A 115,343-nucleotide genomic window follows, 5' to 3' on the forward strand; every position below is an offset into this window, starting at 1 on the left:
AATTTGGGCAGATGGGTTAGCTGTTGCTTGTAATTGCTGGATAATGCTTTCAATTTGTCCGCCGAGTTTTTGCCGCTCCGTTACTCTGGCGCTTCTGGAATCCTCTAACTCTTGCAATCTTGTCTGGAGTTGGGGATACTGCTGCTGGGCTGATAGGAGTTGTTGATACCGCAAATGCCAAGATTGAGCTTGGCGGACAGCTATACGCAGATTGTTGTGCTGCTCGGAACTGTAGCCAATTTCAGTAATATGACGCTCAAGAGCCGCGATTTGTTTAGCACATTCAGAATCAGTCTGATCTTGCTGGATTCTGACTTGTAATTGAGCAATTTGGGATTGTAATTCTGGTTTTCGGGCTAATAGTTGCGCTTGTCGTTTAGTAGCATCTTTAATCTGCCCTTGTTTAATTTCTGCCCATCGCCACCGCTCAACTTCGCTCCGGGCGAGGGCGTGGTCTTGTTCATTATAATTAGCTTGTTGCAGATATTGGTCTAGCTGCCGGAGTTCGGCTTGTTTATCAGGAGCGTAATCACCAGCTTGGAGCGATTGCTCTAAATGTTGTTTTTCAGCAGCAATTTGTTGTAACTGTTGTTGCACATCAGTTGTAGCTTCTAACTGGGCTGCCAACTGTCCCCGTTGTTCACGTAAACCGTCGTAGCCCGCCAATTGTTGAGAAATTTCGCGATATTCCTGCCTAAGTACCTGGATTTCTCTGTCTGACACAGCCATTTGTTCTCGGACTACCCAAAACTGCCCTTGGGTATCCTCTAACTCAGCCTGGGTTTTTTCCACCACTCGGCTCCAGTGATGTTCGTCTAAAGGACGTTCGCATAATGGACAAAGAGCTTCAGGATTTTGGAGCATTTGCAATTTTTGCTCTAATTCTCCCAGTAGCTTTTCATAGTCACGTTGATGAGCTTGCAGACGTTCGATAAAGTGCCGCCTTTCATGCCCTTTTTCCTGCACTCGTTGCAGATAAACCCGCTTTTTCTCCAGTTCCTCAATCTGAATTGCCACATCCATCACCGCTTGTTGCAGTTGCGGTTGGCGGCGGTGCTGGCGTTGCAATTGGTTTTCAGTACTTTGGAGTTGTTCGAGTCGCGCTACTAAACCAGCATGAGTGCGATCGAGTTGGCTTTGTAAAGTTGCTCGTTGTTGCAACAACGGAGTCACTTGCATTTGTAGTTGATTTAAACGAGCAACATGGTGACGGGCTGCGGCTAATTGTGCCAAAGCAGCTTCTACTTCACCCGCTTTAGTTAGAGTTTGTTGGATATCTCGCTCTTGTTGCTGCAAAGCTTCTAACTGCGCTTGGGCTTGTTGCAGTTGCCGTTCGATTTCGTGAATTTGTTTGGTAAGCTGTTGTTGCTTTTGTTGGCGACTCTGCCCAGCGCGGGTGTATTCTTCAAATTTGGCAGCAAAGGCTTCTTCTTGAGATTGGAGACTTTGATATTGGGCATACCCAGCTTTAATTTCAGTTTCTTGGTGTAATATTTTTTCTAAATCTGATAGCTGAGAGCCAATAGCTGATTGTTCTTGTTGGAGGCGATCGCAATCTTGGGTAAGATTTTGGTATTGCTGCTTCACAAAGCTGAGTTGTTGTTCCCAATTTTGGCGCTGGTGCTGGACAACTTGCAAACTTTGTAATTGAATATTATCAAAGGCTTGTACCTGTTGCAGTTGATTGAGTTCGGCTTCTAACTCGACTCTTTGCGTTTGGGTTGTCTCGCGTTGTTGCAGCTGAATTTTAATCGACTCTAAAGAACGCTCTAACTCTACTGCCCTGGCTTTGAACTGACGAGAAGATTCCTTTGCCCGTTCTTCCAAATCATCATACTGATTGAGTTTCAACAACTCCGCTAAAATTTCTTTGCGTTCCGTCGGGCGTTTGAGCATGAATTCATCTGCACGACCTTGACGTAAGTAGGCAGAATTAATAAATGTATCGTAATCGAGCTTGATATGTTCTAAAATCAAATCTTGGGTTGCTCTTACCCCTTTACAAGTGAGTGAGCGAAACCCAGATGGGATTTCTATTTGAAATTCAAGAACGCTAGTACCTCCCCGAATTCGGGTACGAATCACCCGATATTTTTGCTGGTTACTTTGGAAAGTAAAATCAACCCGAACTTCTTTCGCACCAGAATAGATAACATCATCTTCAGCAGTAGCACGGCTTTCACCCCAAATTGCCCAAGTGATTGCTTCCAAAAGTGAAGATTTACCCGCACCATTGGAACCCGAAATACAAGCCGTATGCAAACCACGAAAATCTAAAGTTGCATCACGGTAACTAAGAAAGTTTTTGAGGATAAGTTGTACTGGGATCATTCACGCTATAGCGCCACATCTACTTTTAATAATTAACAGTACAGATGCACTGTTTGTTAGTTTAGCTATCTAGATATCAGGTTTCTAGTATTGAAGACATCAATTTTACAAAATTTAACAATATAATAAGCAAATTTTTCTTGTTGCATGAAAAAGTTTTGCTGTCTTTGGAGAAAAATGAAACTTTCTATGGAGGCATCTGGTTATTTCTTTGTGTTGTTTGAGAGAAAAACATGCTTATTTGATTTGTGAGAATTGAAAGTTACAGATCCCTGACTTTTCAAAGAAGTCGAGAATTTTGTCTCTTAGGAATTATTTAGGATTGCTAGAGTCGCCAAGAGAGAATTTGCCATTAGCTAATTGCGATCGCCATCGCTTGACCTAGACCGAGGTATCAACAATCCAATAGATGTACCGACAGCAAATTTTGTTAAATCTAGAAATGGAGGGCGACTCTTCTCGTCTATAACTGCAAGAGTGAGAGAACCAATCACCATAATCAGCGTTACAACAGCCAGCACTTCATCTCTTGATAGAAATTTGTTAGATAACATTGACCGACTCCTGAATTAGTTGATTCAATAAATTACATTTACTGTCTCAACTATGACTGGGAGATTTCGCTCAAACTTAAGCTGACATACCCTAACATTGCCTTACAGGTGGATTGTCTAAATAGCGATTGTTATGTCAGCCGTGAAGTGCGACAGCAAATAGAAGATACTTTGCTATTACCGATCGCAGAGATTAAACAGCTTCAGCAGTACTCTTAAATACCTATGTAACAGATAGCTTATCTTTTAGTCTCACAGGGAAATCATTCGTTAAGAAAACGAAAATATTTCCTCGTTCAAAAAATTGCCTTTGACAAAGAGTTTTAACCTTAACCCAAGCGTATAGATTTATGGAAGAGTGAATTACACCACTTCCCACATCACGAATGAGGTTCTCCAAGCAAGACAATTGAGCACTTCAATTCTCGAAGTAACTGCGTTGTCACTTCGCTGACGGCTAATCCACCGGCTGTGCGATAACGAACGGAACGTAACACCGCTAAATCAAATGCCTGAGCCTCCCGAATAATGGTTCTAGCAATATCATCACCCCTAATTGTTTGGATATTCGTATTCACCTGTAATTGGCCTTTAGAAGTAATATCAGACAATTGAGATACAAAGTTTTCTACCCGAGTCGGTGGTGTTTTGCGATCGGATACGTGTAACAGAACTACTTCTGCCTGATTAACATCAGCCAAAATTTGGGCAAATCTCAAAGCACCGATAGTTTGGCGCGTTAAGTCTCCAACTGGTACAAGAATTCTTTGAATTGTCTTAGGACTACTTAAAAGGCGTGTTACTGCTACTGGACAGTGAGAAGACCAGAAAACGCTATCAATTACACTACCAAATAAGCGGGCACGCAAACCTGTTGTCTGCGACCAACCCATCACTACTAAACTAGCATTTTGTTCTCGACTTGTGCGGCTAATCCCCAAAGCTGCATCATCATCAATCCGAATTGCTGGTGATACTTCCACCTCAAATTCTTGACTGATTTCTTTAGCTAAATTCAATCTTTCCCGGCTTTGGTCGAGTGCAGTTACTAATTGCGGATCATCCATCTGGATATGTGCTCTAGTAATAGCTAATGGCACAATTCTTCCAGATTCATGACTAGCCAACAGTGCTGCCATTTCTATTAAATAGCGCTGGGTTTGAGGGTTGTATATTGGCACTACTACAGTAAATGGATATTGATTTTTCTCTACTAGCTGATCTTCATTACCTTGCCACCAAGTTGTCAGACTATCAGTTTCAAAATCTGTCTGAGAAAGCTGTAGTGAAGGAGCAAATCGTGCTGTTATTATGGGGCCCAGAATTGCAGTTACCAGCATGAGGACAATCACACTGTTTAAGACAGCTTCACTGATTAAGCGCTCACCAGCAGGATTTACCGTTTGATAAGCAACCAAGGTTGCTGCTAGTGTGGCTGCTACCTGTGGTAGTGACAATGACCACATCGTTAGCAATTCCGCCGTGTTGTAGCGATACAATAATTTGGCTAAGAATGCTGCTATAAATTTGCTGCCAATCAAAGCTACTACAATTACCAGAGTCAGCCAAATTGAACTGAGGGTTTTGATAAATGCAGGAATATTAATCAATAATCCCATGTCCACAAAGAAACAAGGGATAAATAAAACACTACCAATAAACTCGATTTTTTCTCTGACTGGGCTACGTCCTAGAACATCGTTGACAGCTAAACCTGCTAAAAAAGCACCAACAATTTTTTCAACTCCAATTACCTGTGCTCCCACAGATGCCAAAAATAATGCTAATAATATAAACAAAAACTGGTTACTTTGTTCATCCCCAGAGCGGCGAAAAAACTCTTTTCCTGCCCAGTCAAAGCCAAACAGGACAACAGCAGTGTAAATTGCTAATCCACCCAATAAAATCGCTAAACTCATGGCGGAGAATTCTCCTCCATGAATTCCAACACAAATCGCTAATACTAGCAAAGCACCTGTGTCAGTAAAAATTGTGGCACCAATCGTGACGGTTACAGCTTCATTCGTTACCACTCCCAGACGACTCACAATTGGATATGCCAAGAGGGTATGAGAGGCCAGTAAAGAACCAATGAGGACGGAGGCATTCCAATCAAAATTGAATAATCGTCCTGTAGCAATGCCAGCAATCATTGGAACTAAAAATGTTAAAATGCCAAACCCAATTGAGCGATTTCTAGTTTTACGAAACTGCTCTAAGTCAATTTCTAAACCCGCTACAAACATCAAATAAAGTTTGCCGATCTCTGAGAGCAGATTGATAGTTTCAGACTCAGGGTTTAACAATTTTAGTCCATTTTGCCCTAGTAATATACCTGCCACCAACAACCCAACTAATCCAGGTAGCCTTAGTCGCTCAAATATAGGAGGTACAGTAAAGATTACTGTTAGGAGAATTGTAAATGCAACGATCGGACTGTCTGTTAGGGAGTTCAGTGCCATGTTTAATAATTAAACCTAAATAGGAAATTTACAATCAATTAACATTAACATAAGAAATTTTACTTAAAATTTCTGCTGGCTTCAGCCTTATTAGTTACAAACAATTAAATCTTTAACAGCATAAATGTTGCGATTGCAATCATGATTCTACCTTAAGAAGGGGTTTTCTACATCTACAGGGTGAAATAATAATATAATTTATACTAACGAAAATAGTCGATATTTAAATAGTAGTAAATACTCTCAAAAATTCATAAAACGACAATAATTTATTAAATATAGCGGTTCTAGTTTGAATAATTAGGGGCGCACATCTATGCGCCCCTACTTCTCTGCACGATATCTAGAAAAATCTGGAAGACCGCTCTTATAGGTTCCTATCAATGATAATTTTAAGCATTGGGAACCCCTAAAAATCAAAGTTTATGAACGCAGCCGACGATAAAACAATTGTTCGTGAGTATTTCAATTCCACAGGGTTTGACCGTTGGAAACGAATCTACGGTGATGGCGAAGTCAACAAAGTCCAACTAGACATCCGCAATGGACACCAGCAAACAGTGGATACAGTTCTCGGCTGGCTAAAGGCTGATAACAATTTACCAGAGCTATCTATCTGCGATGCTGGGTGTGGTGTCGGTAGTCTTAGTATCCCCCTAGCGGTAGATGGTGCCAAAGTCTATGCCACCGATATTTCTGAAAAAATGGTGGAAGAAGGCAAGGATAGAGCCAAGCAAACTTTGGGAAATGCTGAAAATCCCACTTTTGCCGTGCAGGATTTGGAATCGTTGAGTGGTAGTTACCATACCGTTATTTGCTTAGATGTTCTCATCCACTACCCCCAAGAAAAAGCGGATGAGATGATTTCTCATCTCTGTTCTTTGGCACAGTCGCGGATAATTCTCAGTTTTGCGCCGAAAACCTGCGCCCTGAGTATACTCAAGAAAATTGGCAGTTTCTTTCCCGGGCCAAGTAAAGCGACTCGTGCATATTTGCATCGTGAGGCTGATGTGGTGAGAATTTTAGAAAGTAATGGCTTTTCATTACAACGAAAAGCGATGACGAAGACTCGTTTCTATTTTTCCCGCCTACTTGAAGCTACACGTAAGTAAAGTTAAAATCGCAGCAAGATGAATACTATGCCTTTGCTGCGATTTGAAAATCTCAAGCTTAACACTGGTAAGTATTCTAGTTGGCGCTAAGTTCTACTTTTAATCTTGGCGTAGGCGTAGCCCGTCAGAGACATCGCTTTGATTTGGAGCATGAATAATTATCATAGCGATGATATAGCCTTACCTAAGTAATAATTGCAATACTATACGTAAACTTTAACTTACTACGATCGCTTTTCTCTGTGACAGTTGAAGGTGCGGAATGTGGAATAAATACTGGGAGAACCATGAGCGATGCTATCGAAGCAGCGCTTACAAACCTATCGTCAGGAGTAGATTGATATACTAGAACCTTTGCGAAAGTCAGGTTAAAATCGCTAGCAAAGTTCAAATCTGAAGTGGAACTATGAAAACTGCTGAAAAATTGGCTGCCGGTTGGCTACTGACACTTGGATTCATGTTTGTAACTCTATCAGCAACAGCGGCATTTGAAAAATTTGCTACACGTAAAGCCATCATAATACCCACAGATGAGTATGAGTTTAACGCACCAAATGCTACTTATGAAGATGATAATGCTGCTGTTGGTGGTTTAATTTTTGGTGTTCCTACCTTAACACTGGGTACATGGTTAGCATTGGGATTATACCGTCAAAGCCGACAGGAGAAAAAGGCGCTTAATCAACAAGTTAGCGATCGCCTGCAATCGATTTTTTATGAGATGCTACAAGAAAATCATGGGCGCGTCACTGTTTTAGGCTTTGCAATGCAGTCACAACTACCCGCAGCTAACGCCAGACAATATTTAGATGAAAAAGCTAAAGAATTCAATGCAAACTTTAAGGTGAACGAAGAGGGCGCTGTATCATATCATTTTGATGTCTAATTGATATCTAATGGCCCGTTAAATTCCACACCAACTTACGGCTAGGTCTAATGACGCAGATTTTTTTGAGCGTAGCTGCCATTTTAGGCGGTTTGTCAGTTGCTGCTGGTGCTTTTGCTTCCCATGCCTTGCGGGAAAAAATTAGTGAGCGATCGCTAGAAATTTTTGAAACTGGCGCTCGTTACCAAATGTATCATGCTCTGGCACTTTTTCTAGTAGCAATACTAATTAGTCGCACCGAATTTCCTCAACCCACTCTCGTAGCCAGCGGATGGCTGTTTATCATTGGCATTGCTATTTTCTCAGGTAGCTTGTACGCCCTTAGCTTAACTGGTATTAAATCCTTAGGAGCGATTACACCGCTAGGCGGTGCAGCCTTTCTTGCTGGTTGGGGTACTTTAGCTTTTGCTGCTTGGAATTTGAAGTTGTAAAAAAGTTAGAAATTAAAAGTTAAGGGAATACCAAAAAATCAATTATCCGATATTTGTAGGGTGCATTAATGAAGTGTAACGTGCCATCTATTAGTTCACCTGTGTTACCTCCTTCTATCTAACGCCCCCTACAAATTGGATAGTTTTTTAATTGGAAGTCTTGTAAGCAACAAGAATATTTTCAAACAGGATTTACAAATAAAGTTTAAATATTTGTTATCAGATAATTGACAAACATAACGGTAAAATAGAAGTAATATCATAATTTTAACAAGGGACAGAGTTTGTCATCTGATTACTAATAAAAACACAACTAAACTAGTGCCACTACTCTATAAATGATGTATAATAAAAAATTCAAACTATCAGATTTTTGTTTTAATAAAAACTAGCGCGGAAATTTAATAACTCATAATTCATAACTCTTATACCATTTCTGTTTAAATCTGCGCCTATAGGACTGATGCAAAACTACAGACTGTAGCGGCAATTCATGTGGACGCATACTCCTAGGTCGAAGATACAAATACGCTGGTAAGGGCATGGCAATGCCATTTCCCTACGAGAAATCTATATGTATCAGGATTTTTGTGAATTGGTATAAGCGTCCCGCAGGGAATGTAGAGAAGCGGTTTACCGTAGGGTATTACCGCTACGTGAATAAAGCGCAGCCTCACATAGAATTGGTATTAGCTCTCAGGCGTACCAGCAAATTATGCAAAGCCGCATTCGCTGAAGGTACTTCAGGTAATAGGCTAGATTTGTATGCTTCCTGCAACTGATTACGCAGACGTTCATATTCTATTTGATGAAAATCTATATTAACATTTGACAAAACAGACCTTTCTTCCCCTGCTAGCTTTTGGGCAATTAAATCAGGAATATATGGTAAATTGAAAACCTCATTTAGCTTAATTAGATTAGCTTCAACTCTACCTGTTTGCATCAAATAAATTCCAGTCAACAAAACTCGATAAACATAAAGTAATGGCTTTAATCTATGGGTGTGTTCTTTTTCAAAAAGTTTCCATTGTGTTGCTGCAAAACCAATATAATGGTAATAATGGTGACGGGTAATGCAATCTTTGGCAATATATTTTAATTCCTCATGTTCTGGTGAAGTTGTTATTATTAAAGGTGAATATAGTTGTTCTAACACATAACCATTCTTTTTAAGTAGCATTAAAAAGAATTTTTTGACATCATGAGTTACTAAATCAATTTCTAAAGATTCGCGAACTTCGGAAACTTCAATAGTTTCATTCCCAGTCTCTAACCCCACTACTTCTTGAACTAGTAAAATATGCACCCCACGCAAGTCATAATCAGAATCAGGTGACGGAAAACCATATAAGTGGGAACCACTAATAATGGTGAATAAAAGCGGGTAAGGCTGTTGCCCAATAATTGTGTTAATAGAAGGTGGAATATTCATCATGTGCCGTTTACTTGCTTACCTAGGTTCGCCTGTTTCTTTAGAATATCTTTTGTATAAACCAGAACACTCGCTGATAGTCCAGAGTTATCAACCACGCGAAATGACTTCTGGGGTAGTAAATGCAGATGGCTTTGGTGTGGGTTGGTATCATAGCCAAAAAGATATCGAACCATTTATCTATAAAAATATCCTACCTATTTGGAATGACATAAACCTACCCAGTCTCAGCCGTTATGTTGAATCAAAGTGTGTACTTGCTTATGTCCGCAGTGCTACATCTGAACAAGCCGTAGATTTTGCTAATTGTCAGCCCTTTAACCATCAACAACAGCTATTTATTCATAATGGACGAATCGAAAATTTCCGCAAAACATTACACAGAAAAATCCGCAGCACTTTAACTCCAGATTTTTATGAAAAAATTAATGGCAGTACTGACTCCGAACACATTTTTGCATTGTTACTTTCACAAAGTAAAATTAATAAACATCGACCCCTAGAGTATGCTTTACGTACTACATTATTAACACTATTAGAGATGGCAAAGCGCTATCAAGTAGAAGCCTCAATCAATGTAATCTTTAGTGACGGACATCGGCTGATAGCTTCTCGCTTTGCTACCACTTCCCCGGCTCCATCTCTTTATTGGATTCGAGATGATCCGACTTTTTCAAAATCTGTAATTATTGCGTCAGAACCTCTATTCATAGGTAATTGGAATGCTTTTCCCGAAAATAGCATCATTACTGTGGAAGCAGACTGTGAGATCCAAATTGAGCAAATTTAGTGTGAAAAAGTCTATTTTTCAAACCTTCCATGAATGTTGCCTGAAAACTTTTGCACTATTTTAAGATATGAATGAAACCACATTCTGTAGTCAGCCTCATCCTGAGAGCCGCTTTGGGTCATATATATTGCCATTTGAATGGGAAAATACCTAAAAATAGCTTTAAAGCTTGAGCAATATTGCTCAGGCATGATTTTATTAGCTATGGCTATATGTTTCACTAATTAGGGTAAAGGTTTGCCATTAAAGGTAACCTATTACGCCAAGCATACGGAGGTTTAATGTCAATATCTAAAGCTGTCAACAGGAACGTTACTTCTCAAAACAGCGTTGAAAAACGCTTGCAGATACAGCATCTGATAGGAGCAACTCAAATAGTTGCATCTAGTATTGGAAGTGATGTAGTGAAGGGATTGACTCAAACATCTAAATCTCTACCCCCCTGTTACTTTTATGATGACCGTGGTTCTGAGCTATTTGAGCAAATCTGTGATTTACCAGAATATTATCTCACACGCACAGAAACAACGATTTTACAGCAGTTTGCTGGCGAAATTGCCAATATAACTGGCGTTTGTGAATTAGTAGAACTTGGCAGTGGCAGTTCTACTAAAACCCGCATTTTACTAGATGCCTACCAGCAGCTAGGCTATCCCCTGCATTACTTACCAATTGATGTGTGTGCAGGTATATTGGAAAGTAGCGCCAAGCAATTATTAAGAGATTATCCCTTACTGCAAGTTTATGCTTTAGCGGGAACCTATGAATTAGCCCTTGCAAAACTCCTACCGACGCAATTACCCAGCCGGATGATTGGTTTCATTGGTAGCAGTTTAGGTAATCTTACACCTCGTGAGTGCGATGTGTTCTTCTCTCAAATTACAGAAGCCCTACAAGTAGGTGAGTATTTCTTGTTGGGGATAGATTTACGAAAGCCGAAACAGATTTTGGAACCAGCTTATAACGACAGCCAGGGAGTGACGGCAGCATTTAATCTCAATATGCTGGAGCATTTAAATCAACAGTTTGATGGCAATTTCGACACCATGCAGTTTGAACACTGGGCGTTTTACAATGAAAGTGAGCATCAAATAGAAATGCATTTACGCAGCAAGCGATCGCAAATTGTAGAATTACGCGCTCTTAATCTCAAGGTTAATTTTGCACTAGGTGAGACTATCCTCACCGAAATTTCCCGCAAATTTGACCTCGATACTATCAAGCAGCAACTCACTGCACAGGGTTTATTACCTCTTCAAGTATGGACAGATCCAAATCAATGGTTTGGTTTATTGCTCTGTCAAATGCAAGCATCAAGCAAATCAGAGTATGCCTCATATATATAGGGGTTCTCAGTTGAGTCCAATATAGACTTAACAAAAACAGTCCACACCAGTGAGAGAGATTCTAATTGTTCTCTCTCACTGGTGTAGTATTTTCACTATATAGTGCTGTATATTATGTTTTAAGACACATCTCTATCAGCCCAAATGAGTAAACTAAATATTTAGCCCCTGATTATTGCTGCATCGAAGGTGTGGGAAAAATTCTACTGGATATAGGAACCCGTGGCTTCGGCTTAGTTGCAGTTATATTGGCATTAGTACCAGAAGAGTTATTGGCTGCCTCTGAGAGAATAGGTGGTTTACTATTAGTAGAATTGGCAAAATCACTCAATTGGATAGCCGAAGGTGAATTTGAAGATATGGAAGTAATATTCTCAGTATTTTGGCTGTTGGATTTTACCGGAGTTTCAGCTTGAGATGGAGTAATAATGAAAGCCGAACTTGTTCCTAATACCAGTATTAGCAGATTAGAAATATATTGTTGCATGGGGATTTTTCAAATCGGTTAATAAATTTTTAAAGCTTCAAGAAGTTGTATTTGTTCTCAGTTCAAAATAAAATCGTGATTTTCCAAGATAAATCACTCCACTCACAAATAAAACCTGATTACAGCGATTTTCAGATGAATAGACTGGTAGGTACCACATGCTTCAGACTTGAATGCCGCTGAGTACATCGATTCATTGACAAAAATCTAACCCCTTCAGTTACCTTTCCTGCAAGGTATAGGGAAACTAAACTCTGGTCTCCTTTTAAGAGTAAGAGAGCGGTTATTCTAGAATTACGGAATCTATCTTATAAAGAGTCTGCAATATAGATACACCTGGAATAATTGACGTTTATTTATCAACTAAGCCAGCACAACTATTAATAATTTAGTTGAATTTATATTCTTATTAAAAGAGGAATTTTACTGAAGTTTTTGACAAACATAATTTTCAGTCAATCAGGTATTAAGCCGCATATTTAATGAGCTACAACCAATAGTATATAAACTTTTAATAAAAGATGACTTTTATGAAGTGGATTTCATGAAAAATATATGTATGCGTTTAGGGACAGATAGTAATCTGCCTATGTTATGGAAATACTGATACAATTTTTTGTTTAAAGCAGTCCTAAATTATTGATGAAATTCTCTATTCGATAATCTTTACAATTTACATAAGATTGCTAGATGAGTTTATCCATAGACATCGTAAAGCAGCATCCCGTTTCTATCATACGAGCCAGCTAACAATTAAAGTAAATTTTTTATCTATGTCGATATTGTAAGGTTTACTATCCTATCTGAAACTTTCAGAGCAACTGTTCATTTTTACAAGTTAAACTAGACTTCTCTAATTAGTGATGGCAAACCCGCACTCCTATTTTTCTGGAAATATATGAAATTTAGAACCTTCAAATATCCCTTCACACTCATGCTAGTCAGCTTTAGTTTTTTGCAGACAGCTGATGCTCAAACTCCTGTAGCTAAAATCTCCAAGCTATCTCAGGAAGCTTCTGTGCTTCGGAAACAGGGCCCAAGCGGGTTACAAATATTTCTTAAATCCTATGCCGATACGTTAAATATCAATTCTTCAGATGCAGTTCTACCTTCCCCTACACTCCGGCTAGCTTTAGACGAACTCTGCCAACAACGGGACTGTTACGCCTCTCGTCTGTACTGGTACACTGATATAGAACAAGCCAAAGCTGCTGCCAGAACTAGTGGTAAACCTATTTTATCTCTGCGGTTGCTGGGCAGGCTGGATCAAGATTTGAGTTGTGCTAATAGTAGGTTTTTCAGGGTAGCGCTGTATCCGAATAGTGAAATTTCTAAACTGCTTCAAGACCGCTTCATTTTGCACTGGCAATCAGTGCGTCCTGTACCCAAAGTAACTATTGATTTTGGCGACGGACGCAAGTTGGAGCGGACGATTACAGGCAATAGTATTCACTATGTATTGGATGGGTCGGGTCGTCCAATCGATGCAATTCCAGGGCTGTATAGTCCCAAAGCATTTTTGCGTCAGTTACAGCAGGCTGAAGTAGCAGTAAAAAATTACAGTAAACTTAAACAAAGCGATCGCGAGTCTTTTTTAAGAAAATACCACAGCGATCGCATGAACTCCATCCAAGCCCAATGGGTTGCAGATTTATCCCGCCTGGGTATCCAGTCTCCCCCTAAGTTGCTGCAATCTCCAAGTAATCCCAGTCAGCCACCTACAGCAGAAATAGCAAGTTCTCTAGCAGTTTCTAAGATGGTAGTTGAAAGGCCAATGCTGAATGCTCTCCAGTCTGATGCTGAACAAAATCAGAACGCTTTAGTTAAAATAACCGATCAAGAAGTCTGGAACAAAATCGCTCAACTCTATGCTGCCGATGCCAAGCTAGATCAGAATAGCATTTCTCTAATCAGAGCTAAAAAGTCTCAGCCTGCTAACACTCAAGAAAATAATTTGCCGATAATAGTGAAAAAATTTGAAGCCACAATGGCTTTAGATACTGTCAGAAATGAATATATGTTGCACAGCCAAATTCATCAATGGTTCACGCAGGGTAAGCAAACAAGCAGTGTGGAAGCGCTCAATGAACAAGTATACGCCCAACTATTTTTAACTCCTAGTTCTGACCCTTGGTTGGGGCTTTTTCCCAGCGACAGTTACAGCGCTATTGATCATGATGGCATCCGTTAATTACTTGAAAAGCGCTGTAAACTGAAGTAAGTAAAAAGGAGTGACGAGATGAGATTTTATAATATTTACACCTCACCTATCACTCCTTATAACTTGCGCGTTGATAAGCTGTTACGCATTTTTAAATTACAACAGCTTACTGCTTGATTTATCCTCTAACTAAAGAGACGGATAATTGTTAAGTTCTTATGTGATCTTCTATACAAATGGTTTTAAATTATTAATATCCATTAGTCTTACTCTTGCTTATACCAGATAGTTCCTTAATGGATTTGTAAAGCTTGAAAAGCTCAGATTCCCGACTTATTGAAAAAATCGGGAATCTTTTTGTTAAAAATAAGGTATTCATAATCACAAATAAACTTAACTTAGCTTATATATCTTAGGTAGTAGTGCCTTAATGCTTGTGATGGACGTTGGGTAAAAGATTATCAGTTATTCTGAGTAATGATGGAAACAATTATTATTAGCACTAAATCATTCATTGGGAGAATGACAAAGTGGGTTTAACATGAATGGGAACTTAAAGTTTAGATCCAGGGTTTTCTGACCGTACTGTTTTATCTAATTTCTCTACTAGTCATAATTGTGACTGGCATATAACTTTAGTCAGAAAGTGGCACAATCTGAAATCAGCTAATTTTGCATTCCTATTTAGCTGAGTTTAACAAGTCTTCCTACTATAGGTAGAAGTAATACTTAGGAAAATGCCGTAACCTTTTTGTAAAAAACCATCTAAGTGCAAAAGTTGTCAATGGACAGTCTCAAAATTACCCAGATTCTATCTGCTTTGAGCATCTAGGTTAAATGCAATAAGTGTCATTTTCAAAACTAGACCACGTGTAGCCCTATAGGACATAAATTATCGAAAACCTAGAATAAATCTACTCTTATAGATTTTGATTTTATTGAATAATAATTGCAGTTTATAACTAATTAAATTGATAAGTCAGCAATACAAGCAATGCTGCGATTTTTCCAAGAATTTACCTAGTGGATTTTTTGCTTAGACTCTGCAATTAAGTAGCGGGAATTTAAGGTGAACATAGAACAATTTATCCAACGCTCAGAAATATTGCACAATCGTTTAGCAGATTTATACCAAACTGCTAGTGTATTACCTTGGATTTCACCGGATCTGCTGCCGCAAGCTTTTAAGGAACTCTATAACACTTCAAAGGTAGTGCAGCTAGCAGCAGAGGAACTCTATCAGCAAAATGAGGAACTAATACAAACACGGAATTACTTAGAAACAGAACGCCAACACTATCAAGAATTATTTGAGTTTGCGCCTGATGCCTATTTAGTGACTAATACAGAAGGAATCATCGAAGAAGCTAACCATACCGCAGCTAAATTGCTCAATGTTTCAAAGCAATTTTTGGTGGGTAAACCGATGATTAACTTCGTCTCCTTAGAAGAACGTCAGCACCTTCGCAACGAACTTATCCAACTATCGCAATCAGACATAGTTAGAGAGCTATTGATCCGCTTGCAACAACGTCATGGTGAATTATTTGATGCAGCTTTGACAGTGGCAGTTGCCCGTAATCCGCAGGGTAAGGCAACGTCTCTACGCTGGGTGTTACGTAATATTACAGAACGGAGGCGAGCAGAATCAACGCTAGTCAAAAATGATAGCGACCTCTTCTATGATCGTCCCGTGCATAAATATTCTAAAGGAGAAACTATTCCCCTTAATCCATTAGTAATTTTGTATGTTTGCCAAGGTTTAGTCAAACTTAGTACCTACTGTGAAACAGGTGAAGAAGTGTTAATAGGATTGGCAACAGTTGGAATGGTTTTTGGCTCTAGTTTAACATCTTTAAACATTTACCAAGCAACAGCCCTTTCTGATGTTGAACTGGTGTCAATTTATGCAGCAGAGATAACAGCTTCCCCCAACTTGAGCCATATCCTTTTACCAAAAATTAATCAGCGTTTACGGCAAACAGAATCTTTTTTAGTAATATGTGGAAGACGACGAGTACAAGAGCGCTTGCACCATTTATTACAACTTTTGAAACAGGAAGTTGGTGAAACTGTGCCGGGGGGGACTCGCTTAAGTGTTCGCTTTACTCACGAGGATATTGCTAGCGCCTGCTGCACTACCAGGGTAACAATTACACGATTGATCGGCAAATTACAAGAAGAAGGGATAATCAGTTTTGACTTAAAAAAACACATGATATTGAGAGATTTTGATTAATTACTTATGGAATAACTATAAGGAAATGTAACATCATTGTTATCCTGCAAAAAAGCTACGCGCTCGCAGCATTCAAAAATGTACTCAAAATAATGTATATCTAATTTGACGTGTATTGCTAAAATCGCGATCGCAGCATGTCAAAGTAGCTATGCACACACTTGGTAACACAACTCCATCATCGGGCTACATCTTAGCACTGGACTTAGGTACGACAGGCAACCGCGCCTTTGTGTTTAACGCAGACGGCAAGATTGTTGGACAGGCATATAAAGAACTAACTCAGTATTATCCTCAGCCCGGATGGTTAGAACATGACCCTCAACAAATCTGGCAGGATACGTGTTGGGTAATGCAAACCGCAATCGAAAATGCCCAGATTGCTGCATCAGCGATCGCAGCACTGGGACTGACTGTGCAGCGCGAAACCTGTTTGATTTGGGACAAAACTACTGGTAAACCACTCCATAGAGCGATTGTCTGGCAAGATCGCCGCACTGCTTCCCTTTGCCACCAATTACAAGAGCAAGGTTATGCTCATGAAATTTACGATCGCACCGGATTAATCATCGATGCCTACTTTTCTGCTACTAAGTTCAGGTGGCTATTAGACAAGTTTACAGATGTTGACCTAAACAATGTCTTAGCAGGCACTATTGATAGCTGGGTGTTGTGGAACCTCACAGGCGGGAAAGTCCATGCTACTGACCACAGCAACGCCAGCCGTACAATGTTGATGAATCTCAAAACCTGTCAGTGGGATGAGAATTTACTAGAACTATTTCAGATTCCGGCGCATATTTTGCCCCAGATTCAGCCTAGTTTAGGACTATTTGGAGTTACTGATGTTACTTTGTTGGGCGCTGAAATTCCCATCACTGCCATCTTGGGAGATCAGCAAGCTGCTCTATTTGGTCATGGCTGCGATCGCCCCGGTTTGATGAAATGTACTTACGGCACTGGTAGCTTTTTGGTTGCTCACACAGGCGATCAAATTGTGCGCTCACACCATCAACTTATTTCTACAGTGGCATGGACACAAGCAAATCCAAGAGGGGCTTTAAATGTCGGCTATGCCCTAGAAGGTAGTATGTTTACTAGTGGAGCTTGTATTCAATGGTTGCGCGATCGCCTCAAGCTGATTAAAACTGCTGCTGAAACTGAAACTATGGCAAATCAGGTAAAAGATAATGGCGGAGTATATTTTGTACCTGCATTTAGTGGACTGGGCGCACCCTACTGGGATATGAGTGCTAGGGGAGCCTTTTTCGGCATTACGGCCAGTGTACAACCAGAGCATCTAGTACGCGCCGTGTTGGAAGCGATCGCTTACCAAGTTCTGGAGGTGGTGCAAGCAATTAATGCATCTAGCAGTACTCCAGTTGGGCGATTAACCGTGGATGGTGGAGCTTGCGAGAATAATTTTCTGATGCAGTTCCAAGCTGATGTATTAGGTATTGCAGTTGAACGAAACGTAATGCGCGATACGACCGTTCAGGGTGCAGGATTTGCAGCAGGTTTAGCTGTAGGATTTTGGGAGAGCTATGAAGCACTGGTGCAGCAACGGCAGATTGAGCGTGTGTTTGAGCCAAGGAGCGATAATTCATTGTCCAACTTTGCTACTTGGCAAAAAGCAGTGAAACGCACTCTCGCTTGGGTGGAGTAGATGCTTACTGCTCAGGTCAGACTTTAACTGAATGGTTACTATAATTTTGTTCCAGATAACGTGGATCGCGTACTCCTACGTGCAAAACCAGCGCTGTAACTAATCCACCGATAGCTGCCACCAAGAAGGCAGTTCTATAGTCAATATTGTCAACTATCCATCCACCTAATAGGGGAGCAAGAAGCGTGGCAGGGGCAACAAGGGTATTGCCAAGACCAATATAGGCTGGTCGTTCGCGCTGGTTACCAAACTCTAAGGTCATTACCGCAGCAATATTTTGCAGAGCGATCATACCTATCCCTGCTCCTATAAACACCAAGTAAAAACAGTTTACATTTGTTGCTAGCCCAGCTAAAACCGAACTAAACGCACAAACAACAGAACCAGTCTCCAAGACCAACTTGTGACCCCAGCGATCGCCTACCCAGCCCAAAACCAATCCAGCAATAGTTTGCGTTACCATCAGCACACCAGTAATTATCCCAATAGATGCTTCTCCCATCCAATGTTGATGTACGGCATAGAGTGTATAGAAGGGAAGTGGCATTAGTGCTAATTGTGAAAGCATACGTGTGATCACAAAGCAACGGAAATTCTTATCGTACCGGAGAATCACACTAAGACTGTCCCAAAATTCACGTCTAGTTTCAAAGGTAAATAATGGATTACTTACTGGCTCCCGCGTCCTAGACATAAAAAACCAAGATAGAGCCATCGCAACGCTAGCACACAAAAAACAGAGAGCAAAGTTAAATGGCTGGGCAATTTCCTTGAGCAGTAAACCAGCTATCAGAGCACCAAAAATACTCATTAGATTAGCAGCCGCCGCCAAGGCACCATAAAAAATGCCAAGCCTTCCAGAAGGAATAATTTTAGCAACCATGCTTTGCCAAGCAGTAGCACTAAATCCGCTGCCTAGTCCCTGCCAAATGAGTATGGCAAATGTCAGATGTAAGATAGTTTGGCTATTGAGTTGTAGCTGTAATAAAGCGACCAGTGCTAATCCAAAAAAAGGAAGTTTTTGGTGAATTGTCAACCACATTACAGTTGGTTTGTAATACTGTAGCCGAGCTATTTTATCAGCCGTCAATAGCTGAGGTAGTTGCCAACCTAAACGCGGAATAGCTGGGATCAGACCGATGAGTAATGCAGAATTGGTAAAACCGCTAACAAATAGAGGAATAATCGTGATATAGGAAGCAAAACCAGTTGCCAAACCAAAAAATGCACTTTCGGCAACATTGACAGTCAAGTTATGACGAAGGTCTTTTTGAATTTCAGAATTAAGCATTTTTATAGATATCGCAAGTGTAGATAATTACTTTTTTGCAGATCAAAATTCGGCTTTGTTCAAGCCGCATTCAGATAATTAAAAATTTGAAAAATAACGCTATGAGTAATCAATCCCTCAGTCTGACGAGCGAGAAATATCTCTGCTATTTATTGCCCTTATTAGTCAGGTTCTGCTGGAATCATGCTCCCCTAAAGTCGTAATAAACCTTGATTGAGCGATAGCTGGGCACAGTAATAGAAAATAGCGCTTATTACCACCCAGACCCTCAGATTTGCAGAGTTTTCAACTTTTAGCTTTAGCTCTAAGTTGAGTGTTACGTTGCTAGAGATAACATCTCTCCAGTTATTACTCAAACAAGGTATATAGTTGCTAGAAACGAATGGACTTCTTCAGTAGCAAGGAGTTTATACAATTATTGTTCGCCTTTGCCCAGCTAGCATCTGACAAATCATTACTAACCTTAGTGTTGTTTATAAAATTAAACTCCTTGCGCTAAGTTGCTAAGTTAAGTAAGGAGGAGACACAGTTGCCAACATTGATGGCAGCAGCTCTATTTTTTGACTCACTGATGATTTATTCCTCTATCTATTGGGGAAATTTGGGCAGCATTTTAAACAGGTTTATGTTCTTTTTTTAGGCACTTACTTAAGTGGTAAGTAGCGAACAAAACCTGAGCTTCATAAATTGTTCCCAGATGGCGCACTTAAATTATCATTGGAGAATATTTTTGTAAAAAATCCCAAATTATGCATCTGCAATCTTTTTGGCAATTTATGCTCTAGCAACTTAAAACAAATACTGTAAACCGCGATTGTACTGATAGCTTGGGAGAGTAAGGGACTTCCAAATAAAAAAATATACCATCGCTATAGAGGCAGGGGGCAGGGAGCAGGGGGAGGGATAGTCGTAGTGAAGTCCAGAAATTGGATAATTTAATTTCTGGAAGTCCCTAAAGTATTGCTAGAGCAATCGCCTGTATTGTCCGGGCGTATTTAGCAGTAGGGAGAGGACAAAGTAGAATTTGAAAACAGATCATCAAAGTGTCGAATGGCACGCTTGTTAAGCTGAAAGCCTTGAATAATAACGGCTTTTGGGAAATCATCTGCTTGTCAAGATTGAGAATACGCCAAGTAGGTTTGATGTTGAAGCGGCACTCATGCAGGCGATCGCAAAAGGTTGAAAGCGATAAAATACTGGTGTAAAACCCAGGTATGGAAAGAAAGCGTGACTCATTACTGCCAAGTCTGCGGAGTTTTTCAGTAGGTAATTATCTAATTAGGACTTACACACAAGAGATCCCCCAACCCCCTTAAAAGGCACAACTATTGCGTGGTAAGTTTGATTTGGGGTCTAAATTCCCATCTTAAACTTTGATAACTGATAGCTGTTTTAAAATACTACTGACATCTTAAGGATGCTGAACGCATGATTACTAAACCGAAGATTTTCATTGATGGCGAATCAGGAACCACAGGCTTACAAATCTACTCACGTCTCAATCAACGGGATGATATCGAGTTAGTTAGCATTGAGGCCTCTAAACGCAAGGATGCAAGTGAGCGAGCTAAATTAATCAATGCCGTCGATGTTGTTATTCTCTGCCTACCGGATGATGCAGCCCGCGAAGCTGTTAGCTTGGTAAGTAGTACTACGGTTAAGATCCTTGATGCTAGTAGTGCCCATCGCACGGCTAAGAACTGGGTATATGGTTTTCCTGAACTAAATCCAGGACAGCGAGAGAAAATCGCCAGCGCCCAGTTTGTCAGCAATCCAGGATGTTATCCCACAGGATTTTTAGCCTGTATTCGTCCGTTGATTGCCAAGGGACTTTTAAAGAGTAATTTTCCTATCACTGTTAACGCAGTGTCAGGCTACTCTGGTGGCGGAAAAAATCTCATTAAACAATACCATACCTTCCACGAACAGGAAGTTGGAGCAGAGTCACTTTATCCCTATGGCATCTATGGTTTGCAGTTTGGACATAAGCATGTCAAGGAAATGCATTATTACTCAGAGTTAGCATCGCCGCCGCTATTCGTACCAGCGGTAGGGGATTTTGAGCAAGGGATGCTAGTTCAGGTGCCTTTGCCGTTAGGAACTTTGGATAATCCACCATCAGGTGAGGTTATTCATCAAACAATTGCTAACTACTACCAAGGTGAAAAATTTGTGCAGGTAGCTCCATACCAAGATTCTACTCTGCTACGAGACGGAATATTTTTGGATGCGATTGCAGTGAACGGCACTAATATTGTTCAGGTTTTTGTATTCGCAAATGACACTACCAAAGAAGCGTTGCTAGTTGCTCGTCTTGATAACTTGGGCAAAGGCGCATCGGGAGCCGCAATCCAAAACTTAAACATCATGCTGGGCTTTCCAGAAGAGTTGGGATTGTTATGAAAGGCTCAGATTCCCGACTTGTTAAAAAAGTCGGGAATATTGGTTAATAACTTCTGATTTTTGGACTTTCAGCAACTTTTGTTGATTTTTATTTCAGTTTCTCCAACAATTGAATTACATCATGCTCAAAGCCTCTATTTCGCTCTTGAACTGATTCAATTAAAGGTTTATCAAAAAGATTAATCACATACTTGCCTAGTTGAATTCCTAAAGGTTTTAAATGTCCACCCTCTAAAGTTTGTAGAAATTCTTGGGGTGGTTTTTTTAGAATATTAGTGAACCATTCACAGGTTAATTTAGCAATATTATCTGACTTAAAACAAACTAAACCCATGATATTAAAGAGCTTACTATCCTTGATTAAGTTATGGGTTTCTTCAACGGTTGGTTTCACACCCCAACCAAGATTATCGATGATATCCGCTAAAAATTGAGGACGAATTGCGCTCCCTGTGTCAGCAATAGCAGGTGCTAATAGGATAGAAACCTGCCCCTTAATGAAGACACTGTTAATTTTTATTTCCTGACCTACGTAAGTGTAAATTAGTTTCCGAACTTCTACAATTTTTTGTTTAAGCTCATCATACAGAATGTTAATATCTGCAATGACACTTTTTATCTGTGACTCATCCGAAGTATGAGATAGCAGGTTGCGAATAAACTTTTCTCTATCTTGAGGCTCTGGAGGTAAAGCAGTAAATCCTTCTAACAGGGAGATATATTTACAGCCAAGGCTATGTCCAATCCAAGAAAAGTTTTTATCATCTAGATAGGCTTCATAAGCATATCCCTCAACACTTGCCATCCTCACAAGCTCTGGTAGAATTTCATACTGCTCTCTCATGAGAAAACCAGCTTCTACATAATGGTTAAAACTAAAATTAAATGGCAGAAGAATAATTGTATATCCCTGCTCAAATAGGCATTGAAGCAGATAGCGATAAAAAAGCATGGGGCCAAATGTACCAAAGAAAGCCCCTGCAATAAATTGAATTACTCCTTTAGGCTGTGGATGCAGAGCAACCCAACTGTGAGAAACAGGTTTAAATCTCAGCTTGATATTTGTATTTACCATGACTTAGCAATGAGTGTATCTCATTTTGGTAGGTGTATACTTTACCTCCAAATTGAAGCTGCTGCTTTTCGGATTCTTTAAAAGGTTTTTTTGCATAACTGAGATGCTTGCCTTCGTAACATACTAAACGCAGTTGGCTCTCAAAGCATTTATGAAAGGGTGTGGGAGTAGGAAATAATGTAGTTCAATAGTGAAATTGAATTGGCGTAAAACTTCTAATGGAGTCTTTTAGACTTTGGCAATTTCTTTAGCCAGAGTAATATTTAAGACAACTAAAAAATATATTAAATTGAATCAGGTTCGTGGTTAGTATATTTATACACTTACAAATATGAAAATTTTTTACTTCCCAGAAGCCAAATAAAATGTAGCGGTCAACATCAGTAAGCTTCTTGTTGAGAGCATATTAAAAGCTCTAAGTTTCCTCTAAAGTCTGATTCGTGAAAGCTAGATACAAAGCGCCTTTAGGTGATTTCAATCACAGTTTTTTTGTTCATACTCTTGACATGGTTGATGATGACAGGTTATAAACCTTGAAGAAAAATAAATCAGTCTGCCTAATCCACTATAATTCCCTGAAAATTTTTGTGAGTAAGGGTAAACCGGAGCGGAGGAACCAAGTTTGGGGCGTATTTTGAAGAAAGTTAGCAGTTAATGAATTCATAACTCATAACTCATAACTTTCTTAAGAAGGACATCTCTCAGTCCTAGCCCGTCAGCTAACTTCGTCGGCATTGAGAAGAGACTGAACGAGCAGCATTCTTAACAAGTAATGCCATGTTCTCGTCAGTGTCCTTTGGCTGGTAACTTTGCGGTTTGTTGTGCCTGCCCTCGACGTTGAAAGAGAGGATAATATTATCTTGATTTCTGGCGTTTGAGGCAGGATTATTTGCCTTGAGGTGAAAATCAGCTATGTTCCAGAATAAGAAACATCGCATTGCCCTAATTTCTGTTGATGGTGACCCGGCGGTTGAAATTGGTCAAGAAGAGGCTGGAGGTCAAAATGTCTATGTGCGTCAAGTAGGTTATGCCTTAGCAAAGCTTGGTTGGCAAGTGGATATGTTCACTCGTCGTAGTAGTCCTGAACAAGCTGCCTACGTTCAACATAGCCCAAACTGTCGTACTATTCGGTTAAAAGCGGGCCCAGCTAAGTTTATTGGGCGAGATAACTTGTTCGACCATTTACCTGAATTCATCGAAGAATTCCAGCGATTCCAGTTGCGCCAAGGATTTCATTACTCCTTAATTCATACCAACTACTGGTTATCATCGTGGGTCGGCATGGAATTGAAAAAGCAGCAACCGCTGATTCAGGTACATACTTACCACTCTTTAGGAGCGGTTAAATACAGAAGTATTGGTGATGTTCCCGTAATTGCTACCCAGCGATTAGCTGTAGAAAAAGCCTGCTTGGAAACTGTAGACTGTGTGGTTGCAACTAGTCCGCAAGAGCAAAAACATATGCGGGTACTCGTTTCCAGTAAAGGAAACATTGAAATGATTCCCTGTGGCACCGATACTGATAAATTTGGAGAAATTCAGCGGTCTGAGGCGCGGGAAAAGTTGGGAATTGCACCAGATGCCAAAATGGTTCTCTACGTTGGTCGCTTTGACCGCCGCAAAGGTATTGAAACCTTGGTACGAGCTATTGCCAAATCTAGTTTAAGAGGTGAAGCTAATCTCCAGCTAGTGATTGGAGGTGGTAGCCGTCCAGGTCAGAGTGATGGAATAGAACGCGATCGCATTGCTAGCATTGTTACTGAACTCGGATTAGAAAATTGTACAACCTTTGCTGGTCGCTTAGATGAAACTGTCCTCCCCTTCTACTACGCCGCCGCTGATGTCTGCGTAGTGCCTAGTCACTATGAACCTTTTGGTTTAGTTGCCATTGAGGCAATGGCTAGTAAGACTCCTGTCGTAGCTAGTAATGTTGGTGGGCTACAGTTTACTGTTGTACCAGAAGTCACAGGGTTACTTGCGCCCCCCAAAGATGAAGTAGCTTTTGCTGCTGCCATAGACCGCATTCTCATCAACCCAGCTTGGCGAGACCAGTTAGGTGAAGCGGCTCGACAACGGACAGAAATTGCCTTTAGTTGGTATAGTGTAGGATTCCGACTGACTCAACTTTACACTCGTCTGCTGGCTCCAACTGCACCTAATACCCGAACCCGGATTGCAGCTTAATTTTTCCAGCTTTGAGCGCGGAACTAATATCATCAGAGTGATTTTGCCGTGCCCAAACAGTCAAACACAAACTACTCAACCTAGTTAATTAGGGAGTCAGAATTATGCTGAATATCGGAGATTATGCCTTCCATCAAAGAACAGGCCAGGTTGGTCAAGTTTGTGGTTATGGACATCAGGTAATGGATGGAGTTTATATAACCACCCTCAAAGTCAGAGTGAGTAAGCATGAAGGAACTCGTCATCAAAGCAGATTTGTCGAGGATGCTTACTCCACTTGGGTACTCACAAACGCAGGATAAACTAATAGATTTGTTTTTCTGCGTTTATATAGAAAAACAAATCTAATAGTCCACCACACCAACTTTTATGAGTGAATAAGTTCGTAGTCAAGACTTTAGTCCTTGATTTGAGCGCTAAAGCGCTGACTACAAACCAAGCATAAAGTACTAGTTGATTGGCTGCGATTTTAGCAGCATTTTAAAGATAGCGGGGAAAGTTCACTGAACTTTCCCCGCTTCAATTTGGCTAAAGAGTTTTTTTGAAACATCAAATTTATCAGTAAATCAAGACCAGTTAGCCATTGCAGGCAGCGATTTGTGTGTAATAAAGCTTGTACAATTGTCAAGGCGGTTTTTACTGCCAGAATAATTCTCAGGTGTAAAGTTTATCGACAGCAAAATTTTTCTACTTTGTGTTTTTCCATCCTTCACTTGTGGCTAAAATACCCCAAGTTAGGCGCTCATATCTTGCAATAGATAACTTTTACCCTTATGACTGGAGAGCAAAATCTTGGGAATAGAACTACGCAGTTTCGTATTTCTCGACAGCCTGCAACCTCAACATGCAGCATATATGGGAACAGTAGCCCAAGGCTTCTTACCATTACCAGGGGATACATCACTGTGGATTGAAATCTCTCCTGGTATCGAAATTAATAAAATTACGGATGTAGCCCTGAAAGCTGCCTCTGTTCGTCCGGGAGTACAGGTAGTTGAACGACTGTACGGACTATTGGAAGTTCATTCTAGCTCCCAAGGTGAAACGCGAGCTGCTGGGCAAGCAATTTTGGCTGCATTGGGAGTCCGAAAAGACGAATGTCTCAAACCGCGTGTTGTTTCTAGCCAAATTATCCGCAATATCGATGCTTACCAAACACAACTTATTAATCGCACGCGACGGGGACAGCTATTACTAGCAGGACAAACACTGTATGTATTAGAAGTCGAGCCTGCTGCTTACGCCGCACTAGCTGCGAATGAAGCTGAGAAAGCGGCATCGATTAACATCCTTGAGGTTCAAGCTGTAGGTAGTTTTGGACGGCTTTACTTAGGTGGACATGAAAGAGATATTCTAGCAGGTGCGGCGGGAGCATTAACGGCGATTGAAAGTGTAGCTGGTCGGACAAATCCTTTGGGTATGCGTCAGGAGTAAAGGAGAGAAAATGGCAAATCGAGAGCATCTAGCTTTACTGAAAGCAGGTGCAGTTACATGGATTGAGTGGAGAAAGAAAAATCCCCAGATTGAACCAGACCTCAGCGCTGCAAACCTCCAAGGAGATAACCTCAGAGGCGCAAACCTCCAGGGGGTAAACTTGAACAAGGTGGATTTGGGTAATGCTTTACTCGTGCGAGCAAACCTTAGTGGTGCTGACCTCAGTAGTGCCAACCTCTACAAAGCCTTCCTCGTTGAAGCTAACTTGAGTGATGCTAACTTCAGTGTTGCTAACTTGAGTGGTGCTATACTTACGCAGGCAGATTTGAGTCATGCCAATTTGATTGGAGCCGACTTGAGTGAGGCGAATCTTAGAGGCGCTGCGATCGCTCATGCTAATCTAATTGGGACTGACTTAAGAGGCGCTAACTTGAGAGATGCCGATTTAGGTGCAGCGAAGCTAATACGGACTAATCTATCTTTTGCCAACCTCATTGAAGCTAACTTGATTGCGGCTGACCTCAGCGAGGCGAGTTTGTACGAGGCGGAAGTTTTGGGGGCTTATCTTTACAAAACTGACTTATACAAAGCTAATCTAAACAAGGCTCACCTAAGTGGTGCTTACATGTTGCAGGCTAACCTAAATGAAGCTGATTTGAGTCAAGCTGACTTGAGTTGGACTAACCTTAGAGGCGCAAATTTGGCAGGGGCGAATCTCAGAGGAGCTAACCTTAGAGGAGCCGACCTTAGGGGAGCTAACCTCAGCGGCGTAAATCTTCAGGAGGCAATTATGCCTGACGCTTCAAGGCACAATTAATTAACAAGAAAAAGTAATTGACGTTTACATTCATTTTATAAGCTTAAACTAGTTTGCAATGCAAAATCACCCAGCACCTCTGAGTTAATTAGGTTAATTAAGCTTGAATGAATTGGAATGTTCCCTATATTTTGGCAATTACCATTGTGAAAAAGGATGTTTTACTAAATTGCTGTTGAAATATCTGAAGTCATCTGAAACTTCTTGTCCAATCCAACTTGGTAGTTCAATTTCTTGATTTTCATCACTGAGTTCAACTTCTGCTAATATTAATCCTTTATTAACACCATCAAACTCATCTATTTCCCAAAGCAAGCCACCCGACTCTATTTTATATCTGATTTTTTCTATAAAGGGACGTTCACATAATGTTTCAAGTATTTCTTGAGCATCTTTAACAGGAATAGGATACTCAAACTCTAATCTCGAATATTTGATATTAGGGCCTTTAATAGTCAAATAACTTTTTTCTCCTACTATACGTATACGTACAGTAGCTTTGTCTTGTGTGGCAATGTATCCTTGACGATATACACTACCTTCAGCTAATTCTCTCCAACTATCTCCTCTCACTAAATATTTGCGCTCTATTTCTTTCGCCATTTTACTTACCCTGATTGTGTGATTTTGTAGATCAAAAAGCTAAGTCATTTTCAAAAACTAACTCCATGCGATCGCTCCAAAGTCAAGTTACGCTATCCTCTTAAAGGAGTTTTAGCTTAAAATAACATGCATAAGCATTGCTGTACCCCTACAACGTGGTCTATTTACCTGAAAATAGCTGTAAGTTCTTCTTTCGCTAAAGCTAATGCTTGATGAGCATTTTTAAACTTTGTTTCATCTGTAAATTTATGACCAAAGCACTTTAAATAAGCTTCCAGATACCGAATACGTAAGCGTGGATCAGCCGGACTCTGAAGAAAAGGGAGGTCAGCTTCAACCATAAACCGGATAGCCAACAAGGGGATAGGGCTACGAAGTGGCCGAAAGTTTGGGTTGTGTAGACCACGGCTTTCATTACGTTTATGAAATTCTCCGATCATCAGTCCTGACTCAACAAACAAAGGTTTAAGTTTTTGTTGGACACTATCTACTAGTTTAGGAGCATCTTCTATATGGATGTCAGGAAAGATCAGTAAAAAAGCTCTATTGATTGCTAATTCTTGTTCTTTAACTTCCATCTTAAGAAAGATATCTCGGTAGCGTCCAACAACCTCTTCTAATTGTTCTGGATACAAATCTTTTGTGTGAATAACTGCCAGACGAATACTATTTGACTTGAGGGAGTAAGGTACAAAAGGGCAAACTGCGCCGGGTCTTCCTAAATTAGGATGAGGTCTTCCTAAAAAATTTTTCACCCACTCCATAATTTCAATCAAGTAAGGAAGGTCTTCGTTTTGCTGGAGTTGTTCTATTTCAAGAGTTGTATAAAGTTCCATGAGCTTGGGTGAAATGGAGTAATTGTTTAATCTGAATGCAAAATTACTTTTACAAAATTATGTTTCTGAAACTGATTATTGTCTAAAGTGAATCTAGGTGAATAAAATGAGTGTTGATTTTTTCTATTCTGGGTGAATTTGTAGCTTCTAGTAAATAAAAATATTTTAATATTTTGTGAATTTAAATAAATTAACGCCAATAAATACACAAGCATATTTTCGCACCAAGTCGATTTTATTCATTTATTTTTGGCATTTTAGCTAGAATACATATGTATTATTCAGCAGATGCTCCTACTTTTTCACACTCTCAAGCTTCTATTATTTTTAATAAACATATTATAAAGTTTATGTATAAATATTTATTTTTATTGTAAAAATTTAGTAGAGATTTAATAGCAACTATACACTTAATATCAAGTTAGTCTAGTTAAATCTAACAAGCTAATTATCTATTAATCGTAGGGGAGGCGGGATAAGCGGCGACTTCTGCCATTTTCCGTACCCCTACGCGACCGTGTACACACAAGCTCTAAAAACAGTTTGATAAAGCTTTCCTCGTTAACAGGCTCCCACCGGGGAATGCATTCACTAGGCTCCGCCTCCAGCCAAACATGCATTGAAGCAAAGCCTCTAATAGCCATTCCTATGCGAAGCATGGGAACGAGGGAAGAATGGGAAGTCGAGCTTTTTTCGATTTGCGTGTACGCTATGCATACCCTTAGGCAAGCTACTCACAAAATTGGATATTTGTTGAATTGGAAGTCCGTTATTTCTCAACAAATTCTTTCACCACTGCCATAGCATCAGGGGGAATCTGCGTAATTAGGCGAAATGGAAATGCCGCAGTTGAAGCAAACTTGGCATAATCTGATGTCAGAAAGATAGCGTAGTTTTTAGCTTCTGGAGTCATCTGTGCAGCAAAGGCCAAGGCTATAGCTTTAACGTACTTACGAACCTCAGCCGCTTCTTCACCCACAACTTCACCGCCACTAATTGGTGTATTCGGTTGTCCTACCTGATCCAAAGTGGTACTGGGGTCTTTTACACTTAGATGAGTACCCCCAACTATACCAACTAGCCATTTTGGGGATGGGATTTTGTCAAATCCCACAATTTGTTCAGTTAAAGCTGGGGTAGTTTTATCTGCGGAACCAGCTAAAACTAGGGTAGGAACTTGTACCTTAGTTAACCCAGTTTCGCCAAAAATCAGAGAAGTTGTAGGATTGAGAGCGATCGCCTGTTTGATTCTAGTATCCCGCAGTTGATAGCTATTTTCAGGTAGCTCTTGAGCGATACACTGCATACCTTCTGCCAGACTTAAGACAACCAAGTTTTTTTTGCAGCGTTGTTTGAGTCGTTCCAGTTGTAACTCTGCTCCAGCAAGTGTTAAAGCTGTACCACCACCAAAAGAATAGCCAACAACCATCGCGTTTGTGGTTGCAAGTTTCCCAGCAAGGGGATTATTAGTTGTTTGGTTCAGTTTTTCTAATTCATCAAGAACAAAACTAATATCTTGAGGGCGATTTAAAAACTCCTGAGGCTTCACAACTCTGGTTTTACCTTGTAATGCTAAGTTAGTATTCGCCTCATTACTACCGGGATGTTCTAAAGCTGCTACTACATAACCGTGGGATGCTAAATGTTCTGCCAGGTAACGCAAGTCCGTGCGGACTGACCCGAAGCCGTGAGAAAAGACAATGACGGGTTTATTGGCAGTTGCAGTAGTTGACCAGTAAATATCAACTGGAATTTTACGACCGCGCTTTTGGTCATTCAGGCTTAAGTTAAGTGTTTTTACTTGAGTGCTTCCTGGTTGACTGGGATCAAAAGGGAAAGCAATCTGCGGTGTTTTGGAGTCCAGTTGGGAAGTGATGTCTGACGACAAGCCGTTACGCGTCAACGCCAGCATAAATTGCTGGGTACGCCAAAAAGCTGTATTCAAACTCCCTGCAACTATAAAAGCCTGTGGCAAATCAATTTCTAGGCGTTTACTGGGATAAGCGGCGATAAAGCTCAGTATAGAAAGACCTTCTGGTGCCGTAGAGCCTAATACCAATCCTCCTCTGAGTGCTTGTACCCCAGCATTGTCCTTTCGAGCTAAGGCTGTAGCGAGGTCATTAAGAATACTTGTACCAATCTGAGTATTAACTAACCTATTAATAGTGACAACATTCATCGGTATATTCACACCCAGCGCTCCCAAGAGGAAGCGGCGTTGTTGTTCAGATAATCCTTTAGCGTAAGGCTGCAAACTCGCAGGCAATTCCCCAGTTTTTGCAGCCTTTCGCAACTCAGCAAGCGAGATGGTTTCTGTAAATAAACCCAAACGCACAACAACTGTGTCAGCCGCAATGGCCGAAGTATTTACCCCGAACTGTGTAAGTGCAATTGCACCAAAGAAACTCGCAACTGCCTTAAGACTTCGCCAACTTCTTCCCATAAACATTTATACAAAGTGTTACTTACGGGAATATAACGAATATTTATGTATTTGACTACCCCATTAATTACCTAGAAATATAAGCAGATTTTTTCTTGAACTTAATGGCGATCGCCCTGATCTCCTCAAAGCATCTGCTGATCCGAACAAAGTTCATCCAAAACATAACAAAAACAACAAATTGTAGAATTAATCACAACTAAAAATTTGAGCATAAATCAGTGTTAACAGCGACAAAAGTCCGATTGTTTCTCAGCTATTTTTAATACTGTAACGGAGCTACTAGAACAGGGTAAGCGATGCCTGCGGCGGTAAACTACGCATCTAGAGTCTGAACTTTTTGTGGGCTGATGTCTTGATTGCTATTTTTTTGACAGGAAAGTTTAACCTACCGTTTAATGTTTTGTCTTTGCCATTTAGAACGTGTTGCAGAAGTGTTGCAGGTGGATAGTTTTACTGCTGTAGCTGCATTATCATTACTCATCAAATTCTAACAGCCGCATCAACAATTTTTCTTGGCTTTATGCATCGCAGACTCCGCTATATTTTAATTTTGCTGCTCTCCCTGAGTATTATTCCACTGTGGTGGCCTGTGAATGATTCTGATTGCAATTTCGAGGATTTTTTAGCATCAAAAACTACAAAATTTCAAGTACATGCTACTAAGGTTATTGTTCAGCCGTGGCGTGGTCGTCACCATGTATATGGAATCTTTATGATTCCTGATGAATACAAACAAGCTCCATTTTTTGTGTTAACAGTCCAAGGTGCTGGCAGTTACTGTTCAAAACAATTTGGTCATAAAAAAAATTTTAATGGTGTCTTTGCTAAACCAGGAACTTATCTAGTAAGGAAGTTTATTAGAACTCGAACGGCTCTGCGGCTGATTCTCCAAGGTTTGTACTTTCAGATCAATGATAAAAAGAATTGGACATTAACTTTCCCTGAACTAAAACCTAGTCAACATAATTCATAATTCAGCTTGGTGGTTGAGTTTCCAAAACCTCATTTTTCTCTAACAAGGCAGTAGTAGCATTGATTACAATTTGTGCTGCTCCTGTGAAAAACGATCGCTCGATAGTTGCAGGAACATCGGTAAGTTTATGATAGTGCGGACTCCGCAAATTTGCGGTATCTGTGACCAGCACAGCACCCACACCCTGATACCAAAATGGTGCATGGTCGCTGCGTAGAGTGTCTGGTGTCAGTAAACCTTTAAAAGGAATTGGTAGTGTTAGGACTGGTGGCAGATTTGATTCCTGTTTATTCAGGGCGGTTGAGGGGAGCATCTGTGAGTTTTGAAAGGCACTCAGTAATGGCAAATGTTCTGTATCACCGACTACTGCCAAAAAGTCGCCTTTGTCGCTGGGCGGCGTAACAGGCAATCCGGCAGGGTATTTCTGGCAGCCAGATGTGTAACATGCATAACCCACCATATCCATAATGATCGCTCCACCCAAGTTTTGCAAGCGTGCTGTCTTGCTCACGAAAGCCTGACTACCCAAAAGTCCTGCTTCCTCTTGGTCAAAAAAAGCTAGCTGTAACGTCCGTGGTGTGGAACGCGAACCAAGCAACCGGGCTACTTCCAGCACTACAGCTATACCACTAGCGTTATCATCAGCACCAGGGGATAAGGCAACAGTGTCGTAATGTGCTCCTACGAGAATTGCTCCAGATGCTTTGTTAGTTCCTGGGCGTTCGGCAAAAATATTCACACCGTCGGAGAACTTTTCTAATTTGGGCTTCCAGCCTAATTTTTTCAGTTCGGTTGTGATATAAGTGCGAGTAAGCGATCGCTCTGTTGTTGTGTAGCGCTGAAAATTCAACTTTTGGATATGAGTTAACAGCTTGTCAGCAGACACTTGCGGCGCACTGTCAACTTCCTTTGACTCTGGCTGTGGTTGGGGTGTTTCCACTGGAATGCTCTCAACAATTTCTGGTGAGGGACGTTTTTCAAAAAACGTGCTACCCCTACTACCCACCACTGCAACTGCCATCAGCACCAACAGCATCAGCCAAATCCATTTTTTCATGTGATTATATCCTTGGCTTCCAGACTTAGGGTAGCGCGAATTCCTAGGCAGAATGAACTAGACTTCTTGCAAAAATGTGAATAGGCGAAAAGGGAACCACAAATGAACATCGGTGTTCATCTGTGGTTGAATCTCCAAAACATAGACTTTTGCAAAAGGTCTAACACCACACTTGTTAACAAATGTGCTATCGAAACCTGCTCCTACTTAGTAGAGGATTTTATAAATTTCGTAGCGTTTTTAAAGCCTAGTGAGTAGCACGGAAAAGGCTTATACTTCATTATGAATTTGCAAAATCCTGTACTTAGCCAATTCCTGATCGGGCAGCTTGGGCTGAACTTCCGGCAGATGCTGGTCAATTGGACACAAAGTAGAAGAATTATTCATTACTAATCGAATGCCATAAGGTGTGACTTGCACGGCGACGATTCCATCAAACTTTGTGAGCATGGCTACTAAAAGGACAGTTAGAAAACCTAAACAGGCATAGGTAAAGTTTCGGTTGATTAATGGATTCACTTTCCCCTCCAGGTGAGTAATTTGGTTATCAGCAATAGAAAAAAGTGCATGAAGTTGACGCTTGGGAACATTGCGTCTTAATGTAAAAACGTAAAATATGCCTTGAAAAGGCTTGATTTTTCGATATCTTCGCTGACGAAGAGGCAGCAAATTATCAAACCTATACAGGAAGACGATTTTACATATTTATAAGCACAATGCCACTAAGTTAAGACACTGAGAAGTATTTATCCCCTGACAAAAGTCCCTATTAAGTGAGGCTTTTTAATACAATAACAAACTTTACACTTATGTCAAGCAATTAAAAGCCTCATTTTGAAGAAAAGAATTAACATTATCCACATAAGTCTCCAAAAATGCTGTGGTATCGTGATACTAGAACAAGTGAGGCTTTTTACAGGTTTGTAGATGACTCAGATTTATCGTGATACTCTTAAAGACTTAGTTGGCGAAGAAGGCGTGTCTGATAACGAACTAGAAGTTCTGGATTTAGCCTTAAACGGCAAGTCGCCAGCAGAAATCAAGACAATCTTAGGACGGCAGTCTGAAAATGCGGTGCAGAAAACACTGTCACGAATCTATACCAAGTTCCGAATCACTGGTGCAGGGCCTGGAAAACTATCTAAATTGCAGAAGATCCTTTCTGACCGCCTTCAAGCCAAGCAAGGTAGACGCAAAGTTCTCATTGCTTGGGCTGGTACCAATAGTAAATACCAAGCTGAAAAAATTAGAGATGTCATTTTTAAGCATCCACAGATTGAAGCCTTCATCTTAGATATTGATGGGAGTTCAAGATCCGCTTGGCTTCAAGAAACTGAACAGATTCTTTCAACAGTGGACTTTGGTATCCTCTGCTTGCCTAAGGAATGCCTTGAAAAAGCATGGGTTAATTTTTTGGTCGGTCTATTCTCTGGAAGACTCCATAATTTCAGACTCTTACGCTTCAGTAAAAAAGTTAATTTTGAAATTCCAATTCACTTTCCCTCAATTGATGGGATAGAGAAGAATAATTTGGCATATTTGCTTCATGAAATAACTGGTGGTGACATAGAAGAAGCAAAGGATTGGATTAACTATAAACTCTCTACTTCTAACTGGTTAAATGAATTACTTGAAGAAGACCAGAATTGTCTATCTCCAGGTGAAGTTTCAAAAACAAGAATTATTATAAATACTGTAGAACCAATTCTGAAGGGTAATAATTATCTACAGACTAACAAAATATTCCAACAGCTTGTCATTAATGATATTGCTGATATCGATGAGCGGATTGAAGATTTGAATTCTAATGGCTCAGTTTACTCGATGCCGTTAGAGTTATATCCACGCCGTCTTACTGCCTTACAGCAGAAACTCAAAGTTCGCGTCAAAGCAATAGCGATCGTTGATGGGGTGGAATCTTTTTGGGCAAGTGACAAAGGAGATGAAGTTGCAAAAACTGCACATCCAGAAAGTGAGAGACTGTTTGTTTTTTCAAGTGAACAAGAATTTGAAAGAAGCTTAAGTTTTCTATTACGACATGCTTCATATTACAAAGTTTTTGTGACCACAAAAGATATTTATATTCCCTATGCAGAAGAATTCTCTTTGAGAGATGTTTCAACTAGATATAATATTGAATCTTTTAATTCAAAATTATCAACTTTACCAACCAAAGAATATGCAATTATTGAAACTGGTGATGGAAAAAATCAGTTAATTGCATGGTACGAGAATGATAATCTTAGGCAAGACCGGAGTATAAGGTTAGCTAATTTCTCTCCTAAAGTAGGTGAGATTGATCAGTACAAAGAAGTCCTCTCAAATTTCCTGGCACGAGCCATTAGGAATGAAGGTGTCTTTCAAGTAACAGTAGAAAATACAATTACAAAAGTAAATTCTGATAAAGTCCTGGATAAAATAGTATTTCAAAAGCTTGATCTAATCAGAGAGAATTTATTCAGAAAATCGCCATACGAATTTCTCAAGTTCCCTAAGGAGCTACTGAAGGATTTACAAAAAGTTAGAAATAAATTAAATCGTTTTAAAGATAAGAATGAGGTCATTCAGGAAGCTCTTAAAGTTGTATGTGATAGACTTAATTCTCAAACAGCTTCTATTTTTCTATTCTCAAAAGATGGACACCTACATCGTCAAAAAATAGTAGGTATCGATGCCAATGGTAAGGAAATAGATGATAAATGGTTTGGAGGCGAAAACTATCTACCTGGTGAAAGTTTCACTGGTCAAGCTGCTCTCCCTCATGAAGATGGATTTGGTCAGCCTCAGTCAGCCAATAATTTGAGAGAAATACCTTTAGATCCCAGAAGTCAAGAAAAATATTCAAAGAAACTCGGAGGAATTTATTCTGCTATTGCTGTTCCTCTAGATGGTCAACATAAAACTTATGGAGTACTCGAAGTAATTAATAAAATTGATCCAATCAAAAGAAAACCTATTCCCAATTATGGTTTCTCTCAAGAAGAGATTCATTGGTTATATACAATAGGCTCATCGGTTGCATCTGCAATCTCAAATTTACGCAAAAAACGTCAGGTAAAACTACTTGCGGATTTGTCAGATGCTTTAGTTGGTTATCGTAGTAATCTTTCTGATATGCAAGACGCATACAAAACTGTTGTTAACCGTTTAGTTTCAGATGACACAGCCTTTGAAGTATGCATACTACGAGTAAAAAATGATAATCATTTGCTTGAAGTTGTAGATAAAGCAGGGGTTGAGAGAGTTAAATGGGATAAAAGATTAGATGATCCTAGAGGTTATGAAGATGGATTTGTAGGAAATATTATTAGGGAAAAACGTGCTATCTCACTTACCGGAATAGATAATCAGAACATAGAAAAATTCAAAAACCAAGATTGGATAGCGCTTAACCAATTTAAATCTTTTGGGTGTTTTCCACTCATTTACAAAGAAGAAGTTGTAGGAGCGCTCTCTTTATATACTGGGTATGAATATGATTTTCATCCTGGCTGCAAAGAATTCTTGGAGAGAGTTGCATCCTTAACTGCTGCTTTTATAGGAAGAGTCAAAGAGTCAGAAGTAGTAAATAGTGTGGTTCGCGATCTTGACAATTGCCCCGATTCCTCTGATTTATTGCAGCTTAAGGAAGATGAACTGCGTGAGCAACTTGATGTTTTTCAAAAACAGCGAGATACTATTCGGGAAACACTTGACGCAACTTTTGGAAATCGACATCAATCCAATCATCCAGAGTCTTCTACCGAAGCTTCTATAGAGATAGTCACAAAGTATTTCTCCTAATGTATTTCTTAAGTACATTAGCTTGAGTAATTTCCAAAAAGGTTGGATTTTATTCTCAGTTAGATAGCCATATTTTCAATAGGTGATTGAGCCTCTTAATTTTCAGCACCTCACAAAATGGCACTGCTACCGTCATAATCAAGTTTGACGCTTTGTCTTTTGACAGCGATCGCAACTTCACTTACAGTGCCGCACTAGAGGAATGCTGAGTACTGGGTACTGAGCAAAGAAGAAGAGAAAACAATTTCTTCTTAATTCTTCAAAATCTTTATTCTGACACTCAGGATTCATGACTCAGAACTCAGGACTTTTTTTATGGTAGATTTACTGCTGATCGCAATCCTGGGGTTCCTGGGGAGTTTTGGACATTGCTTTGGGATGTGTGGTCCTCTAACAGTGGCGTTTTCCCTATCTCATCAGCCGAAAATTCCACAAACAGTCTCCTTGGGACGGACATCAACCCTAGAAAAGTCCGACACTTGGCAACAGCAATTAAAGTTTCATATCTTGCTAAACCTGGGGCGGATGTTGAGCTATGCTTTAGTCGGTGCTGGCATTGGGGCACTGGGTTCGGTATTGCTACAAGGTGGACAGCTAGCGGGTGTTGGCAGTGGTTTTCGCCGCTGGATGGCAATTCTGACTGGTGTAATGCTGATTTGGTTTGGCTTAGGACAAGTAAAACCCGATTTGTTGCCGCGCATTCCCGTGTTACACCCTTTATTACAAGGTAGTTTACACGATCGCCTCAGCGCAGGAATGATCAAGCTTTCCTTCAAAACCAAATGGTGGACACCATTGCTTTTGGGGATGACTTGGGGTTTAATGCCCTGTGGTTTCCTGTATGCAGCCCAAATTAAAGCCGCTGAAACTGGCAATTTATGGATGGGTGGGGCAACTATGCTGGCTTTTGGGCTGGGAACTCTGCCCACGATGCTAGGTGTAGGCGTTTCCACCTCATTGGTAAGTAAAGACAGGCGCAGTCAATTGTTTCGATTAGGCGGTTGGGTGACACTCACCATTGGCGCTATCACCTTATTGCGGACTGGCGACACAATGGTAGATTACACCGGACACGCCGCGTTAATCTGCTTAATTTTGGCGCTAATTGCGCGTCCTATTAGTGGCTTGTGGGCTTCACCACTGCGTTACCGCCGGGGCTTGGGAGTGGGATCTTTTGTGCTTTCTGTGGTTCACACCGTCCACATGATAGAACACTCATTGCAATGGAATTTTGCCGCCTTTTCTTTCCTGCCGCCAGAATTTCAGTGGGGTATGGCTGCGGGTGCTGTAGCATTGATCTTAATGTCCCCCGCCGCTTTAACGAGTTGGGAATCTTTGCAGAAATCTTTGGGCAAGCGTTGGCGACAGATTCATCTATTGGGTGTACCAGCCTTGCTCTTGAGCGCCATTCATGCCGTGTTGATTGGTTCCCATTACCTGGGTTCCTTGCAATCAACTTGGGGAAATAAATTAGCGGCAGTACTGATGGGAATTATTACCCTCGGTGTATTGCTAGTGCGATCGCGCTTTTTTTGGTCAAAGTTAGCCGTAGAAAAGTTTTATGTCCCCCCAACAAAATCGCGGTAAATCATCCTTATTTTCTGGCTTCATCCCAACGAGTCAAAAACAGAGGCTTTACCCGCTCAAAGGCATTTCCTGGCATCAAGGAACAATAAAGTATTTATTATTCCTGAGTTGCTTAGTTATACCAATAACTAATCTTTCCTCTGCATCTGCTCATAAGGTGGAGATAGCCGGAGATGTCGGCGGCACCCTCCACATTGAACCAAATGATAATCCCCGGGCTGGAGAACCAAGCCAAGCTTGGTTTGCACTTACCCGCAGAGGTGGAAGGGTGATTCCCCTGTCACAGTGTAATTGTCGGTTGGCTGTTTATGCCCAACCCTATGCAGCCGGAGAGCCACCACTGTTAGAACCACAGTTAGAACCTGTGGCAGCTGAACGTTATCAAGGCATTCCAGGTGCGGAAGTTGTCTTTCCCAAGCCAGGTATTTATCAGTTGCAACTAAATGGTAAACCACTCTCTGGGGCAAGATTCAAACCGTTTGAGTTCAAATTTGAAGTTACTGTGGCAGGTGGGTCTACACAGAATACACGAAACCTGCGAGATGTTAATGGCGATTTAGTAGAGGGTGAATCTCAGCAATTACCAATTTGGGCGATCGCACTTCCAATTCTCGGATTTATCGGCATTTTAGTTGTCGTCCTGCGAAGCATGAGAGGGAGTGGGGAGTAGTTAGGAGTTAGGAGTGAGGAGTTGAGAGTTATGAATTCAAGACTTAACAATTTTGGATTTTGGATTGAAGGAAAAATCTAAAATTTACGAGTCGTGATGCTTGACATACTCCCCCGTTTATAAAACGGGGGAGTATGTCAATTGTGTCGCTTTTGATGCCACTGCCACGCATGAGTGACAATATCTTTGATGGATGGATACTGAGGTTGCCAACTTAAAATTGTTCTGGCTTTCTCACTGGTGCCAATGAGAATTGGGGGATCGCCAGGACGGCGATCGCGTTCTTCTACTGCTATAGAATGTCCTGTCACCTGTTCGGCAGCTGCAATTACTTCTCTGACAGAGAAACCGCTGCCATTACCTAAATTAAAAACTTCGCTATCGCCACCTTTTAATAAATATTCCAATCCCAAAATATGGGCATCTGCTAAGTCGTTAACATGAATATAATCACGAATACAAGTACCATCGGGCGTGGGGTAATCGGTGCCGAAAATTGAGATAGATTCTCGTTTACCTAAAGCTGTCATCAGCACCAAGGGAATCAAATGGGTTTCTGGATTGTGATCCTCGCCGAGTAAGCCACTGGGATTAGCGCCAGCAGCATTAAAATAGCGGAAACGCACTGATTTAAAACCGTAAGCAACATCAAAATCAGAGAGAATCCGCTCTACCATCAGCTTCGTAGCGCCGTATGGATTAATCGGATTTTGGGGATGAGTTTCTGGAATAGGTACAAATTCCGGTACCCCGTAGGTGGCACAGGTAGAAGAAAAGACAAATTTATTCACAGATGCTGTCAGCATCGCTTCTAACAGGGTTAAAGTACCAACAACGTTATTGCGGTAGTATTTAGCCGGATCAGTCACCGATTCTCCTACGTAGGCATAGGCAGAAAAGTGCATTACAGCCGCAATATCGCGGGTTTGAAATAGATGATCGAGCAAGGCGCGATCGCCTGTATCCCCTACTATCAGTTCTACCTGTAAAACCTTTTCTACCAAGTCACGATGCCCATAGACCAGATTATCAAGTATCACAACGTTATAACCCGCTTGCTTCAAAGCAAGCACCGTATGGGAACCAATATATCCAGCTCCCCCAGTTACCAAAATGCTAGGCTTTCCAGGCGACATAGTTTTTCCTTTTGAGTGGATTACTCAATTAATTTAGTTTACCGGTGCCACATTACTCTTCTGGAAAATTATAAATAATAGACGCAGTGTCAAAAAATTGCACTAAAATCACTACGACGGTAGTCATTAGGTGTGAGGTTTGAAGTATTTTAAGTCAAACAGTGCGATTACAATTTGACAATAAAATAAATCCATTTCCCGAAACCTCTAGGTTGACCCTTACGGGTAACGCTTCTAGCGTTGCGATCGCTAAGAAGTCGCCAGTTGTTTTATCCAGGGAAATCATACACAGCAGTTCCTCTTGGGGAGCCACTGCGTTCGTTACCGGGGTTCCCTCGGTTGTACTCCTAGGTCAAAGCAAGCTAGGCGCAGCGTCTCCAAAAGGAGAAGCATGTGGCGTGGAAACCCTTATAAAGGTGGACTGTCTTATCACCACACTGGCTCACCGCACCAGAAAATTTGAGAGCTAATCTATGTTTCTATTGTTAAGCCGAGTACTGCTGTGGCTGCTGATTGGTACTATCGTATATTCTCTGTTCCAGCGATTTTATCCCTCTGGAACTTTTGTAGGGCGATTAATCTTAGTGGTTATCTTAGTAATCGTAGCCCTATCATTTCTGAACCCCAATGAACCTGCTGTGGCGTCGTTGTGGAGGATGTTATCTTTTCCACTCAAGCCCCTAGGAGCCTCTGTTTTACTGATGATTCTTGCAGCTCAGAAAATCAAAGGAGGTGGGATAGAGAAACCAGGAGGATACTTGGTAGGTTGGGCACTGACGATTTTACTGTTGGCAAGTACACCAGCAGTCGCCTATTTCCTTTATCGGGCACCTCTAGCAATGACAGGTGAAACTTATGTAGCAAGGGCTACATCCACATCTGGGACACTGGTGGCATTAGGGCAACCAACTACCACAGCGAATATCTCAGATGTGACTGGGGATAGTATTCTTTCTTATAATTTGAGAGTGCCTCCCTACCTATTACAAGGAAATCCTCAAGATATTCGCACACGCGGTTTACGACTTGAAGACTTTGTACCGAATTCGGAAACATTGCAATTGACAACAAGAACTTGGGAAAGTTATCTCGTTGAAATTTACAGGTTCTTGCGTGTTCAGCGGTAATAAAGTTAAAAAAGAAAAACTTGTCTGGTTAACTGAGATGGTAACTGGATTTGCGCCGTGTTGTACTAGTACTCTGGCAAGGCAACTTTACTGGGTTCGTAGTAAGTGCTTGAGCGCTCAAGCCAAGGACTAAGAACTTATTCACCCATTAAAGTTGGGGTGGTGGGCTACTAGTAACGAACGGCAATAACTATCCCGTTGGACTAGCAGTTAATCTAAGATGATAAAGTTGCAAAATTGCTTTAATGGCAAAATCTCGACGAATCGCTAAACTCAGTGCTTACCTACGACCCCATTGGCGAGAGGCCTCCTTAGGGATTCTCGCTTTATTGTCTGTCAATGCACTGGGCGTTTATATTCCTTGGTTGATTCGTGCTGGTGTTGATAAACTTTCGACAACCTTTAGTTGGAACCAAATACTACATTACGTAGTAATAATTGTCTTGCTCAGTTCGGCGATGTGGCTAATGCGGATGGCATCCCGTATTTGGCTATTTGGGGTGGGGCGACAGGTAGAATTTGACCTGAAACAACGGATTTTTGAACACTTACTCAAGCTGGAGCCGGCTTATTTTGCCAGTAATACTGCTGGTGATTTGATTAATCGGGCTACCAGTGATGTGGACAATATCAAGCGTTTATTGGGTTTTGCGGTCTTGAGTTTGGCAAATACGGTGTTTGCCTACGCCCTGACACTGCCAGTAATGCTGGCGATTAGTGTGGATCTCACACTAGCTTCCCTGGCAGTGTACCCTTTTATGCTCTTGTTAGTGAGTCTGTTTAGCGATCGCTTACGCAAACAACAAGCAGCAGTTCAAGAGCAACTCTCTGACATCAGCGAACTCATCCAGGAGGATATCAGTGGCATTGCCTTGATTAAAATCTATGCCCAAGAAGCAAACGAGCGTCGAGCTTTTGCCAAGAAAAATCAGCAGCTATTGACTGCTAACCTGGAACTGGCAAAAATCCGAAATACCCTGTTTCCGCTAATTGGTGGGCTAGCTAATGTCAGTTCACTGGTGATCATCTGGCTAGGCGCGGCGCGGATGTCTTCTGGAACCCTTCAAGTTGGCGACTTTTTAGCACTGTTAATTTATGTAGAGCGTCTAGTTTTTCCCACAGCTCTTTTAGGATTCACAATTACTGCCTACCAACGGGGTGAAGTTAGTATCGATAGGCTTGAATCTATTCTCTCTGTCACACCGAAAATTCAAGACGCAGCCGATGCCATACATTTACCAATGGCTGAACTTAAAGGGGAAGTGACAGCTAAAAATCTCACCTATACTTACCCTGGTGCCACTACTCCCGCTCTAGAAAATGTTAACTTTACCATTGCTCCTGGAGAAACCGTGGCCATTGTTGGAGCAATTGGTTCGGGGAAATCTACTTTGGCGAATGCTTTGCCGCGCTTGTTAGATATTGAGTCAGAACAATTGTTTTTAGATGGGCTAGATATTACTAAAATCGCTTTGGCAGATTTACGAGGTGCGATCGCCTACGTTCCTCAAGATAGCTTTCTATTTAGTACTACAATCAAAAATAATATCCGCTATGGCGATCCAGTTAGCGAACAAGAGCAGATAGAATCTGTCGCTAAACTTGCCCAAATTGAATCAGAAATTAACAATTTTCCCCAGCAATACGACACTCTTGTTGGTGAACGCGGGATTACTCTTTCTGGCGGTCAACGACAACGTACTGCCTTGGCTAGGGCTATGCTGGTCAATGCTCCAGTATTAATTTTGGATGATGCCCTCTCTAGTGTGGATAATCAAACAGCCACGCAAATCCTCAAAAATCTCTCTGGTGGTACAGAGCGCAAAACAGTAATTTTTATTACCCATCAATTATCGGCGGCAGCTGCTGCTGACCGGATTTTTGTGATGGAAAAAGGAAGAATTGTTCAGACAGGCAATCACTTACAACTGGTGCAACAAGAGGGTTTATACAGAACTTTGTGGAGCCAGCATCAGGTTGAAGAATTGCTGCATTAGGTTTTGACCTATATAGCAATACAGTTCAGTTAAGCATTTCTTTCTTCTCTTTGCGTCCTTTGCGTCCTTGGCGGTTCGTTAAAAAAATTGACTTTGACAAAGAGTTTTAGCCTTAACTGAACCGTATTGCGCTATAAGCATATTTCATTGTATGAAGGGGCGCACAACTAGCTATGCGCCCCTTCTCTTTAGGAATTACAGTATGCCCGTTCTGCTAATGTGGCATCTAATACAAATGGATTGTCATTACCTTGAAATTTAGCGATCGCATGACTGCGTTCTATTTCAGTAATATCTGGGGGGTCTTGCTGATTCCATTTACACAAAATCTGGCGCTGATTCTGAAAGTAATTTCGGTCTACTCTCTCAGCCTGATTCCGATAGATAGTGTAAAAGTAGAACATTGCCCTGGCTATATCCCCTTTTACTTTTTCTCTCGGCTCAAATTTAGCAGATGCTGATTCGCTAAACTCGTCAATTGCACTAGTAGGAATTGTCGATTGAACAGTATCATTTCGATACCATTTGTTAGTAACTGTGTCGGCTATATCGTCAAAGGGTTTATTGCCTCGCTCACTATTAATATTTTCCCGTGCAGGAAATAGATGGTGAAGATCGCTTCGGGAATTACCCTTGTCAGCACCTTTACTCTGTGGCCAAACATGTTCGGTATTCAGCCCTAATTTGTCAGCTTCTTGACTAGGATCGCCACTGCCAGTTAAACGAATCGGGTAACTAGCATAGATGTCTGTCACAATGCCTGCTCGGTTATCAATAATGGCAAACATTTGGTCTCTTGCCCGATCATAATTCAAGACTTTGTTAGGCGTATACTCCTTAGCTAGTTCATCAACTAAAGCAAATTTGGATAATTCAGGCAATATAATTGCCGAATCACTTACGGGAGTGGGTTGGCTAACGGGAGGGATGGTGTCAGAGGTGGACTGGTTAGCAGGTAATGTAAACGCTGCAATCACAGGATCATGATCGCTGACAGGTCTACTAAAGCCAACGTTGACATGCACAATGTCAATTTCCGGTTGAGCAACACGAGAAAGATTTTCACTGACCAATAAATGGTCAATAAGTTGAGGATTCCCACGGAATTTGTAAGTGAACTGATCGCTAAGAGGTAAACGAACCGTCAGATTTTCAAGAATGTTACTCTTCAAGGTCTTCAAAGGTAAAGAATCTGGTAAATCGTTTAAGTCACCCAGTACAATTACTTTGGCTTGCGGGTCAACTTCTAGTAGTTGCGCTACGAATTCATTAACGATTTGGGCTTGCTTGATTCGTTGAGCATCGCTGGGAGAACCTCCAAGCTTAGAAACAAAGTGGTTTGCAATAATAAACAGTTTTTGATCGTTAAATATAAATTCTGCTGCAAGTGGTTTACGACTTTGATCGAAAGCATTATTTGTGGGGTCAATGCGACCCGGGTTGAGCGAAAGGTCAAGACCATTTGAACCTTGAGTAATAGCCACAGCATCTAATGAACCACCTCTTCTGGGCAGTTTTGCTAGAGTTATCCGGCTGGGCCGAAATAAGAAACCGACACGGATATTGCCTCCAGGTTCTCCACCATCTTGATCGTCGCTGGGCGCAATATCAACAAAGTCGTATGCTGGACTACCAATATTTTCGAGCGCCGCAATCAGTTTTTGGTAAGTCTGATTTGCATTTACAACGTCATCATTGATTGGCCCGTTGTTATCCTGAACTTCAATTAAACTGATGACATCTGGTGCGTTCAAATTATTGAGAATAATTTTGGCAATATTCTCAAAACGTCGATCCTTAGGATCTAAATTCTCTACATTAAAAGTTGCAACAGTCAATACATCCTGTGAATTTTTTAGAGATGTTGTTTCACGTTCTGTAACTGAAGGTAAAGGAGTTGGTAATTGGGCTATAGGGCTAGCTTGCAGTGGACTAATCGATGCTAAGAAGACGAGAGCAATACTAAGTAGTAGCAATTTAAGAAATTTCATACTCTCTACCAATGAAGGTATTTTCTAGATTAGTCTTCTTTTTAATAGAGTTCAGTTAAGACAAGCTTTAGCTTAGGTAAAGCTTTTGCTTTATTTAACGTATACAAATTTATAAAAATCAGAACTATTTTCTGAAAAAGTCTGTCCAACAATAAGTTATGGTGCAAAAGTTTCAGGGATGATGATAAACACAAATATAGTATATGTATGTTTATTTCTCTTTTTGATGATTGTTTTGTTTCGGCTCATAGAAAAGCCGGTTGAGGCAAATTCTTTTCAAGTAACTCAACAGCAGGCAATCAGAGTTTTATTTATTGGCAACAGCTATATCTATGTCAATGATCTTCCTTGGTTGACACAACAGTTGGCTGAGTCGGCAAAAGAAACTAGAACGCTCGAAACTGAAATGGTTGTGGTTGGTGGAGCTACCCTCAAAAGCCACTGGAGAAGTGGTAAAGCACTCAGGCTATTAAAAACGAAACGATGGGATTACGTAGTACTCCAAGAGCAAAGTACTTTACCCATTACCAATCCCAAGGAAATGTACAAGTACGCCAGTCTGTTTGATGCCGAAATTAAGCGAGTGAATTCCCAAACAGTATTCTATTTGACTTGGGCAAAGCAAAATCAACCAGAAACGCAACAGATATTGACCGATTCATACATGACAATTGCTAAAGAACTAAAAGCCAAAGTTGCACCTGTTGGAATAGCTTGGCAAAAAGTTCAGGAAGCGAATCCGAAATTGAACCTTTATAGTTCGGATCAAAGCCACCCTAGTCCTATTGGTTCTTACGTAGCAGCCTCTGTATTTTATACAATTTTTTACGAAGGAAGCCCGGTAGGGTTGAGTCGTCGTATATACAGTAGCCAATTTAGTACGCCACAAGAGGGCAACAGACTTGAATTGGAAAGTTTAAGTGAAACAGATGCCCAAATAATTCAAAATTTGGTTGAGTACATTGTCAGAAATTAGTCATCTAAATTTAGGTCTTCCAGATACAACTTTCTTCGCTCAGGAAATTACTTTCTAAGAGTTAATGGCGAAGCCAAAAGGATGTAGGATACCTCTCAGCTTGTCCATCTTACCAATTGTTGCTCCAAAACTTGTACAAAACCGATCGCAATTTGAATTAAGGGCCAGCCTACTAAACAAATAAATGTTGCTCGTCGAGTAGTAATATCTAACCCTTGGCGTACTGCGACAATTACCGCCAATAAACTCCACAACGCCAATATAAGCTCAATTGGTCGTCCTAGTAAGGGAATGAGAGTTAAAAAATTCAGTATTTGCGGTGCATAAGCAAAGCCTATCGGAATAAGTAAGTCACCGTAAGTAGGATCGATGGGTTTGAGCCATTGCCCAATCTTAAAAATTGTGAATGTCCAAAAATAGTATCCTGCAACAATAGCGATCGCATCAATCAAAAGACCCGTCAAAAGTACAAAAACCGTAGCTCGATTTATTAATAAAATTATGCCACTACCTATGGCATGAGAAATAGCAGCCAGAATGACAATACTTAGAGCTAATCTCTGGTTTCGCTGTGTATTGCGAGCATTTTCATAGAAGTCGCCATTCAAAGCTAGAGCATACCGAAGTGTATGACACAAACCTTGCCTTGATTTTTTATTATTACTACTCATTTTTTCTAACTAATGAGGGTTGACAAATTACAAAAAACATAATTTGATAAATTTTATAAAATAAGCAATTAAAAATCAAAACTTAAAGTTTAACTATATAAAACAATAATCTCAAATGCGTAGAATTGGCGGACAAATACTGCTATGGTTGCAAAGTGGAACATTAAGACTGTTGGTATTAGCAGGGATAATACTTCTTGCCTGGGGAACTTTTGCCCCTGTGGGAACATTGGTATGGTGGTTGAGTCAAAGTTCTGAAAGCTTGGGGATTAAAAAAGATCCAACGAAAAAGTTACCCAGAGATAACCGTTCGCTGGAAGTTGAGAAATCGAAAAATATTGATTGCTATATAGTTTTTTTACCAGGAGTAGGAGATTTTTCCGCCAACCAATTAACTCCAGGTGAAGAAATTTTTTTAAATAAATTAGAGCAAATTCATCGTAATTGTGTAACAGTGCGGGATGTTTTTCCTTACTCCGCTGCTAACGAAAGTTTAGGAGGGCAACGGTTATTAGCACCTCTGTGGAGTGCAGCTGAAAAAGCAGATGGTTTGTTCTCTAATACAGATGTTTTAATTAAAATCCGTAATCTCTGGCGGTTTGCTATTTCTGCCGATGACCGTTATGGACAGATTTATAACTTGGGAATTGCGAATGCGATCATTGATCGCATGAATGCCGTATACCCTTTATCCAAACGTCCTAAACAAGGGCTGAAAGTGATTTTAGTTGGAACCAGTGGCGGAGTGCAAGTCGCTCTTGGTGCGGTTTCTGATCTCGAACAGTGGCTAAATGCTCAATTAATTGTTGTTTCAATAGGTGGTGATTTTGATGGCGAAACAGGCTTTGATAAAGTTGACCATGTGTACCAACTTGTAGGTAGTCGAGACTGGATTGAAGATATTAGCCAGATTGTATTTGCTTCACGCTGGCCAATTACAGTAGGTTCACCTTTCAATCAAGCTCGTCTTCAAGGTCGTTATACAGTTATGAAAACAGGCCCTCATGCTCATAGTGGATCTCAAGGTTATTTTGGTACAACAACAATCGGGCAAAGCCAAACAACTTATGTAGAATTAACACTCGAAAAAGTCAATAAACTGCCAATTTGGTCTAATCGAAATCAACGGCAATAGTCTTGACGGTACAATAGCGATCGCCACAAACGGCCAAACTGCATAAAACTCACCAAATATCAATCTTTAACCACGTTAGTTTTTTGGGATAGATGGGTAGTATAAATTACCGAAAAAACTAATTTGGCAGATAGTAATGTTCAAAACTCAATTATCACAATCCCAGGCTTGGGGAGAACTTCCGACCTTAAATTTAATGCATCGCCATATTGGAGCGATCGCAGTTCTAATTTTAATTAGCTTACTGAGTTCATTGAGTGGAACACCAGATCGTCATACCATCTCTAACTGCTGGGAAGGTTTACTCTGGGGACTGGCAGATCCAGTAATTGGCTTGGATTGTTTAATTGGGATTATTGCTATTGGTTTACTCTCATCTGTGTTTGTTCGTGGCGCTGCGATCGCTGGATCTTTTGTCTTAGCAGCAATCTTGGGGATTGTAATTCATTTATTGCAGCTAAATTTACCAGGCACAGAAATAGCCATCGCAATTTCTACCATCGTTTTTGGTACTATGCTGATGATGCCAAATCAACCAAACTTTATAGTACTTGCTCTAGTGGGTGTCAGTGCTGGTTTATTTCAGGGTTACGCTGATGCTGAATCTATTATTGGGGCAGGAATGATGCCACTAATTGCCTATATACTAGGCATAACTTTAACTCTGTTTGCGGTTGTCATGAGTGCTAGAGAGATTGGTGGTGCAATTGGTATGGGAGAAATAAACCGAATTTTACCCTCTAAAATTAGTATTGCTGGCTTCGCTTTCTGTGCGATCGGCATCGTGTTTTTGAGAAATTCGATCATTTAAATCATATATTTCAATATTGCCATTCAGTGGAATACATTCATTTGTGGGGGCGTACACTTAACTGTACGCCCCCACTACGTCTTCAGACTGAAAGTTGCAACCAACTCAACGTTCTAGTGAATAAGCTGATGCACCTCTGCGCTAATCTAGAGGCTATATCTAAACAAAAGGTTATGACACCTGAAGAAATTGCAGCTACTCTAACAGAATTGTTTGGCACATCGGCTGTTGGTGCAATCGCTCCTGGATCGTGGCAAGTAGACACCTCTACTTTTCGGCTATTGGTGCTGCTTTCCGAAGATAAGACTTGGCTGCGAGTTTTACTACCTATTGTGCCCGTAGAAGAAGGGCAAGCATTTTTAGAACAGTTCCTAGAAGCTAACTTTGATGACACTCAGGAAGTACGTTACGCTTTGTATGAAGGGGTAATTTGGGGAGTTTTTCAACACAACAGTGACACTTTAGTGGGTGCGGATTTGTCCAATGCAATTAACCGACTTGTATCTCTCTATGATGCTAGATTAAATAATGTTTTTAATCGACTAATTGAAAGTCGCATTCGGCAAATTATTCAGGCAGCAAAACAGCAAGGGCAATCTCTGCAAGCTACTATGCAAAGCTTAGAACGCTTTTACGCAGAAGGATTAATGGGTGAAATAAATCAAACTACAGAGGCGCGAGAAGAAGTTTTAGCTGCTTGGCGACATCAGTTAGAACGTTTATGGAATGAGGGTTGATTACATACAATTTTAATCGGGATTTATATCCGCGCCAGATTGACATAATTAAAGTAGTTTACAAATATATCTATATAATCATGGATATCATTGAAATCCTCAAAGAAGACTATCAAAGATTCCCAGTAAATCAAACTTACAGTATTTACGCCCCAGACGTTTATTTTCAAGACCCGCTGAATAAATTTCGTGGCGTTAAACGTTACAAAGAAATGATTAATTTTATCCAAACTTGGTTTTTAGATCCCAAGATGGACTTACATAATATTCAACGTTTAGGAGACACAATAAAAACTGAGTGGACACTCAGTTGGAATACTCCTCTCCCCTGGAAGCCACGAATTTCTATTCCTGGTTGGAGTGAATTAGGTATTAACTCTGATGGTTTGATTGTCTCCCATGTCGATTATTGGAATTGTTCACGCTTAGATGTGGTGAAGCAACATCTATTTGCTGCAAAAATGTAAACAATTAAAGCTTGCTCTAATTCTCTGCTTACAGCCTTCTTCATCTATTTGAACCACAATTTTTTGTAGGGGCACGGCAGTGCCGTGCCCCTACGGGTGTACTGAAAGTGTACCTCGCACATGGACTGCTAAGGACAAGCCCGGAAGCGGATCATCTTTGGCTTTGCGCTACGCATCTACGCACTTCCATCAGAAGCCATTATGATGAATATCGCAATATTCATCACCAACATCACGACATTCATCACCAACATCACGACATTCATCACCAACATCGCGACATTCATCACCAACATCACGACATTCATCACCAACATCACGACATTCATCACCAACATCGCGACATTCATCACCAACATCACGACATTCATCACCAACATCACGACATTCATCACCAACATCACGACATTCATCACTAACGTTAAAGCAATCGTCCAAAAAACCAGGTGCAATATCTGAATTAAGAGAAATTACCCAGATTTTTGTATTAGTTTTTTAAGAAATAAAATTATTCACGAATTTTACTGAACCAGAAAACAGCTTTACTAAGTCAAACTAGCTCTATAACCCTGGCTAACAAATATATCTATGTCACGTCCAAAACGTACATCCCGTGTTATGGAAAAAGCGGAATTGAGATCCGCTGGACTGAAAGCGATTGATTTAAATATGGATTTTGGTGATAATTGCAATTTACAAAACCTGACTAAATCAATTGAAGACTTACGCACTATGCTAGATGCTTATAACATTGCTTTAGCTATGATTGACTCTTCCAAGACCAAAATTGATGAAATGGAAAAAACCTTGAACAATCTTACAGATAAGATGGTGATGGGCGTTGCTTTTAAGTATGGCAAAAACAGCAGCGAATATGAGATGGCAGGTGGTATTCGTGATAGCGAACGTATCCGCAAAAGCAGATTAAGCCGCCTAAAAGCTAGTGTCGGAGAAGTAACAGTTGAAAATTCTAAAACTGTCTAGAACAGCACGGAAAGAGGCAGAAAGTAGAGGCTAAGAAAGCTTTTAGCACAGGATATGGAGAATGAGCAAACGCTACTTGTTCATTAAAACCATTTATTGTTGACTACTGCAATCGCAATTTATTCTATGTACAAATATTCTTTTATAAGGAATATTTATGTACAGCTAATATCATGCAATTTAATGCATATCATACTATGTATTTTGTAGTATAGTCTCATTTTTCGTGGTGTTGAGAATGCTACAAGATGAGAATTTAAACAATTTTGCTTGTCTAAATTCTCATGAGAGTTTATAGTAATACGGTGTTTTTCCCTTACAATTTCTCGGCAGTTTTATACCATGAATTCTTCTCACAAATGGCAGAAATATTTGTCAGCTTTCTCTTTATCTGTAGTATTAGTAGCTGATTTAGCAATCACACAAAAAGCTCCTCCAGCTTTTGCCCAAACTGTAAATTCATCTATTGGTAATGCTGTAACATTCAGTTGCAATGATAGTGAAGCAACAATCAAAGCTAAAAATGGGGCCAAAGTAAGTAGTGGAACTACAAGCATTTACATTGGTTATCAGCAAGTCTCATCTAATAACAAAAACCCTGTGACAATCCGTTTCAATAACGGTATCAAATCTTGGTGTCGTAGTGATTACGAAACAACAAATGACGATGGTACAGGTTATGGATTGTATTGGAATGGGGGCGATGTTTTATATGGCGTTTACTCATCCACTGGTAGTCAGATTGGTAATGATTTCCGCCGCTTTGCAACTGGGCGTTGGTTGTCTAGCTATGGTAGCGGAGGCGGGCCAAGAGTTGCGGTTATAGCCCGGATTAATCCAGCTAATGGACAGGTTAACTATGCCACATTTTTAACTGCTAAAAAGGCGGATAATGGACAAACTAACTCTTTAGTTGTCAACAAGTTATCATGGAATGGCACAAATTTAATTGTGCAGGCAAAGTCATGGTGGACTCCCCGTCGCGCTAATACAAATTCCATGAGTTGCTCTGGTTCATCACCTTATCAATACACAGCAGTATTCACTAGCGATTTAACAAAGGTGAACTCGGCTTCAGCCCTTACCTGTAGTTAAAAGGTAAGTATTCAGCTATCAAACCGCAACGCGAGAGTCCATTAGTCATTAGTCTTTGAGATACTACACCCACCCTTCTTTACGAGAGGCTGCGCTAACGGTAAGCTCAGAGGATGTTTGAAAAGTCCTCTTATCGGTATCAAATAGTTTTAGATCCCCCTAAATCCCCCTTTTTAAGGGGGACTTTGATTCTGGTTCCCCCCTTTTTAAGGGAGGTTAGGGGGGATCTAAAAGTGCTTAAAGTCACAGCGAAACACTTTTCAAACAACCTCTCAGGACATCGCAAAGAACGCGGTCTGAATTAGTCCATAGTCATTAGTTTTTTGACCCACTTTCTTTTGCTAATGACTAATGACTAATGGCTAATGACTAATAACTAATTTTTCCCATGCGGACGATGAATAATTGTCTCCAAAACCCGCCGCTTGGCTTTTGGATCAATCCCTACCAAGCGGATATACTCACCGCTATATTCTGCCAAAGTTGCTTCCAAGTTTGATATTGCATCAGACTCTGCATCAATATGGCTATGAACACAACTTTGCCAAGAACCTGTGCGGAAACGGCGCTCATCTACGTGTTCAATGCTAATTTTGTAACCTTGAGATAATAATTGCCGAATCTGTTCTTGTGTCTCTAGGGTCAAATGTGGACTTGATACTTCCTGTTTCTGGAATCCATTAGTTTTTACTTCTTGAGTTGCGCCATTGCTTGACGGCTGATTAATTGGGGTTACAGCAGCAGGTTGTGCAGATTGAGAATTTCTACCTCGATTGAGTCGGTTGTAATCGTCAACCAAATGGGAATTTTCGACTCGTTTTTGTTCACCAACGAGGAAGTTACCAGACTCGATTAAGTGAGACAGTCTGAAATCTGGCTTTTTAAATTCTGGTGGCCCTTTAACGCTATTAACGATATTCAAGGATACTTGCTCGAAACCTACTTGATGGATGTAGTTACGGATTTGTTCGTCATAAATGCGCGATCGCAAAGCGCTAAAAAAGTCAATTGACTGGTTGACAAATTTATCAACTAGCTGTTCAACTTCCTTTTGTGACAGTCCATCAGGTTCAAAAATCCCTTTGACAATTCCCACTTTGTCGTCTCGATTTGGTTCCCAGTAGAATTTCTCCATCCGTCCATCCCGAATTAACGGTGCATAGAGAGTGGAAAAATCATTACCTGTAACAATAATTGGCACACGATGTAAAGGAGTGGAATCATAGCTTCCAGGCAACTGTACATCTGTGGGATTATCAGCAATATTCATCAGTGTGGCATTCACCAACTGTGTATTTACAGTATATTGAGTGCCTTCATCAAAGCGTCCAGCCCCTGCATCTAAATCATTAATCATCAGTACACACATTTTGCCGCGTACTTTGATCAGTTCTGCTGTTTCCCGATAGCGCAGCCGAATCAACCGCGCTGGATCTCCTGCATCTGGACTTTCTAATTCGCCGCCAGATATGTGAGTCACTTCGATACCCATTTTCTCGAAGACCAATTGACATTGAAATGTTTTGCCTTCTCCTTTGCGTCCGTGAATACCCAAAATCACGGGAACTCGCACGCCAGGAAGCTTTAGAAAGTTTTTAGTGATGTGGACAGCCAGTTTGTCCAGAAAGCGGGGAGCGATGTAGTAACCCATAAAATTATTTTGCCTAGCACTGCTTAAAGTAATGTTAAGTTTTTTTGGTGATGACTGTTTATTTATCTTTTGGTAGAAAAGCAACACTACCTACCATAAACGTCTTATTGGATATAGATCAAAAATTTTATCAGCACTCAGTATAGGTATATTTTCTGCGAGTGCTTGTGCAATTAAAATTCGGTCAAATGGATCGCGATGATGTAAAGGTAGTGTGGCAACAACACTAATATGATTTATGGTGATTGGCAGTAGTTCAATACCATTCCTAATTATTTGCTGTTCAATAAACTCGTCAAAAGCCAAATCAAAGTTAAGTTTACCAATGCTGTGCTTGATTGCCATTTCCCAAACACTAGCAATACTCAGTAGATTTTCATTATTTTCAATTTGCGATCGCATACTAACGCTGATTCTTGGATCACCCATCACAAACCAAATAAAAATATGAGTGTCCAGTAGCTGCCTCATTCCATATATTCCTTAAAATCTTCTAATGGTTCATCAAAGTCATCAGATATTGTCACAAGTCCCTTGGCGCTACCATACTTAGGATGGTGTTTAAGTGGCGGCACAGGAGTTAACTTCACCAAAGGTTGATTATCTTTGATAATAATAATTTCCTCACCACTGAGTGCTGCTTCAATCAAGTCGGGTAAATTTTTAGATGCTTCAGCTAGAGTAATTTGCTGCATAGTTACCACCTTTGGATATAAAAATCAGGTGCTACCACTATCCTAACTTTGAATACTCGATTAAGTCAGAGGAAACCAATTTAACCAAGCGTCCCAATTTTCCACGATTTGGGCAAATTCTGCATAACCGCCTGCTCCTGGATGAACACCATCATTAGCTCTTGCTTGATTAATCCAGATGTTTGATTTTTCTAATATCGGAAAAACGTCTAAATAAGGTACATTTAATTCTTTACAAATTGAAGCATATTGTTTAGATAAATTAGTAATTCTCTGCTTTCTTCCTGGATCTTCTCGTTCTGCATATGGTGGTAGTCCAATCATCAAAATAGGATACATCGATTTGGCTTTAATTAAAATTTCACGGGCATTTCTGATAGAATCTACCAAATCTACGCGAGTTTTACCATTTTCTACTGTTGTGTCATTCAATCCAAAAGAAAACACAACTCTGCCATCATATTCTTTGGGCAAACGAAGCGATACTTCTTGTAACCAACGCTTTGCTATATCAGTACTCGTATCACGCCTAATCCCTAAATTATAGTAAGTAATGTCATAACCTTTTTTATTAGCATTAGCACATACTCTCCCTGTCCAACCAAGACATTCTGAGTCGCCAGTGCCGTTAACGAAGGAGTCACCAACAAAACAAATTCGTACTTCTTGTAGCATTATTACTCTCTTAAAAAACGTAGAGGCACATAGAGAATAACTCCACGCCCCTCTGTGTTTCAAAAAAAATCTAATAAATAGGAGAGGCAGATAATTCTACCTCTCCTATAGGGATAAACTAACTATTTAAAGCTTGCTAGCTTTAGTATCTGTTGGGTTTGTGAACCAAAAAGCTGAGAACTTGGCACTGCTTGATATTGTCAAAACCTACAACACGAATATAGCTACTGTTAAATTGAGAACGGCATCCTTGAACTTCGCTCAATACTTCTTGAGTAGATTTAGCGCCGAACAAAGGCAGCTTCCACATTGTCCAATATAATTCTGTTGGCTCAGAAGTTTCGTTGAACTCGATCGCTGGAATGTAACCTTGGTTCAAAATGTATTGGATCTGCTTGGCAATTTGAGCGTCAGACAGAGGTGGCAGATAAGAAAGGGTTTCGTAACGACGCTCTTTTGGTAAAGTTTGCATAGCTTTTGATAATGGGTTGCGATTTTGACTACTAGGTTGACCGAACTAATTAGATAAGTTATCCAAATTCGGATCTGAAGTTGCTTGCTGTTCTGGTTGCAGACTGGGGTTAGATGTGTCTATTCGTGTGATGCGTTCTAGATGCTGGCGACGCTGTTCCATATTGGCTTGCTGAATGCCAGTGCGAACCATTTCCGGTAAAAATTCTGTAATTTCTTCCGCAATGTGTTCCCTAACAGTCATGATTCGCAAAGCCAAATCTGGTTTTTCTTGCAACAGTTGCTCAATGTATGACTCACCATTTTGAATTTTGCCAGACGAAAAGTTATGCAGCCAAAGTTCTAATGGAGGATTCGTTTCGCCTAGCTGCGCCAATACTGTCCTTAGAGCCTGATAAGTCAGATAGCTTTGGAGAGTTTTGGCTGTGTCCTTCGCAATTTGCTTAAGATTCATGCTTGACCCCAGCCCTGAAGAGTTATGAGTTATGAGTTATGAGTTATGAATTAATGCAAATCCTAACTCTTGTACAGACGCGATTCATCGCGTCTCTACTTCTAACTCTTAACTCTTAACTGTTAACTCAGATCAGACGGTATCCATTGCTTCAAACTCGAACTTGATTTCTTTCCACAGTTCGCAAGCAACAGCTAGTTCAGGAGACCACTTGGCAGCTTCGCGGATGATATCGTTACCTTCACGAGCCAAGTTGCGGCCTTCGTTACGAGCTTGAACAACGGCTTCCAAGGCAACGCGGTTAGCGGTTGCACCAGGAGCGTTACCCCAAGGGTGACCCAGAGTACCACCACCGAATTGTAGTACGGAGTCATCACCAAAGATTTCTACCAGCGCGGGCATGTGCCATACGTGGATACCACCAGAAGCAACTGCCATTACACCAGGTAGAGAAGCCCAGTCTTGGGTAAAGTAAATACCACGAGACTTGTCTTGCTCAATGTAGTTTTCACGCAATAGGTCAACGAAGCCCATTGTGATGCCGCGCTCACCTTCTAACTTACCAACTACGGTACCAGTGTGGATGTGGTCACCACCGGATAAACGTAGGGCTTTAGCCAATACACGGAAGTGGATACCGTGGTTCTTTTGACGGTCAATTACAGCGTGCATAGCACGGTGAATGTGCAGCAAGATACCGTTATCACGGCACCAACGAGCCAATGTGGTGTTGGCGGTGAAACCTGCGGTTAGGTAGTCATGCATGATGATGGGCATTTTGAGTTCTTTAGCGTACTCAGCCCGTTGCAGCATTTGTTCGCAAGTAGGAGCGGTGACGTTTAGGTAGTGACCTTTAATTTCACCGGTTTCTGCTTGAGCTTTGTTGATAGCTTCAGCTACGAACAAGAAGCGATCGCGCCATCTTTGGAATGGTGCGGAGTTGATGTTTTCATCGTCTTTGGTGAAGTCCAAACCACCGCGTAAGCACTCGTATACAGCGCGTCCGTAGTTCTTAGCGGAAAGACCCAATTTGGGCTTAATGGTACAACCCAGCAAAGGACGACCGTATTTGTTTAACTTATCGCGCTCAACTTGGATACCGTGAGGAGGTCCTTGGAAGGTCTTAATGTAAGCTACAGGAAAGCGAATGTCTTCTAGACGCAGTGCCCGCAGAGCTTTGAAACCAAATACGTTACCTACAATTGAGGTCAATACGTTGGTTACAGAACCTTCTTCAAACAAGTCCAAAGGATAGGCAACGTAGCAAATGTACTGGTTGTCTTCACCGGGAACTGGTTCGATGTCATAGCAACGACCTTTGTAGCGATCAAGGTCGGTGAGCAAGTCTGTCCACACAGTTGTCCAAGTACCTGTGGAAGACTCAGCCGCTACAGCCGCACCTGCTTCTTCGGGAGGAACACCAGGCTGGGGTGTCATGCGGAACGCAGCTAGAAGATCGGTATCTTTTGGTGTGTAATCGGGTGTGTAATAAGTTAGTCTGTAATCTTTAACCCCGGCTTGATACCCAGACTTGCTCTGAGTCTTCGTTTGAGCGTAAGACATATTTTATCCTTCCCTGAAATCACTCTTGTTAATTATCAAATCACGTTTTGTGCAACTTCCCCTCACCCGATTTTTCTCCCCTTCATCGGGGAGGAGATCAGGAAAAATTTTTGTTAGGGGTTGTTTTTGGCAAAGGGTAGCAGTTCTTTTGCGGCGGACACTTTGGTAGCGGTGGTAGCCCTCCTCACCAGTGTTATCCCCTTCTAGGGGTACACGACCTAGCGCTTCTACTGTTTCCTCTTCCTACGAATCAAAATTCTTTTTTACCTCTTCTTCGCACCCAACTAAACTTCTCAATTTCACCAATAACTTCCGCTTTTTGCGGTTAGCATTTAGATAATTCCCCTACAAATCGGGGTATTCAGGGGATTGGGCTGGATGGCACACATTCCCGCCTCTACACTCCCTATATCTTCTCCGTTGTTGGAAAAGATACCAGAAAAGAATTTACTTGACAGAGATTTAGCAGAGTCGTGAGCGTAAAGATAAAAAATTGCACACCACGTAATTTGTAACTTATTCCACAATATATCAATAATTCGATAAGTTATTCTTTGAAAGTTTTTAACTTATATATTTAATTTTGTTATTACACAAAGATTTAAACATTTTGTTACAAAAGCTTTACAAGGTGTCATCAATAACTGTAAAGAAGCTTTTGGGGAGTGGGGGAAGCAGGGGAAGCAGGGGAAGAATTTCCAACTCTTGACTAATGACCAATGACTAATTTGAGAAAAATTCCAGATGACGTTTAAAAAAACCCAGCTAGGGGAACACTGAAATTAACCCAAAGCCAGTTTAGGTAACGGCTATAGGTAGTGTCTCCAAAGGAAATTTCACCGTGGTATTGTTTTGCAAGCGTACTAGTTTATTGATTACTTCCATCTTGCTGGGGTTGATAGCTTTGCCAAATATGGGATGGGCGCAAAAAACCCCTGACATTAATTCATCTGATCTAACCCCCGCTTACCCACCTTCTGCACCGCCACCGCGAGTAGAACCTTTACCCAATGAGCGGGGAGTGCAAGAAAATTCGCCAGAAACTGATTATCGGGTTGGTAACTTACTGGGAGATGTTACAGGCAATCTTTGGGTAGGTTCTTGGCGGGGATTATCGCGGATTGATCCTAAAACCGGCAAGATTATTTCCCGTGTTAGTTTACCGAATGTTGCCATTGGTGCTTTAGCTCAAGACAAAGTAGGACGTTTGTGGGTAGGAAGTTATGAAGGACTGTTCCGAGTAGACCCCCGCACTAGTGAAATCACCGCGCAGAATTTATTTTTGCCTTCTAAACGAGTGTTGTCACTGTTACTTGACAAACGGGGGTATTTGTGGACTGGAACCGATAGCGGTTTAGCCCTAATTAGTCCCGACGAAGGATTGATTATGACAACATTAAAAAATCTGCCTGGTGTCAGCGCCAACACCCTGACTTTAGATGCTGAAGGTCAACTGTGGGTTGGCACCCTTGATGGATTGGTGCGGGTAAATACTGCTAGTGCTGCGATTATGAAGCAAATAACCAATTTACCAGGGACGACTGTCCAAGCTTTAGCTATTAGTCCAGAAGGATTAATTTGGGCCGGAATGCCAAATAATTTGCTAGTTATTAACCCAAAAACTGGTGCAGTGTTGCGCTCTGTGACTCGTTTGCGTGGGCGTGATGTGACAGCGGTACGTTTTGCCAAAGATGGTAGTGTCTGGGTCGGGACTAACAATGGTTTGTTACGATTAAATCCAAATACAGGAGCTGTGTTAGATGCAGAAGTTGCTGGACTTCCTTCTAGTCGGGTTCTTGCCCTTGCACCTGACATTGGCAATAAATTATGGATTGGCACTAGTCAAGGTCTAGCTTGGTTAATGCCCAAAACGGACAGTGCAAAACCCCATATTGCTTTCAGTCGCGCTGTTAAATGATTAGTTAAGAGTTATGAGTTAGGAGTTAAAAATTTTTTAAATTCAAAACTCTTCACTCCTAACTTTTAACTTCTAACTCAGCACGGGCTAAAGGCCCCGCTACCGCTAACACTACTCAGCACTCAAAAAATGGCAATCACTACCCAGCAATTACTTCAATGGAAACAACAGGGACGTTCAATTGTGGCGTTGACCGCCTGGGATTATGCGATCGCTCAACTCCTCGATGCAGCTGGTGTAGACTTAATCCTCGTGGGTGACTCTATGGCAGTGGTTCTAGGGTATGAAACAACACTGCCAATAACTTTGGATGAGATAATATATCATGCCAAAGCTGTGCGCCGTGGGGTTAAACGTGCATTATTAGTTGTAGATTTACCATTTTTGACGTATCAAGAAAGTCTCCAGCAAGCAATGCATTCAGCTGGGCGAATACTGAAGGAAACGGGCGCTCAAGCGGTAAAATTGGAAGGTGGCTATCCAGCGATCGCAGAAACTATTGCTCGTTTGGTACAAGCTGGAATTCCGGTAATGGGTCATGTAGGTTTGACACCGCAATCAGTACATCAACTCGGTTTGCGACAACAAGGGAAAACCCAAGAAGCGAGTGAGAGGATTTTACAAGAAGCGATCGCTCTGGAACAAGCAGGTGTATTTTCTCTAGTTTTAGAGCATATACCCGCAGATTTAGCAATGCAGATTACACAAAAATTGAGTATTCCGACAATTGGTATCGGTGCAGGAACTCACTGCGATGGACAGGTTTTAGTTACCTCAGATGTAATCGGACTTGCCGAGAAGCATCCACCATTCGCCAAGGTTTACACAAACTTGCGGGAGACGATTACCAAAGCTGTGCAAGATTATGCGCTGGATGTGAGAGAAAGGAAGTTTCCATAATAGTAGAATCTGAGTTGAGTCAAAATTTCTATGACTACTAAACGCCATACTTGGAGGTGCAGCAATGGTACAACAAGTGACACCAGGAACCACCACCGAAGTCATCTACCCGGAAAGCGACGGACAGCCAATGGCGGATAATACAGAACAATTTGCATGGATTGTTAAAATTAAAGAAAATTTAGAAATCCTATTTGCATCGACAACTGATGTATTTATCGCCGGAGATTTGTTTTGGTATCCAGTGAAAGGAAATCCGAATATTAAACAAGCGCCGGATACAATGGTAGTCTTTGGCAGACCAAAAGGAAAACGGGGTTCCTATTTACAATGGGAAGAAGATAATATCTTCCCACAGGTAGTATTTGAAATTCTATCGCCAGGTAACACCCTCAAAGAAATGACCAAAAAATTGCAGTTTTACCAGCGTTACGGCGTGGAAGAATATTATATTTATGATCCGGCTAAGAACGATTTAAATGGCTTGCTCCGTTCTGGTGATAGTTTTGAAGTCATCGAAGAGATGAATGGCTGGGTAAGTCCGCGTTTGGGTATCTGTTTTACACTGACACCGGATACCCTGGAAATTGTTTCTCCCACTGGACAAAAGTTTTTGTCACCCGTAGAAATTGACCAGTTACGGGAACAGGAACGCCAAGCAAAGGAAGCGGCTTTAGAAGAATTAGAAAAAGAGCGCGATCGCTATCAAGAATTGTTAGCGAAACTTAGAGAAAAAGGAATTAATACAGATAATTTGTAATTGCGGCTAGACTTAATTCCTAAAAATTCAAAATCTTATCTGTTTTAACTGATGACTCAATACAATTTAGTAGTTATTTAAATCTTATGCTCTAGGCGCAGATAAAAAATTGAGTTTTTGTATTTGTGCACAAAAGTTTCAAGTCCAACTCAGTAATACTTTACTTGTTGATGCGTCCTAGCGCTGATGCTGATGGATACTTATGATATAGGAACTAAAAAATTAACTATGGAACAACAACCGATACAAGTAATTGGAGGTGGACTAGCTGGAACTGAAGCAGCGTGGCAAATAGCCCAAGCTGGAGTGCCGGTAATTCTGCATGAAATGCGTCCAAAACGCTTCAGCCCTGCTCATCATACAGAACATTTGGCAGAATTAGTATGTAGTAATTCCTTTGGGGCAATGGCAAGCGATCGCGCGGCTGGATTATTGCACGAAGAATTACGTCAACTGGGTTCTATCGTCATCTCGAAAGCTGATGAACACGCCGTTCCTGCGGGTGGGGCGCTAGCGGTAGATAGGGGGCAATTTGGCCAAGATTTGACTCAAACCTTAGCACATCATCCTTTAGTTGAATTCCGCCGGGGTGAAGTGTCTGCGATTCCCGAAGGAATTGTGGTTTTGGCAACTGGGCCTTTAACGAGTCCCGACTTAGCCGAAGATTTGCGCCGCTTTACTGGGATGGAATACCTCAGCTTTTTCGATGCGGCTAGTCCGATTATTGTGGGAGAATCGATTAACCGTGATATTGCCTTTATGGCATCACGTTATGACAAAGGTGAAGCCGCTTATCTCAACTGTCCAATGAATAAAGAGCAGTATTTGCGGTTTCGAGAAGAACTTTGTAAAGCTGAACAAACAGAACTCAAAGATTTTGAACGGGAAACGGCGAAATTTTTTGAAGCTTGCTTACCCATTGAAGAACTAGCACACCGAGGGGAAGATACCATGCGCTACGGCCCCCTAAAGCCAGTGGGATTGTCAGATACTCGCACAGGGGAACGTCCTTATGCTGTGGTGCAGTTGCGACAAGAAGACAAAGCCGGTCAACTGTGGAATATGGTAGGATTCCAAACTAACCTGCGCTGGGGTGAGCAAAAGCGAATATTTCAGTTAATTCCCAGTTTGGAAAAGGCGGAGTTTGTGCGGTTAGGAGTGATGCACCGCAATACTTTTATTAATGCTCCTCAGTTAATGCATCCTACTTTGCAATTTAAAGAGCGTCCGACATTGTTAGCTGCTGGACAGTTAATTGGTACTGAAGGCTATACCGCAGCGGCTGCGGGTGGCTGCTTGGCGGGAATTAATGCAGCGCGACTAGCTTTGGGTAAAGAAGCTTTGGTTTTACCAGCCACAACAATGATGGGTGCATTATTTGAATTTATTAGTTCCGCTTCGCCGAAGCATTTCCAACCAATGCCGCCCAACTTTGGGATTTTTCCCGAATTGGGTGCAAAAATCAAAAGTAAACAAGAGCGTTATGGACGTTACCGCGATCGCTCTTTAACCGATCTAGCAAGCTGGAAAGCTAATAATTAATGGGCATTGGGAATTGGCAAAGAATTTAACTTTTAATCTTTTGCCCCTATTCTCCCCCACTCCCTATTTAATAAAACTTCAAATAGGTTTATTATCCTTTAAATTCTTTTGCAAAAATTTAGGTAAGGTATATGGCTGATATTGTTGATATTGCTGTTACATCTGAGTCCTTCAAAACACTGGTAGCGGCTGTACAAGCTGCTGGTTTAGTAGAAACATTAAAAAGTCCTGGCCCGTTCACTGTCTTTGCACCAAATGACGATGCTTTTGCCAAGTTACCAGCGGGAACTATCCAGACTCTGTTACAGAATATTCCCCAGCTAACGCGAATTTTAAAATATCATGTCGTCCCAGGAAAGCTGCTACAGGCTGATTTGGCAGAACTCGGCACGGTTAATTCTGTGGAAGGTTCACCTATTAAAATTCATTCTTTAGATGGTTTTGAAGTTAAAAATGCCACAGTTTTAGCAGCAGATATCGAAGCTGATAATGGCGTGGTACACGTTATCGATACCGTGATTTTACCGGGTTAATTCAGCTAGGGTGGGTGTTTTCCACCCTACTTATCCAAAATCTTTATAATTAACTAACTATTGAGTAGTATCAAAACGCAACTTAATATTTTAATTTATGTTATGTTTGCAATGTGATTACTCACTCACCTGTTAATGTAAATTTAGTTATTTTAAAATAAATTAAGTTCTTAAAAAGCTAACATCTATCCCAACAAAATGAATGCTCGATTTTAACACCTTAGTAGAGTTCTCTCGTGGTAACTGCATAAGTATTTGTGCGTTTCTCGTACCAGCGAATTTGCTTGTCACAATTTTAACAATGGGTCTGGTAGCCTTGCGTCGGCCATCACATCAAGTGTGGCAATCTGCTGGAATTGCCAGCTTTTTCGCTTCTGTAATGATCCTGCATGTATATACTTGGTTCATGATTGGCGTGGTGATGGCTCCCACTTACATCTTGCTGTGGCTAGCAATTACGTGTTTGGTGACTAATTTGGGAGCAATTCTTTTTCAGAGACGTTACAGTAACAACGCTAGTATTTCCAGCAACGTCTGAAATATATACTTACTCTCCACGACATTAGGACGTTAAAAAAGACTTTGCGCTTTTCTGCCTATCGGGCGTCTATAGGTGATCTTTTCAGAACATCATCATTTGATGCCTCTCCATTCATGCTCAAGGATGGCATATAGCTGTCAAGAGTCTCGCCATTCTCCCCTAATCCAATGGTGTTGTCGCAAATACCCTTCCTGCTGCATTCCGATTTTTTGCAAAACTCGTTCTGAAGCAATGTTTTCTGGGTGACAAGTTGCAAAGAGGCGGATTCATTTGGGAAATTCTGCGCGTAACTGATTGACTACCCGATCTAGTCCCACAGAATGGGCGGCTTTGAATAATAAACGATCGCCTGCTTGCACAAATGTCTTCAACCTAGCCACTAACTCGGCATGAGTTGCAAAACACTCCGATGGCACACCCTCGGCACTAAGAGCGATCGCTTCGGCATCTTGTCCATCTACCAAAACCAACAAGCCGTCTAAATTCAACTTTTTCACTGTTTCTCCCACTCGCTGGTGCAATTGCTGCGATCGCTCTCCCAATTCTTTCATTGCACCCAATACTGCAATCTTCCGCTTTCCGGGTGTGTCTGCCAATAATTGCAACGCGGCGATCATAGCTTCTGGTGCAGCATTATAAGTTTCATCTAAAATTACCACATCGTTGGCTAAGGTAAATCGCTGCGATCGTCCTGTGGGCATATCCACCATCACACCTGCTTTGAGGCTTGCCCAATCAATTCCCAACACCTTTGCTACCGCTAAAGCCGCCAAGAAATTAGTCGCATTGTGACGGCCAGGCAACGGCAGAGGCAGTTGGATTCCTGCAACTTCCACAGTCTCGTTATCAATTAATTGCCCTTGGATATCTCCACCAGAAAAGCCGTAAGTTAAAACTTCTCCCTGCCAAACTTTTGCCGCTGTGGCTATTAATAGAGGATTATCGTGGTTGAGAATTGCCACACTATCAGCAGCCATTTCAGCTAACAATTCACATTTTGCCTGAGCGATCGCTTCTTCAGAACCCAGTAACTCAATATGTGCCGTCCCCACATTGGTAATCACTCCAATTGTTGGACGCGCTATTTGCGTCAGTTCGGCAATTTGTCCCCTACCCCGCATCGCCATTTCAATCACGGCGTAGTCATCTTCTGCGCCAAGTTCTAGGAGAGTTTTTGGGACACCGATTTCGTTGTTGTAATTTCCATAAGTTTTGTGAACTCGTCCCTTTGTTGCCAAAACTGCCGCAATTAATTCTTTGGTTGTAGTTTTACCCACGGAACCTGTTACACCAATTACAGGAATGTTAAAGCGATCGCGCCACCATCTACCAATTTTCTGATATGCCTGGAGGGTGTCTTTTACCTGCAATACCGGAAAACCGGGATTTTCGTATTCAAAATCTACAATGGCAGCTAAAGCACCCTTTGCGATCGCAGTTGCCACAAATTCATGTCCATCAAACTTCTCACCTCGCAAAGCTAAAAATACTTCACCCGGTTTTAGGGAACGGCTATCTGTTTGGATACCGCTACTGACTTGTATTAAAGCAGTTTCAGATAAGTTTATCGGACTGGCCAAAAGAACTTCAACCAGTTGGGTTAGGGTGGCAGAACAACGCATAAGTTATTTTCAATTTAAAGTTCAAAATTATAAAATCGAATTATGACACAAGACTGCATTGAACAACAAGATTTGCGACTTCTTGAAAAAGGCACGAATCTAAGCCTAGTCACAATAACACCAAAAATAGTGCCAAAGAAGTTTAACTCCTTTGGCACGCTTTGTTTATAAGCTATTTATATAGTTTAATTAAGCATATATTTTATCGCCCTATCCCCGGTTTTTAATTAAGATTACTTGCACAATTTGTATTGCTATCTCACTAGAAACACCTAAAGCTTGATATAAATCATTTAAGAAGTTTTTTTCTTCTTCAGCTACGATACCTTCAGCTAAGACTAAATCAGTCGCTACTGCAAAGGCCGCTTCTCGCAAGTCTTGAGATAAAGAATCTTTGGCTGCATTAAATAAACTATTAAAACCATCTCCTTGGAGAAGACCTAAAATTTTCTCAAACAGCCTGTTCATCATCTCATGGGGATAACTTTTAAAAAGTTTCATCCGAGACAGCACAGAAGTGATAGAATTTGCTTGCTCAACAGAAAGGTAACCGTCTGACGCTGTTGCCATCAAAATAATGACAGCGAAAGCTTCCGCTGGATTGAGTGCTGTTTGGGTTTGGCTTTCTGTGCCCAACACAGCGTCGAATAGACCCATTGTAGTAACTCCTTGCTTAGGGTCTCAATAGCGCTACAGTTAGCTGTATGTTTGATGGATTTCCAGCTAAAGCTGCAACGCTGTGAGACTTTCATGCTTTAGTGTTCCCAAGATTTATTCACGGCGAACACTTGCACCCAATGGTTTTTGGCAAGAACTACACTGCCATTTATAAACTTAGCGTTCTCCTGCCTTTTCTATTGTTTCAATTACCGCCAAACCTATGCCAGAAGCTGCTATTAACAGTACTCCTGACAACAAATAGGCATTGGTCAGCATCCGTAAAGCTTCATCGAAAAAAATGTAGGTGGTCATTGCTTCACCTTTTGAAATTTGTGCTGCTAGTACTTTTTATTTCTCCACACACCGATAGGTGAATTTCGTTGAGAAACTGCTAGCAATTGCATCTTAACAAAACTTTAGCTCTTTCAGAACACTATTCAAACTTTTTATTTCTGAAGATTTGATGAATTTTAGAAAGCCTTTGTAAAAGAAATTACTTAGGTTGAGTTGAGAGCACAAGTTGTGTCACCCTAAATTTACGTAAAAATAGTTGTTAAATTAGTCAACTAACTCACAAAGAATCATGACATTAAATATGCATAAATTGCCTATTTTTACAGATTATGTTGTGAAATCCAAAGGAAATATACAATAAAATTCCCGGTTTCTGAGAGAAATCGGGAATCTGAGCTACAAATCAAATAGGATTACTTTGATCTCAGTGCATATACGAAAGTTAGCCAATTATTAATTCCGAGATTTTACCTAAAAAAAAAGAAAGTACCTAAATTGACATCCTCTCACCGCTACACCCGCAAGGGTTAGCGAAAGATTCCAACATAATCTTTGATTATGGCGAGAGCCTTGTCATTGAGTTAGGTAAACACTGTTCAATTGTCGCTACGACTGATTGAGAAAGAGAATCAAAGTCGTAACCACCTTCTAAGCCAAACAGAATTTTACGAGTTATCCCTAGACAATAATCAGTAAATAAAGCGTAGTCTTCTGGCTGCAAATTGATACTTGCCAAAGGATCTGCGGCATTGCCATCATAACCAGCACTCACAATCAGCAAATCCGCTTGAAAGTTGGCTAAAAACGGTACTACCTGTTTTTCAAATAGTGGCTGATATATTGCAATATCACTACCAGGGGGTACAGGTAAATTTAAGACATTATTATGAAAACCGCGTTCTGCCGATCTTCCAGTACCGGGATAGCAGGGATACTGATGTAGAGAACAGTAGGCGATGCGTGCTTCAGTTTCGACGATCGCCTGAGTACCATTACCGTGATGTACATCCCAATCGAGGATGGCAACGCGGTTAATTCCGGGTTGTTCGAGAGCAAATAATGCTGCGATCGCAGCATTAGAAAATAGGCAAAAGCCCATCCCAGCATCACTTTCTGCATGGTGTCCTGGGGGACGCGCTAGTACAAAAGCTGGATTAGCCGAATTTAACACAGCCTCAACTCCATCCAACCATGCACTGACTGCCAACAATGCCACATCATAACTACGCGGGGAAACTGGCGTATCTCCATCCAAAGGGCCGCCGCCACTAGAAGCGATTTGCCAAAGTTTTTTGATGTAGGCTGGGCTATGTGCTCTAACCAACATAGACATCAGCGATGGCTGTTCTGATGTTGGTGTGGGCGATCGCCAGGCAATTTTATCTGCGAATGTAGCTGCTTTTAGGGCAGTAGCGATCGCTATCAAACGTTCTGGTCTTTCGGGATGGTATTTTCCAGTCTTGTGATCTAAAAATTCGTCGGAATAGATGACTGGCAGCATAGGACGAAAAAGGGTGGCAGCAAGACGATGAATGCTATTGTATCGTTACTAGTACAAACAGTTCCTACTAGAGCATTGGTCGTTTACTTTCGAGGATTTCTGTTGCTTTCTGGGCAGAAAGCGGGCGATAGAATAGAAAGCCCTGTACATCCTCACAGTTAATAGATTTTAAAAACTCCAACTCCTCTTCCTTTTCTACCCCTTCGGCTGTCAACTTCAATCCCAAACTCTGTCCCAAAGTAACTATGGCCCTAATAATATGAGCTACTTTGACATCCAGGGTCAAATCTTGAATGAAAGATTTATCTATTTTTAGATTGTGGAGTGGCAAAAGCTGTAGGCGCGAGAGCGAGGAATGACCCGTACCAAAGTCATCAATGGAGATGTGAACACCCATCTGCTGGAGATTTTGTAACACGCTTCTGGTAAAGTACAAATCCTCAATCGCTGTGGTTTCGGTAATTTCTAATTCTAAAAAGCGCGGCTCTAGCCCCGTTTGTTCTAAAACTGTAGCTACAATCTCCACCAATTTAGGTTGGCGGAACTGTTTAAGAGAAAGATTAACAGCGATCGTCATGGGTGGCAATCCGGCATCTTGCCATGCTTTATTTTGGCTACAAGCCGTCCGCAGCGCCCATTCGCCGATGGGGATAATTAATCCACTTTCTTCGGCAAGGGGAATAAAAACACTGGGTGCGACCAATCCCATTTCTGGGTGCTGCCAACGCAACAAAGCCTCCATACCAGTAATTTCTCCTGTAGCAATGTTCACACGAGGCTGATAGTACACCTTAAATTCTTTGCGTTCTTGGGCATAGCGCAAGCTCTTTTCTAAAGTCAGGAGTTCAGGATTTTTGGCGCTCAGGGAAACACTGTAGAATTGGTAGTTATTCCGTCCTTTGTCCTTGGCGTAGTATAAAGCGGCATCTGCGTGCTGGATTAGCGTTTCGACATCAGGACTGTTGTTATCAAACAACGCAATACCAAGGCTAGCAGTCACATAAAGTTCATGCCCTTGGAGATGGAAAGCATCCTCTAAGGCTTGTAAGATTCTATCCGCCACCAGGGTTACCTCTTCAATATCATTCACTCGCGGGAGTAAGATAGTGAACTCATCACCTCCCCAACGGGCTACAGTATCTCCGCCTCTGAGTGAGTCTTTTAATCTTTGAGCAACGCTTTTTAACAATTGGTCTCCCAAGGTGTGCCCCAGAGTGTCATTAATGACTTTGAAGCGATCCAGATCGACGAAGATCACAGCTAAACTTTCACCATTCCGAGTAGCGTTGGGTAGAGTTTTACTGAGCAGTTCATTAAATAGTAAGCGATTGGGCAACCCTGTCAGCACGTCATGAAGAGCTTGGTAGCGAATCTTTTCTTCTACTTGCTGACGCTGCCGCGCACCAATGATACTGGCCGCCATCGTCAAAAGGGTAGATTCTTCGTGCTTTGACCAATGACGCTCAAAGGTGCAGTCTGCCAAGCCAAGGTAACCCCAGCACTCTTTCTCCAACCGGAGAGGTACCAGAAGAAGGGATTGAATGCCATCTCGAATCAAAAATTCTTGTTCAGCTATAGGAAATGTTTGGGTGATTCCGCTAATCGACTGGCCGCTAGAAAGAACAGTGTACCAACGAGCTAATCCAGAAGCTTGATAAGGCTGATTCTGCCAATGCTGGTGCGTAGGTTCAATAAAGGAGTGCGTCCATTCAAACCGTAAGCTGACTGCTATTTCCCCTGTAGCAGGATGGGGATGGTTCTGAAAGAGATAGGCGCGATCTGCTTTGGCTGCTTCACCCACTATAGCTAGAGCTCGATCAATACCAGTTTCGTAATTCATTTCCCCTAGCAAATAATTGGCAGCTTCTGCAACTGCTTGTAACAAGCGATCGCGCTGGCGCAGTTCGGCTGTGGCTTGTTTTTGCTCTGTAATATCCCTAATAATAAAAGTTCTAATTAAATCACTTTCCGGAAGGTAGAGAACGGATTGTTCAAAAACTTCTGTACCTACTTCTACCTCCCGCACAAAAGATTTTTTTTCTAGATTGTTAACTTCACTTAGGAGTCCTGTTAAAATCGGGTGTTTGGTTCCAACTTCCCTGAGTTTGGGAAACTTGAGAGCTGCGGCTGGATTGAGATAAGTGACTCTTCCCTCCAAATCCATCTCAATAATTGGATTGGGGATAAGTTCAGGGAAGGATGCGAGGCGAGCTAGGGCAGACTCACTCGCTGCTTCAAAGCTGGGATCGATAGCTAGGGTTTGAAAAGGATTGGCAGGGCTGGCTTGCTCTGATAGGAAACCAGATAAGTCTTCAACATCACAAGATTCTGAAAATGCTTGTTCTGAAATGTTGGAAATAGCATAATATTTAGCTTGAGCTTGATTACTGCCAAAGGCAATAACATCTCCATTTCTGAGATTATGGGAAAAGCATTTAGCGCCATTCACAAATAAGCCATTAGTACTTCCTTTTCCCTTGTAGTTGCCATCAATAATCTGAAAGCCATATTGGTCAGTCTCTGGAACAGTTACTCGGAATAAAATTGCATGTTGCATTGATACTGACCGGGAAGCCAAGACAATAGTGTTTGCAGGATGCCGTCCCAGAGAATAAGTAGTCTCTCGCAATGGGACAGTTCGCCGCCCTTGCAGGTCTTGAATGACCAAAAGATGGCGTATTTTTTCCCGCTCATTTCCTAGCATGGCTGTTCCTCAAATTCTCATATTTTTATGTCTTAGTCTGAAAAATAATACTCTCAGAACTGGAGCCTGAAAGTCTGAACTTATGGGAAAATTAGTTCAATCAAATTTATCACCATCTATGATTCCAAAAGAGATATGAAGGTGCAAACTAGCCCTTCTTTTCATGGTCAACTTTCTGGAATGAGATGGCTAATTGTTTAATCAGTTTTTGCGGTAGAAGGTCTAGCTGTTTCCTCCGCTCATACATCAGTTATAAACTTTGCTCCTTCGTCTATATCATCTAACCTAGCCTTTGCTTAGGATACCCAGAATGAAATCAAACACTGAACAGAACACATGGTATATTTGCGGATTTTTATTCCGAGTGGTGAGGAAACTCCGAATTATATAAATAACCGCCTGATTTTTATTTTTTAATCAGTCAAATAGTACTGTTTCACGGAATTTTGCGAAATAGATAAGAGCAAGGCAGGAATTAAAGTAATTGGGCGCATCCCACAGTAGAAAAAATATCTGAGTACGCCAGTTGCTTTAATGAAGCAGAAACTCCCCGTTGGCGCATCCTCTCGTCAAGAAGGAAACGAGAATAAACCCCTAAATTTTAAAAAGGATTATAGAATAAACTAAAATACAGTCCGTTTTCTTGTAATGTTCTATCATTCGAGTTAACAGATACTAAAGGAATACCCCAGTCAAGACGAACCGTGAAGCGATCGCCTTGTGACCAACGCAACCCCAGACCAACAGAAGCTAAAGTATTAGGGTCGGGATTCTCTCTACCCGAACTATTCCAACCAACACCAAAATCCACAAAGGGGATAACCTGTAAGGTGCTATCTATCTGAGGTAAGCGCAGAATCGGTACTTGAACTTCGGCAGAAACCAAAGTGCCATTATCCGTCAGCAGATAATCTTGACGGTAGCCGCGAATGCTATCCTGCCCACCTAAGCCAAATTGCTCTAAAGGCAAAAGTGTCCTGGATGCGAGTTGTGTATTTAAACGAAGTAAAAGTAATGTCTCAGGAGCTAAAAGGCGTGCCCACTGCGCTTGTCCTTGCCAAGCAAAAAAACGGCTATCGGGAGGAGTTTGATTAATCGTGGGATTCAACACATCGATGCCCAAATTGAATTGAGAGCGGAGGGCGATAACTTCACGGCTGTTACGACTCGTCCATTCTTGAAAAAATCGCAACGCAGATACCCTGGTGCGCCCCTGTTCATCAGCGCCTAAACCGGGGAAAGGTAGTCGTTCTATGTCGATATAAGAGGCTTCACTTTCCCGTCGAGAGGCTGTCAACCCAAGGGCGAATTCTTGTGTAGGAGTTTGGACTATTGGCTGGCGGAATGTCAGTTCGTAATAGCGAGAATCCGATTGGATATCTAAAACGTTGAAAGGAGGTTCAATAACATTGCTTGATGTGATGCCATAGTTGAAGGTAAGGGTTCCGTTACGGGGATTGAGTGGTAATGTGTAGCTGGCATCAAAGGAGTTGCTACCATCGGTATTAGTGTAAGCTACACCCAAAGCATCTCCCAATCCTAATAAGTTGGCTTCATTCAATTGTAATCGGCGGCGAAAACTGCCAACGCTAGGCGATCGCCCATTATCAAGAACTATTTGGCTACTAAAGGTTTTTGCCTCACTGACCTTGACTTCTAGAAGACTCGCACCTGTGCGTGATCCTGCTGATAGTTCAGCAGACACGTTTTGAATCAAAGGATTAAGTTGCAATAGTTGCAGTGCCTCTAGTAGACGCTGCCGATTCAGAGGCGCTGTTGTCGCTATTGCTAGTCGGCTGCGGACATAATTCGGATTCAATCGCCGAGTTCCAGTGATCTGGATGTCTTCTAATTTACCTTCGACCACCTGAATTTTTACAACACCGGATTGGATTGTTTGGGGCGGGATATAAGCACCAGAAGTAATGTAACCATTTTGGACGTATAAATCAGTAATTTTAGACCGTGCTTGATACACTTCAGCCAGCGAGATCGGTCGTTTGGTAAATTCAGCAGTGGCGAGGGCTAACTCTTCAGGACTGAAGACTGTGCTACCAATAACTTCAAACCGTTCGACAACAATAGTTTGAGGAAAGTTGCCAGGGAGTGGTTCCTCAGGTTTGGGAGTTGGGACAGAGGGGGGAAATAGTTCTGCTGGTGGGGGAAGTGGTTGTGGTAGTTCAGGTGAGGGAAGTGGCGAAGGTGAGGGTGGTTGGACATCCTGTGGTGGTGGGAGTTGTTGCGACAGGATGAAATTACTAGCTGGTAGTTGTGTAGTATCAACAGCCCCAGCTTTCAGTGGACTGGAAGATATGCTGCTAAGTAATACAAGCATACTCAGCGGTAAGCAGGACACTATAAGATTCTGGGGATATTTATCAATCATCGCACTGGACTATTTTTTGCTGAGAACTATGGGATTGTACGGGGACTGGTTCAGATGTGAATCTTACTTCATCTTTTGCCGCTAATGTTGATATCTTCGGCAAATCTCAATTTAAAAGCTAAATTATTTGGTTATTGCAGACTTAAAATTATCAATGGTATTCAATCTGTAATGACGTACATGGGTAGGGGCGCACAGCTAGCTGTGCGCCCCTAAGAGGATATTATGTTCATCTGTAGGTAATCGCAGATTAAGGATTATCTGGTTTCTTCAGCCTCTAATCTGTTTTGTATATTGTTTAGTCCATACCCCTTTGCTGAAACATTTCCATCAATTTACGTTTACGAGCGTGGGTTTGCATCAAGTTTTCCCGATAGGTTAACCAATCAGCTTTCTTGCCAGATTCCAAGTAGGCGATACGTGCCTTTTTCAACCATTCAACCGCGTGGTAGTAGTATTCGGCTTTACCTCCATCCATAATCTTTTCGGCACGGCGACGAGCATTAGCAATCACCCAACCAGGATTGTGAGAGATAGCAGCATCCATGACTCGGTGAATCAATTCGGAATAATAAGAACTGAGTTCACTAGCGATCGCAATTGCATCGTCAATTAGTCCTTCATGTAAGAATATATCCACCTTGGCTGATTCTGTTCCCCAACCACCATAACTACGGACAATTCTTAGCAGGTCTATTTTGACACTTTCCCAGTTTTCTCCAGCCAATTCTGCCATCTTTTGGTAGTCAACAAAGGAGGGCTTGACTTGAAAAGCCGCCTTGATTGCTAATAAAGCAGCTTCATTATTACCCAACTCAACAGCCAAATCACTTGTCCAAATTCCCAATTCGTACTGACAATTACCCGGTAAATTTAATCCACTCTGGGCTATATTTAGCGCCTGTTGTAATGCCCCCTGGTCGCTGAGTGTTTTCGTTAGGGCAAAAGCCTCTTCCATTGAGTTCATCTGGATTTGAGCAGCATCAATTGCTTCTTCTACTCTGCCTAACCGACCTAGCATTGTCAGATACTGCTGGGTTTGTTCTTCCGCTTCTGCTAAATATAAATATTCTTGATAACGTTCTTGACGTTCGAGAATTTTTAGGCGAATTAGTGCCAAATCATCCGCGTAGTCTGGCACATCTTCTTCCCACGCTCCCCTTTCGGTAATATTACCTTCGAGAACTTGCACTAGGGGCGGATAATCCCAACCTTGGCGTAAAGCCTCCATAACCATGCCAAAATCAGCATTCCACTCATCTTGCCAAGCTTCTAAATTTATTTGAATATCAACTTTTTCTTCTGGGGTGAGTTCAGAACTGAGAATTGCTTCACACCAAGCATTATTTAATTCTCCGACAAGCTCATCATTTTCGGCACCGTATTCGGCAACATCATCCCAATTTTCCACACAGGTGAAGGTAATCGCTTCTAAGATAGCGATCGCATTTTTACCCTCTCCCCGTTCGCTAAAATCTACCGCAGTTTGCACCACACTCAGCAATTCGTCGGCAATCGGGTCTTCTTCGCACCCTTCCTCAAAGTAGCGCACAGTATCCCGGAGAATCTGCCGGACTTGCCGCCGAAAGGGAGCCGGATCAATAGTAATATGGAGCAAAGGTTTTGTAGTTTTTTGCTGGGCAGCAGGATTAGTCATCCAACCTACATGGCGGTCAATTTCCTCAATGAGTGGTGGGTATTCTTTTACCAACTCTTGCAGCAGTCTTTGAGTTTGGATGTAATCCAGGCGATTAAGTAGTTGTTCTAGGGTGGGGCGCTGCTCAATGTTTTCTGGGTTACGCGCACAGACAAGCATAGTCGCTACAATATGTTTGCACCATCCGTCAAAGTCGTAGGCACAGGTGCAATTTACTGATGTTAACCCACTGCTATCAAAATTCAGATTGACATGATAAGGTCTAGCTTGAGTACCTGCAACATCTGCCTGAAGTAGATCGCCACGTTGGGTAACAGCATTGACAGCACCTGCCTCATAGTAAGCCTCGCCCCGCTGGAAAGATTTGGCGTTGGAATGACGGCGGATAGTAAATTCACTAATTTGGGGAATAGACATCGAGCGATCGCCTGCGTAAAACCTCTGCATGAATCCTAAATCCAGCTTAGGTGTTAGGCTAACGCGCTGTAAAGAAATTCAAAGTTATTGACATATGACAAGGAGGAGTTAGAACTCGGAATTTTCCGAATTCCAAAAGAACAAGTGAAGGTTAGGGTTGAACTGATGCCTTACACCAGTACCAAAAACCCCCTCAGAACGAATTCCGAGGCTAATAGGTATCAAAAAAATAAGTATCTAGATTTGACTATAATTACTGAAAACATCCATATTTTCGTCAGAAGCAAGTGAATCATAATTTGAAGCAACACCCGAACCTTAAATTAGTAAACAGTCATCAGTGAACAGTCCTGACGATGTATTGTGAAGGATTTGGAATCAAGCGATAAAACTGAAAACTGAGAACTGAGAACTGAGAACTGTTAAAGGGGTTGCGCTGATTGACGGTCAAGTTGAGAATAAATAGGCGAAGCACACGGGGAAACTAACGTGAGTCAAGGATTTGATTACGATTTAGTCATTATAGGGGCTGGTGTAGGCGGACATGGCGCAGCCTTACACGCTGTAAGTTGTGGTCTGAAAACAGCGATTATCGAAGCTGCTGATATGGGAGGAACCTGTGTTAATCGGGGCTGCATTCCTTCTAAGGCGCTGCTGGCGGCATCTGGACGTGTGCGGGAGTTACGCAATGCCCACCACCTCAAGTCACTAGGAATTCAAATTGGTAGCGTGGAATTTGATCGCCAAGCGATCGCGGATCATGCTGGTAATCTCGTCTCAAAAATCCAAGGCGACTTAACCAACAGCCTCAAACGTCTAGGAGTTGATATTATCAGAGGTTGGGGAAAAATCGCTGGGGCACAAAAAGTCTCTATCACCGGAGACGGTGGCGAAAAAACCATCACAGCCAAAGACATCATCCTTTCCCCTGGTTCAATTCCTTTTGTACCTCCAGGGATTGAAGTAGACGGCAAAACTGTCTTTACCAGCGATCAAGGCGTTAAGTTGGAGTCGCTACCAGACTGGGTGGCGATTATTGGTAGTGGTTACATCGGCTTGGAATTTTCTGATATTTACTCAGCTTTGGGTTGTGAAATCACCTTGATTGAAGCCCTAGATCAGTTAATGCCAGGATTTGACCGAGACATTGCCAAACTTGCCGAACGGGTGCTGATTACTCCCCGCGATATTGAAACGAAAGTGGGGATATACGCTAAAAAAGTCATCCCAGGTTCACCTGTGGTGATTGAGTTAGCAGATTTCAAAACCAAAGAAGATGTAGATGTCATCGAAGTAGATGCTTGCTTGGTGGCTACAGGACGCATCCCAGCGACCAAAAATCTTGGTTTGGAGTCTGTCGGTGTGGAACTGGATCGGCGGAATTTTATCCCAGTTGACGATCGCATGGCAGTACTATCATCTGGTGAAGTCGTGCCACATGTGTGGGCAATTGGCGACGCTAATGGGAAGATGATGTTGGCACATGCGGCTTCTGCTCAAGGCATCATCGCGGTAGAAAATATAGTTGGGAGGGAAAGAATAGTAGACTATCGCAGCATCCCCGCAGCGGCGTTTACCCACCCAGAAGTCAGCTATGTGGGCTTAACAGAAACAGCAGCTAAGGAGTTAGGACAAACCGAAGGGTTTGAAATCGGCACAAGTCGAAGTTACTTCAAAGGGAATTCCAAAGCGTTGGCAGAAAATGAAGCCGACGGGATTGCCAAGGTGATATATCGCAAAGACACCGGAGAAGTCTTGGGTGTTCACATTTTCGGACTGCACGCCTCAGACTTAATTCATGAAGCGTCAGCTGCGATCGCTAACCGTCAATCTGTCCAAAGTCTCGCACATCTAGTTCACGCCCATCCGACACTTTCGGAAGTTCTAGACGAAGCTTATAAACGAGCGATCGCAATTTAGTCCTTTGTCATTTGTCCTTTGCTAATAAAAAAGGACAAATGACCACTGACTAATGACTAATGACTAATAACTAATGACTAATTATGCAAATCCGTCGTCGTTCACCTAACCCAGCTATTAATGTATCTATATTACGTTATCAGGCTGCCATACCAGATTCAGCGCCAAACAACATTTTGGAAGAAATTGTCTGGCAGAAAGAAGTAGAAGTTGAGCAAATGCGAGAAAGGCTGCCTTTACGGAAATTACAACATCAAGCACTCTCTGCACCGCCAACCCGTGATTTTGTCGCCGCCTTGCGCCAAGGTAAGACTAAACCAGCATTGATTGCAGAAGTTAAAAAAGCTTCACCTAGCAAAGGCGTTCTCCGAGAAGATTTTGACCCAGTAGCGATCGCCCTATCTTATCAGCAAGCCAAAGCCAGTTGTCTTTCTGTGCTAACCGATGTCAAATTCTTTCAAGGTAGTTTTGACAACTTAGCCAAAGTTCGCGCTGCTGTAGATTTGCCTCTACTTTGCAAAGAGTTTATCATTTATCCTTACCAGATGTACTTAGCGCGGGTTCAAGGTGCAGATGCTATTTTGTTGATTGCAGCTATCCTGGGCGATCAAGATTTGCAATACTTCCTCAAAATTGCTAAGAACCTGAAAATGGCAGCCTTGATTGAAGTCCATAGCTTGGCAGAACTTGACCGTGTGTTAGCTTTAGATGGGGTCTCCTTAGTAGGAATCAATAATCGCAATTTGGAAGATTTCTCTGTTGATCTGCAAACTACTTGCCAACTTTTAGCAGCAAGGGGTAACCAATTGCAGGAGAAAAACATCCTTGTTGTCAGCGAGTCAGGACTACACAACCCAGATGATTTGAATTTGGTGGTTGCAGCAGGTGCATCTGCTGTACTCATAGGCGAATCTTTGGTCAAACAACCAGATCCCGGCGCTGCGATCGGCCGTATATTACCGAGGAATATCTGAAATAAATACCTCCCCTACGCCCCTGAGCGCACAGCAACTAACTGTATACAAATGCATACAATAGTTGGGCAATTGGGCACACTATGCGTAGATACGCAGCACTTTGCCATCAAATATCATCAATATCTTTGCCAAATCTTCATTGCTAATCGAATTAAAGCCATAAGCAACTAGTTATTTAGTATGTAACAATTTATTGATAAGAGACAAATGCTGACTAATACAAAATCCCAAATATGAAATCAAAATTTAACTTCATGGAGCAAATTCCTTTACCTTCTCCTATTCACTACGAACTTATACTTCAACTTTTAGAAAGACAAACAATGTTAGCTGTAAATGATAATCCAGATTTACGGCATCAGGTAAATCAACTAATTATTACTCTGCGTAAAGCTGCTGTACAGCAAAAACGACTAGAAGAAATTTGTGAGTTTTCCTCTGTAACTATTGATCACCGTTGGTCGATTAATCATCATAACGATAAGAAAGTTGTTGCACCCGATTGAAGCTAATAACTTAATATCTCAACCTCAAATTTGGCATCTTTGTTAAGTTAGCTTACCATCGTCAGAAAGTCTCTCTGTGTATTGAAAGGGCCAGTACTCATAACTTCCGCCGCACTTGCTTGACTCAAATGCACAGTTTGTGGTGTCACTTAAAATGATTTTGGTTACAGAACTTTCTCTGCTTTGCAAGAATATATAGAAATGCTAAATGAGGTTTTGAAACCATCGGTATAAATGCTTAAATTTTACTTTGTTTAGTTAGGTTACTAAAATTATACATATTCAGTTTTTATATAAAAACTAATTTAATCCTTTACAATTTATACACTAATTATATTAATGATGCTATAGAAAAATTTCATCTTTATAAAGATTTTAGCTGGTAAAAAGTTCATCTTGATTTATAGGCAACTGTAAATCAGCTAAAATATTGATGAGATTCTCTCTCGAATTTAACGAAAGATGAAATATAACAGCATTGATGAACTCCTCAGAAATAATCAGGCATGGGTTGCCGAGAAACTAGCTTTAGACCCAACTTACTTTCAAGAATTATCTAGTGGACAAACACCACCTTTTCTATACATTGGATGTTCTGATAGTCGTCTGGCATTAACAAAGTTTACCCGTACAGAACCAGGAGAATTATTTGTACATCGTAATATTGCTAATCAAGTTTCTCTAACGGATATAAACTTTTTAGCCGTTTTAGAATACGCAATTTTACATCTTAAAGTGGAACACATTATCGTTTGTGGTCACTATGATTGCGGAGGAATTAAGGCGGCTTTAGAAGGAAGAACCATCGGAATTCTTGATAACTGGGTAAATCCGATTCGGGAACTGTATTTACACAAACAAGAAGAAATTGATGCCTTGCCAACAAGAGAAGAACGTCTGAATCGTTTGGCAGAAATCAATGTTGTGGCGCAAGTGAAAAATCTTTACCAAACTTCCATCATGCGTCAGGTACTCTATAAGCGAAAAGCACCTCTGATTCATGGTTGGGTACTAGATATACGCACTGGGTTGATCAAAGATTTGAATGTCTCAACTTTACAATGGCAATTGCACATCTGCCCCTTACTTCTAGAGTTTAGACTCTATGCCATGTTAAAAAATGAGAGCTGATTCGGTATTTATGGGCAAACAAAAGCCTAAATTTGAGACTCGATTGTGTTTATACAACTTTGATTAATAGTAAAATAAATAGTTAATTTTGACAACAGTATTGTAATGCTTATGTCAAAGTTATAAAGCAATGTGCTTAGGATATTTATAGATTTTTGTTTAATTAAAGTTACAAATACTAGGCAAATGATTTTTTAACCATTTTTCTTGTTTTCATGCAGATTATGGAAATGCATTAATTAAGGCTCTGCTCAATTTATCACTGGATGCAGAGCCTCAATACCTACCCCCACAAAGAATTATTTCTTAGCAATTATCCACACTGCATGAATAATCCCAGGAATGTAACCAAAAAGTGTCAAAACTATATTAATCCAAAAGTCTATACCAAAACCTACTTGCAAAAAAACTCCCAGAGGCGGCACGAAAATGGCACACAGAATCCGAACTAAATCCATTTAAACCTCCTATTCATCTCATAAAAAATAGCTTGTTGGCAAAGTGATTTACTACTGCTCAAGCATATTTGTACCTCTCAAAGATAACATTCCCTCTCTCAATCCAGACCACGGTTAAGATGCGGTAAACCGCACTCAAGATTAGCCACCGCTAATTTTGGCTTTATAACCTAACTTGGTCAAAATATCGACAATTTTCTGCTTGTGTTCGCCCTGAATTTCAATTTCGTTATCTTTAACTGTCCCACCTGTACCGCACTGGGTTTTTAGCTGCTTCACCAAATCTGCCAAGGTTTCTGGCTTGGCTTGAAAACCGCTAATCACTGTGACAGTTTTGCCTTTGCGTCCTTTGCGGGAAGCTTGTACTTTGAGATTTTGTTGTTGTGTGGGGAGTTCTGGAATTGGTCTTTCTGTGGCGGCGGAGTTGTCGTTGCCAAATTCGCGGTAGACAAAGCCTTTGTCAGAAGATTTAGAATTGGAAGAAGACATAAAATCTTTATTAAGAAAAATTTCAAAGGCAGTGGAAACTTCTACGCAACCATTCTGCTGGGATATCAATTTCTAGGCTAACATCACAAATCCATTGCGAGGAATTCAAACTAATTGGGCGTGGGGCATTGAGTATCAGTGAAGAATTTAGTTCCCAGTCCCCAGATATAACCTAGATATGCCCCAGACTTTCTATAATAATTAAGTCATTCCCGTCATCGAAAACAGCCCGTGACTACCACTCCCCTATCTCCAAATTCAACTGCTCAGGTTCCCGATACGCTAGGTCGCTTTGGACGCTTCGGCGGTAAGTATGTACCTGAAACGCTGATGCCTGCTCTTACTGAACTAGAAACAGCTTATCAGCAATACCGCAATGACCCTGGTTTTCAAGCAGAACTACAGCAGTTGTTACGGGACTATGTAGGACGTGCCACACCATTGTATTTCGCTGAACGCCTGACTGCTCATTATGCCCGACCCGATCGCACGGGGCCGCAAATTTACTTAAAACGTGAGGATTTAAACCATACTGGTGCTCATAAAATTAATAATGCCCTAGGTCAGGTATTGTTGGCAAAACGCATGGGTAAGCAACGGATTATTGCCGAAACAGGTGCTGGACAACACGGTGTTGCCACAGCTACAGTTTGCGCTCGTTTTGGGCTGGAATGCGTAATTTACATGGGTGTTCATGACATGGAACGCCAAGCTTTAAATGTGTTCAGAATGCGGTTGATGGGGGCAGAAGTGCGTCCGGTGGAAGCGGGAACTGGAACCCTTAAGGATGCTACTTCTGAAGCAATCCGTGATTGGGTGACAAATGTGGAAACAACTCACTACATTCTCGGTTCAGTAGCAGGGCCTCATCCTTACCCGATGATGGTACGTGATTTCCATGCAGTAATCGGCCAAGAAACTCGCGCCCAAGCAATGGAAAAGTGGGGTGTATTGCCTGATATTCTCTTAGCTTGCGTGGGTGGTGGTTCCAATGCTATGGGACTATTTTATGAGTTTATGAATGACCCTTCTATACGGTTCATTGGTATTGAGGCAGCAGGAGAAGGTGTCAATACTGAAAAACACGCAGCAACCTTGACAAAAGGACGAGTTGGTGTATTGCACGGAGCAATGAGTTATCTTCTGCAAGATGAGGATGGGCAAATCATTGAGGCACACTCAATTAGTGCAGGTTTAGATTATCCCGGTGTGGGCCCAGAACACAGTTATTTGAAGGATACTGGTCGCGCTGAATACTATAGTGTGACGGATGCAGAAGCTTTAGCGGCATTTCAGCGATTGTCGAAATTGGAGGGGATTATCCCAGCATTAGAAACAGCCCATGCGATCGCCTACCTTGAAACCCTGTGTCCCCAACTAACCGACAGTCCCCGGATTGTAATTAACTGCTCTGGACGTGGCGATAAGGATGTACAAACAGTAGCCAAGTTCTTAAATGACGCGTAAATATACTTAAAAAGTTGGGTAAAAAGCAATAATGAATCAACAATTCCAACACCCGATGCTACCGCAACCCACTCACGACGAGTTGGCACGCCAAAATTTTGTGCAAAGTCTGAGAATGCACATTTTCAGGAATATCTCTCCTGGCAATAAAGTACTTTATGAAAAACTAGCCAAGCCGAAGTTTGAACAAGAACATCAGCGTTCTCCCCAGACTCGTTATGAAATTCGGGAAGTAATGCAGCACGAACCATACTACCGCTGGAGTAGTGCCCTCAAGCGCATTAACCAGGAAATATTATGGGATGCTGTAAATTCCAGTGTTGACAGACAACTGCCAGAGTTGATTGAACGTGCCAAAGATCAGGGTGCTGAACTGGGTACTTTAACTCTCGACCCAAATTTTCAAATACCTACTCATCAGCAGGCTGTAGACATTCACTGTATGCCCGGAGGATATCACAGTGAATTTACAGAGGATGATGTAGCTGCCGGCGCAACTTACGATCGCGGCGCTTACGTTTATGGTCTGGGTTGGTTGGGGCCGCTTAACGATGATATGGGGCTATCTATAGTCCAAAACTATCTCCTGCCAGAGTATCCTGACTTTCGACCCAAAAAAATTCTCGATATGGGATGTTCTATCGGCAATAGCACATTACCCTATGTGGATGGTTTTCCAGATGCAGAAGTCAATGCCATAGATGTAGGCGCACCCATGCTGCGTTATGCTCATGCAAGAGCGGAATCTTTGGGCAAACGGGTACATTTCTCTCAGCAAAATGCCGAGCACACTAACTTCCCGGATGAATCTTTTGACTTAATAGTTTCTCATATTTTACTCCATGAAATTCCCCCGCCATCTGTCCGTAAAGTTATGCAAGAATCTTATCGTCTACTGGCTCCCGGCGGAATGATGCTCCATGTGGAAGCACCCCTGTATCGTCACATGGATGTTTATACGCAGTTCGTTTATGATTGGGAAACCGCAAACAACAACGAACCCTTCTGGAGTGCTGTACGCGATCTGGATTTGGTGTCGCTAGCTACTGAGGCTGGTTTTGCAGCAGATAAGACATTCGAGAAATTTGTCCCTAATGGGGCATGGAAAGCAAATGTAACTAATAGCCTGTTAAAAAATGGTAACTCAGGCAGCCAAGGTACATGGTTTGTAGTTGTTGCAACTAAGTAAGTAGAGGAAGTATACCAATTCGTAATTTGTAATTTGTAATACTCGCCTCTGGCGAGAAGCAAGCTACGTAATTGAGAAAGTCAGATTTCATCTGGGTTTCTTTCTTTTATGTGTGTAATCTTGTTTTGGGAGAATTGGTATAAAGATGGCAAAAATAGCTAAGGGTAAACGACCTGTTTACTTAGATAGTCCGCAAATTGATAAATTGTTAGCGATCGTCATGGCTTTGACTGGTGAGGTGTCCGTACTGCATGAGCGGCTAGACACCATTGAACGGTTGCTAGAGGTTAAAGGTATTTTATCGGCTACTGAGATTGAAGGTTACCAGCCGGATACAAAAGTAACTAAGGAGCGGGAACAGTGGCGTGCGGAATATATTGCACGGGTGTTGCGTGTTGTACAGGAAGAGTTAGAAAGCCTCAAGCCAAGCTAGTCGCCGAGAGGTTTTCGTGGAGCAATTTATGCCATCTATATACAAATAATCATACTAATGGTAGAGGGAGTTTTTTAGCAACAGCGCAATTTTTTTGTAAGGTCGTGAATTTAAAAGTTTGCTGGTAGTTTTTGAATATAAAACGGCTTAAAGAGAGGTATATAGACCTATAAGCAATTTGTCACATGGACGTTAGTTTGGTTAGATGGTCTGGAAGTTTACTTTCAGCAAATGATTAGAACAACAATCTACGGCGTTGCTTTAGGAACTATTGTTCTTGGTAGTGGCGCGATCGCTACTCCTGTAACAAATCTAACTTTTACACCAGAGTCTTCACATATATCAAGACATACTGTTGATATCGCAGCATCTAGCAGCGACACTGCTGCTCTAGAAGAGTCGGTTTTTAGCCAAATTAATGAGTACAGAGCTTCCATAGGGCAACCAGAACTGACTCGTAATTCTGCCATCGATAATCAAGCTAAGATTCACAGTCAGAACATGGCTAGTGGTAGAGTCGCCTTTGGACATGGTGGATTTCAACAACGTATTAAAGCAACCGGTATTTCCTACAGAACCGCTGGTGAAAATGTTGCTTACAACCAGGGACGTAGTGACCCGGCTACGAGAGCTGTTCAAGGCTGGCTCAAAAGTCCAGGGCATCTTGCCAATATCAAAGGTAATTTTAATCAGACGGGGATTGGTGTCGCTAGAAACAGTGCAGGCAGAGTCTACCTTACACAACTTTTCTTTCGCTAATAGATTTCGTAGAATTTAGGTTTTTTCTCAAATTCCCCAGACTTAAGTCTGTTGGCAAAGCTTTTACTAGATATAGAATAATGTAGTTTCAATGACATTTGTCTATTGAACACTACATTATTTTTTAATAATCCATTAAAATCTGAAATTATCAGCGAAAATAACCGTGATTTCATGAAGCTGACCTATTAAAGTATTGATAATTGGAAACCATTTTTTGTACTTCCTATACAAGGATGTAGCCAGATTGCCAAAATTCATCAATCCTTAATAGTATCGTGGTATATATCGTCGGAACAATAGGGTAGAGTATAAGTCTTATATCTCTACATATTACGCAATTCTCCATGTTCCGACAAACTGCTTTTGGCATCGCTTTAAGTGCGCTTGTCCTTGCTAGTGGATTAACGACTGTTCCGATACCAAATCATCCTTCTACAAATACATCCACCCGTAATAAGCTGTTGTCACTTTTTTCCAGTCAGGTTGCAATATCGACTCCTACTTTTAAAACTACGGAGCTAGAAAAATCCGTTTTTGAGGAAATTAATCGATATCGGGCTTCTAAAGGACTGCCAAAGTTGACCCTAAATGCAAATATTACTCGACAGGCAAGAATTCATAGTCAGAATATGGCTAAAGGTAAAACCCCATTTAGCCATCAGGGATTTGAACGGCGAGTCAAAGCTATCCCTATTCGCTACAACAGTGCGGCGGAAAATGTAGCTTTCAATCGCGGATATAGTAACCCTGTGGACGAAGCTGTTACTGGTTGGATCAACAGTCCGGGACATCTAAAGAATCTTAAAGGAAATTACAACCTCACTGGAATTGGCGTTGCTACTAATAATCAAGGCGAAGTCTACCTTACACAGCTTTTTTTCCGCGCTAGGTAGATTTAATTTCTGATTTTTTTGCACAATAATAATGTAGTGTCTGACAAGACTTTTATCTGCTAGACACTGCTATTATTTTTGAACAATTCATGACATTACAAGAATTTCAGGTGAGCGATCGCGATCTCAGTGACGCAGCCCTTGGACAGTATTTAGAATCAGATGCGATCGCAGTTGATACAGAAACGATGGGATTATTGCCGCAGCGCGATCGCTTGTGTCTTGTCCAGCTGTGCAACCCGGAAGGGAAAGTGACTGCAATTCGCATAGCCAAAGGACAAGCTGATGCCCCAAATTTAAAAAAACTCTTGGAAGCGGCGAATGTCGTAAAAGTGTTTCACTTTGCTCGGTTTGACCTTGCCACTTTGCGAGCCAATCTGGGGATTCAGGTTGTGCCTGTTTTTTGTACCAAAATTGCTAGTAAGTTAGCTCGTACTTACACTAATCGCCACGGACTTAAAGATGTGGTGCAAGAGTTAGAACAAGTAGAACTGGATAAAAGCTCTCAAAGTTCAGATTGGGGTAATGCCGCTAGTTTATCTGAAGCTCAACTGAGTTACGCTGCCAATGATGTACGCTACCTACTTAGTGTGCAGCAGAAGCTAACAGAAATGCTCAAACGAGAAGAACGTTGGGAAATTGCTCAAGAATGTTTTGAAGTTCTGCCAACAATAGTTTCTTTGGATTTGTTGCAATTTAAAGATTTGTTTGAACATTGATCAAACACTAAACATGCCTTGAAAATAGGTGACAGGTTACAAGGAAATGATTTCTCATTCTTCCTTGTGAGCGCTGCTCATGGAGTCTTTCGCAAAAGTTATTTATCTGGAGGACAAACATTACAAACAACAGAGAATATTCTGTCTTTTGACTCCTGAATTGCGACTTTTCTGCTCATGAGAAATAGAGATTAGACCTCTTGGAAAATTCCTTAACACCCCACCCCTAACCTCTGCCTACAAGCAAAGAAGGGAGATTTAGATGTAAGTCAAAGGTAAAGTGGGGTTCTCATTATTGATTTATACAAGAGGTCTATCGCTAATTTTCTAATTTATTTGTGGTCTAAGATCCAATATTGGAATCATCAGTGTTTCTAGAAGTTTTAGATTCACTAATGCCTTCCTTGAGGTTACTAGCTCCCTCTTGAATGCCTTCCTTGAGGTTAGTAGCTCCTTCTTGAATGCCTTCCTTGAGGTTACTAGCTCCTTTTTTAATGGCTTCCGTCGCGCTAGTGCCTCCCTTTGGCTGATTTTCTTGGTGATTTTTGAGCCGATCTACTACATTGTAGTCATCTGCACCTGGGGGAGTTTTGGATTCAATAATGCCTTCTGTTGGGCCACCGATAGCTTTCCATGCGGCAAGACCACCTTTGAGTTGGGAGACATGCTCAAATCCATTAGAACGTAGTTGTTGCGCTGCTTGGGCAGTTTCTTCTTCATTAGCACCGTAAATGTAAATATCACGGCTTTTATCCAAAGAAGGTACTGCACGCTGTACCAATTCATCTATTGGCATCGGCATCGCTCCCATAATGTGACCTTCGTTGAAGGTGTTGCGATCGCGCACATCCAGTATTGTAAAAGCTGGTTCGCCCCATTCTAGACGAGACTTCAGCACATGAACATCAGATTGTGCTTCTATTGGTGGTTGTGGGGGAATGATGCCGCCGACTAAATTGTTAACCATAACTATTCCTGACTGACGATATTAATAGCAATTTAACGGACTAAATATATTAAATTAATCTTTCTATGGGCTGAATCTACTCAAAGTCTCTCTTGAGATAGAGTAGCTATTTGAAATATTTTCTACCATTTAATCCATTGCAAATACAGACTAATTAGACTATTGAAAGGGATTTTTATTATATTAATTTTATTAAAATTTTGGATATTTAATTATTTAAACAGATTGTGAATAAATTTAAATTTATTAAATTTACTACCTAGAATATAGTATAGAAGTTAAAATTTTTCAGCTATTAGTATAGGAATTACGTAATTTTTCAATATCTGCGATCGCTAATAATAATGTCTCTTCAATCTCTTGTCGCACTATAGGAGTTACATCAGCTGCACTATTGAGGCAATCTACCAGCAATTTATTGGCATCGTAATATTGCTGAAGCAATTCTTTTTGCTGTTTGTTGAACTGCCAGTTGTAACCAATATTGCGATACTTAATCAGCACATCTCTTAATTCTGCACCCCAGGCTTTACCCTGAGCTTGCCACCAGCCTCTAAATTTCTCTGGTTTGCTGTCTATTTTTGGTAGTTGTTTTTTAAGTTTTTGCAGAACTTTATTCAATTTAAGATCAACAGCAACGTCAACAGCTTTATCAAAGGCAATTACAAGGGCATGTGCATGATCAAGGGTATCGTTTAGGGTATGTTCACAGGCAAAGTCAAGCTCGTTAATGCAGGAAACAGTACTGAATAGAAACTCATCTAGTACAAGGTCAGCGTCAAAAGCGATGTTACCAACAAGAGCACACTCAAGGTCATAACCAGAAGTATAGACAAAAGCATCATGTCTATTGCAAGAGCTTCGCTCAACGCAAACGAGGTAAAAAGCACGAACACCAGCTGCTTTAGAGCGTGTAGAAACTGAACTAGATTTTTGATGCAGCCAGGTTAGAAAATATTGTAATCTTTCGTCGCCAGCAACTAGCAAATCAATCTTTTGCTTGATTATCTGTAGTATTTCATTAGCATTCGGCAACATACTAACAGTTAATAAAAATACCTGATGCCAGCGTTTTTCGGTTATGTGACTGACCAGATTGTTCCAATCATAAGCTGAGTAACTTTCAACAATTTTCCTAGCCGTGAAATACTCTTGAAACGTCAGATGAGAAAAAGAGTAAATTCCTCTTGCCCTTTCCACCAATAATCCATTTTGTACCTCAATTGCTTTCATTACTGCTTCGTTATCTAGCGAAAATTGACTTGCCTCTGAATTAATATTTTGTAAAGGTTCTAGATAGTCAGCAATAATTTGCAGGATTTTTTCTTGTTCAAAAAAGTAATTTTCTTGCTCAAAAGTAATAGCGGCAAGTTGAGCAAGCAGTTTTTTCTTGCTTTTTAAAGTCAAATTCTGAGCAACCCGATCGCGTTTAATTCCTTTGACTTCATCCCATCTGTTCAGCAAAGTATTCACTGCTTGCTCATATAACTTGGCTGGATTTAAAGGAAATTCATCTTTTGCTTGGAACACCAAGCAAATCCAATGTAGCAGTAATGGAGTGACCGCCAATTCTCGGATATGTTGATTTTCTGAAAGATGCAGCTGATTAATAAATAAATTTCCTATGGCTTCATTGTCTTTCCTAGATTTAAGAGCAACTCCAACAAACCATTTTTTGGCAAAAACTTCTACTTGCTCTTGGTCAAAATCTGCCATCTCAACTTCAGTCACTCCCTGAAATCTATATTTTTGGGCAGCAATCCTACAGCTAATAACAAACTGATTTTTGTAAAAAGTTTGGGTAAATCTCCGAATTTCTACTGTGACTTTATCTGCCTTTTGTTCTGGTACTTCATCTAACCCATCTAGCAAAATCAGTAGTTTGCCCTCAGTCAGCAGAGTTTTAGTTGATTCCTGTTCAACACCGCAAGTAAGAAATTCTTGGGTAATATAGTTCAATAGATTGAATTCGCTGTCTGTTTTGGCATCTTCAGCAAATTCTTTCACTCTAATAAAACTTGCTATGCGGTTTGGCTGAAACTCGCCTTTGTTACACTCAATCGCTAGATATTGTAAAAATGTAGTTTTACCAGACCCTGGTTTACCCAGCACCATCAGTTTTGAGTGCTGCAATACTGCTTCCAAGCCTGGTAATCTTCTCTGACCCTTGTATCCTGCGAGTTGATTAAAGTCTGATTCAGATTTGAAGTCTTTCAACAGGTCAGAAATTTCTCGCCATTGCAGGCTAGTTATCTCTTCTAAAACATAAATATTGATGTAAATGTCCATCAATTGGATTGTCTGGGCAATGTCCAACATTTGCAGAGTGTTGCACTGGTCTTGGATTTTATCTTGACGCTTTTGCCGCACTTCCCGCACCAGTGTTTCAAGGTCAGCACCTTTGATTTGTGCTTTAGGAGTTGCCTCAAATGCAACATCTTCAGGTAAACCAGCAACCTTTTGCCAAGATAACCCTAGCTGTTGGCAAATTTGCACAAAACAAGAGCGGGAAACAGACTCACCTGCAAAGAATTTGGAAACTGGTTGACGTGTAATGCCTAAAGCTGTTGCTAATTTATGCTGACTCCAAGTTTTGTCTGTTAAAGCTGTTTTTGCTGCCCTTATACCTTCTGTTGATGCTCTCAGTCCTTGGCTTGTCATAGTCTCAGGCTGAAACTTGTAGTATAGTATATGCTTAAGAGAGTAGCTACATATAAATGCACCCAGAGTAAATTCTCGTAGACCCTCTTTAAGAAGACATACCCGTTGGCTAGAGTAGATTTGGGTAAGTAGGAGTTTAGAATCTAGATTTGCTTATAGCTTCGTTTATGAGCCTTTGTAGATACTTAATTAATCAGGAAGTGCTTTGTGCAAATTTGTAGTAATTGCTGTGGCGTTGTGTTTCTCTAGACTAATTGCGGTTAGGGAGATGTTTTTCAATTACACTGTATCTAAGTACAAAAGTCAAAAACTATACAATACAAATTCAAAATTATACAAAAATCATACAATACTTATACATTTTATAAGCATTACGATGGCTGAAGTTTTCATAAACTTCATGGAAAATTAATTGTACACAAGTACTACAGTGGCGATGGTACTCAGCAGAGACGCGCGTGAGTATACTCTCAACAGAAACACGTAAAGCAAAACTGGCGCAACAGCCAATCGCCCAATCTACAATAGGCTAGGCAGCATTATGGTTATGGTTACCGCTACTACTCCCAAGATTCTGATCGTAGATGACGACTTCGGCGTGAGAAATCTCGTCTATCGTTTTTTAAGTCGAAAATATCAAATAGAGTCGGCAGCAGATGGCAAGACTGCCTTATCATTGTTTGAGCAATTCAACCCAGCTTTAGTGATTCTGGATTGGAATTTGCCGGATGTTAATGGTTATAGCCTCTGTCAAGAAATGCAGAGTCGTACTAATGTTTTAGTGCTGATACTAACTAGTAGGACTGATGAGGCTGATAAAATTAAAATTTTAAGCGCAGGTGCTGATGATTTCATGACTAAACCGTTTAGTCTTGCAGAAGTTGAAGTTAGAGTAGAAGCTCTTTTAAGACGGATACGCTACATCAACCCTTCTCCAACACAACGTATTGTCTTCAAACAGCTAGCAATTAACCCAGAGGGTCGGGAGGTAACACTGAACGATAAATCTCTTGCCTTAACAGCACTGGAATTTAATATTTTGCATTTTTTGGCAAGTCATCCTAATCAGGCTTGGAGTCGCCCACAGCTAATCCAAAAAATCTGGGGTTGCGACTACGTAGGAGACGGCCGGGTGGTTGATGTGCATATTGGTCAGCTTCGCAAGAAAATGGAAGTCGATGCCAGCATACCGGAGTTTATTAAAACTGTGCGGGGCTATGGTTACAAGTTTGAAGCACCCGACGAGAATACTAATTCCTGAACTTTCCAATTTCAGGAGTACTTCATAACCAAGAATGACTCAGATGAGTCAGCATTAGTCTTATTGTTTACCTAAGCACTTTTACTGAGGCTTGACCGTATAACTTGCGTTAATTTGGGACGTTGATACAAATTGATTTGGTAATTTCGTGTCTGCTCAAGCCTCAGACAATAACTTTATTGCTTTTAATATATTCTCTCAAGATAAGTTCCAACATAGTCAAAATGTACCTAGCTTAAGGGAAGTTTCGCTTTTAGGTAAAATTTGGGACAAGCACCGAGCTAATACTGATAAAGTCTTACATTATTACGCCAAAGCAAACGAACATTATTTTCACGAGTATGCTTGGCGGATGAGAATGTGTTCCGAGTTACTAAAGTTTCAATTAGTGCCAGATGAATCGGAAGGCTTTTTCAAGTTAAAGCTATCAGATGCCCGATTCTGTAGAGTGCGTCATTGTCCAGTTTGTCAGTGGCGGCGATCGCTCATGTGGAAAGCAAGAGCTTACAAAATTCTCCCACAGGTTGTCACTGATTACCCCAAGCACCGTTGGCTATTTATCACCTTGACTGTAAAAAATTGCCAGATTGAGGAACTCAGGGAAAATTTGGATTCGATGAATAAAGCTTTTAAGCGATTGACTGAATTGAAAACATGGCCTGCAAAAGGCTGGGTAAAGTCTATAGAAGTAACTAAAGGTAGAGATGGAGTTTCAGCACACCCGCATTTACATATTTTGGCAATGGTACCGCCTTCGTATTTCAGTCGTGGCTATCTTTCTCATGCCAAATGGGTAGCGTTGTGGCAGCAGTGTTTACGGATTGATTACCAGCCTGTTGTTCATACTAGCGCGATCGCAAAACATCATAACCCGTCATTACTCATCCCAGAAATTCTCAAGTATCAGGTGAAAGAGTCAGATTTGGTGGGTGATAGAGAATGGTTTCTAGAGTTAACCCGTCAACTGCATAAAAGTAGAGCGATCGCTGTTGGGGGTATACTCAGGCAGTATATGCGCGAGTTAGAAGAGAAAAACCAAGACCTCATTGATGAAAGTGAAGAAAGAGATGAGGCTGATAAAGCAAGTTTGTCTTTCAGGTGGAAGCACAAGTTACAAAAGTACAATATTGAGTGATAACTAAGACTAGTTAAAATACTCATAATCAGGAAGATACAGTTGTTTCAGACTATTAGACAATGTAGAAAGGAGTTTTAATCCTTACCTTTGTCCTGCTCGTGTCGGGTAGAAGTAACCCAACCGACATAGCCACCAAAGCCGACCTTAACAAGATCAGCAAATACTGGACGATAGTCTTTATCAACAACAGCCAAACCGAAAGAACCACCAAGCAATAAAGTGGTACTAATAACAAAACCCAATTCTTTTAGTTTTTGTGACATTTGAATGTACCAAATAGTATTCACGAAGCTATGCGCGATAGCGCACACAAGCCTCACACCTAAGTGCGCGTTAGCGCCTCTTCAGAGATGAACAAACAAGAATCCACAGGTAAATTCCTGGGGCGTTGTTTAGTTATCTCTGTTTTCTTTCCTAATTGCCTCAGCGAAGCTGCTCACCATATAGTTCACACAGCAAGAGGTCTAATAAATGCACATCAGCATTTCACAATTGTTAGGCGTTAGCCTACAAACTTTCGTAGAGCCAAAAGAAAAAATCCCAGCAACTCAATGAGTGAATAACTGGGAAATGCAGATTACCTTCACTTGAAATTAGGAAATATCTTCGAGTTATAAAAATAAGTAGGTTAATTTACACTTTTAGGCATCATCTCTGACTTTGACTAACCAATTCAGCCGCTAAATGTATTGCTGCTTTCATACTCGTAGCATCAGCAATTCCCTTACCCGCAATATCAAACGCTGTTCCATGATCCGGTGAAGTCCGAACGAAAGGAAGACCTATAGAAGTATTAACTGCCCGATCAAACGCCATCAGCTTTACAGGAATTAAGCCTTGGTCGTGGTAAAGTGCCAAGTAGCCATCAGCAGGATTTTGTACTAAAGAATTTCCATACCAAGCTTGACCAGGTTTAACCCACATCGTATCTGGCGGTATTGGCCCATCTAGCTGTAATTGTGGTCTTTTTTGCCGCTCTTGCTCTAACCAAGGAATTAACCAATCCTGTTCTTCATGTCCAAGTTGTCCCTGTTCGCCACTATGAGGATTTAAACCTGCGATCGCAATTCTCCCATTTTCTATCCCAAAATCTTTCTCCAAACACTCCACTAGCAAACCCAATTTCTCTGTCAACAACTGCGGTGTCAATGTATCGGCTACTTGACGTAGAGGAATATGTGTGGTGGCGAGTAAAGTGCGGAGTGTCCAATTGGTATGAGGCGATCGCGCTACAAATAACATCCCAAAACGGTCAACACCTGATTTTTCTGCCAAAAGTTCCGTTTGCCCTGGATAATTATATCCTGCGGCTTTCCAAGCAGATTTAGCGATCGGCCCCGTGACTATCCCATCAAATTTACCAGCAAGTGTTTGAGCGATCGCACATTCCATATACGCAAAACTAGCCGCACCACTCGCCGCATTACCTATTCCAGCGATAATTTGACCTGGAATTTCTCTATCCCACTGCACATCAATCACTGACAACTCGTCTGGACTGGCCAAAGATGCTAAATTCTCGATTAAATTCAATTGCTGATAAGTCTTTAGTAGCAAATCCCGGTTACCCACAACTGTTACGTCGTATTTTTTACTAATTTCCGGATCTGCTAAAGCTTTCAAAATTACTTCCGGTCCAATCCCCGCAGGATCTCCCAACGTCAGCGCCAAACACGGGCGATTCTTTTTGCTAAAATTCACTAAGTCACCTTGATTCTTTTGATACATAAAATTTATTCATAATTATTAGCATCAAATTTTTCCCCATTTCCCCATCTTCCCCGCTCCACAGTAGGGATTGCCCCCCAAACCAGTAGGGATTACTTGCTAAACTAGTTTAAAATTATTTACACAGGTCTAATCCTACAGCAACTATTGAAAAGCTTCTGCTAGACCTAGTTTACACACACTAATTTGCATAAGGAGAATCACACCAATGGGCGGCGAAATTTTGAATGCAGCTCTATTGTCCTTCGGTTTAATCTTCGTGGGCTGGGGCTTAGGCGCTTTGTTACTGAAAATTCAAGGCGGAGAAGAGTAATCCCTACGGTAATAGGCTATTGAGAGGGAAGAGGTTTTCCTCTGCCTTGAAAAGTTCTGTTCGCCCCAAGTCGGCGTTCATACTTTTCGCTAACTGGGAAAAAAGCTTGTCCGTTTATCGGACAGCCATTTTCCCATGAGTCTCTGCAAAAAAATTCATTTTCTTAGAAAAGATGTAAAGTTTTGTTTGCATAGGTTATTCTGATAACATTCTTTTCATAAAACATTAAAATTTATTACAACCCTCATGACATTATTAATCGTCGGTGCCACTGGCACCTTAGGAAGACAAGTGGCTCGTCGTGCAATCGATGAGGGATATAAAGTACGCTGTCTTGTTCGGAGCAGTAAAAAAGCAGCTTTTCTCAAAGAATGGGGTGCGGAACTCGTACCGGGAAATTTGCGTTATCCCGATACCCTAGCCGAAGCATTAGAAGGTGTAACTCAAGTTATTGATGCGTCAACATCTCGCCCTACAGATTCACTGAGTATCAAACAAGTGGATTGGGACGGCAAAGTAGCATTGATTCAAGCAGCAAAAGCAGCGGGTGTAGAGCGTTTTATCTTCTTTTCAATTTTAGATGCTGATAAATACCCAGAAGTGCCGCTCATGGAAATTAAGCGGTGTACAGAACTTTTCCTGGCTGAGTCTGGCTTGAATTACACCATCTTGCGGCTAGCTGGATTTATGCAAGGGTTAATTGGCCAGTATGGAATTCCTATTTTGGAAGGACAGCCAGTTTGGGTGACTGGTAATTCTTCTCCCATTGCCTACATGGACACTCAGGACATTGCTAAATTTGCAATTCGTGCATTGAGTGTACCAGAAACAGAAAACCAAGCTTTTCCTGTAGTCGGTACTCGTGCATGGAGTGCAGAAGAAATCATCAACCTGTGCGAACGCTTATCTGGAAAAGACGCGAGGGTAACGCGGATGCCAATAAACTTGCTTCGTGCTGTTCGGGGCTTAATGCGGTTCTTTCAGTGGGGATGGAACGTAGCGGACAGGCTTGCGTTTACAGAAGTATTAGCCAGTGGTAAACAGTTAAATGCTTCAATGGATGAAGTCTATACAGTCTTTGGTTTAGATCAGCAACAAACCACAACCCTAGAAAGCTATCTACAAGAGTACTTCAGCCGAATTATGAAGAAGCTCAAAGAGGTAGATTACCAGAAAAATAAAAATAAAAAACAGAAACCTAAAAAAACTCCTTTTAAACAGTCTTCAAAAGCCAATAGTCAATAGTCATTACAAAACAGATATTAGTAGTTAACGGATTGCTGAAGTGCCCACCTTCTCTGCATTCGCGCAGCGTGTCGCAGACAGACGCTAACGCGAACAATGTACTCATAAGCTAGGGATTGTGATGGTAGGGTCGGTTTAATATCTTGACCATCAATGCCATAAGTGAAAACCAAGCTGATCAGGTATGTGTTGCAACAGGAAGATTTGGGCCTTGGAAACCAGGACTCCTGACAAGAGGAGGGAATGTCAGATCAATAGAACTACGGAGACAAGAGAGGATATTTCCGGTAAATTGGGAAGCCCTGTCCGTTGAGAGATTGGGGTAGTTCACACTCTAGACTCTGGATATTTGACTCTAGATTAATGACTACATGACCAAAATGTGTAAGGATTACATAATACAAAGCACCGCCTAAACTTGGATATTTAAGTGTGCCGAAAGCAGGCATTATCTACAATGACGTTAAACCGATAGCGGGTCGTGTCGCTATCGAGTTGAAAGACAAGCTAACCGCTGCCGGTTGGGATGTGTGTATCACATCAAGTATCGGTGGAATATTGGGCTACTCTAACCCAGAGAGTCCTGTATGCCACACCCCCATTGACGGTCTAACGCCCCCTGGTTTTGACTCAGATATGGAGTTTGCAGTGGTGTTAGGGGGAGACGGCACTGTTTTAGCAGCGTCTCGTCAGGTAGCCCCCTGTGGTATTCCACTGTTAACGGTGAACACCGGACACATGGGATTTTTGACGGAAACCTTCCTAAATCAATTGCCCCAAGCACTAGAACAGCTGATGGCAGGTGAGTATGAAATTGAAGAACGAGTCATGCTCACCGTCAAAGTGTTTCGGGGAGAAGCAGTGCTGTGGGAAGCCCTCTGCTTGAATGAAATGGTTCTGCACCGTGAACCTTTGACCTCTATGTGCCATTTTGAAATTGCCATAGGGCGTCATGCACCAGTAGATATTGCGGCAGATGGTGTGATTGTTTCTACGCCTACTGGTTCTACAGCTTACTCATTGAGTGCTGGTGGCCCAGTTGTGACACCTGGCGTACCTGTTTTACAGCTAGTACCCATTTGCCCACATTCCCTAGCTTCTAGAGCACTAGTATTTCCAGATACTGAATCGGTTAATATCTACCCAGTCAACATTCCTCGGCTGGTGATGGTCGTCGATGGAAATGGAGGGTGCTATGTTCTACCAGAAGATAGAGTATATATGGAGCGATCGCAATATAGTGCCCGATTTATTCGCCTGCAACCACCTGAGTTTTTCCGAATTTTGCGAGAAAAATTAGGTTGGGGTTTGCCACATATTGCTAAACCAACTTCGGTAGAATTGCCGTAGTTACTAGAAGGCAGGAGGCAGGATAGTGCAGCGGTAGCGAGTCCGGAAGCAAGCTACGCGCAGCGTCTCGTAGAGAGCGTCAGCAGAAGGCAGAAGGCAAGAGTTCTTGAATTTTGAATTGATTTCTCCCCTCTACCCAGTTTGGTGATTTCCTTCCAGAATTACTGGTGTAGGGATGGTATTTGGATTTAGTTATTAAGATTGCATCTGAGAATTCGATGGCTGATGCCTGAACGTGCTAAAAGATCCTTAGCAGCACGTCAAATCAGGATTGCTCCATCACTAAAAACTCGTAATTGCACTTTTAACTGATGTAAAGATTTTCGCTGGAATATCTTTACAATCCCAAATCCAATATCCCAAATTGTTATGACAGTTGCTCAAAGTCCCTGTGTTTTGGTGATTGAAACCGATGAGAGCCTAGCAAATCAGCTTTCTTGTGATTTGCAAGAAGCCGGCTATGAATCAATTTTGGCTCATGATGCGACCAGTGGTTTACAACACTGTCGCGATCGCCAGCCTGCTTTAATTGTTTTAGACCGGATGCTAGCAGGAGAATCAGGACTCTCATTGTGCAAAAATCTGAGAGGCACTGGTATGCGATCGCCTGTGTTGATTTTAATGGCAAGGGATACAGTCGATGATCGTGTAGCTTGTCTAGAAGCTGGAGCGGATGATTACATCCTCAAGCCTTACCGCTCAGAAGACTTTTTGAAGTTAATTCGCCTCTACCTAAAACCCGATGTGGATACCACGGAGCAATTACGCTTTGGGGATCTGATTTTAGACATAGCAACTCGCCGTGCCATACACAACGGACGGGCAATTGACTTGACAATGAAGGAATTTGAACTATTAAAATTCTTAATGGAACATCCCCGTGAGGTGTTAACCCGCGAACAAATTTTAGAAAATGTTTGGGGTTATGACTTCCTGGGTGAGTCGAATGTAATTGAAGTGTACATCCGCTATCTGCGCCTAAAGATTGAAGATGAAGGTCAAAAGCGTCTCATTCAAACAGTACGAGGCGTAGGATACGTTTTGAGAGAATCTTAGTACAGTAAGGCGGAAGTTTGCCTATTTTTAACAAGGGAATTTTGCCCCTTGTCTAATTGGGGTTGAAAACAGCTATGTATTACGGTACGAATAAAAGCCGTGGGTTTTCTAGCTTAAATTCTGTAAAATTAAAATCTAAATTACAAAATCAGAAATAATTATGAGTCGTAGGCTAAGTTTGCTCTTAATGTTGCTGAGTATTTTTCTGATGGGCTGTTCCGCGCCAACAACAGCTAAACCTCCCAGCCTCACATCTGGTTCTCAAAATCCAGCACCAGAGAGTTTAGGTCAAAAACTACCAATTTCTGCTAAAGCCATTGTTCCTAATGGCACAACGATTCAGTTAGAAGTGGCGCAGACGCCACAACAGCAAGCGATGGGGTTGATGTATCGACCAGCTTTGCCAGATGACCGGGGGATGCTGTTTGGGTTCCCTTCACCACAACCAGTTAGTTTCTGGATGAAGAATGTACCTGTGCCCTTAGATATGGTATTTTTACATAACGGTGTAGTTAAATATATTCAAGCTGCTGCACCTCCTTGTGCAAGTGAGCCTTGTCCGACCTATGGTCCCAATACACCAATCGATAAGGTGATTGAACTTCGCTCTGGAAGAGCTGCCGAATTGAAGTTGAAAGTGGGCGATATAGTCAAAATTGAGTTTTGAAGCTCTGGTACTTGTGGGGATAAATATCTGGGTGGTTACTCTGTTAAGAACCTAGACTGTCTAAGTATATGTTTTTTTTTGTAAAAAATGTCACTTTATGTGGTAAAACAGTCACTTGTAACGCTACTATTTGAAAACTGTGGTAATAATGTAAAATCCTACTGTCTCTAACCTGAAATCGCGGTCTTAAGGTTTGGCAAAAATATTCCCTTGGGCGTAAGTGTAAATAGTCGCCAATAAGAGAGTATAGGCTATGGAATCTTTGTTACTACATGTGTGATTAAATAAAGCACAAAAGTAAACAAGATGAAACCAATTTAACTAGGTAAAAATACTGCTTGAAAATAGAGCAGGTGATCTGTACGAAAAGTCTTATTTCTCAGACCTTCTATGAGAAGCCTCTCTTGAAGGCAAATCTAAAAAACTGTGCTGGGGTGTATAGCCGAGAACGGCACAGTTACAGATGAAATACTGGCTACTGGCTACCGAGCAATGGTGAACTAATATATGACAATACATTCTGCACAAGGAGGTGAGATACAAATGTCACCATCAAAATATTCTCGACTGATTCATTTTTTGCAAGAAGATTTGGCAATTTCCACGGCATCTCTGGCGGTGGCGCTTCGCCATCGGGAGCAAGACCCAGGGCCTTTGGCAATGATTCTTTGGCAGTATGGGTTAATTACTTTAGAGCAGTTAGAACAAATTTATGATTGGCTGGAAACGGCATAGGTCATACAAATTTTGGGTTTTAGATTTTGCATTAAAAGTCTCTACCAAAAGGCTATTATCAGAATCTTAAATAATACTATTTATATCAATTTAGTATCATGCTAAGTTGCCAAAATTAGTCTTGTTTTGTGTCAAAGAAGCTATCCGACTGTCTCCAGAGCAAATAATACTATTTAGAGCAACTTAATATAATCTAGGAGAATTGGGGCATGTCACATCCACTCTACCTTGTGAAAAGGTTGATTTATAGGTTTATTACTTTGGCGGTTTCTACTCATTTATATACAAATTAAAAGAGCGAGTTAAATTATCAACTCGCTCTTTTAATTTGTCTTTTGCAAATGACCAATGACCAATGACTATTGTGTAAACACTCTAACTGCTGCCGCTATACCAGATCCAGGCGTGAAGTCTTCGTAGCCAAGTTCTTTTAGGGTAACTTCTAAAGATGCTATACAGCTAAGAATATCGCGATCGCTCACAAAACCCAAGTGACCAATGCGGAAAATCTTATTACTCAAATGGTCTTGACCACCTGCTAGGGCAATATCAAAGCGTTTTTTCATCAATGACCGAATCTTATCCGGTTCAATTCCTTGGGGTGCTACAGCCGTAATCGCAGGACTGGCTGAACTATCTGCTGCAAACAGGGGTAAATTTAAGCCTTGAATAGCGGCGCGGGTAGCATTTTTTAGCCGTTCATGTCGAGCAAATATTGATTCTAAGCCTTCCTCCTTCATGATTCGCAACGTGGTATGCAGAGCTACAATCAAGTTCACAGGCGGAGTAAATGGAGTTGTATTCTTGGCTGTGGCTTTGCGATATTTGCCTAAATCCAAATAATATTTCGGTAGCTTTGCAGTTTTGTATGCTTCCCAAGCTTTGGGGCTGACAGAGACAAAACCCAATCCCGGTGGAATCATATAACCTTTTTGGGAACCGGAGGCGACTATATCCAAGCCCCAAGCATCCACAGGTAGATTGAACGCACCCAAGCTGGTTACGGCATCAACGATTATTAAAGCTTCACCGTGTTCTTTAACGTGGCGGTTGATGGTTTCTAGGTCATTCAACACACCTGTAGAGGTTTCGCTGTGGGTGATGATTACGGCTTTGATTTGCTTTTGGGTATCTGCTTGGAGTTTTTCAGCAAATACTGCGGGGTCTAAGGGTTTTCCCCATTCCACCTTAACTTCTTCTACATTTAAACCGTAGGCTTGACCAACTTCTACCCAGCGTTCGCCAAATTTACCATTAGAACCAACTAAAATGCAATCGCCTGGAGAGAGAAAATTAATTATTCCAGCTTCTACAGCACCCGTACCACTGACATTCAGTGTCAGTACATCACTTTGAGTTTGATGCAGCCACTTGAGGTTTTCCGTCACCTCTGCCAATATATTGCTAAATTCACTGGTACGGTGTCCAATCGGATGCTTGGCTAATGCCAGTAAGGCGGCTTCTGGCACTGGGGTTGGGCCTGGAATCATTAGCATCAGCTTATCGTTCATGTGTCTATCCTAAAAGTCAAATAAAAGTCAAAATTGTGGGAAGTTGGTTTATTCTGGTAGCAAATTCTAGATATTTATCTAAAAATTACACCCAGATCGTCACCAGACTTGTTGTATATTTTCCAAATCCATAGGAAAAGTATCGTGGGAGTTAATGAACGGTCAGCTTGACCTTTGCAATTTATACGAGACTCCAACTTAAATAAAACCTCTGTTCCAGGCAATCTTACCACACACCTAGACGCAAGATTAAGGCGTGTGCTCGTAGGGGAGTGGCTATTTTAGCTAAGAGTAAAAGGTCTATCTAGATGAGGTACAGGTATGATAAATTCTTAAATCTTATCCATAATCTGCCTCTATTGTTTTTATAGAAACAAGCGAAATTGTTCTGAATATAGCGGGAATCGTTGCTGAAAAAGCTGTGTTTTGCTTCAACGGAGGAAGTAACCGCCTATACTATGCGGAAGGTTTGGATGTCACCGTTTGCTAAGAGATAGAAGATACCTAACCCAAACTTTTCAATCTGCTTCGGTCGATCATTTTTTCTTAAGTTGCCATCCTCTAAATAATACCTTTATCCATTGAGGAGGTGATGAATTATTTTAGTCTAAATCGCTTCTATGGCGATAACCAAGCCATCTTCCACTTACTTAATGATGATTATCTACTGATGGTTTGCAGTGCATTTTCGCCAAAGTTGAAATATTTATGCTACTAATTGCTGCACATTTTGAAACTGCACTCAGCCGTAGGCAATGGCTAATAAACCATAAGTTTTTATACTATACTTACAAAATCGCTACAATCATGCTTAGTCTTGTTAGTTACCATTCATAGTGAGTCGTTTTTAACTAGTGTCAGTTCATAAACTGTCACTCACCAGATCCCCGATTTTCTTGCAAAAGAGATATTCTTAGTTAGTGCAAGGAGTGATACCATTTCACAACATGTTTGTCACAAGTTATCCCCGCAATACTCCCTGCCAAGGGAGTGTTGCAGATTTCAAATGTTGCATCAAACGAGTGAGTTGGTATAAGCTTTTACGGGGAAGCGCTTGAGTGAGCAAAACTCTCAAGCGCTTTTTCGTGTATAAATAAAACAGTCTTACTCTCTGGACAATAATACAGTTGTTTTTAAATACACATATACTAGAGAAAAAAACTATTGTTACAATACTTCTTGCAACACATGCTTCATGGCTTTAGCATCAGTGCCGTCATGAATGCGAGCCTATAATTAAAGGTTTGTTTGTATGTGTGAGGAGTGAGGACTTTAGTATTCAAATGAAGGCTGGAGCAGCTTTCTATGAGATGATATGCATAGCTTTCTTCCCCAAAAGGAAAGGGGTACACTATAAAACAATACGGTTGAGTTAAGCATTTGCTTCTTCTCTCTGCGTCCTCTGCGCCTTGGCCGTTCGTTAAAAAATTGACTTTAATAACAGAGTTTTAGCCTTAACTGAACTGTATTACACTATAAAACTCATCTCAAAATTTTTACATTACTTAACCTACTTTGATTTATTCTTGCCCACTTACTTAGTTACTAAAGAGCGGATTAAAAGGATAATCCTCCCTTAAGCAACTTGCGTAGGACTAGAGGGAATAGACGTTTCAGATTTTCAGTCCGTCATACCAGACTATGTTCTCTCCCCTCTACTATTAGCTGACTACAAAATTCACTAACTTCCCAGGTACCACAATGACCTTTTTAATCTCTTTGCCTTCGATGTAACGTTGGGTAATCTCTGATTCACGGGCGTATTTTTCCAACGCTGCTTTATCTGCTTGTGCTGGTACTTGAATCGCACCGCGAGTTTTGCCCATAATTTGAATCACTAAAGTGATTTCATCAGCTATCAAAGCAGCCGAGTCAAATGACGGCCAAGTTTGAGTGTGAACTGAATCACTTTCACCCAATAAATGCCACAATTCATCAGCAATATGTGGTGCAAATGGTGCTAGCAATACCACCAAACTCCGAATACCCTCTGCGTAAATTGGTGAATTTTTCCCGTCAGCATCAGTTAGGGCATTACTCAACTTCATCAATTCTGAAATAGCTGTGTTGAATTGATATTCGTCTTCCACATCTTCTGTCACCGCTTGAATAGCCGTGTGAATCGCCCGCCGCAATTCCTTTTCCGCCTTAGTTAAATCAGCGAGTTGGGCTTTCTTGCGGGATACCCCAGCTGCAACATAATCTGTCACCAAACGCCAAACCCGATTTAAAAAGCGGGATTGTCCTTCCACGTCGGCTTCATCCCATTCCAGGTCTTTTTCTGGCGGCGCTTTAAATAAGATGAACATTCGCGCTGTATCTACACCGTATTTAGCAATTACATCTTCTGGGGCTACACCGTTACCCTTTGATTTAGACATAGTGGCGTAGAGACGTTGTAATGGTTCGCCTGTCTGAGGGTCACGGGGGTCGGCTGAATTTACTAAATTAGAAGGAATCCATTTATCTTTACCACCCTTATTCGGATTTAGGTAAGTTAAACCCTGTACCATACCTTGAGTTAACAAGCGTTGAAATGGTTCATCAAAGTTTAACAAGCCTCTGTCCCGCAAAACCTTAGTAAAGAACCGCGAATACAACAAATGTAAAATCGCGTGTTCAATCCCACCTACATACTGATCAACTGGCATCCAGTCGTTTATTTTACTGGAATCGAAAACCTGTTGTTCATTCTTCGCGTCAGGAAACCGCAAGAAATACCACGAGGAATCAATAAAAGTATCCATCGTGTCAGTTTCCCGCTTCGCTGGAGTGCCACAAGTCGGACAAGGCACATTTACCCAGCTTTCCAACTGAGTCAAAGGTGAACCGCCACGTCCAGTAAATTCCACCTCTTCTGGCAACTGTACTGGCAAATCTTTATCAGGAACTGGTACTATCCCACAGTTAGGACAGTGAATTACAGGTATCGGTGCGCCCCAATACCGCTGCCGTGAAATTAACCAATCCCGCAAGCGATATTGCACCCGCACTTTACCAAAACCTTGTTGTTCGGCGTATTCAATTATTGCTTGTTTAGCATCTGTGGAAGTCATACCAGTAAAAGACCCAGAATTAATTAAAATTCCTGGTTCAGTGTATGCCTGGTTGTATTCAATTTGGATGAGTTGTGTAACTTCATCAATCTCTGATGTTGGAGTTAAGTCAAAACCTGCCACATCATCTGGGGAACCAATGACAAAATCAACTGGCAAATCGTAATTTTTGGCAAACTTAAAATCCCGGACATCGTGTGCTGGTACACCCATCACTGCCCCAGTACCATACTCATACAGTACATAGTCAGCAATCCAAATGGGCACTTCTTCCCCTGTAAATGGGTTAATTGCCACTCCACCTGTGGGGATACCCCGCTTAGGTTTGTCTTCAGCAGTACGTTCCAACTCACTTTGATTGGAAACCTCTTTAATAAAAACTTCTACTGAGGCTTGTTGTTCTTTTGTGGTGACGCGCTTTGTTAAGGGATGTTCTGGCGCTAAAACTAGGTAGCTGACACCATAAACGGTATCTGGGCGCGTGGTATACACGGCGATTTTTTCATCTATCCCAATTATGGGAAATTCCAAGTAAGCGCCTGTGGATTTGCCAATCCAGTTTGCCTGCATCAATTTGACGCGTTCCGGCCAACCTGTCAACTTATTCAAGTCATTGAGTAATTCTTCAGCGTAGTCGGTAATCTTGAAAAACCACTGCCGCAACAATTTCCGCTCAACTATTGCCCCACTGCGCCAAGAACGTCCTTCGTTATCGACTTGCTCATTTGCCAATACAGTTTGATCAATAGGATCCCAATTTACCGCTGCTTCTTTTTGGTAAGCCAACCCCGCTTGCAAAAACTGCAAGAAAATCCATTGTGTCCACTTGTAATAATCTGGTGAACAGGTAGCAAGTTCACATTCCCAATCAATGGATAAACCAAGACGCTGCAATTGCTGCCGCATCTGGGCCATATTCTGATAAGTCCACTTTGCTGGCGGTACACCACGATCAATGGCGGCGTTTTCTGCTGGCAAGCCAAAGGCATCCCAACCCATTGGGTGTATTACGCGATACCCTTGCATTCGCTTGAGACGAGCAATCACGTCCGTAATAGTATAATTACGGACATGACCCATGTGTAGGCTGCCCGAGGGATAAGGGAACATGGATAAAGCATAAAATTTTGGCTTTTTGCTAGCTGTAGGTGTCTTATCTAAGCCAAGTTCTACCCATGTTTTTTGCCATTTTTCCTCAATTGCTGCTGGGTTATATCTAGATAAAGAAAAATTAGTACTTTCAGCCATCTTTATTTCTATAATGAATGCTCAAATAATACTCGAAACACTTGTTTACATGATTTTAACCCGAACTATTAAGTCTATTTATAGGATCGAGGAACCATGCTCAACAAATGCTCACTTCCTTGCCATTATCTTTCTATCTCCCTTAGTTGCCTAAAGTGATTGAAGTAATATTTTAAATTTACCACAATGCTTGCACCATAAGAATCCTAGCTATCTTTCTATATAATTCATCTATTTTTACTATTCTCATTGCCTTACTACTAGGCGCTTAAAGGGTATTTTAGATACAAATCAGAGTATCTCTAATTATTATGAACAGACAGAAAAAATCCCCTACTGTAGGGGATGCCATAAAGTACCATAATACCAGTTAATTATTGTCTGTGTTTCTAAATCCCATCAACAGGAATGATTAATTACCCTGAAAGTTAAATTAATTCTTGGTTCAACGTACTTCGATGTTTTGGGGATTTGATGCTGCCAAAAATGTTGTGTTACACCCGTCATCAGAAGGAAACTGCCATGTATTAACTCAATTTCTGCTTTCACATCCCGACTATGTTTATGTCTAAACATAAACCTTCTTGCTCCGCCCAAGCTAATAGAAGCAATTACAGGATTTTTACCTAGCTCCGGTTCAGCATCTGTGTGCCACGAGATTCCATCGTTTCCATCTCGGTAAAGATTCAGTAAGACGCTGTTAAAGTTAACTTTTGCAATCTCATCAACTTTATCTTTTACTTTTAGCAGCGTAGGTATCCAAGGTTCTGGGTAAAGATGAATACCTGAGAATTTATATGACATATTTCTATCTCCATACCAAGCAGTTTTTCTTGGTAAGTTTACCTCCTTACCATAAATCTTCATCTTGTCTTGTCGCCATTTTATTTCGTTAAGCAAGGTTTGAAAAAGCTCATCGCTTTCTTGCTGATTGAAAAAATTTCGATAGAAAGTAACCTCTGCATCTGGCATAGATAAAACTTCTTTATCCCTGCTCTCAATTGACTCATCTACAACGGAGTCAAACCCGGAAAATAAGTCTCCCTGAATTGCATTACTAGCTGGTCTATGTTTCATAAAATACTCAGAGTTTTATACTGAACTGCCTTTCATACCTTTTAATTTCCCTTCTTTGAAATTTTCCAGTGTTCTCATAAAAAATTTCTTGGGAAATTGCTTCGTCTGAGTAAAAGGATTTTTTAGCTCTAGGGTACTCGTTAAATAGGTTATAAAAAGTATCTATTCTGTAGTTTTTTGCATTATGATATGGACTTATACAAATAATACGATTGAATCCTTCAAAGTAATTTATTATTAGCTGATATAGCTTAGTTAAATCGAAAGCCTCAACATCTAGTATATTTGAAAATAAATGAATCTTAATATTGCTAGAACTTGAAACAAAGTCACTAGAATTTAAGTTATCTATATATTTGTTGACTGTTTGGATTAGAGAGTTATTAGAGAAAGCAGGTTGTAATATTTGGCGAACAAAGCTGTAGCCGCGACATAGTGCAATCGAAGATGGCTCTATGAGTGTAATTGATTCTATTCTAGGGCTGATGCGTTTTTCAATAAGATAGTCGATTAAAACGCAGGTCGCAAGCGCCTGTCCACATCCCCAGTCGATAATTTCTACGCTTTTACCTTCTGTGTACTGGAAGTTAGTTGAAGGAAACGCTGCGTAGAGCTTGTGAAAGTGGTGTCCGCCGTAGAGAGCAATATACTTATCACATTCCGCTTCTGTATTGAGTACTTTCCTACCATGATCTATATCGACATCTCGCAGAAATGGAAGTTTTTCTATTTTTGATTTGTAAATATCCTCAAAAAATCTAACTTGTATCTGTGCTTCCTGTGGGCTAGAAATGATCATGAGAAGGCTTAAGAGTGGATCTAACTACTCTCTTAAGTTGCCCAAATAACTGATGCTAACTAGCTACTTATTATACCCAATTTTCCTATGTATGATATGAGGAGAGGATTATTGGTGAAACTTACGATATTCCTCTCTACATTATTTTTGTGTCTCTGTAATGAGACTCACTCACTTTTTCGCTATGCTCACACCACGCGTTTACAATACTCAGTCCTGTGGTAGGAAATAAATTTAGATGGTTGAATCAAATATAAAATTTTCTGATTTAGTGCGCGTTTTTGTGTACGGCACGCTTAAACCAGGTGAAGCTAACTATAAAAAATATTGTGATGGCAAAGTAGTTGATGTCAAATTAGCTCTTGTACAAGGTAAATTGTTTGCTATGCCAATGGGCTACCCAGCAATGACGCTAGGGGATGGACAAGTTCACGGTTATTTACTCTCTTTTCCCAACCCAAGGATTTTAAATGAGCTAGATGTGCTGGAAGATTACCAACCCAATAGACAACCAGTAGAAAACCTCTATAATCGACAAATTATCGAGGTTTATGAGCCACAGTCGCTCTCTCTGGGTTGGGCTTGGGTTTATTTAATGACTTTAGACCGAGTTGACCAATTAGGGGGCTTCCTCCAACCTGACGGCTGGTGGAGTGGCTGTGGTTTAACCACAAAGTACAGCTATGATCTGTGAACTGTTAACTATGCGATTAGTTTATGTCCTGTTTGGAGTCGTGCCGTTGCGGCTGTACCGGATAGATTGAATTTTTTGGAGAAGCTACTGCTGCTTTAGGAATTTCAATTACCGGGTTATTTAGTCCCACCATCAGAGTGGAAGGTGGAATTATAGACGCTGAGGACGTTTGGATCGGTTCTTTGTGTGGTCGTTGTGCCAGTTGTGTCGGACTCGAACCAATAGGTAATAAACCTGATACTGCACCGATTACACAAGCAGCAACAGCTGTACCTCCGACCATCCAGTTTAAACGGGAACGGCGGCGCAAACGTGCCAATACTTGCTGAACTGTTTCTTCTGGTGACTGTTGGGCTGTTGGCACTGGGAGAGTCCGTAAGCCTTGGCGCAGTTTTAACAGTCGGGCATACAAGCATTGAACTGAGACATCATTTGCCAGCCATTCTTCTACTTGCTTGCGTTCGGGGGCTGTGACTTCACCATCGAGGTAAGCACTCAATAACTCGAAGCGATCGCGCTTCACCATATCCATAAGACCCGTTGATTCATTGGTATGCTTGGCCATTCCATCTGACAAATCTTGAGGAAGTTGCAAAGGAGAACGGTCGTAAAACTGAGAATCAGTAGTCATCTTAACATTATTACCAATTCATACACGGGTAAACTGGGCGGGAAATTCGGAGAAATTAGCCAATTTTCCTCCTTAGGGCAGAAGCGATCTACATCTTTCTGGGAATTCTTAATCAATGCTTAAATTCTGCCATTGGACAGAGGCAAGATATTGTAAATTAGGAGTCTAGATAATTCTGCAAGTGAGCTTGCAGTCTCGATCTAGCTCTGGCTATTCTTGACTTCACAGTTCCTAAGGAAACTCCAGTGATTTCGGCGATTTCTTCATATGCCATGCCTTCGATTTCTCTGAGGACAATGGTAGTACGAAAGACTTCTGGCAAATCCGCGATCGCTTCCCGCAGTTGCTCATAAAATTCTCGAGTTGTCAGTTCTTCTTCAGGTCCTGGGGTATCGCCAGCGATTTCCCAATCCATCTCGCCATCTTCTAACGAGCGCGGAGCATCCAGTGATAAAGGACTCATAACCCGCTTGCGTTTCCGCAACTCATCGTAAAACAAGTTGGTGGCAATGCGGCTTAACCAGCCCCGAAATTTAGCAGGCTCTTGTAATCGGTTAATATTCCGATACACTCGAATCCAAACTTCTTGAGCCAAATCGGCTCTGTCAGCCCAATCTGGAGCTAGGTGATATAGAACTCTATCAACTTGACTTTGATAGCGGCGTAATAGTTCTGCAAACGCAACACGATCTGGTCGCAGTCCCGCTTGACAGCGCAAAATTAAATCGTGATTAGGGAGTTTGTCAACTTGCACTGATGCTTCTGGATACTTTGCATCAACCGTTGACCAGGATACAGTAATCGACTGACTCATAGATCGTACTGGCTCTAAATCATCCCTATCTATTAGACCTGCTAATGGGGCAGAAGTTCCATGCTAAGGTGACGGATTTATGACTGGAACACTGAGGCATATAATTTTGGATACATTTATAGCAATAAGGGGAGCCACTTTTTCCTTATACTGTTCGCATAGTTGCCCTTGCACCCATCAACGAATAAAGGCGCAGCAATATGCACATTTTGGTACTTTTCGCAACTGAGTATATACGCTTGATAAAGATAATTAAATCTGGTTATAAGGATGAAGATAAAAATTTTGTAATTCTAACTTCTTGATACCTTTAAAATTCAGGTAATAATTTCTGGAAGTTGGGTTGCTGTGGTTACTATAATGGTGATTTATTTTTTTGATTTTGTTACCAGAATAGTTACTGATTGTTCTGGTTGTGACCCGTAGGTAGCACCAGAGGTATGTTGCTCTGGTACGCGAACTTGAAAAAATAAATTAAGGGAAAATGTAATTGTGACTGCTAGCAAAAGTTTTTCAAACATGGTTTTTCTCCCACCTACACCACTAATGATTGATTGCTACATTTCAAAAGTTCCACCAGAAAGTCTAAGTATTGGCTTACAACCTCCAGAACTTTTGAGGAATGAGGTTGCTTACTTGAAGTTTTGCCGCTGGGACAATTTGCATAGTCTTAGTTTGCCCAGAGGTGTTGGCAGATTTATAACGGAAATGATAAGTATTGATAAATTTTTGATAATAGGATGATGAACACATCCAATTGCTCGGCTGGATATGTCAGGGATAAACAATAGGCAATGGCAATGGTAAGAAATGAATCTGTAGGGCGGATGGTAATGTTGCTCTGTTTTGGCACAGCATTTTTATCTTTAGGTGTCCATTGGCGCATTACTACGGCGGAACGGCAGTCTGATAAGTCTGCATCTACTTTGATGCGGCGAGATTCTACCCGAACCAATCCCAAGGGAAGCCGCCCTGAGGGAGTCTACACGAATCTTTCTCAAGTGAGTTTAGGGGAAATTGCGCTGGGTGCATCTGTGCCACCTGATGAAGTTACCCAAGGCTCAACTGCCCAGAGGGCGTTTACACCAAAGTCCTCTGCTATTAAGCCTCAAACTAAGTCGAAAATAATTAAGAAGAATGTAACCAAAGCAACTACTCGCAGGGCTTCTAGACTCAAGTCTTCTACTATTAAGCCTCAAACTAAGTCGAAAATAATTAAGAAGAATGTAGCCAAAGCAACTACTCGGAAGGCTTCTACACTCAAGCCTTCTACTATTAAGCCTCAAACTCAGCCCCAAACCATTAAAAATAATGTAGCTAAAGCAACTAACCTACCAACTAAGATGCGGGTGGTGGCACAAGCAGAAAGACAAAATCCAGTTGTGGATAGTTGGCCAAAAGCTTTATGGTCTCAAGCTTCAGCCCAACAAATACCATCTAATAGGCTTGCAGATGCTAAGACGCAAGTAGTAGTTGATTTAAGCGATCGCCGCACCTATGTATACGCAGGAGATGAAGTGATAGCAAGCTACCCAATCGCTATAGGTAAGAAAGGTTGGGAAACGCCAACAGGTTCTTTCCAGGTGATCCACATGCGACACTATCCAATTTGGCGTCACCCAATTACAGGCAAAGTCTTTGAGGCTGGTACGGATAGTCCCTTGGGAGACAGATGGATTGGTTTTTGGTCAGATGGACGCAATGAAATTGGTTTTCATGGCACACCAGAGATTGATCTAGTAGGAACGGCTGTGTCCCACGGCTGCTTAAGAATGCGTAATTCTGATGTTAGATTGTTGTATGAGCAAGTGAGTTTAGGTACAACAGTGTTAGTACGTGATTAATTATAGAGTCATTAGTCATTAGTCATTTGTTTTAGACTAATGACTAATGACTATTAAAGTTATAATTTTTGCTCAAAGCTAGGTGCGTATGTTTGGAGTAAAGCACTAACTTGGCGTACAACTTCATTGCCAGTATTTTTACCTAAGGCTTGCCGTTCTGGGAAGAAATTGGGTCGATCTAGGTAACGGTTAATCGCCTCACTTACTTGCTGAGAAATTAAGTCTTGCAGTTGTGCCTGAGCCGTTTGGCGCTGGAAGTTAGCACCTTCTTCTGTAGTAGCATACAAAGGTGGTAGACGATTGAGAGCGTAAGCGGCAATATCTCCAACATCTAGAGAACTTTCACTGGTGGCTTCAATTTCTGCGACTCGTGCGATCGCTTCCGTAAGTACCAACTCTTCCATAACGTTAATGAATTGTTTCCGAGGTACCGCCACTACCTCACCAGTTAATAGCGCACCCATCAGGCGATCTAGCGCCATATACTCTTCAATTGAGAGTTCTGAGGCGTTGTCACAGATTCTACCGACTTCTGCTTCCATTGCTGGTGTCAAATAACCATCCTGGAGAGCTTGTTCTACAATTTTTTCGATACTCATAATGCTTATCATCATTTATGTTAGCCAAGCAAGGTAGGGACGGTATCAATCCAATTTATTTTGCCTAATTCTCAGCAAAAAAACACAAATCATGCACAGACGCGATAACTCCGTCTCTACTAATTAACGACCTTAGTTCGCCAAGGTGTTGGATCTACAGATTGTCCGTTGACATACAGACCCCAGTGTAAATGTGGCCCAGTGGAAGCACCTGTTGAACCTACTGCACCAATTAGTTGACCAGCTTTCACAAGATCACCTTCTTTAACGTTAATACGACTTAGGTGCATGAAAATACTGGTTACTCCTTGACCGTGGTCAATGCCAACTACGTTACCATGAACCCGAAACCCTTGGGATACCCTACCTACCAAAGCAACTCGCCCAGCGGCTGGGGCAATTACCGATGAACCGGCAGCACCAGCGTAGTCAAGACCACGATGATAGTAGTCCTTTGCAAATGTACCATTATAGTAGCGACGTACACCATAGGTTGTACTCATCCGCCCTGCATTTGGTTTCAGAAATACTCCATTCCAATACTTTTCTGGTGTTTGTAACGCCTTAAAAGCTGCCACCCGCTTAAGTTCAAGCTCTGTGGCACCCACTCCGGCTTTGCCAGGTGGTAAAGTAATGCGTTGTACGGGGAATTTGCGATTAAGCACATTCACTGCCAAGTTTTGCACCTGACCATCTCCCGTAACCCTAAGTGTTCTAGTTCCAGCTTTTTCTAGTGGTGTTGTGGGAACAAAGGCCCGATACTGATTGGGCGCAATTTCAAAAGCTGGGTATGTATTCTTACCACTCGCTACTGTTGGATTTGTACCATTCTCAGGATTATCTAGATTAATCTCTACCGAGAGTGTATCCCCTAATTTAGGATTAGTTGGAGTCACCTTTACTTGTAAAGCATCTACAGGCAATGCCAAGGTGAGAGGGAGAACAGCAAATATTCCCTTGAACACATTTATTGCACGGCGATTCACTGTCAAATTTTTTACATCAAAACCGAGCAACTTTTTGTTTGAACTACTAGTGCTATTCTCAATAATCATAGAGCTACAAAAATCCCTTGTTTGTGTTGGAAAATAGACTAGCTTATTTTTACTAGTGTTTCCTGTTTGCAGCAGATGTTGATGAAAACTATAAATTTTGGAAATCCTCCAGGAAATTATATACAGGCTAGGGGCAGGGGGAAAAAGACAAGGGAGAATGATGTGTAACTGTAATTTAGTGAATTGGTGTTTTAATAACCAAGGTGTATTTCATTGGCAATAATCTTAAAATTTAACTAGATTGATGGCAAAGACGCTCTCGTGGCTTGCCATAGGTATATCATTTGTTAGGCAACAAATGAAACTCGCTAGAGTTTAGCCATTGCATAATAATACTTGAAGAAAATCTTGGAATCAACTGGACACTTGTTCAACTGGACACTCATACTACACTGTTAGGCAAAAGTTGGTGTAGGAAAATCACCTAAACCAGTTAACCCAGGAGGAAAGTGTCATAAATAACCCCATAAAATTTAGGTAAAACTAGCTTTATTAAGCTGGTGAACATTTAATAGCACAAGTAGGGCGGATAAGATGCCCACCCTATGATAAGTTTTATTGATATATAGTGTGAAATTATAGGATTTTCGGTTTATCTAATTCTTAATCGCCGTTTATACACTCATAACAGATATTACTAGTGTTGGTATAGATGTAAAACAACAGTGATTTTACCTAAAATTTTCTCGTTCCGAGTTTTGCAGATCATTAAGGTTATCAACTCTAAGCTGATAGTTTTATTTTTGACTTGAGCTTACCATCTTCCATGTCAACGATGCGATCGGCAATGTCTAGGATGCGGTTGTCATGAGTAACCATCAAGATGGTACAGCTTTGTTCTTTTGCCAGTTTTTGCATGAGATTGACTACATCTCGTCCCGATTGACTGTCAAGGGCGGCAGTGGGTTCATCCGCTAGGATTATTTGAGGATGACTGACTAAGGCGCGAGCGATCGCTACTCTTTGTTTTTGTCCCCCAGACAGTTTATCTGGATAGTAATGCAAATGATTTCCTAATCCTACCTGCTCTAGCATTTGGGCTGATCTAGCTAGCATCTTTTTTAAGTCAAGATGTTGGTGCAATTCCAAAGCTATTTTGACATTTTGGAGCGCTGTTAAACTACCATGCAAGTTATGCCCTTGGAAAATATAACCGTTACGCCGTCGCGCCTGTACTAGTTGTTCAGCACTAGCACCACAAAGTTCTCGTCCCAACACCCGCAAACTACCAGATTGGGCAGAACGCAACCCACCCACCAAGGTCAGCAAGGTTGTCTTTCCAGAACCAGAGGGCCCAGTCATAATAATAATTTCACTGGCGTTAATCTCTAAGTTGATATTATATAAAACTTGCTTGCGGAGTGAGCCATGACCAAAGTAGTGGTCGAGATTTTTAATAGAGATGACGGGAAGCATATTTGGGGAGTGGAGGAGTTAGGAGTTAGGAGTTAGGAGTTAGGGGTTTGGAGTTAGGAGTTTGGAGTGGAGGAGTTAGGAGTTAGAAGTTGTAAAAATTCTTGCCTGTTTCTTGTCCCCCAGTTTTAGAACATATCAGCGGGGTCGGTGGCTTGGAGTTTGCGGGTTGCGATCGCACCGGAAATTGTACACATAATGATAGTCAGCACTAATACTTGCAATGCCCGAATTGCAGTCATGTACATGGGTAAATTTGTGGCACTGCGAGTCAGTTGGTAAAGTGCTAAGGATACTCCCAAACCGGGGAAAAACCCCAGTGCTGCCAATATCAACGATTCTTCAAGCACTACACCTAGCAGGTAATAATTGCGATATCCCATTGCTTTGAAGGTGGCGTATTCCCGAACATGGGCATTAACATCAGTGGAGAGGACTTGATAGACGATAATCACGCCCACCACAAAGCCCATCGATACACCCAGGCTGAAGATAAATCCAATTGGAGAATTTGTTCTCCAGAAGTTGTTTTCAAATTCAATAAATTCTTTGTGGGTTAAAACTCTGACATCATCTCTGAGGTAAGCTTTCAATGTTGCTGCTACCTTTTTCGGTTCATAGCCTGGTTTTACCTTAATCAAACCTAGACTGACACTACTTGACTGTCGCCCGGAAAATAGCCGCAAAAAGTTTTGATCGCTGGTAATCAGGTTGCCATCAGCGCCAAAGGAAGCCCCGACTTGAAATAAGCCACTAATGGTAATTGTGCGCCGTTCTATTTCGGTGGTTAGGGTTTTACCTTGGTCAATTTTAGCGATCGCTTTTTGATAATCTCCTCTTGCACCACGATCGAACAAGACGGTATTCGGCATTTTGATCGCTTGCAATTGCTGGTTAACATCTGGTAGGTCAAAGGCTGGCTTGTCTGGGTTAAAGCCGATAACTAACACCCCCGTCTCACGGTGTGTTTGGGGATTTTTCCAGATTGTATTGTTGAAATACATTGGTTCTGCCGACTTCACCCCTGGTATATCCATTGCTTGGTAAAGTCGCCGACGAGAAAATGTAGACAAGCTTGGCAGGTTACGGGCTTGGGGACTCGTTAAAACAATGTCTGCTTGCAAACTGCGATGCAGTCTGGTATTACTGTCATACAACGCAGTCTGAAAGCCCAGTTGCATGAACATGAGAAGATCCGCAAAAGCAATGCCTGACAATGCCACCAAGAGACGGCTTTTTTCATGACTCAGTTGCAGCCATCCAAGAGGGGTTCGCCGTCGCAGTTGTTTGATCAATCCCATAATCTAGGTAAGCTGTTAAGCATTTAATTTGCACATTGAGATCGCAGGGGGGCAGGGAGCAAGGGAGAGGGTTTGCAGCTTTTATGACCATGAAAATGATGCAATT

General features: G+C 41.3%; 101 protein-coding genes, 1 pseudogene and 1 riboswitch (1 of these 103 running past the window's edge). Of the genes and pseudogenes, 54 read left to right on the plus strand and 48 right to left on the minus strand.

Annotation, left to right across the window (positions count from 1 at the left end; genetic code table 11):
- Nucleotides 1-2,331: the 5' portion of an exonuclease subunit SbcC gene (sbcC, locus tag H6G92_RS00745; protein WP_190889764.1), read on the minus strand. It extends 696 nt beyond the left edge of the window; only the first 2,331 of its 3,027 coding nucleotides appear in the window; the start codon lies at nucleotides 2,329-2,331; its stop codon lies beyond the left edge, outside the window.
- Between the two features lie 356 nt (nucleotides 2,332-2,687).
- A complete protein-coding gene (locus H6G92_RS00750; RefSeq protein ID WP_190889765.1) occupies nucleotides 2,688-2,885 on the minus strand; it encodes a hypothetical protein in 198 nt (65 codons plus the stop codon).
- Nucleotides 2,886-2,981: 96 nt separating this feature from the next.
- Here H6G92_RS00750 and H6G92_RS41010 point away from each other — a divergent pair, with 96 nt between their 5' ends.
- Nucleotides 2,982-3,104 carry an NACHT C-terminal helical domain 2-containing protein gene (locus tag H6G92_RS41010; protein ID WP_390664722.1) on the plus strand — a complete coding sequence of 41 codons (123 nt, stop codon included), beginning with the start codon at nucleotides 2,982-2,984 and terminating at the stop codon, nucleotides 3,102-3,104.
- A 161-nt stretch (nucleotides 3,105-3,265) separates the two neighbouring features.
- Here the strand turns inward: H6G92_RS41010 and H6G92_RS00755 are convergent, their stop codons facing one another.
- The gene (locus tag H6G92_RS00755; protein WP_190889766.1) at nucleotides 3,266-5,347 is read right to left on the minus strand and encodes a cation:proton antiporter domain-containing protein; all 2,082 of its coding nucleotides are present in this window, start codon (nucleotides 5,345-5,347) and stop codon (nucleotides 3,266-3,268) included.
- A 425-nt stretch (nucleotides 5,348-5,772) separates the two neighbouring features.
- Between H6G92_RS00755 and bchM the strand changes: the two genes are divergently transcribed.
- From bchM to H6G92_RS00770, 3 genes are all read left to right on the plus strand, one after another.
- Nucleotides 5,773-6,459 (plus strand): magnesium protoporphyrin IX methyltransferase, encoded by a 687-nt coding sequence (bchM, locus tag H6G92_RS00760; RefSeq protein WP_190889767.1) that lies wholly within the window; start codon nucleotides 5,773-5,775, stop codon nucleotides 6,457-6,459.
- Between the two features lie 406 nt (nucleotides 6,460-6,865).
- Nucleotides 6,866-7,345, plus strand: a complete 480-nt coding sequence (locus H6G92_RS00765; protein WP_190889768.1) for a hypothetical protein — start codon at nucleotides 6,866-6,868, stop codon at nucleotides 7,343-7,345.
- A gap of 50 nt (nucleotides 7,346-7,395) precedes the next feature.
- Nucleotides 7,396-7,776, plus strand: a complete 381-nt coding sequence (locus H6G92_RS00770) for a DUF423 domain-containing protein (protein ID WP_190889769.1) — start codon at nucleotides 7,396-7,398, stop codon at nucleotides 7,774-7,776.
- A gap of 673 nt (nucleotides 7,777-8,449) precedes the next feature.
- Here H6G92_RS00770 and H6G92_RS00775 read toward each other — a convergent pair.
- Nucleotides 8,450-9,214, minus strand: a complete 765-nt coding sequence (locus H6G92_RS00775; protein ID WP_199344636.1) for a nucleotidyltransferase domain-containing protein — start codon at nucleotides 9,212-9,214, stop codon at nucleotides 8,450-8,452.
- Here H6G92_RS00775 and egtC point away from each other — a divergent pair.
- The 6 genes from egtC to glpK all read left to right on the plus strand — a co-directional run bounded on the left by egtC (nucleotide 9,213) and on the right by glpK (nucleotide 17,900).
- Nucleotides 9,213-10,001: an ergothioneine biosynthesis protein EgtC gene (gene egtC / locus H6G92_RS00780; protein WP_190889771.1), complete on the plus strand. Its 789-nt coding sequence runs from the start codon at nucleotides 9,213-9,215 to the stop codon at nucleotides 9,999-10,001. The two genes, H6G92_RS00775 and egtC, sit on opposite strands and share 2 nt — an antisense overlap.
- Before the next feature lie 281 nt (nucleotides 10,002-10,282).
- Nucleotides 10,283-11,347 carry an L-histidine N(alpha)-methyltransferase gene (gene egtD, locus H6G92_RS00785; RefSeq protein WP_190889773.1) on the plus strand — a complete coding sequence of 355 codons (1,065 nt, stop codon included), beginning with the start codon at nucleotides 10,283-10,285 and terminating at the stop codon, nucleotides 11,345-11,347.
- A 191-nt stretch (nucleotides 11,348-11,538) separates the two neighbouring features.
- A complete protein-coding gene (locus H6G92_RS00790; RefSeq protein WP_190889775.1) occupies nucleotides 11,539-11,763 on the plus strand; it encodes a hypothetical protein in 225 nt (74 codons plus the stop codon).
- A 969-nt stretch (nucleotides 11,764-12,732) separates the two neighbouring features.
- Complete coding sequence (locus tag H6G92_RS00795) at nucleotides 12,733-14,025, plus strand: hypothetical protein (RefSeq protein ID WP_190889777.1); 1,293 nt, start codon at nucleotides 12,733-12,735, stop codon at nucleotides 14,023-14,025.
- A 1,039-nt stretch (nucleotides 14,026-15,064) separates the two neighbouring features.
- A complete protein-coding gene (locus H6G92_RS00800; RefSeq protein WP_190889779.1) occupies nucleotides 15,065-16,234 on the plus strand; it encodes a PAS domain S-box protein in 1,170 nt (389 codons plus the stop codon).
- Between the two features lie 151 nt (nucleotides 16,235-16,385).
- On the plus strand, nucleotides 16,386-17,900 hold the full coding sequence (gene glpK, locus H6G92_RS00805; protein WP_190889781.1) for a glycerol kinase GlpK: 1,515 nt from the start codon (nucleotides 16,386-16,388) through the stop codon (nucleotides 17,898-17,900).
- A 16-nt stretch (nucleotides 17,901-17,916) separates the two neighbouring features.
- Here glpK and H6G92_RS00810 read toward each other — a convergent pair whose 3' ends face one another.
- Entirely contained in the window at nucleotides 17,917-19,191 is a 1,275-nt protein-coding gene (locus H6G92_RS00810) for an MFS transporter (RefSeq protein ID WP_190889783.1), read from the minus strand.
- Between the two features lie 1,431 nt (nucleotides 19,192-20,622).
- Between H6G92_RS00810 and argC the strand changes: the two genes are divergently transcribed.
- The gene (argC, locus tag H6G92_RS00815) at nucleotides 20,623-21,594 is read left to right on the plus strand and encodes an N-acetyl-gamma-glutamyl-phosphate reductase (RefSeq protein WP_190890111.1); all 972 of its coding nucleotides are present in this window, start codon (nucleotides 20,623-20,625) and stop codon (nucleotides 21,592-21,594) included.
- An 88-nt stretch (nucleotides 21,595-21,682) separates the two neighbouring features.
- On the opposite strand, the gene H6G92_RS00820 is transcribed toward argC, so the two are convergent.
- Nucleotides 21,683-22,669, minus strand: a complete 987-nt coding sequence (locus tag H6G92_RS00820; protein WP_190889785.1) for a DUF1350 family protein — start codon at nucleotides 22,667-22,669, stop codon at nucleotides 21,683-21,685.
- Nucleotides 22,670-23,231: 562 nt separating this feature from the next.
- Nucleotides 23,232-23,418, plus strand: a riboswitch (cyclic di-AMP (ydaO/yuaA leader).
- Nucleotides 23,419-23,581: 163 nt separating this feature from the next.
- On the opposite strand from H6G92_RS00820, the gene H6G92_RS00825 reads away from it, so the two are divergent.
- The 4 genes from H6G92_RS00825 (at nucleotide 23,582) to H6G92_RS00840 (ending at nucleotide 27,104) form a co-directional block, all read left to right on the plus strand.
- Complete coding sequence (locus tag H6G92_RS00825) at nucleotides 23,582-24,853, plus strand: glycosyltransferase (RefSeq protein ID WP_190889787.1); 1,272 nt, start codon at nucleotides 23,582-23,584, stop codon at nucleotides 24,851-24,853.
- 104 nt (nucleotides 24,854-24,957) lie between these two features.
- Complete coding sequence (locus tag H6G92_RS00830; RefSeq protein ID WP_190889789.1) at nucleotides 24,958-25,155, plus strand: hypothetical protein; 198 nt, start codon at nucleotides 24,958-24,960, stop codon at nucleotides 25,153-25,155.
- 490 nt (nucleotides 25,156-25,645) lie between these two features.
- On the plus strand, nucleotides 25,646-26,287 hold the full coding sequence (locus tag H6G92_RS00835) for a hypothetical protein (protein ID WP_190889791.1): 642 nt from the start codon (nucleotides 25,646-25,648) through the stop codon (nucleotides 26,285-26,287).
- A gap of 10 nt (nucleotides 26,288-26,297) precedes the next feature.
- On the plus strand, nucleotides 26,298-27,104 hold the full coding sequence (locus H6G92_RS00840; RefSeq protein ID WP_190889793.1) for a pentapeptide repeat-containing protein: 807 nt from the start codon (nucleotides 26,298-26,300) through the stop codon (nucleotides 27,102-27,104).
- Nucleotides 27,105-27,242: 138 nt separating this feature from the next.
- Here the strand turns inward: H6G92_RS00840 and H6G92_RS00845 are convergent, their stop codons facing one another.
- The 4 genes from H6G92_RS00845 to H6G92_RS00855 all read right to left on the minus strand — a co-directional run bounded on the left by H6G92_RS00845 (nucleotide 27,243) and on the right by H6G92_RS00855 (nucleotide 30,986).
- Nucleotides 27,243-27,707 (minus strand): CYTH domain-containing protein, encoded by a 465-nt coding sequence (locus tag H6G92_RS00845; protein WP_190889796.1) that lies wholly within the window; start codon nucleotides 27,705-27,707, stop codon nucleotides 27,243-27,245.
- Nucleotides 27,708-27,871: 164 nt separating this feature from the next.
- Entirely contained in the window at nucleotides 27,872-28,543 is a 672-nt protein-coding gene (locus H6G92_RS00850) for a DUF6875 domain-containing protein (RefSeq protein WP_190889797.1), read from the minus strand.
- 455 nt (nucleotides 28,544-28,998) lie between these two features.
- The gene (locus H6G92_RS39060; RefSeq protein ID WP_206758837.1) at nucleotides 28,999-29,202 is read right to left on the minus strand and encodes a hypothetical protein; all 204 of its coding nucleotides are present in this window, start codon (nucleotides 29,200-29,202) and stop codon (nucleotides 28,999-29,001) included.
- Nucleotides 29,203-29,312: 110 nt separating this feature from the next.
- Nucleotides 29,313-30,986: an alpha/beta hydrolase gene (locus H6G92_RS00855; RefSeq protein ID WP_190889799.1), complete on the minus strand. Its 1,674-nt coding sequence runs from the start codon at nucleotides 30,984-30,986 to the stop codon at nucleotides 29,313-29,315.
- A gap of 523 nt (nucleotides 30,987-31,509) precedes the next feature.
- On the opposite strand from H6G92_RS00855, the gene H6G92_RS00860 reads away from it, so the two are divergent.
- Nucleotides 31,510-31,962, plus strand: a complete 453-nt coding sequence (locus tag H6G92_RS00860) for a hypothetical protein (protein ID WP_190889800.1) — start codon at nucleotides 31,510-31,512, stop codon at nucleotides 31,960-31,962.
- Between the two features lies 1 nt (nucleotide 31,963).
- Here H6G92_RS00860 and H6G92_RS00865 read toward each other — a convergent pair whose 3' ends face one another.
- Together H6G92_RS00865 and H6G92_RS39150 are read right to left on the minus strand one after the other, a co-directional pair.
- Nucleotides 31,964-33,019: a M28 family peptidase gene (locus H6G92_RS00865; RefSeq protein ID WP_190889801.1), complete on the minus strand. Its 1,056-nt coding sequence runs from the start codon at nucleotides 33,017-33,019 to the stop codon at nucleotides 31,964-31,966.
- A 270-nt stretch (nucleotides 33,020-33,289) separates the two neighbouring features.
- Nucleotides 33,290-33,688, minus strand: coding sequence for a hypothetical protein (locus H6G92_RS39150; RefSeq protein WP_242059020.1), 399 nt, complete (start codon nucleotides 33,686-33,688; stop codon nucleotides 33,290-33,292).
- 258 nt (nucleotides 33,689-33,946) lie between these two features.
- On the opposite strand from H6G92_RS39150, the gene H6G92_RS00875 reads away from it, so the two are divergent.
- From H6G92_RS00875 to H6G92_RS00885, 3 genes are all read left to right on the plus strand, one after another.
- Complete coding sequence (locus H6G92_RS00875) at nucleotides 33,947-36,802, plus strand: GAF domain-containing protein (protein WP_190889802.1); 2,856 nt, start codon at nucleotides 33,947-33,949, stop codon at nucleotides 36,800-36,802.
- A 315-nt stretch (nucleotides 36,803-37,117) separates the two neighbouring features.
- The gene (locus H6G92_RS00880) at nucleotides 37,118-38,389 is read left to right on the plus strand and encodes an urease accessory protein UreH domain-containing protein (RefSeq protein ID WP_190889803.1); all 1,272 of its coding nucleotides are present in this window, start codon (nucleotides 37,118-37,120) and stop codon (nucleotides 38,387-38,389) included.
- On the plus strand, nucleotides 38,364-39,059 hold the full coding sequence (locus H6G92_RS00885; RefSeq protein ID WP_190889804.1) for a hypothetical protein: 696 nt from the start codon (nucleotides 38,364-38,366) through the stop codon (nucleotides 39,057-39,059). Before H6G92_RS00880 ends, H6G92_RS00885 begins: the two co-directional genes overlap by 26 nt.
- Before the next feature lie 137 nt (nucleotides 39,060-39,196).
- Here H6G92_RS00885 and galE read toward each other — a convergent pair whose 3' ends face one another.
- A complete protein-coding gene (gene galE / locus H6G92_RS00890) occupies nucleotides 39,197-40,195 on the minus strand; it encodes a UDP-glucose 4-epimerase GalE (RefSeq protein WP_190889805.1) in 999 nt (332 codons plus the stop codon).
- A gap of 154 nt (nucleotides 40,196-40,349) precedes the next feature.
- Entirely contained in the window at nucleotides 40,350-40,508 is a 159-nt protein-coding gene (locus tag H6G92_RS00895; RefSeq protein ID WP_190889806.1) for a hypothetical protein, read from the minus strand.
- A 160-nt stretch (nucleotides 40,509-40,668) separates the two neighbouring features.
- Between H6G92_RS00895 and H6G92_RS00900 the strand changes: the two genes are divergently transcribed.
- Together H6G92_RS00900 and H6G92_RS00905 are read left to right on the plus strand one after the other, a co-directional pair.
- Nucleotides 40,669-41,322 carry a hypothetical protein gene (locus tag H6G92_RS00900; RefSeq protein ID WP_190889807.1) on the plus strand — a complete coding sequence of 218 codons (654 nt, stop codon included), beginning with the start codon at nucleotides 40,669-40,671 and terminating at the stop codon, nucleotides 41,320-41,322.
- A gap of 245 nt (nucleotides 41,323-41,567) precedes the next feature.
- The gene (locus H6G92_RS00905) at nucleotides 41,568-43,319 is read left to right on the plus strand and encodes an ABC transporter ATP-binding protein (RefSeq protein ID WP_190889809.1); all 1,752 of its coding nucleotides are present in this window, start codon (nucleotides 41,568-41,570) and stop codon (nucleotides 43,317-43,319) included.
- Nucleotides 43,320-43,507: 188 nt separating this feature from the next.
- Here H6G92_RS00905 and H6G92_RS00910 read toward each other — a convergent pair whose 3' ends face one another.
- Nucleotides 43,508-45,310, minus strand: a complete 1,803-nt coding sequence (locus tag H6G92_RS00910; RefSeq protein ID WP_190889811.1) for an endonuclease — start codon at nucleotides 45,308-45,310, stop codon at nucleotides 43,508-43,510.
- A gap of 226 nt (nucleotides 45,311-45,536) precedes the next feature.
- Here H6G92_RS00910 and H6G92_RS00915 point away from each other — a divergent pair, with 226 nt between their 5' ends.
- Entirely contained in the window at nucleotides 45,537-46,286 is a 750-nt protein-coding gene (locus H6G92_RS00915) for an SGNH/GDSL hydrolase family protein (protein ID WP_190889813.1), read from the plus strand.
- A 95-nt stretch (nucleotides 46,287-46,381) separates the two neighbouring features.
- On the opposite strand, the gene H6G92_RS00920 is transcribed toward H6G92_RS00915, so the two are convergent.
- Entirely contained in the window at nucleotides 46,382-46,957 is a 576-nt protein-coding gene (locus H6G92_RS00920) for a Yip1 family protein (RefSeq protein ID WP_190889815.1), read from the minus strand.
- 115 nt (nucleotides 46,958-47,072) lie between these two features.
- Between H6G92_RS00920 and H6G92_RS00925 the strand changes: the two genes are divergently transcribed.
- The 4 genes from H6G92_RS00925 to H6G92_RS00940 all read left to right on the plus strand — a co-directional run bounded on the left by H6G92_RS00925 (nucleotide 47,073) and on the right by H6G92_RS00940 (nucleotide 50,107).
- Nucleotides 47,073-48,092 carry a hypothetical protein gene (locus H6G92_RS00925; protein WP_190889817.1) on the plus strand — a complete coding sequence of 340 codons (1,020 nt, stop codon included), beginning with the start codon at nucleotides 47,073-47,075 and terminating at the stop codon, nucleotides 48,090-48,092.
- A gap of 136 nt (nucleotides 48,093-48,228) precedes the next feature.
- Nucleotides 48,229-48,903 carry a HupE/UreJ family protein gene (locus H6G92_RS00930; protein WP_190889819.1) on the plus strand — a complete coding sequence of 225 codons (675 nt, stop codon included), beginning with the start codon at nucleotides 48,229-48,231 and terminating at the stop codon, nucleotides 48,901-48,903.
- A 173-nt stretch (nucleotides 48,904-49,076) separates the two neighbouring features.
- Nucleotides 49,077-49,640 (plus strand): hypothetical protein, encoded by a 564-nt coding sequence (locus tag H6G92_RS00935; protein ID WP_190889821.1) that lies wholly within the window; start codon nucleotides 49,077-49,079, stop codon nucleotides 49,638-49,640.
- An 80-nt stretch (nucleotides 49,641-49,720) separates the two neighbouring features.
- The gene (locus H6G92_RS00940) at nucleotides 49,721-50,107 is read left to right on the plus strand and encodes a DUF2358 domain-containing protein (protein WP_190889823.1); all 387 of its coding nucleotides are present in this window, start codon (nucleotides 49,721-49,723) and stop codon (nucleotides 50,105-50,107) included.
- 189 nt (nucleotides 50,108-50,296) lie between these two features.
- Here the strand turns inward: H6G92_RS00940 and H6G92_RS00945 are convergent, their stop codons facing one another.
- Nucleotides 50,297-50,545 carry a hypothetical protein gene (locus H6G92_RS00945; RefSeq protein ID WP_190889826.1) on the minus strand — a complete coding sequence of 83 codons (249 nt, stop codon included), beginning with the start codon at nucleotides 50,543-50,545 and terminating at the stop codon, nucleotides 50,297-50,299.
- 150 nt (nucleotides 50,546-50,695) lie between these two features.
- On the opposite strand from H6G92_RS00945, the gene H6G92_RS00950 reads away from it, so the two are divergent.
- Nucleotides 50,696-51,091, plus strand: coding sequence for a hypothetical protein (locus H6G92_RS00950; RefSeq protein ID WP_190889828.1), 396 nt, complete (start codon nucleotides 50,696-50,698; stop codon nucleotides 51,089-51,091).
- 342 nt (nucleotides 51,092-51,433) lie between these two features.
- Nucleotides 51,434-52,186 carry a hypothetical protein gene (locus H6G92_RS00955; RefSeq protein ID WP_190889830.1) on the plus strand — a complete coding sequence of 251 codons (753 nt, stop codon included), beginning with the start codon at nucleotides 51,434-51,436 and terminating at the stop codon, nucleotides 52,184-52,186.
- 376 nt (nucleotides 52,187-52,562) lie between these two features.
- On the opposite strand, the gene H6G92_RS00960 is transcribed toward H6G92_RS00955, so the two are convergent.
- From H6G92_RS00960 to H6G92_RS00990, 7 genes are all read right to left on the minus strand, one after another.
- The gene (locus H6G92_RS00960; RefSeq protein ID WP_190889832.1) at nucleotides 52,563-53,837 is read right to left on the minus strand and encodes a ribulose bisphosphate carboxylase small subunit; all 1,275 of its coding nucleotides are present in this window, start codon (nucleotides 53,835-53,837) and stop codon (nucleotides 52,563-52,565) included.
- Nucleotides 53,838-53,927: 90 nt separating this feature from the next.
- The gene (locus H6G92_RS00965; protein WP_190889834.1) at nucleotides 53,928-54,308 is read right to left on the minus strand and encodes a type II toxin-antitoxin system VapC family toxin; all 381 of its coding nucleotides are present in this window, start codon (nucleotides 54,306-54,308) and stop codon (nucleotides 53,928-53,930) included.
- Nucleotides 54,305-54,532: a type II toxin-antitoxin system Phd/YefM family antitoxin gene (locus H6G92_RS00970; RefSeq protein ID WP_190889835.1), complete on the minus strand. Its 228-nt coding sequence runs from the start codon at nucleotides 54,530-54,532 to the stop codon at nucleotides 54,305-54,307. The genes H6G92_RS00965 and H6G92_RS00970 overlap by 4 nt, the downstream gene beginning before the upstream one ends.
- 60 nt (nucleotides 54,533-54,592) lie before the next feature.
- Entirely contained in the window at nucleotides 54,593-55,207 is a 615-nt protein-coding gene (locus H6G92_RS00975; RefSeq protein WP_190889836.1) for a GDSL-type esterase/lipase family protein, read from the minus strand.
- Nucleotides 55,208-55,349: 142 nt separating this feature from the next.
- The gene (locus tag H6G92_RS00980) at nucleotides 55,350-55,679 is read right to left on the minus strand and encodes a ribulose bisphosphate carboxylase small subunit (RefSeq protein WP_190889837.1); all 330 of its coding nucleotides are present in this window, start codon (nucleotides 55,677-55,679) and stop codon (nucleotides 55,350-55,352) included.
- A gap of 45 nt (nucleotides 55,680-55,724) precedes the next feature.
- Nucleotides 55,725-56,132: a RuBisCO chaperone RbcX gene (rcbX, locus tag H6G92_RS00985; RefSeq protein ID WP_190889838.1), complete on the minus strand. Its 408-nt coding sequence runs from the start codon at nucleotides 56,130-56,132 to the stop codon at nucleotides 55,725-55,727.
- Between the two features lie 132 nt (nucleotides 56,133-56,264).
- A complete protein-coding gene (locus H6G92_RS00990; protein ID WP_163930558.1) occupies nucleotides 56,265-57,695 on the minus strand; it encodes a form I ribulose bisphosphate carboxylase large subunit in 1,431 nt (476 codons plus the stop codon).
- An 841-nt stretch (nucleotides 57,696-58,536) separates the two neighbouring features.
- Here H6G92_RS00990 and H6G92_RS00995 point away from each other — a divergent pair.
- The 6 genes from H6G92_RS00995 (at nucleotide 58,537) to H6G92_RS01020 (ending at nucleotide 63,886) form a co-directional block, all read left to right on the plus strand.
- Nucleotides 58,537-59,613: a ligand-binding sensor domain-containing protein gene (locus tag H6G92_RS00995; protein WP_190889839.1), complete on the plus strand. Its 1,077-nt coding sequence runs from the start codon at nucleotides 58,537-58,539 to the stop codon at nucleotides 59,611-59,613.
- Between the two features lie 129 nt (nucleotides 59,614-59,742).
- On the plus strand, nucleotides 59,743-60,513 hold the full coding sequence (gene panB / locus H6G92_RS01000) for a 3-methyl-2-oxobutanoate hydroxymethyltransferase (RefSeq protein WP_190889840.1): 771 nt from the start codon (nucleotides 59,743-59,745) through the stop codon (nucleotides 60,511-60,513).
- A gap of 64 nt (nucleotides 60,514-60,577) precedes the next feature.
- Nucleotides 60,578-61,273 carry a Uma2 family endonuclease gene (locus H6G92_RS01005; protein ID WP_190889841.1) on the plus strand — a complete coding sequence of 232 codons (696 nt, stop codon included), beginning with the start codon at nucleotides 60,578-60,580 and terminating at the stop codon, nucleotides 61,271-61,273.
- A gap of 228 nt (nucleotides 61,274-61,501) precedes the next feature.
- The gene (gene trmFO, locus H6G92_RS01010) at nucleotides 61,502-62,815 is read left to right on the plus strand and encodes an FADH(2)-oxidizing methylenetetrahydrofolate--tRNA-(uracil(54)-C(5))-methyltransferase TrmFO (RefSeq protein WP_190889843.1); all 1,314 of its coding nucleotides are present in this window, start codon (nucleotides 61,502-61,504) and stop codon (nucleotides 62,813-62,815) included.
- A 131-nt stretch (nucleotides 62,816-62,946) separates the two neighbouring features.
- Nucleotides 62,947-63,348, plus strand: coding sequence for a fasciclin domain-containing protein (locus H6G92_RS01015; protein ID WP_190889844.1), 402 nt, complete (start codon nucleotides 62,947-62,949; stop codon nucleotides 63,346-63,348).
- A gap of 202 nt (nucleotides 63,349-63,550) precedes the next feature.
- Nucleotides 63,551-63,886, plus strand: a complete 336-nt coding sequence (locus tag H6G92_RS01020; RefSeq protein ID WP_190889845.1) for a hypothetical protein — start codon at nucleotides 63,551-63,553, stop codon at nucleotides 63,884-63,886.
- 269 nt (nucleotides 63,887-64,155) lie between these two features.
- Here H6G92_RS01020 and H6G92_RS01025 read toward each other — a convergent pair whose 3' ends face one another.
- The 7 genes from H6G92_RS01025 to H6G92_RS01055 all read right to left on the minus strand — a co-directional run bounded on the left by H6G92_RS01025 (nucleotide 64,156) and on the right by H6G92_RS01055 (nucleotide 75,130).
- Nucleotides 64,156-65,511 carry a UDP-N-acetylmuramoyl-tripeptide--D-alanyl-D-alanine ligase gene (locus tag H6G92_RS01025; RefSeq protein ID WP_190889846.1) on the minus strand — a complete coding sequence of 452 codons (1,356 nt, stop codon included), beginning with the start codon at nucleotides 65,509-65,511 and terminating at the stop codon, nucleotides 64,156-64,158.
- A gap of 210 nt (nucleotides 65,512-65,721) precedes the next feature.
- Complete coding sequence (locus H6G92_RS01030) at nucleotides 65,722-66,168, minus strand: tellurite resistance TerB family protein (protein ID WP_190889847.1); 447 nt, start codon at nucleotides 66,166-66,168, stop codon at nucleotides 65,722-65,724.
- 177 nt (nucleotides 66,169-66,345) lie between these two features.
- Nucleotides 66,346-66,483, minus strand: a complete 138-nt coding sequence (locus H6G92_RS01035) for a hypothetical protein (protein ID WP_190889848.1) — start codon at nucleotides 66,481-66,483, stop codon at nucleotides 66,346-66,348.
- Nucleotides 66,484-67,021: 538 nt separating this feature from the next.
- The gene (locus tag H6G92_RS01040) at nucleotides 67,022-67,966 is read right to left on the minus strand and encodes a histone deacetylase family protein (protein ID WP_190889849.1); all 945 of its coding nucleotides are present in this window, start codon (nucleotides 67,964-67,966) and stop codon (nucleotides 67,022-67,024) included.
- 67 nt (nucleotides 67,967-68,033) lie between these two features.
- The gene (locus tag H6G92_RS01045; protein WP_190889850.1) at nucleotides 68,034-70,670 is read right to left on the minus strand and encodes an EAL domain-containing protein; all 2,637 of its coding nucleotides are present in this window, start codon (nucleotides 70,668-70,670) and stop codon (nucleotides 68,034-68,036) included.
- A 601-nt stretch (nucleotides 70,671-71,271) separates the two neighbouring features.
- Nucleotides 71,272-73,056: a ShlB/FhaC/HecB family hemolysin secretion/activation protein gene (locus H6G92_RS01050; protein ID WP_190889853.1), complete on the minus strand. Its 1,785-nt coding sequence runs from the start codon at nucleotides 73,054-73,056 to the stop codon at nucleotides 71,272-71,274.
- A gap of 298 nt (nucleotides 73,057-73,354) precedes the next feature.
- Nucleotides 73,355-75,130 (minus strand): SWIM zinc finger family protein, encoded by a 1,776-nt coding sequence (locus H6G92_RS01055; protein WP_190890113.1) that lies wholly within the window; start codon nucleotides 75,128-75,130, stop codon nucleotides 73,355-73,357.
- A gap of 489 nt (nucleotides 75,131-75,619) precedes the next feature.
- On the opposite strand from H6G92_RS01055, the gene lpdA reads away from it, so the two are divergent.
- The 4 genes from lpdA (at nucleotide 75,620) to H6G92_RS01075 (ending at nucleotide 79,664) form a co-directional block, all read left to right on the plus strand.
- Entirely contained in the window at nucleotides 75,620-77,050 is a 1,431-nt protein-coding gene (lpdA, locus tag H6G92_RS01060; RefSeq protein WP_190889855.1) for a dihydrolipoyl dehydrogenase, read from the plus strand.
- Nucleotides 77,051-77,133: 83 nt separating this feature from the next.
- Nucleotides 77,134-78,024: an indole-3-glycerol phosphate synthase TrpC gene (gene trpC, locus H6G92_RS01065; RefSeq protein ID WP_190889857.1), complete on the plus strand. Its 891-nt coding sequence runs from the start codon at nucleotides 77,134-77,136 to the stop codon at nucleotides 78,022-78,024.
- A gap of 257 nt (nucleotides 78,025-78,281) precedes the next feature.
- Complete coding sequence (locus H6G92_RS01070; RefSeq protein WP_190890114.1) at nucleotides 78,282-78,533, plus strand: DUF5340 domain-containing protein; 252 nt, start codon at nucleotides 78,282-78,284, stop codon at nucleotides 78,531-78,533.
- A 462-nt stretch (nucleotides 78,534-78,995) separates the two neighbouring features.
- Nucleotides 78,996-79,664, plus strand: a complete 669-nt coding sequence (locus H6G92_RS01075) for a carbonic anhydrase (RefSeq protein WP_190889859.1) — start codon at nucleotides 78,996-78,998, stop codon at nucleotides 79,662-79,664.
- 299 nt (nucleotides 79,665-79,963) lie between these two features.
- Here the strand turns inward: H6G92_RS01075 and H6G92_RS01080 are convergent, their stop codons facing one another.
- Together H6G92_RS01080 and H6G92_RS01085 are read right to left on the minus strand one after the other, a co-directional pair.
- Nucleotides 79,964-80,122, minus strand: a complete 159-nt coding sequence (locus tag H6G92_RS01080) for a YqaE/Pmp3 family membrane protein (RefSeq protein ID WP_012410519.1) — start codon at nucleotides 80,120-80,122, stop codon at nucleotides 79,964-79,966.
- A gap of 141 nt (nucleotides 80,123-80,263) precedes the next feature.
- On the minus strand, nucleotides 80,264-80,611 hold the full coding sequence (locus H6G92_RS01085; protein ID WP_190889860.1) for a translation initiation factor: 348 nt from the start codon (nucleotides 80,609-80,611) through the stop codon (nucleotides 80,264-80,266).
- 231 nt (nucleotides 80,612-80,842) lie between these two features.
- Between H6G92_RS01085 and trpB the strand changes: the two genes are divergently transcribed.
- The 6 genes from trpB (at nucleotide 80,843) to H6G92_RS01115 (ending at nucleotide 86,074) form a co-directional block, all read left to right on the plus strand.
- Entirely contained in the window at nucleotides 80,843-82,078 is a 1,236-nt protein-coding gene (trpB, locus tag H6G92_RS01090) for a tryptophan synthase subunit beta (RefSeq protein ID WP_190889861.1), read from the plus strand.
- A gap of 31 nt (nucleotides 82,079-82,109) precedes the next feature.
- The gene (locus tag H6G92_RS01095; RefSeq protein WP_190889862.1) at nucleotides 82,110-83,267 is read left to right on the plus strand and encodes a class I SAM-dependent methyltransferase; all 1,158 of its coding nucleotides are present in this window, start codon (nucleotides 82,110-82,112) and stop codon (nucleotides 83,265-83,267) included.
- Nucleotides 83,268-83,412: 145 nt separating this feature from the next.
- The gene (locus H6G92_RS01100; RefSeq protein WP_190889863.1) at nucleotides 83,413-83,700 is read left to right on the plus strand and encodes a hypothetical protein; all 288 of its coding nucleotides are present in this window, start codon (nucleotides 83,413-83,415) and stop codon (nucleotides 83,698-83,700) included.
- Nucleotides 83,701-83,931: 231 nt separating this feature from the next.
- On the plus strand, nucleotides 83,932-84,459 hold the full coding sequence (locus tag H6G92_RS01105; protein WP_190889864.1) for a CAP domain-containing protein: 528 nt from the start codon (nucleotides 83,932-83,934) through the stop codon (nucleotides 84,457-84,459).
- A 347-nt stretch (nucleotides 84,460-84,806) separates the two neighbouring features.
- A complete protein-coding gene (locus H6G92_RS01110) occupies nucleotides 84,807-85,355 on the plus strand; it encodes a CAP domain-containing protein (RefSeq protein WP_190889866.1) in 549 nt (182 codons plus the stop codon).
- 89 nt (nucleotides 85,356-85,444) lie between these two features.
- Nucleotides 85,445-86,074: a ribonuclease D gene (locus H6G92_RS01115; protein WP_190889869.1), complete on the plus strand. Its 630-nt coding sequence runs from the start codon at nucleotides 85,445-85,447 to the stop codon at nucleotides 86,072-86,074.
- A gap of 520 nt (nucleotides 86,075-86,594) precedes the next feature.
- Here the strand turns inward: H6G92_RS01115 and H6G92_RS01120 are convergent.
- A pseudogene (locus H6G92_RS01120) lies at nucleotides 86,595-87,041 on the minus strand (rhodanese-like domain-containing protein); the annotation flags it as partial.
- A 288-nt stretch (nucleotides 87,042-87,329) separates the two neighbouring features.
- Nucleotides 87,330-89,702, minus strand: coding sequence for an NACHT domain-containing protein (locus H6G92_RS01125; protein WP_190889873.1), 2,373 nt, complete (start codon nucleotides 89,700-89,702; stop codon nucleotides 87,330-87,332).
- A 541-nt stretch (nucleotides 89,703-90,243) separates the two neighbouring features.
- Here H6G92_RS01125 and H6G92_RS01130 point away from each other — a divergent pair.
- Together H6G92_RS01130 and H6G92_RS01135 are read left to right on the plus strand one after the other, a co-directional pair.
- Entirely contained in the window at nucleotides 90,244-90,963 is a 720-nt protein-coding gene (locus H6G92_RS01130) for a response regulator transcription factor (RefSeq protein WP_190889874.1), read from the plus strand.
- Between the two features lie 148 nt (nucleotides 90,964-91,111).
- The gene (locus H6G92_RS01135) at nucleotides 91,112-92,098 is read left to right on the plus strand and encodes a protein rep (protein ID WP_190889875.1); all 987 of its coding nucleotides are present in this window, start codon (nucleotides 91,112-91,114) and stop codon (nucleotides 92,096-92,098) included.
- A 77-nt stretch (nucleotides 92,099-92,175) separates the two neighbouring features.
- Here the strand turns inward: H6G92_RS01135 and H6G92_RS01140 are convergent, their stop codons facing one another.
- Nucleotides 92,176-92,364: a hypothetical protein gene (locus H6G92_RS01140; protein ID WP_181928370.1), complete on the minus strand. Its 189-nt coding sequence runs from the start codon at nucleotides 92,362-92,364 to the stop codon at nucleotides 92,176-92,178.
- A gap of 385 nt (nucleotides 92,365-92,749) precedes the next feature.
- The gene (gene pdxA, locus H6G92_RS01145; protein ID WP_190889876.1) at nucleotides 92,750-93,829 is read right to left on the minus strand and encodes a 4-hydroxythreonine-4-phosphate dehydrogenase PdxA; all 1,080 of its coding nucleotides are present in this window, start codon (nucleotides 93,827-93,829) and stop codon (nucleotides 92,750-92,752) included.
- Between the two features lie 208 nt (nucleotides 93,830-94,037).
- Here pdxA and petM point away from each other — a divergent pair, with 208 nt between their 5' ends.
- From petM to H6G92_RS01175, 6 genes are all read left to right on the plus strand, one after another.
- A complete protein-coding gene (gene petM, locus H6G92_RS01150; RefSeq protein WP_109009093.1) occupies nucleotides 94,038-94,142 on the plus strand; it encodes a cytochrome b6-f complex subunit PetM in 105 nt (34 codons plus the stop codon).
- A gap of 246 nt (nucleotides 94,143-94,388) precedes the next feature.
- The gene (locus H6G92_RS01155) at nucleotides 94,389-95,387 is read left to right on the plus strand and encodes an SDR family oxidoreductase (protein WP_190889877.1); all 999 of its coding nucleotides are present in this window, start codon (nucleotides 94,389-94,391) and stop codon (nucleotides 95,385-95,387) included.
- A gap of 432 nt (nucleotides 95,388-95,819) precedes the next feature.
- Complete coding sequence (locus H6G92_RS01160; protein ID WP_190889878.1) at nucleotides 95,820-96,737, plus strand: NAD(+) kinase; 918 nt, start codon at nucleotides 95,820-95,822, stop codon at nucleotides 96,735-96,737.
- Between the two features lie 369 nt (nucleotides 96,738-97,106).
- Nucleotides 97,107-97,793 (plus strand): response regulator transcription factor NblR, encoded by a 687-nt coding sequence (gene nblR / locus H6G92_RS01165; protein ID WP_190889880.1) that lies wholly within the window; start codon nucleotides 97,107-97,109, stop codon nucleotides 97,791-97,793.
- Between the two features lie 160 nt (nucleotides 97,794-97,953).
- On the plus strand, nucleotides 97,954-98,460 hold the full coding sequence (locus tag H6G92_RS01170) for a DUF192 domain-containing protein (RefSeq protein ID WP_190889882.1): 507 nt from the start codon (nucleotides 97,954-97,956) through the stop codon (nucleotides 98,458-98,460).
- Between the two features lie 507 nt (nucleotides 98,461-98,967).
- Nucleotides 98,968-99,195 (plus strand): DUF2949 domain-containing protein, encoded by a 228-nt coding sequence (locus H6G92_RS01175; protein ID WP_012410503.1) that lies wholly within the window; start codon nucleotides 98,968-98,970, stop codon nucleotides 99,193-99,195.
- A gap of 359 nt (nucleotides 99,196-99,554) precedes the next feature.
- Here H6G92_RS01175 and H6G92_RS01180 read toward each other — a convergent pair whose 3' ends face one another.
- The 4 genes from H6G92_RS01180 to H6G92_RS01195 all read right to left on the minus strand — a co-directional run bounded on the left by H6G92_RS01180 (nucleotide 99,555) and on the right by H6G92_RS01195 (nucleotide 106,886).
- Nucleotides 99,555-100,706 carry a pyridoxal-phosphate-dependent aminotransferase family protein gene (locus H6G92_RS01180; protein WP_190889885.1) on the minus strand — a complete coding sequence of 384 codons (1,152 nt, stop codon included), beginning with the start codon at nucleotides 100,704-100,706 and terminating at the stop codon, nucleotides 99,555-99,557.
- A gap of 1,661 nt (nucleotides 100,707-102,367) precedes the next feature.
- Nucleotides 102,368-105,010: a leucine--tRNA ligase gene (leuS, locus tag H6G92_RS01185; protein ID WP_190889887.1), complete on the minus strand. Its 2,643-nt coding sequence runs from the start codon at nucleotides 105,008-105,010 to the stop codon at nucleotides 102,368-102,370.
- 399 nt (nucleotides 105,011-105,409) lie between these two features.
- A complete protein-coding gene (locus H6G92_RS01190) occupies nucleotides 105,410-106,087 on the minus strand; it encodes an alpha-ketoglutarate-dependent dioxygenase AlkB family protein (protein ID WP_190889890.1) in 678 nt (225 codons plus the stop codon).
- A gap of 7 nt (nucleotides 106,088-106,094) precedes the next feature.
- The gene (locus H6G92_RS01195) at nucleotides 106,095-106,886 is read right to left on the minus strand and encodes a hypothetical protein (protein WP_190889892.1); all 792 of its coding nucleotides are present in this window, start codon (nucleotides 106,884-106,886) and stop codon (nucleotides 106,095-106,097) included.
- A gap of 238 nt (nucleotides 106,887-107,124) precedes the next feature.
- Here H6G92_RS01195 and H6G92_RS01200 point away from each other — a divergent pair, with 238 nt between their 5' ends.
- A complete protein-coding gene (locus H6G92_RS01200) occupies nucleotides 107,125-107,580 on the plus strand; it encodes a gamma-glutamylcyclotransferase family protein (protein WP_190889900.1) in 456 nt (151 codons plus the stop codon).
- A gap of 16 nt (nucleotides 107,581-107,596) precedes the next feature.
- On the opposite strand, the gene H6G92_RS01205 is transcribed toward H6G92_RS01200, so the two are convergent.
- From H6G92_RS01205 to H6G92_RS01215, 3 genes are all read right to left on the minus strand, one after another.
- Nucleotides 107,597-108,211 (minus strand): anti-sigma factor family protein, encoded by a 615-nt coding sequence (locus H6G92_RS01205; RefSeq protein ID WP_190889901.1) that lies wholly within the window; start codon nucleotides 108,209-108,211, stop codon nucleotides 107,597-107,599.
- A 157-nt stretch (nucleotides 108,212-108,368) separates the two neighbouring features.
- Nucleotides 108,369-109,025 carry a sigma-70 family RNA polymerase sigma factor gene (locus H6G92_RS01210; RefSeq protein WP_181928358.1) on the minus strand — a complete coding sequence of 219 codons (657 nt, stop codon included), beginning with the start codon at nucleotides 109,023-109,025 and terminating at the stop codon, nucleotides 108,369-108,371.
- A 368-nt stretch (nucleotides 109,026-109,393) separates the two neighbouring features.
- The gene (locus H6G92_RS01215; RefSeq protein ID WP_190889902.1) at nucleotides 109,394-109,546 is read right to left on the minus strand and encodes a hypothetical protein; all 153 of its coding nucleotides are present in this window, start codon (nucleotides 109,544-109,546) and stop codon (nucleotides 109,394-109,396) included.
- Between the two features lie 690 nt (nucleotides 109,547-110,236).
- On the opposite strand from H6G92_RS01215, the gene H6G92_RS40755 reads away from it, so the two are divergent.
- Nucleotides 110,237-110,869, plus strand: a complete 633-nt coding sequence (locus tag H6G92_RS40755) for a L,D-transpeptidase (protein ID WP_313889927.1) — start codon at nucleotides 110,237-110,239, stop codon at nucleotides 110,867-110,869.
- Nucleotides 110,870-110,928: 59 nt separating this feature from the next.
- On the opposite strand, the gene H6G92_RS01225 is transcribed toward H6G92_RS40755, so the two are convergent.
- The 4 genes from H6G92_RS01225 to devC form a co-directional block, all read right to left on the minus strand.
- On the minus strand, nucleotides 110,929-111,468 hold the full coding sequence (locus tag H6G92_RS01225; protein WP_190889903.1) for a late competence development ComFB family protein: 540 nt from the start codon (nucleotides 111,466-111,468) through the stop codon (nucleotides 110,929-110,931).
- Nucleotides 111,469-111,587: 119 nt separating this feature from the next.
- Nucleotides 111,588-112,523, minus strand: coding sequence for a M23 family metallopeptidase (locus H6G92_RS01230; RefSeq protein WP_190889904.1), 936 nt, complete (start codon nucleotides 112,521-112,523; stop codon nucleotides 111,588-111,590).
- A gap of 723 nt (nucleotides 112,524-113,246) precedes the next feature.
- Complete coding sequence (locus H6G92_RS01235) at nucleotides 113,247-113,939, minus strand: DevA family ABC transporter ATP-binding protein (protein ID WP_190889906.1); 693 nt, start codon at nucleotides 113,937-113,939, stop codon at nucleotides 113,247-113,249.
- A gap of 125 nt (nucleotides 113,940-114,064) precedes the next feature.
- On the minus strand, nucleotides 114,065-115,237 hold the full coding sequence (devC, locus tag H6G92_RS01240; protein ID WP_190889908.1) for an ABC transporter permease DevC: 1,173 nt from the start codon (nucleotides 115,235-115,237) through the stop codon (nucleotides 114,065-114,067).
- Nucleotides 115,238-115,343: the final 106 nt, after the last annotated feature.

The sequence above is a fragment of the Nostoc foliaceum FACHB-393 genome (assembly GCF_014698505.1).
Classification (GTDB): domain Bacteria; phylum Cyanobacteriota; class Cyanobacteriia; order Cyanobacteriales; family Nostocaceae; genus Nostoc; species Nostoc foliaceum_A.

Bases quoted from the DNA above. Each gene is read 5' to 3' on its own strand.
- H6G92_RS01080 (WP_012410519.1), bottom strand. From the start codon at position 80,122: ATGGATTTAGTTCGGATTCTGTGTGCCATTTTCGTGCCGCCTCTGGGA.
- pdxA (WP_190889876.1), bottom strand. From the start codon at position 93,829: ATGTATCAAAAGAATCAAGGTGACTTAGTGAATTTTAGCAAAAAGAAT.
- egtC (WP_190889771.1), top strand. From the start codon at position 9,213: ATGTGCCGTTTACTTGCTTACCTAGGTTCGCCTGTTTCTTTAGAATAT.
- H6G92_RS00965 (WP_190889834.1), bottom strand. From the start codon at position 54,308: ATGAGGCAGCTACTGGACACTCATATTTTTATTTGGTTTGTGATGGGT.
- H6G92_RS01235 (WP_190889906.1), bottom strand. From the start codon at position 113,939: ATGCTTCCCGTCATCTCTATTAAAAATCTCGACCACTACTTTGGTCAT.
- H6G92_RS01215 (WP_190889902.1), bottom strand. From the start codon at position 109,546: ATGTTTGAAAAACTTTTGCTAGCAGTCACAATTACATTTTCCCTTAAT.
- egtD (WP_190889773.1), top strand. From the start codon at position 10,283: ATGTCAATATCTAAAGCTGTCAACAGGAACGTTACTTCTCAAAACAGC.
- H6G92_RS01175 (WP_012410503.1), top strand. From the start codon at position 98,968: ATGACAATACATTCTGCACAAGGAGGTGAGATACAAATGTCACCATCA.
- H6G92_RS00935 (WP_190889821.1), top strand. From the start codon at position 49,077: ATGACACCTGAAGAAATTGCAGCTACTCTAACAGAATTGTTTGGCACA.
- H6G92_RS01045 (WP_190889850.1), bottom strand. From the start codon at position 70,670: ATGCTAGGAAATGAGCGGGAAAAAATACGCCATCTTTTGGTCATTCAA.
- H6G92_RS00980 (WP_190889837.1), bottom strand. From the start codon at position 55,679: ATGCAAACTTTACCAAAAGAGCGTCGTTACGAAACCCTTTCTTATCTG.
- H6G92_RS01030 (WP_190889847.1), bottom strand. From the start codon at position 66,168: ATGGGTCTATTCGACGCTGTGTTGGGCACAGAAAGCCAAACCCAAACA.
- H6G92_RS01110 (WP_190889866.1), top strand. From the start codon at position 84,807: ATGTTCCGACAAACTGCTTTTGGCATCGCTTTAAGTGCGCTTGTCCTT.
- H6G92_RS01130 (WP_190889874.1), top strand. From the start codon at position 90,244: ATGGTTATGGTTACCGCTACTACTCCCAAGATTCTGATCGTAGATGAC.
- H6G92_RS00905 (WP_190889809.1), top strand. From the start codon at position 41,568: ATGGCAAAATCTCGACGAATCGCTAAACTCAGTGCTTACCTACGACCC.
- H6G92_RS39060 (WP_206758837.1), bottom strand. From the start codon at position 29,202: ATGCTTCGCATAGGAATGGCTATTAGAGGCTTTGCTTCAATGCATGTT.
- H6G92_RS01015 (WP_190889844.1), top strand. From the start codon at position 62,947: ATGGCTGATATTGTTGATATTGCTGTTACATCTGAGTCCTTCAAAACA.
- H6G92_RS01075 (WP_190889859.1), top strand. From the start codon at position 78,996: ATGAAATATAACAGCATTGATGAACTCCTCAGAAATAATCAGGCATGG.
- H6G92_RS00850 (WP_190889797.1), bottom strand. From the start codon at position 28,543: ATGGAACTTTATACAACTCTTGAAATAGAACAACTCCAGCAAAACGAA.
- bchM (WP_190889767.1), top strand. From the start codon at position 5,773: ATGAACGCAGCCGACGATAAAACAATTGTTCGTGAGTATTTCAATTCC.
- H6G92_RS01225 (WP_190889903.1), bottom strand. From the start codon at position 111,468: ATGAGTATCGAAAAAATTGTAGAACAAGCTCTCCAGGATGGTTATTTG.
- H6G92_RS00975 (WP_190889836.1), bottom strand. From the start codon at position 55,207: ATGCTACAAGAAGTACGAATTTGTTTTGTTGGTGACTCCTTCGTTAAC.
- H6G92_RS01085 (WP_190889860.1), bottom strand. From the start codon at position 80,611: ATGTCTTCTTCCAATTCTAAATCTTCTGACAAAGGCTTTGTCTACCGC.
- H6G92_RS01180 (WP_190889885.1), bottom strand. From the start codon at position 100,706: ATGAACGATAAGCTGATGCTAATGATTCCAGGCCCAACCCCAGTGCCA.
- H6G92_RS00950 (WP_190889828.1), top strand. From the start codon at position 50,696: ATGTCACGTCCAAAACGTACATCCCGTGTTATGGAAAAAGCGGAATTG.
- H6G92_RS01210 (WP_181928358.1), bottom strand. From the start codon at position 109,025: ATGAGTCAGTCGATTACTGTATCCTGGTCAACGGTTGATGCAAAGTAT.
- H6G92_RS00885 (WP_190889804.1), top strand. From the start codon at position 38,364: ATGTCCCCCCAACAAAATCGCGGTAAATCATCCTTATTTTCTGGCTTC.
- H6G92_RS01205 (WP_190889901.1), bottom strand. From the start codon at position 108,211: ATGACTACTGATTCTCAGTTTTACGACCGTTCTCCTTTGCAACTTCCT.
- H6G92_RS00860 (WP_190889800.1), top strand. From the start codon at position 31,510: ATGCATCGCAGACTCCGCTATATTTTAATTTTGCTGCTCTCCCTGAGT.
- H6G92_RS00840 (WP_190889793.1), top strand. From the start codon at position 26,298: ATGGCAAATCGAGAGCATCTAGCTTTACTGAAAGCAGGTGCAGTTACA.
- H6G92_RS01035 (WP_190889848.1), bottom strand. From the start codon at position 66,483: ATGACCACCTACATTTTTTTCGATGAAGCTTTACGGATGCTGACCAAT.
- H6G92_RS00875 (WP_190889802.1), top strand. From the start codon at position 33,947: ATGACTCAGATTTATCGTGATACTCTTAAAGACTTAGTTGGCGAAGAA.
- H6G92_RS00955 (WP_190889830.1), top strand. From the start codon at position 51,434: ATGAATTCTTCTCACAAATGGCAGAAATATTTGTCAGCTTTCTCTTTA.
- H6G92_RS01100 (WP_190889863.1), top strand. From the start codon at position 83,413: ATGGCAAAAATAGCTAAGGGTAAACGACCTGTTTACTTAGATAGTCCG.
- H6G92_RS00830 (WP_190889789.1), top strand. From the start codon at position 24,958: ATGCTGAATATCGGAGATTATGCCTTCCATCAAAGAACAGGCCAGGTT.
- H6G92_RS00855 (WP_190889799.1), bottom strand. From the start codon at position 30,986: ATGGGAAGAAGTTGGCGAAGTCTTAAGGCAGTTGCGAGTTTCTTTGGT.
- H6G92_RS01040 (WP_190889849.1), bottom strand. From the start codon at position 67,966: ATGCTGCCAGTCATCTATTCCGACGAATTTTTAGATCACAAGACTGGA.
- H6G92_RS00940 (WP_190889823.1), top strand. From the start codon at position 49,721: ATGGATATCATTGAAATCCTCAAAGAAGACTATCAAAGATTCCCAGTA.
- H6G92_RS00915 (WP_190889813.1), top strand. From the start codon at position 45,537: ATGATTGTTTTGTTTCGGCTCATAGAAAAGCCGGTTGAGGCAAATTCT.
- nblR (WP_190889880.1), top strand. From the start codon at position 97,107: ATGACAGTTGCTCAAAGTCCCTGTGTTTTGGTGATTGAAACCGATGAG.
- H6G92_RS01170 (WP_190889882.1), top strand. From the start codon at position 97,954: ATGAGTCGTAGGCTAAGTTTGCTCTTAATGTTGCTGAGTATTTTTCTG.
- petM (WP_109009093.1), top strand. From the start codon at position 94,038: ATGGGCGGCGAAATTTTGAATGCAGCTCTATTGTCCTTCGGTTTAATC.
- H6G92_RS01005 (WP_190889841.1), top strand. From the start codon at position 60,578: ATGGTACAACAAGTGACACCAGGAACCACCACCGAAGTCATCTACCCG.
- H6G92_RS00820 (WP_190889785.1), bottom strand. From the start codon at position 22,669: ATGGTAAATACAAATATCAAGCTGAGATTTAAACCTGTTTCTCACAGT.
- H6G92_RS00765 (WP_190889768.1), top strand. From the start codon at position 6,866: ATGAAAACTGCTGAAAAATTGGCTGCCGGTTGGCTACTGACACTTGGA.
- H6G92_RS00960 (WP_190889832.1), bottom strand. From the start codon at position 53,837: ATGGGTTACTACATCGCTCCCCGCTTTCTGGACAAACTGGCTGTCCAC.
- rcbX (WP_190889838.1), bottom strand. From the start codon at position 56,132: ATGAATCTTAAGCAAATTGCGAAGGACACAGCCAAAACTCTCCAAAGC.
- H6G92_RS00825 (WP_190889787.1), top strand. From the start codon at position 23,582: ATGTTCCAGAATAAGAAACATCGCATTGCCCTAATTTCTGTTGATGGT.
- H6G92_RS01055 (WP_190890113.1), bottom strand. From the start codon at position 75,130: ATGTCTATTCCCCAAATTAGTGAATTTACTATCCGCCGTCATTCCAAC.
- H6G92_RS00810 (WP_190889783.1), bottom strand. From the start codon at position 19,191: ATGCTTAATTCTGAAATTCAAAAAGACCTTCGTCATAACTTGACTGTC.
- H6G92_RS01105 (WP_190889864.1), top strand. From the start codon at position 83,932: ATGATTAGAACAACAATCTACGGCGTTGCTTTAGGAACTATTGTTCTT.
- H6G92_RS01195 (WP_190889892.1), bottom strand. From the start codon at position 106,886: ATGATCATTTCTAGCCCACAGGAAGCACAGATACAAGTTAGATTTTTT.
- H6G92_RS01230 (WP_190889904.1), bottom strand. From the start codon at position 112,523: ATGATTATTGAGAATAGCACTAGTAGTTCAAACAAAAAGTTGCTCGGT.
- devC (WP_190889908.1), bottom strand. From the start codon at position 115,237: ATGGGATTGATCAAACAACTGCGACGGCGAACCCCTCTTGGATGGCTG.
- H6G92_RS00925 (WP_190889817.1), top strand. From the start codon at position 47,073: ATGCGTAGAATTGGCGGACAAATACTGCTATGGTTGCAAAGTGGAACA.
- H6G92_RS00755 (WP_190889766.1), bottom strand. From the start codon at position 5,347: ATGGCACTGAACTCCCTAACAGACAGTCCGATCGTTGCATTTACAATT.
- H6G92_RS00845 (WP_190889796.1), bottom strand. From the start codon at position 27,707: ATGGCGAAAGAAATAGAGCGCAAATATTTAGTGAGAGGAGATAGTTGG.
- leuS (WP_190889887.1), bottom strand. From the start codon at position 105,010: ATGGCTGAAAGTACTAATTTTTCTTTATCTAGATATAACCCAGCAGCA.
- H6G92_RS01115 (WP_190889869.1), top strand. From the start codon at position 85,445: ATGACATTACAAGAATTTCAGGTGAGCGATCGCGATCTCAGTGACGCA.
- trpC (WP_190889857.1), top strand. From the start codon at position 77,134: ATGCAAATCCGTCGTCGTTCACCTAACCCAGCTATTAATGTATCTATA.
- H6G92_RS00770 (WP_190889769.1), top strand. From the start codon at position 7,396: ATGACGCAGATTTTTTTGAGCGTAGCTGCCATTTTAGGCGGTTTGTCA.
- H6G92_RS01140 (WP_181928370.1), bottom strand. From the start codon at position 92,364: ATGTCACAAAAACTAAAAGAATTGGGTTTTGTTATTAGTACCACTTTA.
- H6G92_RS01070 (WP_190890114.1), top strand. From the start codon at position 78,282: ATGGAGCAAATTCCTTTACCTTCTCCTATTCACTACGAACTTATACTT.
- galE (WP_190889805.1), bottom strand. From the start codon at position 40,195: ATGTCGCCTGGAAAGCCTAGCATTTTGGTAACTGGGGGAGCTGGATAT.
- H6G92_RS01200 (WP_190889900.1), top strand. From the start codon at position 107,125: ATGGTTGAATCAAATATAAAATTTTCTGATTTAGTGCGCGTTTTTGTG.
- H6G92_RS00990 (WP_163930558.1), bottom strand. From the start codon at position 57,695: ATGTCTTACGCTCAAACGAAGACTCAGAGCAAGTCTGGGTATCAAGCC.
- H6G92_RS00775 (WP_199344636.1), bottom strand. From the start codon at position 9,214: ATGATGAATATTCCACCTTCTATTAACACAATTATTGGGCAACAGCCT.
- H6G92_RS01095 (WP_190889862.1), top strand. From the start codon at position 82,110: ATGAATCAACAATTCCAACACCCGATGCTACCGCAACCCACTCACGAC.
- H6G92_RS00970 (WP_190889835.1), bottom strand. From the start codon at position 54,532: ATGCAGCAAATTACTCTAGCTGAAGCATCTAAAAATTTACCCGACTTG.
- panB (WP_190889840.1), top strand. From the start codon at position 59,743: ATGGCAATCACTACCCAGCAATTACTTCAATGGAAACAACAGGGACGT.
- H6G92_RS01020 (WP_190889845.1), top strand. From the start codon at position 63,551: ATGCTCGATTTTAACACCTTAGTAGAGTTCTCTCGTGGTAACTGCATA.
- H6G92_RS00900 (WP_190889807.1), top strand. From the start codon at position 40,669: ATGTTTCTATTGTTAAGCCGAGTACTGCTGTGGCTGCTGATTGGTACT.
- H6G92_RS00795 (WP_190889777.1), top strand. From the start codon at position 12,733: ATGAAATTTAGAACCTTCAAATATCCCTTCACACTCATGCTAGTCAGC.
- glpK (WP_190889781.1), top strand. From the start codon at position 16,386: ATGCACACACTTGGTAACACAACTCCATCATCGGGCTACATCTTAGCA.
- H6G92_RS01050 (WP_190889853.1), bottom strand. From the start codon at position 73,056: ATGATTGATAAATATCCCCAGAATCTTATAGTGTCCTGCTTACCGCTG.
- H6G92_RS00920 (WP_190889815.1), bottom strand. From the start codon at position 46,957: ATGAGTAGTAATAATAAAAAATCAAGGCAAGGTTTGTGTCATACACTT.
- H6G92_RS01155 (WP_190889877.1), top strand. From the start codon at position 94,389: ATGACATTATTAATCGTCGGTGCCACTGGCACCTTAGGAAGACAAGTG.
- trmFO (WP_190889843.1), top strand. From the start codon at position 61,502: ATGGAACAACAACCGATACAAGTAATTGGAGGTGGACTAGCTGGAACT.
- H6G92_RS01025 (WP_190889846.1), bottom strand. From the start codon at position 65,511: ATGCGTTGTTCTGCCACCCTAACCCAACTGGTTGAAGTTCTTTTGGCC.
- H6G92_RS01190 (WP_190889890.1), bottom strand. From the start codon at position 106,087: ATGAAACATAGACCAGCTAGTAATGCAATTCAGGGAGACTTATTTTCC.
- H6G92_RS00865 (WP_190889801.1), bottom strand. From the start codon at position 33,019: ATGAAAAAATGGATTTGGCTGATGCTGTTGGTGCTGATGGCAGTTGCA.
- H6G92_RS00930 (WP_190889819.1), top strand. From the start codon at position 48,229: ATGTTCAAAACTCAATTATCACAATCCCAGGCTTGGGGAGAACTTCCG.
- H6G92_RS00750 (WP_190889765.1), bottom strand. From the start codon at position 2,885: ATGTTATCTAACAAATTTCTATCAAGAGATGAAGTGCTGGCTGTTGTA.
- H6G92_RS01125 (WP_190889873.1), bottom strand. From the start codon at position 89,702: ATGACAAGCCAAGGACTGAGAGCATCAACAGAAGGTATAAGGGCAGCA.
- H6G92_RS00880 (WP_190889803.1), top strand. From the start codon at position 37,118: ATGGTAGATTTACTGCTGATCGCAATCCTGGGGTTCCTGGGGAGTTTT.
- H6G92_RS00910 (WP_190889811.1), bottom strand. From the start codon at position 45,310: ATGAAATTTCTTAAATTGCTACTACTTAGTATTGCTCTCGTCTTCTTA.